The sequence below is a fragment of the Streptomyces sp. AC550_RSS872 genome (assembly GCF_019049285.1).
GTDB lineage: Bacteria > Actinomycetota > Actinomycetes > Streptomycetales > Streptomycetaceae > Streptomyces.
The window spans coordinates 56,264-169,439 of sequence record NZ_JAGMUL010000005.1 but is presented as its reverse complement, the minus strand read 5'-3'; the positions used below and the strand labels follow the sequence as shown (position 1 = coordinate 169,439).

Genomic DNA, 113,176 nt, shown 5'->3' with positions numbered 1-113,176 from the left:
ACGCGGCCCTGCTGGAGGCCCAGGCTCTCGACATCCGCGCGGTGACCGCCGCGGAGGCACCGGAGATCCTGGAGTACCGCTACCAGCAGCAGGTGCTGGACACCCTGGAGCAGGTCGCCGACCATCTGCCCCGCCTGGTCCGTATCGGCGGCTCGGCGGACGCGGGGATCGACTTCCTGGAGCTGGCCCGCGAGCTGATCGGCGAGCGCGGGACGGAACTGTTCACCGACGAGGACATGGCCGCCGTGCGGGCGCGTCTCGCCGAGGTGTCCGAGCGGATCGCCTCGCGCGAGGCGGAGATCGGCGCGCTGCTGGCCGCGGACCGGCCGACGGTGCCGCAGGTCCCCGACCAGCGCGACCAGGCCGCAGCGACCGACAGCTCCGACAGCTCAGACAGCTCCAACGTCTCCGAGGAGGCCGACCAGTGAGCACCGCCCGTTCCGGCCACCGTCGGTCGGTCATCTCCGAGAAGGTCGCCCCCTGGAGCGACATCGCGCGACTGCTGCGCGGCGGCGAGGCCGACACCCTGATCCCGGTCATCATCCCCCGCCACCGGCGCCGCCTGTGGTGGATGCTGCCGCTGTGGCTCGGCGTCTACGCCCTGCTCATGGGCGTGATGCTGACGCTGGGCGCGGCGGAGTCCGAGTCGGTCGCCGGGGATCTCGCCTACGGCACCCTCGCCACCCTCTCCTACGTCGGCGGCGTGGTGCTGCTGCTGATCGGCGCGCTGTGGTGGTGGCGTTCCTCGATCGTCGAGATCGAGCAGGGCACCAACGGCGTGCTGACCCGCTACGGCGCCGTCGTCCGCACCCTGGATGCCGGCCGCCACTACCTGTGGCACCCGTGGTCCCGGGTCGACTACGTGGTCGACACAGCCACCGAGATCCCGTACTCCGCACCGGTGATGGCCTGCCCGACGCAGGAGAACGTGCCGCTGCGCTCCATCGAGTTCTTCCTGAAGTTCCGCATCACCGACGCCGTGCTGTTCGTCCGCACGATCGGCGCGGGCAACTTCGACCTGGTGCTCTCCAGCGCCGTGCAGGACGCGATCCGCCAGCGCGCCCGCAAGATGCGCACCGAGCGCGCCTACGACCTGCGCGGCTCGGACGTGGCCGACATGCAGGAGCTGCTCAACCGCCAGCTGTCCGGCTACGGCGTACGCATCACCGGCTCCAACATCCCGGACGTGCAGCTGCCGGCGCAGTACCAGCAGCACCTGGCCACCCGGGAGCGGGTCGCCAAGGAGCGCACGGCGTACGACCAGGAGTGGGGCCTCATCCGCAAGCGCCGCATCGACCAGCTGGGCATGGACATCGAGCGGGCCAAGAAGGTGCGGGACGCCCGGATCGTCGAGGTCAGGGCCGCGCTGAACCGGGCCCGCGAGGAGGTCGCCCAGCTTCTGGAGCAGCAGGAGACCAACGCCCAGCGGGTGCGGTTCGAGATCGAGACGCGGGGCCGCAGCGGCCTGATCGCCGCCGAGAACGAGGCCCGCGCCCAGCGTGCCCTCGCCAAGGCCTACCGCGACAACCGCGCGGTCCTTCAGTACGAACTGGCCCGGCGCCGCCTGGAAGTGGGCGCGAACCTCGCCGGGAAGGCCCCGCAGCCGGTGGTCGTACGGACCGACGGTTCCGGCGCGGACACCTCGGCCCTGTCCACCCTGCTCACCGCGCAGCTGCTGCCCCGGCTGACGGCGCTGCCGTCGGGCGACGCGCGGCCGTTGATCGACCAGGTGGCGCGGTTCGCGGACGACGCGAGAGGCGACGAGTAGCCGTTCGTGTAGGCGGCGATGTGTGGCGGGCCGGGTGGGATCGCCCCTCCCGGCCCGTACGCTGATCGGCATGGGTGCCGTGAAGACCAAGCGGATGCCGCGCGCCGTCCGTGAGCAGCAGATGCTGGACGCCGCCGTGCGAACCTTCGGCCGACGGGGGTACATGGCCGCGTCGATGGACGAGATCGCCGAACTCGCGGGCGTCTCCAAGCCGTTGGTGTACCTGTATCTGAACTCGAAGGAAGACCTCTTCTCGGCCTGCATCCGGCGGGAGGCCGCCGCGCTCACCGAGGCCGTCCGTGCCGGAGTCCGGCGGGACGCGCCCGCCGACCGCCAACTCTGGGAAGGGCTCGGTGCGTTCTTCACGCACACCGCGCAGAACCCGGACGGCTGGGCCGTCCTGCATCTGCACGCCCGCACCCATGGGGAGCCGTTCGCCTCCGAGGTCGCCGCGATGCGCGCGGAGATCGTCGCGTTCGTGACGCAGCTGATCCTCGCGGCCGCGCGGGAGGCCCATCGCGACCCCGACCTGCCCGAGAGCGAGGTCGCAGGGCTCGCCGAAGCGCTGGTCGGAGCCGCCGAGTCTCTGGCGGACTGGGCCAATGCCACGCCCGGGGTGACGGCGCGAGAGGCGGCGGCGACCCTCATGAACTTCTCCTGGGCAGGCCTGGGCAACCTCATGGCCGGCCGGCCCTGGTCACCCCCGGCCGGGGCGCCGTCGGCCGCCGCTCACGAGGCGAGCGGGTAGACCTCCCCGGCCACGTGGACGCGCTCCTTGGTGCCCCGCAGCTCGAAGCGCCCACCCTCCGCCGCGTAGGTGACCGTCCCCGGCAGCAGCACGGGTGTCCTGAACTCGGCCTCCACCAGGGCCCGTTCCGGCAGGCCGTGCGCGGCGAGACAGCGGGCCACCGTCCACATGCCGTGCGCGATGGCGCGCGGGAAGCCGAACAGCCGGGCGGTGAGGGGGTGGAGATGGATGGGGTTGCGGTCACCGGAGGCGGCGCCGTAGCGGCGGCCGACGTCCCCGGCGAGGCGCCAGTCGGCGACCGCGGGGAGCGGCTTGGGAGCTTCCGGCGCCTCGGACGTTTCCGCCGCCCCCTGCGCCTGCGACGTCCCGGCGGCACCGGACGTCTCGCCGCGGTGTCCGTCCGTGCGGTGCCGGGCGAGGTACCTGCTCCGCGACTCCCATACGACGGCCTCTCCTTCCCGCACCTCGGTGACCACGACGGCCTCGGTTCCCCTGCGGTGCGGCACCAGCCCGTCGATGTGCACGGACAGTTCGTACGTGCCCGTCGCCGTCAGCCGCCGGTGCCGGGTGATGCCGATGTGGGTGTGGACGAGGCCGAGCAGCGGCAGCGGGAACTCCCGGGTGCTCATCAGCCGCATCGCCAGCGGGAAGCCGAGGACATGCGGATAGGTGATCGGCAGTGCGTCGTCGCCGGTCGCGAAGCCGCAGACCCGCTCGTAGCCGGCGAGCCGGGCCAGGTCGACGCGCAGGCCGGGCAGGACGAGCCGGGTCCGCGGGAACTCGGCGTCGGGGCGGGGTCGTTTGAAGGGGGAGAGCACAGCGCCCCGGGCGAGCAGCCCCGGCAGGGAGGGGGGACCGGTCAGGACGGTAGCGTTCGTCATCAGGCCCCCAGCAGGCTCTGGCCGCACACTCGGACGACCTGCCCGTTGACCGCGCCCGACCCCGGGTGTGCCAGCCACGCCGTCGTCTCGGCGACGTCGACGGGCAGTCCGCCCTGCGCGAGGGAGTTCATGCGGCGGCCCGCCTCACGGATGAACAGGGGGATCGCGGCGGTCATCCTGGTCTCGATGAAGCCGGGTGCGACCGCGTTGACCGTCACCCCGTGCTCGGCGAGTGCACGCGGCGCGAGGGCGCGGACCAGACCGACGATGCCCGCCTTGCTCGCGCCGTAGTTGGTCTGCCCGGCGTTCCCCGCCAGCCCCGCGATCGACGCCGTCGCCACGATCCGTCCGCCCCGCCGCAGCGTCCCGCTCTCCAACAGGGCGTCCGTCGTGCGCAGCACGCTCGCGAGATTGACGTCGAGCACCGAACTCCAGCGTTCGGCGGGCATGTTGACCAGGCGCCGGTCCCGGGTGATCCCGGCGTTGTGGACCAGGACGTCCAGCCCGTCCGGCAGCGCTGCGGCGATGCGCTCACCGGCGTCGGGGGCGGTGATGTCGAGCGCGAGGGCGGTGCCGCCGAGCCGGTCGGCCACGCGCAGGGCGTCCTGTTCGGCCTGGGGGACGTCGAGTACGACGACCCGGGCGCCGTCCCTGGCCAGCGTCTCGACGACCGCCTCACCGATGCCGCGCGCGGCGCCGGTGACGAGGGCGGTGCGGCCGGTGAGGGGGCGGTCGGGGTCGGCGGGAGCTCCGCTCTCGTCGTACGCGCCGACCTCGATCACCTGGCCGCTGACGTACGCCGACCTGGGGGAGAGGAGGAAGCGCAGGGTCGGCCCGGCTGCACGGGCGTCCGTCAGCCGTACGAGGTTAACGGTCCTGCCGCGCCCGATCTCCTTGCCGAGCGAGCGCGTGAAGCCCTCCAGGGCCTGCTGAACTGCCGCCTGGTGGTGGTCGGCGGCGTCGAGGGGCGCGCCGAGGACGACGATCCGGCCGCTCTCGGCGACGGACCGTACGACGGGCTGGAGGGCGGCGTGCACCTCGGCGAGCGTTTCCACGTCCCGCACCCCGGTGGCGTCCAGGAGCACGGCGCCCGGCTTCTCGGCGGACGCCGTCAGGTCAAGGCCCGTGTCCGCCGGCTCCAGCTCCGACTTGCCGGCCGTGAGCAGCAGCCGGTCGCCCTCCAGCGCGGGCCGCTGCGGTGACCAGCGTTTCAGCGCGGCCGGCTGCGGCAACCCCAGACGGCGGGTCAGGAGGCGGCCGGGCGCCGTGCCGGTGAAGGTCAGATAGCGGTCGGCCATGTACCACTCCCAGTGCTGCTCCGGTGCTGACTCCGGAGTAAGGTTACCCGAGGTAAGGCCATGGTGACGTGAGGAGTGGGTGGAGATGAGCCCCGTGAAACCACCGGCGGCACGGCGCGTCGCGGTCATCGCCGGCACCCGCGTCCCGTTCGCCCGCTCCGACGGCCCGTACGCCACCGCCTCCAGCCGGGACGGACGGGGCGGCGGTCGTCCTGCTGGCAGGCGAGGAGTGGGCCGAGCGGCGGGGGCTGGAACCGCTTGCGTATCTCACCGCGTACGAGACGGCCGCCGCGGACTTCGTGCGGGGTGATGTCGCGGGCGGCGAGGACGGGCTGCTGAAGGCTCCGGCGTACGCGGTGCCCCGGATGCTGGAGCGCACCGGACTCGGAGAAGCGGGGGCTCGGCCCCGTGGACCGTGCCCGTCTGAACGCGAACGGATCCTCCCTGGCCACCGGCCACCCTTTCGCCGCGACCGGGAGCGCGGATCGTGGCGTCGCTCGCGAAGTCGCTTGCGGAGAAGGGCGGTTCGGGACGCGGGCCGATCTCCGTCTGCGCGGCCGGCGGGCAGGGCGTGACGGCGGTTCTGGAGCGAGGGTAAGGAGAAGGTGAGACGAAGCTGAGGGGCTCTCACATAACCCCCGACGTTGCACATACCCGGCTCCGTACCGCCGCCGAACCCGCACAACCCCCACACGCGGGAGCCGTACGATCTCCTGCCTAACCAGCGGTAACCCGTTTCCGCAGGCCTCCGCATGCCTCCGCAGGTGAACGCCACGGTGCGCGAGGTACGTACGTCATGCAGCAAGCAGTTTCCACGCTGCACGCCCGCCGCAGGAGCCGCCCGTGTCCACCCCGCTTCCCTCCTTCGCCCCGTCGGCCGCCTTCGACGACGCTCCGGGACCGAACCTGGTGCAGCCCGAGACACGGCGACTGGACGGTGCCGTACGGGAGGCGTACGTACCGCCGTTCGCGCCGCCGGTCACCCACGGCTCGCTCGCGGACCTGCCCTTCGACAACGCGGCCGCGGCTCCCGACGCGGTGGTCCTCAGCCGCCGGGGCGGGGACGGGCAGTGGTCGGACGTGACGGCGGCGGAGTTCGCCGAGCAGGTGCAGGCGGTGGCCAAGGGGCTGGTCGCCGAGGGGCTGACCCCGGGCGACCGGATCGCCGTCATGGCGCGCACGACGTACGAGTGGACGCTCCTCGACTTCGGCGCGTGGGCGGCCGGTCTCGTCACGGTGCCCGTCTACCCCACCTCCTCCGTCTTCCAGACCCGCTGGATCCTCCAGGACTCCGGCGCGGTGGCCCTGGTCACGGAGACCGCGGCGCAGGCGGCCGCCCTCGGGCCCGAACTGGACCGCGTGCCCGACCTGCGCCACCTGTGGGTGATGGAGAAGGGCCATGTGGAGCGGCTGGCGGAGCACGGCAGGCAGCAGCCGGACGGGGAGGTGAGCGTACGGCGCGGCATGCTGGTGCCGGACACGCTCGCGACGCTCATCTACACCTCGGGCACCACGGGCCGCCCCAAGGGCTGCGCGCTGACGCACGGCAATTTCTTCGCCGAGGTCGACAACGCGATCGAGCTCCTCTACCCGATCTTCAAGGCGAGGACGAGCGAAGAGGCCTCGGTGCTGCTCTTCCTGCCCATGTCGCACGTCTTCGGACGCATGGTGGCGGTGGCCTGCATCCGGGCCAGGGTCAGGCTGGGCCACGCGCCCAGCCTGAAGGCGGAGGACCTGCTGCCGGACCTGGCGGCGTTCCGGCCCACCTGCCTGCTGACCATCCCCTACATGCTGGAGAAGGTCTTCAACGCAGCCCGTGCCAAGGCCGAGGCGGGCGGCCGGGTGTCGTCCTTCGACCGTGCGGCGTCCGTGGCCGAGCGCTACGGCGAGGCGATGGAGGCACGCGCGGCCGGCACGGGAGTCGGCCCGGGCACGGCACTCAAGACGGCCCGCGCCTTCTACGACCCGCTGGTCTACCGCCGTATCCGCAACGCCATGGGCGGCCGTGTGCGGTACGCGATCTGCGGCGGTTCACCGCTCGGCCGCCGCCTGGCCGCGTTCTACACCGGCGCGGGCATCGAGATCTACGAGGGCTACGGCCTGACCGAGACGACCGGCGCCGCGACCGTCACCCCGCCCCTGAAGCCCCGCCTGGGCACGGTGGGCTGGCCCCTGCCCGGCACCCGTGTCCGTATCGCCGCGGACGGCGAGATCCTCATCGCCGGCGACCAGGTGCTGCGCGGTTACTGGGACCCGGCGGCGGGCGGCGTGGTCCCGGCGGCGGCGGACGGCTGGTTGCCGACGGGCGACATCGGCGCCCTCGACGACGAGGGCTACCTCACGATCACCGGCCGCAAGAAGGAACTCCTGATCACCGCGGGCGGCAAGAGCGTGGCCCCCGCACCCCTGGAGAACTGGCTGCGCTCGCACCCCCTGATCTCCCAGTGCATGGTTCTCGGCGACCGCCGCCCCTATGTCTCCGCCCTGATCACCCTGGACATGGACGGCGTCAGCCACTGGCGCCGGATGAACGGCAAGCATCCCGTTCCCGCGGAACTCCTCGTGAACGACGACGAGTTGAGGGCGATCCTCCAGCGTGCCGTCGACGAGGCCAACAAACTCGTCTCCCGTCCCGAGTCGATCCGCCGCTTCGCGATCCTCCCGGCGGACTTCACGGAGAGGGACGGCCATCTGACGCCGTCGATGAAGCTGCGCAGGGAAGCGGTCATGCGGGACTTCGCGACGGACGTCGAGGGGCTGTACGAGAAGTAGCAGTCGGTACTGGGGAGTACAGAAAACGGTTGCCATCTCGTTATGACAACTGCTTGACGTGACATACCGATGCCGCGTTGGCTACCGCCACCTGGGTGTGCCGCCACCCAGGTCAGCACAGCCGCTCCCCCCGCTCGGAAGGCACCAGTAAGTGAACGCACGAACCCCCCACACCCCCGCCGTACGCCGTATCGCGATAGCCCTCGCCGCCTCGGCCTCGGCGCTGTCGCTCACCGCGTGCGGTGTCGTCGACGGTATCGGGGGCGGTGACAGCTCCGCGTCGCCGAAGAAGGGCGACGACATCACGGTGGGTCTTCTGCTGCCCGACAAGGACACGGCGCGCTTCGAGAAGTTCGACTACCCGCTCATCAAGAAGGAGGTCGGCACCCTCACCGACGGCAAGGGCAAGGTCGAGTACGCCAACGCCGAAGCGAGCCCGGACAGGCAGAGCGAGCAGTTCCAGAAGATGATCGACGAGCAGGTCGACGTGATCCTGGTGGACGCGCTGGACGCCAAGGGCATCGCGTCGGACGTGCAGAAGGCGAAGGACGCCGGCATCCCGGTCATCGCCTACGACCGTCTCGCGGAGGGGCCGATCGACGCCTACGTCTCCCACGACAACGAGCTCGTCGGCGAGGTGCAGGGCCGCTCCCTGGTCGAGGAACTCGGATCGAAGGCCGCGTCCAGCAAGGTCGTCATGATGAACGGCGACCCCGCCGACCCGAACACGGGCCTGGTCAAGAAGGGCGCGCTCGACGAGCTCGAGGGCGCGGTGAACATCGTCAAGCGGTACGACACCGACAAGTGGTCGCCCGAGGTGGCCAAGGCCAACATGAAGAAGGCGATCGCCTCCGTCGGGCTGAACAACATCGCCGCCGTCTACTCGGCGAGCGACGGCTTGGCGGACGGCGTCATCGACGCCTTCAAGGAGGCGGGCGTCAGCAAGATCCCGCCGGTGACCGGGCAGGACGCGAACCTGGACGCGGTGCAGCGGGTCGTCTCGGGCGAGCAGTTCATGACGGTGTACAAGTCCTTCCTGCTGGAGGCGGGCAACGCCGCGAAGATGGCCGTGTACAAGGTCCAGGGCCGCGACATCGAGTTCGACGCCCTCACCCAGGACTCGGTCGACAGCCCGACCAACGAGGGCATCCCGGCCCAGCTGGTGCCGGTGGTCGCCCTCACGAAGAGCAACATCGAGGAGACGGTGATCCAGGACGGCGTCTACACCGTCCAGCAGATCTGCACCCCCGAGTACGCGGCGGACTGCGCGGCGATCGGCCTGAACTAGCCGCCCGAGCCGCCCCTGCCTCGTGTCGGCGCGACGCGGACAGCTCAACTCGCCTACCCTGTACTTGACTTCACAAGGTCACCGCGTCACATTCGCATTTCTGACACATCATCAGAAGCGTGGCGTCGTCCAGGCGGGAGCGGCCTCCGTGAGTACCTCCATGACCTCCAGCGTGACCCCTTCTCGAAGACACGTTCTCGCCGCGGGCGCCGCGGGCACAGTGTCGGCCCTCGGACTCACCGTCGCGGCCCCGTCCGCGGCCCGAGCGGCCGACCTGCCCGTCCTCGGCACCTACGACGTCGTGGTCGTCGGCTCCGGAGCCGCCGGCATGACCGCCGCCCTGACCGCCGCCAGGCAGGGGCTGAGCTGTGTGGTGGTGGAGAAGGCGCCCACCTTCGGAGGGTCCGCCGCGCGGTCCGGGGCCGGGATCTGGATCCCGAACAACTCGGTGATCCTCGCGGCCGGGGTGCCGGACACCCCCGCGAAGGCCGCCGAGTACCTCGCCGCGGTCGTCGGCCCGGACGTCCCGGTCGAGCGGCAGCGGGCCTTCCTCGCCCACGGCCCGGCGATGCTCTCCTTCGTCATGGCCAACAGCCCCCTCCGCTTCCGCTGGATGGAGGGCTACAGCGACTACTACCCGGAACTGCCCGGCGGCCTCCCGAACGGCCGCTCCGTCGAACCCGACCAGCTCGACGGCAAGCTCCTCGGCGCCGAACTGGCGCGTCTGAACCCGCCGTACATGGACGTGCCCGCCGGCATGGTCGTCTTCAGCGCCGACTACAAGTGGCTGGCCCTGGCCGCGGTGAACGCCAAGGGGGCTGCGGTGGCGGCGGAGTGCCTGGCGCGGGGTGCGGCGGCGGCGCTACGCGGGGAGAAGCCGCTGACCATGGGGCAGTCGCTGGCGGCCGGTCTGCGGCTGGGGCTGCGGTCGGCCGGGGTCCCGGTGTGGCTCGGCACGCCGCTCACCGACCTGTACGTCGAGGGCGGCGCCGTGAGCGGGGCGGTCGTCACCCGGGACGGCGCGCCGGGCCTGGTCCGCGCCCGCCGGGGCGTGATCGTCGGCTCGGGCGGCTTCGAGCACAACGCGGCGATGCGCGAGCACTACCAGCGCCGGCCCATCGGCACGGACTGGACGGTCGGCGCGAAGGAGAACACCGGTGACGGCATCCGGGCCGGCCACCGGCTCGGCGCCGCCCTCGGCCTCATGGACGACGCCTGGTGGGGCCCGGCGATCCCGCTCCCCGGCCAGCCGTACTTCTGCCTGTCCGAACGCACCCTCCCCGGCGGCCTGTTGGTGAACGCGGCCGGGGCACGGTTCGTCAACGAGGCCGCTCCCTACAGCGATGTCGTCCACACCATGTACGACGTCCAGGACACCAGCTCCGCCATCCCGTCCTGGCTGATCGTCGACCAGAACTACCGGAACCGGTATCTCTTCAAGGACGTCCTGCCGGCCCTGCCCTTCCCGGCCGGCTGGTATGACTCCGGCGCCGCGCACAAGGCCTGGACCCTGGACGCGCTCGCCACGTCGATCGGCGTCCCGGCAACGGCCCTGCGCACCACCGTGGACCGTTTCAACTCCCAGGCAAGGCGCGGCAGGGACCCCGACTTCCACCGGGGCGACAGCGCCTACGACCATTACTACACGGACCCCTCCGTCCTGCCGAACTCCTGCCTGGCCCCCCTCTGGCTCCCCCCGTACTACGCGTTCCGTATCGTCCCGGGCGACCTGGGCACCAAGGGCGGCCTGCTCACCGATGCGCGGGCGCGGGTGCTGAGGGAGGACGGCTCGGTCATCCGTGGCCTGTACGCCGCGGGGAACGCGAGCGCCGCCGTGATGGGCCACAGTTACGCGGGGGCCGGTTCGACGATCGGCCCGGCGATGACGTTCGGGTACATCGCGGCGAGGGATATCGCCGGGAGCCTTTGAGCCTCTGAGCCTCTGAGCCCCGGGCTCATGGGCCCCTGCGCCTCCTAACCGGCCTGGACGGCGGGCTTGCGGGCGATCAGGAACGCCTGCGGGGACGTTTCGTCCAGTGCGGGGTCCGGCTCGCGGACCGTCCTGGAGACCAGGGCGAAGCCGGCCGCCGCCAGCAGGCCGGCCATGTCCTCGGGCCGGCGACGCTGGAAGGTGAGCGCGACCGGGTGGCCCCAGGGCTGGTCGTAGTGACGGTGTTCGGCGCCGGCCTGGAAGGCGACGAGCAGGGGCGCGCCGGGCGCCAGGACGCGGTGGAACTCGGCGAAGAGGGCCGGGAGCCGGTCCACGGGGGTGTGGATGGAGGAGTAGAAGGACAGGGCGCCGGCCAGCGTGCCGTCCGGGAGGTCCAGGTCCAGCATCGAGCCCTGCTCGAAACGGAGCCCCGGGTTCTCGCGGCGGGCGATCGCGATCATCCGCTCCGACAGGTCGAGCCCGAACACGTTCAGCCCCAGCGAGGCGAGGCGCCCGGTCGTCCGCCCCGGACCGCACCCCAGGTCGGCCACCAGCCCGTCCTCGCCGACCCCGCTTCTCTCGACGAGTTCGGCGAACACGCGGAGCAGCGCCCGCTCCAGCGGCCGGTTCGCGAGTTCGTCCTGGAAGAGGGTCGCGTAGTCCTCGGCGACGGCGTCGTAGAAGGTGCGGGTGTCGGTCAGGAAGTCGGAATCGGTCATGGCCGGGGACCCTATCGAAGGCCGCCGTCTACGGGGCCCCGTCCTGCCGGTCACCCGACTGCATCCCGCCAACACCGATCGCGGCGCCGACGGCGATGCCCAAGCCCATTCCCAGGGCAAGCCCGAGCCCCAGGTTGTCGAAGACGGTCATGCCGAGCACGAGGCCGATACTCGTACCGAGGGCGAGACCGACCGAAAGGCCCCTCGCCCGCTTGTTGTCGGCGGGAGCGGCGCCGTCTTCCCCGTGGTTGTCCTGTTCATCACTGCTGGCCATCGGGCGATCCTGCCATGAGGCCGCCTCATGCGACCCCCATCGCCCGCAGCACCGCCGTGACCCCCGCCGCGCCCAGCACGACCACCGGGAACGGCGCCCGCCGCCAGGCCAGTACGCCGGCCACCAGCACCCCGGCCGGCCGCGCCCACCCCGCGAAACCCCCGCCCTCGGTCAGCGCGCCCGTGACCAACAGGGCCACCAGCAGGACGATCGCGCCCGCCGACAGCAGCTCCTGCACCCGTGGCGGAAGGGCCACCCGGTCGTGCAGCAGCGGCCCCGCCAGCCGGAAGGCATACGTCCCGACGGCCAGCGTCAGGATCATGGCCACCGTCGCGCTCATGCCGTACGCCCCCTGCCGCGCCCGTGTCCGACGAGCCCCGCCAGCGCCACCAGGACCGGCACCCCGGCCGGGACGGCGGGTGTCACCGCCAGGGCCAGCGCGGCCCCGAGCAGCGCGCACCGCCGTACGGCCGGATTCTCGCGCAGGGCGGGCAGCACCAGGGCGACGAGGACGGCGGGGAAGGCCGCGTCCAGGCCGTAGGCGCCGGTGTCGCCCAGGGCGTCGCCGGCCAGCGCGCCGGCCAGGACGCCGAGGTTCCAGACGGCGAACAGACCGAGCCCGGAGATCAAGAACGCTGCCCGCCGCCGCGCCGGATCCGACTGGGCGAGGGCGAAGGCCACCGTCTCGTCGGCCACCAGATGCGCGCCGAGGAGCCGGGCGAGGCGGCCCCGGCCGAGGATGTCCGCCACGGCGAGGCCGAAGGCCAGCGTGCGGGTGTTGAGCAACAGTCCCGTCGCCGCGGCGGCCACCGGCCCGCCTCCGGCGAGCAGCACCCCGACCGCGCTGAACTGGGCCGAGCCCGCGTACACGACCAGCGACATCACCACCGGCACCCACACGGGCAGCCCGCCGGCCACCGAGACGGCGCCGAAGGAGACGCCGACGACGCCGCTGGCCAGCCAGACGAGTGCGCTGTCGCGCACCAGAGGTGCCATCATCGGTGTTCGGAGTAGCGAACGCATGTTTTCCAGAATGAACAACGCCACGTTCGTTCGTCAAGGCGAACGAACGTACTCGTAGAGCGAACGAGGACGGGAAGTGAACCCATGAGCGAGCCCCTCACCTGGATCGCCGTCTCGCTGCGGCGCGAGCGCACGCGGGCCGGACTGTCCCTGTCCGAACTGGCCAAGCGGGCCGGGATCGCCAAGTCCACGCTCTCCCAGCTGGAGGCGGGCAGCGGCAATCCCGGCGTGGAGACGCTGTGGGCGCTGGGGGTCGCGCTCGGTGTGCCGTTCAGCGTGCTGGTGGAGCCGCCGGCACCGGCGGTTCAGGTGATCAGGGCGGGCGAGGGGCCCACTGTCGCCTCCGAGCGGGCGGACTTCGTGGCGACCCTGCTGTCGGCCAGCCCGCCCGGCGCGCGCCGTGACCTCTACCACGTGCGCGCGGAACCGGGCCCCGCCCGTGAGTCGGAGCCGCACATTCCGGGGAGCGTGGAGCATCTGATCGTCGGCACGGGGCGGGTGAAGGCGGGGCCTCGGGGCGAGGAGGTGGACCTGGGGCCCGGAGACTGCATGTCGTATCGCGGGGATGTGCCGCACTCGTACGAGGCGCTGGCGCCCGGGACGACGTTCGTGCTGGTCATGCAGCACGTGTGAGAAAAGGCAGGAGCCCCATTGCCTTGCGGCACGGGGCTCCTTGGGTACTGCTATCTGTTCCGGATCAAAGCACCAGGCTCCGAGACCGAAGACTCAGACCGGGGTGACGTTCTCCGCCTGAGGACCCTTCGGGCCCTGCGTCACGTCGAAGGAGACCTGCTGGTTCTCCTCCAGCGAACGGAAACCGCTCGCGTTGATCGCCGAGTAGTGAACGAAGACGTCGGGGCCGCCGCCTTCCTGGGCGATGAAGCCAAAGCCCTTTTCGGCGTTGAACCACTTCACGGTTCCGGTAGCCATAAGCCCTCCTTGGGCCCAAAGGGTTGCCCTGCTCCAGAACCCTGCAAGTGTGAAAACAAGATGCCGCACAACTGCATACGTCTGAAAACGACGAGAGCCCGCGGTCACATGCTCCGCAGGCTCTGTACTGCAAGGGAAACCAAACTGCAACTTGCGGCGAGCCTAGCACGCGGGCAGCCGAAAGCAATAGAGGTCAAGATCACGTCACTCGGATGTTTGAAGATCGAGTGTCGGCTTGACGGAAAGATCCCGTGTCGGCTTGACGAGGTGGGGGTTAAGGGCAGTTGTGACGGAGGTGTCACGACCCTGGAGGCTGCACGCTACCCCATGGGGTCTACTGTCGCGATGTGGACAATTCTCGCACCCGGCCGCGCGTAGGCCACATCCAGTTCCTGAACTGCCTGCCCCTGTACTGGGGGCTCGCGAGAACTGGCACGCTCCTCGACTTCGAGCTGACCAAGGACACCCCGGAGAAGCTCAGCGAGCAGCTGGTGCGCGGCGACCTCGACATCGGGCCGATCACTCTCGTCGAGTTCCTGCGCAACGCCGACGACCTGGTCGCCTTCCCCGACATCGCGGTCGGCTGCGACGGCCCGGTGATGTCCTGCGTGATCGTCTCGCAGGTGCCGCTGGACGAGCTGGACGGGGCCCGGGTCGCCCTCGGCTCCACCTCGCGCACCTCGGTCCGCCTGGCCCAGCTGCTGCTCGCCGAGCGCTACGGCGTCCAGCCCGACTACTACACCTGCCCGCCCGACCTCAGCCTGATGATGCAGGAGGCGGAGGCGGCCGTACTCATCGGAGACGCCGCGCTGCGGGCCAACCTCCTCGACGGCCCGCGCTACGGCCTCGAAGTGCACGACCTCGGCGCGCTCTGGAAGGAGTGGACCGGGCTGCCCTTCGTCTTCGCGGTCTGGGCGGCTCGCCGGGACTACCTGGAGCGCGAGCCGGTCATCACCCGCGCCGTGCATGAGGCCTTCCTCGACTCCCGCAACCTCTCCCTGGAGGAGGTCGGCAAGGTCGCCGAACAGGCGGCCCGCTGGGAGGCCTTCGACGAGCGGATCCTGGAGCGGTACTTCACGACCCTCGACTTCCGCTTCGGCCGCCCGCAGCTGGAGGCGGTCGCGGAGTTCGCGCGCAGGGTGGGGCCGACCACGGGTTTTCCGGCGGATGTGAAGGTGGATCTGCTCCAGCCGTAAAGGCGGCGGTGCTCGCGCACTAACCTGCTGGAGAGTTTTACCGGCGTATGGAGCCGTACGGGGGAAGGGTGGACGCCGATGCAGCCGCTCGGAGTTGACGAGCCCACCGCCGTCGGACCGTACCGGCTGCTCGGCCGGCTCGGCTCCGGCGGCATGGGCCGGGTGTACCTGGGCCGCAGCGCGGGCGGCCGTACGGTCGCCGTCAAGATCGTGCATCCGCACTTCGCGCTGGACGAGGAGTTCCGCGCCCGCTTCCGCCGGGAGGTGGAGGCCGCGCGGCGGGTGGGCGGCGCCTGGACGGCGCCCGTGCTGGACGCGGATCCGCAGGCGGCGGTGCCGTGGGTGGCCACGGGGTACGCGGCGGGTCCCTCGCTGGCCGCCGCGGTCGCGGACTCGGGCGCGCTGCCCGCCCATTCCGTACGAGCGCTGGGCGCCGGACTGGCCGAGGCGCTGGCGGCCGTGCACGAACTGGGTCTTGTGCACCGGGACGTGAAGCCGTCGAACGTCCTGCTGACCCTGGACGGCCCCCTGCTGATCGACTTCGGCATCGCACGGGCCACGGACGGCACGGCGTCCCTGACGTCGACCGGCGTCTCCATCGGCTCCCCCGGCTACATGTCGCCCGAGCAGATCCTCGGCAAGGGCATCACGGGAGCCGCGGACGTCTTCTCGCTGGGCGCGGTGCTGGCGTACGCGGCGACCGGCGAGCCGCCGTTCCCCGGGGACTCGTCGGCGGCGCTGCTGTACAAGGTCGTGCACGAGGAGCCCGAACTCGGTCCTCTGGCCGGCGAGGTGCGCGAGCTGGTGGAGGCCTGCCTGGCCAAGGAGCCCGGGGCGCGGCCCGCCCCGGCCGAGCTGGCGCGACGGCTGGCTCCGGACGGGGCGGCCCGGCTGGTGGCGGGCGGGTGGCTGCCGGGTGGGCTGGTGGAGCAGGTCAGTCGGAGTGCGGTGCAGTTGCTGAACCTGGATGCGGCCGACACCGGGGCGGAGGTCGCCTCGGGGCCGGTGTCGTTCAGCCGGGCGGCGACGGTGGGGGAGTTCGGGCCGCCGCCGGTGATGCCCGGGGTGCCCGTGGGTGGGGTGCCGGTGGATGGGGTGCCGGTGGGCGGTGCGTCCGCGCCGGTGCCGCCCGCCGCCGTGCCCGAACCGCGCGATGCCGTACCGCAGGACACGTCCCCCGTGTCCGGCGACCGGCCCGGGAAGCTGTCCCTCTCGGTCGCGGCGGCCTCGACGCCGGGGGAGGGCGGCCGTGGACGTCGGCTGAGCTGCACCGTGGCGCTCGCGGTGGCGGGCGCGCTGGCCGCGGTGACGGTGGGGTCCGTGTTCGTGTTCGAGCTGCTGCCGGGCGGGGGACAGGACACCAGCGCCGGTTCCGATGTCCCCACGCCCGCGGCGCCGGACGCCGGCGTCTCCGGCGCACCGGTCGAAAGCGACGTACCCGACCGCTATGTCGGAACCTGGGAAGGCAAGGCCAGCGCACTGAACGGTGCCCTGCCGGCCGGTACCTTCCGGCTCACCGTGCACAAGGCCGCCGTCGGCGAGGAGTTGGGCACCCTCCGTGCGACGGACCTGCTCGGCCTCGCCTGCAACGACGTACTGACCCTGAAGAAGGTGACGGCGAAGGAACTCGTCGTGACGTCTGTGGGGAGGAAGGCCAACCACGCCGGCTGCAACCCGAAACCGCACACCGTCCGGATCACACCGTCCGGCGACGACCTGCTGTACCAGTCGGAGAGCGACGCGGAGGGGAACCCCGAGGCGCGGTTGTCGAAGGTCGACGGGTAGCGGGGCCGGATGCCGAGTAGCGGCGGCAACTCCCGTAGCCGCTCTTACTACTGTGTCTCCGCACGCGAGCATGCCGACGGGGGAGACCCATCATGGAGACACTGCAACCGGACGATCCGCGGGAGTTGGGCAGGTACCGACTGCTGCGCAGGCTCGGTGCGGGAGGCATGGGACGCGTCTATCTGGCCCGTTCGCCCGGTGGCCGCACCGTCGCCGTGAAGGTGATCCGGCCTGATCTGGCGGCCGACGCCGGCTTCCGGGAACGCTTCCGGCACGAGGTCGACATAGCCAAGGCGGTCTCCGGCCGCCATACGGCCCCCGTCGTGGACGCCGACCCGGTGGCCCCGCTGCCGTGGCTGGCGACGTCGTACGTCCTCGGTCCCGACCTCACCGACGTGGTCGCCGCGCATGGCGCGCTGCCCGAGCACACGGTCCGTGCGCTGGGCGCGGGGCTCGCGGCCGCCCTTCAGGAGGTCCACGGGGCGGGCCTGATCCACCGCGACCTCAAGCCCTCGAACGTCCTGCTGGCCGCCGACGGCCCACGGGTCATCGACTTCGGCATCGCGCGTGCGGTGGACGGAAGTCGTATGACACAGACGGGAGTCGTGGTCGGTTCGCCCGGTTACATGCCGCCGGAGCAGGCCCTCGGACAGGACGTCGGGCCGGCCGGTGACGTCTTCTCGCTGGGCGCGGTGCTGGCCTTCGCCGCGACCGGACGCAGCGCCTTCGGGGACGGTGCCGCCTCGCACGCGGCCCTGCTCTACCAGGTCGTGCACGGGGAGCCGGACCTGGCGGACGTACCGCCCTCGCTCCTCGGGCTGATCCGCGCGTGTCTGCTGAAGGACCCGGCCCGGCGGCCGGCTCCCGCCGAGGTCGTGGCGGCGCTGGCACCGCGGGGCGTCGGGGACGTCCTGCACGACTGGCTGCCGTCGGCGGTGGCGTCGACGATCGCCACGCACGCGGCGGGGATCCTGGACCTGGAGGCGCCGGAGCAGCAGGCCCAGGCAGCGGCACAGTTCGGACCGGCGCCGGGGTACGGGTACCCGCAGGCGGCCGGGTACGGACCGCCGTCCGCCGGCACGGCGCCCGCGCCCGGCTACGGCACGCCACCGGGCGGCACCCCTGCACCGGGCACACCGGCACCGGGATACGGCCACCCGACGGTGCCCGCCCCCGGACACGACACCCCGCAGCCCGGCACCGTCCGGCTCGGCTCGTCCCCCGCGCCCTCCCGCCGCCGCGCCCTCTCCCTCGCCCTCGGCGGTGCGGCCGCCGTGGCCGCGGTCGGCGGTGGCACGGCGTGGTGGATCGGCAAGGACGACGGCACCTCCCGGACCCCGACGGGCAAGGACGGCAAGGGCGCCTCCGCCGAGCCCGCCGACGAGACGTTCACGACCCCGCCGGCCGGGGTGGCGCCGCAGCCGTTGTGGCGCAGGACGGTCGCCGAGGACAGCACCAGCACGTCCGTACCGTTGCTCGTCCACAACGGCCTGCTCCTGGTCAGCGGCGACCCGCTGGTGGCGTACGACGTGAAGACGGGCAAGGTCCGCTGGTCCAAGCCGGACATCTGTCCCGCCGGCGCCCAACTCCTCTTCCACGGCGGCAAGGTGTTCCTGTCCGACAGCGGCGTCGACGGCATCCTCGTCGCGTACGACGCCGGCACCGGTGAGGAGGCATGGCGGAGCCGGCTCGGCAAGTCGCTGCACGTCCAGGACACCATCGCCATCGACGACAAGAACGTCTACGTCACGGCGACCGACTTCAGCGACGCCAAGTCCGCCACCGACTACCGCACGGCCGTCGCCGCCATCAGCCACACCACCGGCAAGAGGGTGTGGCTGCAAAGGCGCGACTGGGGCACCGACGACTACGACGTCAAGGGCAGGGTCTCCGGCAGGTACCTGGTCTACACCGACTCCAAGTTCAACGTCACCGTCCGCGACACCGCCACCGGCGGCCAGCTGTGGTCCAAGAAGATCGGCGACGACTGGGGCTGGCGTCCCACGGTCGGGAAGGGGCTGGTCTTCCTGCCGGGCGAGAAGCTGACGGCCGTGGACGTGGAGACGGGGAAGACCCGCTGGACGCTGTCCCCGAACGGCCGGCGCGGCTTCAACGGCCCGAGGGTCATCGACGGTGTCCTGTACGTCAAGGACCACGACCGTGGCGTCTGGGCCGTCGACGTCCGCACCGGTAAGCGGATCTGGCTCTGCGACGGGAACAACAGGGGAGCGCAGACGTTCCTCAAGGCCGGGACGACGCTGTACGGGGCGGGTTCCTCCCTGGGCGGCGGCGTCGCGGCCATCGACGCGAGGACCGGCAAGGTCCGCTGGACCTTCACCGACGACAGCGACTACGACGACTGGCAGATCGCCCTCGCCGGGAACCGGCTGATGGTGGCGAACGGGGCGGTGATCTATGCCATGCCCGCCGTCTGACCCGTGACCTGTTCCTCAGTCGCCGCCCCCGCCACCGCCTCCGCCGTCACCCCCGCCGTCGCCGCCCCCACCGGAGTCCCCGCCGCTCCCGCCGTCCCCGCCGTCCGAGCCCCAGCCGTCGCTGCCGCCGGGCTCGTTGTCGTCGCTGCCGCTGCCGAGGTTGGTGAACCAGGGGCGGTCCCACCACTCGTCGAAGGCGATCGGCTCGTCCCCGGTGACCGCCGGGCGCCGCTGAGACCGGAAGCGCGCCAGGCCCGTCGTGTCCCCGAGCCCGAAGGCGACGGCGAAGACGTGCGCCATGACGGCATCCAGCGGGTCGGGGCTCTCCCACCGCACCGGGGCGAGCGGCAGCAGTACCGAGCCCGGCTCGGGCACCGGGCGGCGCGCGGGGCGGGTCAGCAGGGCGACGGGCCGTTCGTCGCGCAGCAGCCACGAACTCGTCGCGTTCTCCCGCCGCAGCACCCAGCGCTGCCCGGGCAGCCGCACCTCGACGGAACTCCTCGACTTGCGCCGCTTCTTGTCGAGGCTGAGCTGCGCGGTCATGTCGCCGACGGTCAGCCGCAGGCCCTTGGCCGGCTGGGGGGAGTCCCGGCGGAATCCGTGGGGTGCCCGGATGCGGACGACGGGAGCCCCGGGTCCCCAGACGTCCACGCGCACCAGGCGCCGGTCCACGGCGACGGCGATCGGTCCGGCGGGGCCCGGCGCGAACCGCCGCGCGATCCACAGCGGTACGCCCTCGGTCCGGGCCCGGTCCGCCAGGGCCGCCACCTGCTCAGGTCCGCCACACCGCCATACCGCCAACTCCCCGAGCGCGCGGGCGAACTCGGCGGCCTGCCGTACCTTCACCGGCGTGGCGGTCCCGGTGACGCGGGTCACCGGGACGATCCCGGGCCCCGCTGCCAGCCGCTGTAGCGGGCGTTCCGCCCCGCCGCCCCCGAGCCAGGACCCGCGCCGGAACGCCTCGGCCATGGCACCGAGGTTCAGCTCACCGAGCGGTGTCACCCGGCCGCCGCGCCGCAGCTGGTCCTCGGTCAGCTCGACCGTCCGCGCCAGCGGATTCCACGACCGCTCGCCATACAGCACCTGGCTCACGACAACCCCCTACGTATGTGGCTCAGCAGAGCACACCCTCACACGGCCGGTTCCGGATTCCGGCGCCGCAGCACCCTGCCCACGATCCCCAGCAGGGCCGCCACCACCCCGAAGACCGCTCCGGCCACCAGAACGCCCGGAAAAAGGGCCGCCCAGAAGTCGGGGCCGAAGAGCGGGGGCAGCTCGTCCTCGCGCACGGCGTCCGTCACCGGGTACGGGGTGTCGGCCGTGGTCGGCTCGTCCGTGCGCTCGGTCTTGCCGAGGACGGTCATCAAAGCGGCGAGGCGGCTGCCCATGAGGTGGTCGTCGGCGTCGTCGGCATGGTCGTCGCCGACCGTGATGGACTCCGGCAGATCGAAGGCGATGCTGTAACTGTCCAGCCGCAGGCCGTAGTTGAAGACGTCGATGGAGCCGTGCAGCGGATCGGCGACGACGTACACCCCGTCCTCGCCCAGCTTGTCGTAGACCGCCGCGGCGAACGCCGCCTCGTCGCCGCCGGACTCGTCCTCCGTCAGCTGCGGGACGAGCGAGACGAAGACCGGGCCGCCGCCCTCGGAGCGTGCGAACGCACGGATGCGGTCGTGGAGCCGGTCCAGTTGAGCGGCGTCCAGGACCCGCGGGCTCTCCGGGTCCGCGTACACCGGGTCCTCGGCCAGGCCCTCCGCCACCCGGTCGAGGCGGGCGTTGAGCTCGATCGCCCGGGGCGGCGGCGACCAGCTCGACCTGGTCTGGTCGTGGACGAGCGGGGCGGTCACGACGATGGCGACGGCGGAGCCGAGGGCCAGGACCGCGACGGTCCAGCGCAGCGCGCGGCTCGCCTTGGGCACCGCGGGCCCCTTGGCCTGCTTGCTCCGCTTGGCCTGCTTGGACTGCTTGGACTGCTTGGCCTGCTTGGATTGCCTGCTCTGCTTGGGGCCCTTGGCCTCGGGGGTTCGCGAGAGGCGGTGCCACCAGCGCCGTACGTACGGAACCAGCACCAGGATCAGCAGCGGCACGACGACGAGCAGGACACCCGTGAGGGACGACTGGTCGCTGCGTTCGGTCGAGTCGATGTACACGTCCGCGGGTTCGGCGCCGTCGTCGTACTTCGCGCGTGCCGCTTCCGCCCGCGCGGCCGCCGCCTTCGCGTCGCCCTGCGCGATGACCTCGGCGAAGCGCTCGAAGCGGCGCAGCGGGCCCGCGTCGTAGGGGAGTTCGTAGAGGGCGACCGTCCAGGCGTCGTCCGCCGGGGCGTCGACTCCGTACGCCACGGCGTCCGTCACCGTCGACTCGTCGACGAGCACGTACAGTCCGTCCCGGCCGAGCCGCTTGTGGACCGCGTCGAGCAGACCCGGGTCCGCGCCGCTCAGACTCGGGAGGACGAGGACGTACGTCGGTACGCCGGTGCGCTTGGCCACCTTGGCGAAGGCGGCGGCCGTGGACTGCGGTACCTCGCGGGGGAGTTGGTCGGTGACGTGGACCGGGTTCTCGCGGAGGCGGTCGGCGAGGTAGGCGGCCTGGGGAGCGGTGTCGGTGGCCGCCCGGGCGGGGGCTGTGGCGGTGGTGAACAGGGCTGCCAGGGCGCAGAGGGCGAGGAGCATGCGCGCTGCGTGCGTGTGCCATGGGTGCCGGGTCCTGCGTATGCCGTTTGCCATGGTTGTGCGCACTGCCGTCTTCCCCCGTGTCACGCCGACCGCTGTTGTTCGCGGCACTCTACTGAGTGCGTCTTCGGCGCCGCCTTCGACGGGGTCGGCGGGAGTCCATATGATCTCGGTACCTTCAACAGATCCTCATATTCCCTCCCTTCTCCCTTCGTACCCGACGCCAGGACATCCGTCATGAACACCGCCCTGCTGGTGCTCGTCGCCGCGATCTGGGGTGCGGCGGCGGGGGCGCTGCTGCCCCGGGCCGCGTATCGCTTCTCCGTGCCGGAGGGGGAGGAGTGGCGGGAGCGGTGTCCGGGCGGACATCGGCTCCGGGGGAGGACCGGGGAGACCGGGAGGACCGGGAGGGCTGGAGTGGCCGGGTGGACCGCGTGGATCGGTCGGGCCCGGTGCCGGGAGTGCGAGGGCGCGCGGACGTACGGGCCCGGCACCGCCCTCATGGCCACCGTCACCGCCCTCGTCTGCGCCGCCCTCGCCGCCGCCACCGACACCCGGCCCGAGCTGGGCGTCTGGCTGCTGCTGGCGCCCGTCGGCGTCCTGCTCACGGCCGTCGACTTCCGGGTACGGCGGCTGCCCAACCCGCTCACCCTCACGCTGGCGGTCGCCACACCGGCCCTGCTCGGCCTGGTCGCCCTGGTCCCCGAGCACGCCGGTGACTGGTCCACCGCCCTGTGGGCCACGCTCGCGCTCGGCGCCGGCTACTACGTGCTGTACCTCGTCAACCCCGGTGGCATGGGCTTCGGCGACGTGAAGCTGGCGCTCGGGGTGGGGGCGGCGCTGGGCTGGTACGGCTGGCCGACGGTCATGCTCGGCACCTTCGCCGGGTTCCTGTTCGGGGCGCTCTACGGCTGGGCCCTCGTGCTGCTGCGCAGGGCCGGGCGCAAGACGGCGATACCGTTCGGGCCGTTCCTGCTCGGCGGGGCGTTCGTGGGGCTGCTGATCGGCGCGTACGCGGCCTGACCTACGGACCCCGAAAACGCTGGCGTAGGCTGGTCAGGTCCGTCCAACCCCCTTGACGAAAGGGACGCCACCGGTGACCGAGAAGGCCGACCTCACGTCGTTTGATGTCACAGCCGTCCTCGACCGTGCCGCGGCGGGTGGGCGGATCACCCCCGAGGAAGCGCTCGTCCTCTACCGCGACGCCCCGCTGCACGCGCTGGGCGCCGCCGCCGACGCCGTACGCCGCCGCAGGTACGCGGGCACCGAGCACATCGCGACGTACATCATCGAGCGCAACATCAACTACACGAACGTGTGCGTCACGGCGTGCAAGTTCTGTGCCTTCTACGCCCCGCCGAAGGACACGGCCAAGGGATGGACCCGCGACCTGGACGACATCCTGCGGCGCTGCGCGGAGACCGTCGAGCTCGGCGGTACGCAGATCATGTTCCAGGGCGGCCACCACCCGGACTACGGCGTCGAGTACTACGAGAAGCACTTCGCCGCCATCAAGAAGGAGTTTCCGCAACTCGTCATCCACAGCCTGGGGGCGAGCGAGGTCGAGCACATGGCCCGGATCTCCGGTGTGTCGGTCGAGGAGGCCATCACGCGGATCCACGAGGCCGGCCTCGACTCCTTCGCGGGCGCCGGCGCCGAGCTGCTGCCCGAGCGGCCGCGCAAGGCCATCGCCCCGCTGAAGGAGAGCGGTGAGCGCTGGCTGGAGATCATGGAGACCGCGCACAACCTCGGCGTCGAGTCCACGTCGACGATGCTCATGGGCACCGGCGAGACCAACGCCGAGCGTATCGAGCACCTGCGGATGATCCGTGACGTCCAGGACCGGACCGGGGGCTTCAGGGCCTTCATCCCGTACCTCTACCAGCCGCAGAACAACCACCTCAAGGGCCGCACGCAGGCCACGATCTTCGAGTACCTGCGGATGATCGCGATCGCCCGGATCTTCATGGACAACATCGCCCACATCCAGGGCTCGTGGCTGACCACCGGCCAGGACGCCGGCCAGCTGACGTTGCACTACGGCGCCGACGACCTCGGCTCGGTCATGCTGGAGGAGAACGTCGTCTCGGCGGCCGGCGCCAAGCACCGCTCCAACCTCCAGGAAATGATCGACATGATCCGTACGGCGGGGCGGGTGCCGGCCCAGCGCTCCACGACGTACGAGCACCTGGTCGTGCACGACGACCCGGCGAACGACCCCGTCGACGCGCGCGTCATGTCCCACATCTCGTCCACCGCGATCGAGGGCGGCACCGCCCACCCCGAGCTGAAGCTCCTCGCCTCCAACTGACCCGCCCGTGCTGACGATCCACGCCGACTCCAGGGGCCACGCGCTCGTCGTGAAGGGCGCGTGGATCGCGGACGCGGGGCAGCTGGCGGATCTGGTCGCGGCGCATCCACGGGCGCGGGTGCGCCAGTGGCCGGGCATTCTGACGCCCGGATTCGTCAACCTCTACGGCAACGAGCTGCTGGAGGAGACGTACCATCCCGATCCGCGCGAGGCCGACGAGCTGGGCACCGAGCCGCTGACCGGTGGTGCCCTCGCCGCTCTCGCGATGGACGAGGCCCGTTGGGGCGCCAGCGCCCGGCGCGGGGTGCAGAGGATGCTGGCCCACGGCACGGTCGCGGCGGCCTGCGAGTCGATGCGCAACCGCGCGGTGCGCGACGCCGTACACCGCTCGGGGCTCGGTGTCGTGGGCCGTCTCGGGCGGCCCCGCGGACCTGCGTCGCTCGATCCGTACGCCTGCGGGTCGCCGGTGGAGTTCGCGCCGCCGAGGGAGCAGGGCTCGGCCGCCCGGTTCGCGTTCTTCGACGTACAGGACGAGACGGAACTGGCCGAGAACGGCGCGGGGACGTGCGTGGCGACGGTGGCGGAAGGCCGGATCGTCTACCGCCGACGGTGACGGGACCGCCCCTGTGCCAAGGGCCGCGGGGCGGTATCGATGTGCGGCTCCGCCGCGTGGGCGCCGGCTATTCACTCCCGCATCACCGCGCTGACGGGCGGCCACCTGCGCCGGCAGAAGCTGAAGCGGACCGGTGAGGTCGGGACGCCGGCGGGGGTGGGATGACGGTGGGGGCGCACAGCAGGACCGCCTGCCGCTGGAGAGCCGGCGGTTGATGTTCGGCATCGGCTGGTGGCCGGGAAGGAGAAGGCAAGGCTGCTGCCGTGAGACGCATCGGCCGGGTACTGCGGGGGCGTCGGGGCCGTACTGCCACAATGGGCCCGTGACCCGCGCATCCCTGAACAAGCAGCCGCACGAAGTCGCCTCGATGTTCGACGACGTGGCGGAACGGTACGACCTGACGAACGACGTGCTGTCGCTCGGCCAGGACCGTGTCTGGCGCAAGGAGGTGGCGAAGGCGGTCGACGCCCGCCCCGCGCAGAAGGTCCTCGACCTGGCGGCCGGCACGGGCACCTCGTCCCTGCCCTTCGCGCAGACCGGTGCGTACGTCGTCCCCTGCGACTTCTCCCTCGGGATGCTCCAGGTCGGCAAGCGCAAGCACACCTGGCTGCCGTTCACGGCGGGGGACGCGACGAGGCTGCCGTTCAAGGACGACACCTTCGACGCCGTGACGATCTCCTTCGGGCTGCGCAACGTCCAGGACTTCGATGCCGCCCTGCGGGAGATGTACCGGGTGACGCGGCCCGGCGGCCGGGTCGTGATCTGCGAGTTCTCGCACCCGACCTGGGCGCCGTTCCGCACGGTCTACACCGAGTACCTGATGCGCGCCCTGCCGCCGGTCGCCCGCGCGGTGTCCTCGAACCCGGACGCCTACGTCTACCTCGCCGAGTCCATCCGCGCCTGGCCCGACCAGCCGGCCCTCGCCGAGCACCTGCGCAAGGCCGGCTGGTCCAAGGTGGCCTGGCGGAACCTGACGGGCGGGGTCGTGGCCCTGCACCGGGGCTTCAAGCAGAGCTGACGACGGGGTACGGGTCGCCGGGCTCGTCGAGCTCGCGCTGCACTCCGCCACCTGGCGGCCGGGGGATGCGTGGCTCGCGTACGCCTCCGCCGCCCTCACCCTCGCCGAAGTCGAACCAGACGTAGACCGACGACTCCCGCGGCACCTCGGCACCGGGCTGGGGGTACTGGCGTACGACGTAGTCGATGACGGTGAGATGGAAGTCCGGCCGGTCGGGTGCGTTGAGGAGCAGGCCGTGCGACTTCGCTGCCTCGCGCGCGTCCATGGCCATCAGTCCGACGAGTTTCGGTACTCGCACCTCGGGCTTTTTGGGTGTTATGCGCACAGATGTCACCCCCAGCGGTACTGGCAGGGTAACCGTCCGGGGGTGCCGACCGGAAGCGTCAAGTACCTTTCTGTAGCAGTCGATTACACAGAGTGGCGCAACTGGAAGTGGCGCCTTCCCCGCGTCACAGGTCGAGCCGGTAGCAGTGCCCCTTCTGCCGCTCGTCCGGCGTGGTGAACACTTCCGCCAGCCGCATCCCCAGCCGCCGCGTCACCGCGATCGACCGCTCGTTGCGCGCGTCCACCATCGCCACCACGCTCGGCACCCCGGCCGCCCGCAGCCGCTCCAGCGTCAACTGCGCGGCCGCCGTGACATACCCCTTGCCCCAGTACTCCCGCCCGAGCCGCCAGCCGATCTCGATCTCGCCGGTGGGACCCCAGTTCCGTGCCCAGGGCTGGGCTCCGGTGAAGCCGATGACCTGTTCGTCGTCGTCGAGCATGGTCCACAGGCAGTACCCGCGCTCGGCGTCGTGCCGGCGCTGGCGGGCCGTGAGCTCCTCGTAGACGGACAGCTCCGCGGGCCTGCCGCCGTGGAACTCCATGACGTCCGGGTGGGCGAAGACCCGGTGCCAGGCGACGGCGTCCTCGTCGGTGGGGACACGGAGCCGTACGACAGGGAGAACTCGGTTCACGGAGGCAGCCCTTCAACCGGGTGATCAGTGCTGCTGAATAGACTGCCCATGTCCAGTGCCGGTCGGCACACAGATTTCGAACTTGGGGAGATCCCGCCGTGACCGACGTGACCGAGCCACTCTCCTCACCTGTCTCCTCGCCGCTCTCCGAGAACACCGCCGATGTGATCGTCGTGGGCGCCGGGCCGGCCGGCTCCACGACGGCGTATCACCTGGCCAAGTCCGGTCTCGACGTACTCCTGCTGGAGAAGACCGAGTTCCCGAGGGAGAAGGTCTGTGGAGACGGCCTGACCCCGCGCGCGGTCAAACAGCTGGTGGCGATGGGCATCGACATCTCCGAGGAAGCAGGCTGGCTGCGCAACAAGGGCCTCAGGATCATCGGCGGCGGCGTCCGCCTCCAGCTGGACTGGCCGGATCTCGCCTCCTTCCCGGACTACGGCCTCGTCCGCAAGCGCGACGACTTCGACGAGCAACTCGCCCGCCAGGCCCAGAAGGCCGGCGCCCGCCTCTACGAGCGCTGCAACGTCGGCGCCCCGATCGTCGACGACCGCACCGGCCGGATCACCGGCGTCCACGCCAAGCTCGGCGAGGACAAGCGCGAGGTCACCTTCCATGCGCCCTTGGTGGTCGCCGCCGACGGCAACTCCACCCGCCTCTCCCTCGCGATGGGCCTGCACCGCCGCGAGGACCGCCCGATGGGCGTGGCCGTACGGACGTACTTCGAAAGCCCCCGTCACGAGGACGACTACCTGGAGTCCTGGCTGGAACTGTGGGACCGCCGCGGCCCAGGCGAGGACCGCCTGCTCCCCGGCTACGGCTGGATCTTCGGCATGGGCGACGGCACCTCGAACGTCGGCCTGGGCGTCCTGAACACCTCCGACTCCTTCAAGGAACTGGACTGGCGCGAGGTCCTGAAGGCCTGGTGCGCCTCCATGCCGGAGGACTGGGGCTACACCCCGGACAACATGACCGGCCCGATCCGCGGCGCCGCCCTCCCCATGGCCTTCAACCGCCAACCGCACTACACCAAGGGCCTGCTGCTGGTCGGCGACGCCGGCGGCCTGGTGAACCCCTTCAACGGCGAGGGCATCGCCTACGCCATGGAGTCCGGCCAGATCGCCGCCGACGTCATCGTCCAGGCCCACGCCCGCTCGACCCCCGCCGGCCGCGAACTCGCCCTCCAGCGCTACCCGCGCGTCCTGAAGGACACCTACGGCGGCTACTACACGCTGGGCCGCGCCTTCGTGAAGCTCATCGGCAACCCGAAGGTCATGAAGATCGCGGCCCAGCGCGGCCTGACCCACCCGCTCCTGATGAAGTTCACCCTGAAGCTCCTGGCCAACCTCACCGACCCGACGGGCGGCGACGCGATGGACCGGATCATCAACGGGCTGAGCAAGGTGGCACCGAAGGCCTGAATCAGCTCTTCAACGCCTCGACGTTGGCGGCCCGGCGCGCGAACACCTCGTCCCGCCGGTCCGCCACCTGTCGCAGCGCGTCCCTCCGCTCCCGCTGGGAGAGCCGGTCCAGATAGACCTGCCCGTCGCAGTGATCAGTCTCGTGCGCGAGGCAGCGGGCGAAGTACCCCGTGCCCTCGATCACGAGCGGCTGCCCGTCCTTGTCGAGGCCACGCACCACGGCCCGGTCCGGACGCGGTACGTCCATCACCGCCCCCGGCACGGAGAGGCAGCCCTCTGAGTCGTCGAGGAGCCTCCTGTCCGCGGCGTCGAGCGGCTCCAGCACCGGGTTGACGATGTGCCCGACGTGCCGGACCCCGTCGTCGTCCGGACAGTCGTACACGAACAACCGCAGACCGACCCCGACTTGGTTCGCCGCCAGTCCCGCCCCGTCGGCGATGTACATGGTCAGGAACATGTCGTCGATCAGCGCGGCGAGATCGGGCCCGAACTCGGTCACGTCCCGGCACGGCTTGTGCAGGACCTCCTCACCCGTCTCGGTGATCCTGCGCACCGATCCACGCCGGGCCTCGGGCGCGAGCGGCGGATACGAGTCGACGGGCCTGCCCTGGACGAACACACTGGGCATCTGTGCCTCCTTGTGGTTGTGAGGATGCTGTGGGTGACCGGGAATCGGGCTTCCGACCTGCGAAGCCCCTCCCTACCCTCCGGGAATCATGACAACAGAACACGCGCAGGAGCCCCAGGAGCAGTCAGGGCACACGCGATCCGGCCAAACCCGTAGACGCTTCCTGGCCGGTGCCGGGGGAGCGGCCGGCGCCCTCGCCTTATGGCCCGCCGGCAGCGCGAGAGCGGCCTCGGGCAAACGCGTCGCCGTACTCGGCGGCGGAGTCTCCGGCCTGAGCGCCGCCCACGAACTCGCCGAACGCGGCTACGCCGTCACCGTCTACGAGTACTACGACGCCCTCGGCGGCAAGGCCCGCTCGATGCCCGTGCCGGGCACGGCGACCGGCGGCCGCGCCGACCTCCCCGCCGAACACGGCTTCCGCTTCTTCCCCGGCTTCTACCGGAACCTGCCGGACACCATGCGCCGCATCCCCGTCCCCGGCAACGCGCACGGCGTCCACGACAACCTCGTCAGCGGCACCGAGGCTCTGTTCGCCCGTGCCGGCGGCCGCCCCGACCTGCACTTCCCGCTCCGCCGCGCCACCACTGCGCCCCGCCCCGGTGACCTCACCCTCGGCTGGATCCGCGACCAGCTCCTGTCGGTCCTGGACCTCGGCACCCGCCTCCCCGCCCACGAGGCCGCCTACTTCGCCGACCGCCTCCTCGTCCACCTCACCAGCTGCGACGCCCGCCGAGAGGGGCAGTGGGAGAAGGTCGCCTGGTGGGACTTCATCCGCGCCGAGGAGATGAGCGCGGAGTACCAGACGCTCCTCGGCATCGGCCAGACCCGCAACCTCGTCGCCACCCGCGCGGAGGTGGCGTCCACCCGGACCGTCGGCCGCGTCATCATCGAGGCCCTGCTCCTGTGGGGGCTGCTCGGCCGGGGCATGGACGGCGACGCGGACATCGACCGCGTCCTCAACGCCCCCACCAGCGAGGCCTGGATCGATCCCTGGGAGGCCCACCTGCGCTCCCTCGGCGTCGAGTTCGTCCTGGGCACCCAGGTCCGCGAGGTCCGCTACGACGGCGGCCGGGTGACCGGCGTCCGCGTCTCGGCCCGCGACGGCGGCGACGAACGTACCGTCACCGCCGACCACTACATCTCCGCGCTCCCGGTCGAGCACGCACGCGTGACGTGGGGTCCGGCTCTGCGCGCCGCCGACCCGCAGCTCGCCCGCTGCGACGCGCTCCAGGCGGACTGGATGACCGGCGTGATGTTCTATCTACGCACGCCCACCCCGGTCGTGCACGGCCACGTCAACTGCCTCGACTCGCCCTGGTCGGTGACCGCCGTCGGCCAGGCCCAGTTCTGGAACGGACGGGACTTCCCCCGCGACTACGGCGACGGACGGGCGCGGGACTGCCTCTCCGCGATCATCTCGGAGTGGGACAAGCCGGGCATCCTGTATGGCAAGACGGCCAAGCAGTGCACCAAGGAGGAGGTCGTCGCCGAACTCTGGGCCCAGCTGAAGGACGGCCTGAACGACGCCGGCAAGACCACGCTCCGGGACGAGGACCGCCTCGGCTGGTTCATGGACCCGGCGGTGACGGGCCTGGGCGGCCCCGATCCGCGCAACCGCGAGCAGCTCCTCGTCCACCCCACGGGCACCCTCTACAACCGCCCCACGGCCCGCACAAAGGTCCCGAACTTCTTCCTCGCGGGGGACTACGTCCGCACCGACGTGGACCTGGCGACGATGGAGGGCGCCAACGAGTCGGCACGCCTGGCGGTCAACGCGCTCCTGGACGCGGACAATTCGGACGCCGGGCGCTGTGAGATCTGGGAGCTGTACCGGCCCCCGGAGCTGGAGCCGCTGAAGCGGGTCGACGAGGTGCGCTACAAGCTGGGCCTGCCCAACACCTTCGACCTGGGCTGAGCCGCGAAGGCTCTCGAACGGGACGTAAGGGCCGCTGCCCCCGAGCGGCTGCGGCCCTTACGGTGAACCCTGCGACTCAGAGGACGCGCACCGCGCCCGACGCCGGGTAGCCGGACAGGTCCTGGATGACGACGCCCTTGGAGGGGTTGGCCGCGTCCAGGTACTGGCCGTTACCGATGTAGACGCCCACGTGGTACGCCGAGCCCTTGCCACCCCAGTAGAGGATGTCGCCGACCTGGATCTGCGAGAGCGGGATGTCGGTGCCGACCATCGACTGGTCCTGCGAGACCCGCGGCAGGTCGACACCGACCTGCTTGAACGCGGCCTGGACCAGGCTGGAGCAGTCCCACGCGTTGGGGCCGGTGGCGCCCATGACGTACGCGTCGCCCACCTGCGCCTGGAGGAAGGCGATGACCGTCCCGACGCTTCCGCTGGCGGGGGCGGCCACGCTGGTGCTCGCGGAAGCGGACAGGGTGGTGCGCTCGGCGCTGCGGGAAGCGGCGGCCTCGGCGGCGGCCCTGCGGGCCTCCTCGGCCTTCTTCTTTGCCTCGGCCTTCTTCTTGGCCTCCGCGAGGTCCTTCTTGGCTTCCTCGGCGGCCGCGGCGGCGGCCGCGTCACGCTGGGCGTCGAGCTCGTAGTTCGCGGCCGCCAACTGGGTGGCGTCCGCGGACTGGGCGAGCTGGTCGGCCACGTCAGCCGTGAGGGTGGGCAGTTCGATGGTCTGCGTCACCGGCTCGGCGGCGTTCGCCGTGGCCGACGCACCCGCCGCTGCCATGCTGAGGACGCCACCGGCAACTCCGGCACGCATCGCGATGGATGTCGACGCGCTGCGGCGGGGCTTCCGGTGGCTACGTATGTGAGCGGTGTGGGACATGAGAACAACCGGTATCAGGGGCTCCTCCATACCTACAAGAAACGTGTGCTGCGCCACAGTTACTCAATCGCCGCCCCAAATTCCTGGCGGGCCGCCCTTTATTGACGCCGTAACGGACATTGCGGACGCGCCGTATCCCGCCCGTGATCACGGGCTTTCATCATTAAGTCCGAATTGCCCACCGCTTACCACCCGTTGGGATCGGTGGCCAAGCCCGGTTCTCACGGCCCTCTCGTCATGTGGCAGAGGTCACGCAACGGTTACGGCTCCGTGCGCGTCCTGTGTCCGAATCCCGCCCGCCGGCGCTCGTGAATGCGTGCACGCGTCCACACCCCCGTCCGCGGCTCCCCCTGAAGTGTGAACGCGCTCCTCTATCAAGACGCCCCGTCCAGCACCAATTTGCATGCAAGGGAAGTCTCTTGATATTGAGACGCCCCCTCCGATCTGCGGCGATGAGCGAAAATGTCACCTCTGGTGATCACTCGGACGCTTCTCGTGCGAAGATCACCGCTCATCCGGCTTCATGATCCTTCGTCAGGTGGTGGAGATCACAAAGCTTGTGCAATACCCCGTGTCGCAGATCACAGAGCGGCGGGCATAAGATGCGAGGCAGTTGGGCTTGTGACCTGCTTCACATGTTCTCGATCTTCGCCGGGACGAGCGGGGCTCGTGGGATCGGTGAGGCGGCTGTGAGCCCAGTGCAACCGCCAGCAGTCAGTGCCGACTGAGAGGAGCGAGGAGCGGTGAACGCGTATGCGCCCATCCTCGTACTGGGAGCCCTCGGGGCAGGCTTTGCGATCTTCTCCGTGGTCATGGCCACGCTGATCGGTCCGAAGCGGTACAACCGGGCCAAGCTCGAGGCCTATGAGTGCGGTATCGAGCCCACCCCCACGCCGGCCGGAGGCGGGCGCTTCCCGATCAAGTACTACCTGACGGCGATGCTCTTCATCATCTTCGATATCGAGATCGTCTTCCTCTACCCCTGGGCCGTCACCTTCGACTCCCTGGGGATTTTCGGGCTCGTGGAGATGTTGCTCTTCGTGCTCACCGTCTTCGTCGCGTACGCGTACGTATGGCGGCGCGGCGGCCTGGAATGGGACTGAGGGGCCTTTAACTCATGGGACTCGAAGAAAAGCTGCCGAGCGGATTCCTGCTGACCACCGTCGAGCAGGCCGCGGGCTGGGTACGCAAGGCGTCCGTCTTCCCGGCCACCTTCGGCCTCGCGTGCTGCGCCATCGAGATGATGACGACCGGCGCCGGCCGTTACGACCTGGCGCGCTTCGGCATGGAGGTCTTCCGCGGCTCGCCGCGCCAGGCCGACCTGATGATCGTCGCCGGCCGGGTCAGCCAGAAGATGGCGCCGGTGCTCCGGCAGGTCTACGACCAGATGCCGAACCCCAAGTGGGTGATCTCCATGGGGGTCTGCGCCTCCTCGGGCGGCATGTTCAACAACTACGCGATCGTGCAGGGCGTCGACCACATCGTCCCGGTCGACATCTATCTCCCCGGCTGCCCGCCGCGGCCCGAGATGCTGATGGACGCCATTCTCAAGCTCCACCAGAAGATCCAGTCCTCCAAGCTCGGCGTGAACGCCGAAGAAGCGGCCCGCGAGGCGGAGGAAGCGGCGCTCAAGGCCCTGCCCACGATCGAGATGAAGGGGCTGCTGCGGTGAGCGACGCGAACGGAACCAACGGGGCGAACGGGTCGAACGGGGTCAACCCCGAGAAGGACCTCTCCGCCTCCAACCTCCCCGGCCAGCGCGGTCAGGGCGGCGAGGAGATCCGCGTCCAGCGCGGCATGTTCGGCGCCAACAACGGCGGCGACACCTCCGGCTACGGCGGCCTCGTCCGCTCGGTCCGGCTCCCGGGCCCGGCGAGCCGCCCCTACGGAGGCTGGTTCGACGAGGTGGCCGACGAACTCGAGGGCGCCCTGGAGGAACAGGGCCTCCTGCCCGGCAACGCCATCGAGAAGACGGTCGTCGACCGCGGCGAACTCACCTTCCACATCGAACGCGAGCACCTGCTCCGCGTCGCTCGCACCCTGCGCGACGACCCGGCCCTGCGCTTCGAGCTGTGCACCGGCGTCAGCGGCGTCCACTACCTCAGCGACAAGGGCCGCGAGCTGCACGCCGTCTACCACCTGCGCTCGATCACCCACAACCGGCTGATCCGCCTCGAAGTCAGCGCCCCCGACAGCGACCCGCACATCCCGTCGCTCGTCTCGGTGTACCCGACGAACGACTGGCACGAGCGCGAGACGTACGACTTCTTCGGCATCGTCTTCGACGGTCACCCCGCCCTGACGCGGATCATGATGCCGGACGACTGGCAGGGCCACCCGCAGCGCAAGGACTACCCCCTCGGCGGCATCCCCGTCGAGTACAAGGGCGCCCAGATCCCGGCTCCGGACCAGCGGAGGTCGTACTCATGAGCACGCAGTCAGCATCCGCCCGTGAGACCACCGAGGGCACCGTATACACGGTCACCGGTGGCGACTGGGACGAGGTCGTCCAGGCCGCGGCCCGCGCCGACGACGAGCGCATCGTCCTCAACATGGGCCCGCAGCACCCCTCCACCCACGGAGTGCTCCGCCTGATCCTGGAGATCGACGGCGAGACGGTCACCGAGGCCCGCTGCGGCATCGGCTATCTCCACACCGGCATCGAGAAGAACCTCGAGTACCGGACCTGGACACAGGGCACCACGTTCGTGACGCGCATGGACTACCTGACGTCCTTCTTCAACGAGACCGCCTACTGTCTCGCCGTCGAGAAGCTCCTCGGCATCGAGGACCAGATCACCGAGCGCGCCAAGATCATCCGAGTGCTCCTGATGGAGCTGAACCGGCTCTCCTCCCACCTGGTGTGCATCGCCACCGGCGGTATGGAACTCGGCGCCACCACGATCATGATCTACGGATTCCGTGATCGTGAAATGATTCTCGACATCTACGAGCTCATCACGGGCCTCAGGATGAACCACGCGTACATCCGCCCCGGCGGACTCGCTCAGGACCTGCCGCCCGGCGCGGTGGACCAGATCCGCGAGTTCGTGAAGAAGATGAAGAAGAACCTCCCGGAGTACGACAAGCTCGCCACCGGGAACCCCATCTTCAAGGCCCGTATGCAGGACGTCGGGTATCTCGACCTGGCCGGCTGCATGGCCCTCGGCGCCACCGGCCCGATCCTGCGCTCCACCGGCCTGCCGCACGACCTGCGCAAGGCGCAGCCGTACTGCGACTACGAGACCTACGACTTCGAGGTCCCGACCGCCGACACCTGCGACTCCTACGGGCGCTTCCTGATCCGCCTGGAGGAGATGCGCCAGTCGCTCGGGATCGTCGAGCAGTGCCTGGACCGGCTCCAGCCCGGCCCGGTCATGGTCGCCGACAAGAAGATCGCCTGGCCCGCCCAGCTCGCCCTGGGCCCCGACGGGCTCGGCAACTCCCTCGACCACATCAAGAAGATCATGGGCACCTCCATGGAGGCCCTGATCCACCACTTCAAGCTGGTCACCGAGGGCTTCCGCGTCCCGCCGGGACAGGCGTACGCGGCCGTCGAGTCGCCCAAGGGCGAGCTCGGGGTGCATGCCGTGTCCGACGGCGGCACCCGCCCCTTCCGGGTCCACTTCCGCGACCCGTCCTTCACCAACCTGCAGGCCATGGCGGCGATGTGCGAGGGCGGCCAGGTCGCCGACGTCATCGTCGCCGTCGCGTCCATCGACCCCGTGATGGGAGGCGTCGACCGGTGACCACCTCTTCTTCCGAGCGGGGCGTCAGCCTGGGCATGCCCGAACTGCCCGCGCCCGCTTACCCGGACGACGTTCGGGAACGGCTGGAGCGCGACGCGCGCGAGGTCATCGCCCGCTACCCGGACTCCCGGTCGGCCCTCCTGCCTTTGCTGCACCTCGTGCAGTCGGAGGAGGGGCATGTCACGCGCACCGGGATGCAGTTCTGCGCGGACGTGCTCGGCCTGACCACGGCCGAGGTCACCGCGGTCGCCACCTTCTACACGATGTACCGGCGCAGGCCGAGCGGTGACTACCAGGTGGGCGTCTGCACCAACACCCTGTGCGCGGTGATGGGCGGCGACGCGATCTTCGAGGAGCTCCAGGAGCACCTGGGCGTCGGCAACGGCGAGACCACCGACGACGGCAAGGTCACCCTGGAGCACATCGAGTGCAACGCGGCCTGCGACTTCGCGCCTGTCGTGATGGTCAACTGGGAGTTCTTCGACAACCAGAACCCGGCCAGCGCCAAGCAACTCGTCGACGACCTCCGGGCGGGACGGCCCGTCGAGCCGACGCGCGGGGCGAGGTTGTGCACCTTCAAGGAGACCGCGCGGATCCTGGCCGGCTTCCCCGACGAGCGGCCCGGGGCCGTCGAGGAGAGCGGCAGTGCGGGACCGGCGTCGCTGGTGGGCCTCCGCCTGGCCAGGGGAGAAGCCGCACCCGCGCGCGTGGTCCATCCGCGGGACGGCGGCCCGCACGACGAGCCGCAGGGCAAGGCAGTGCACGAACCGTCGCCGGCTGAACACCTCAGCTCGCACGACGCGCCGCAGGAATCGTCCGCGTCCGACCCAGCCCACCCGGCAGGGCCTGTCGCCGAGGAGGGGGAGTGATGACGTTGGCACCAGAGCTGAAGGAAAACAGCCCCGAGAAGCTGCTCGCACCCGTGCTGTCGGCCTTCTGGGACGAGGACAGGTCCTGGACGCTGGACGTCTACCGAAGGCACGAAGGGTATGAGGGCCTGCGCAAGGCACTCGCCATGTCGCCGGACGACCTGATCGCGTACGTCAAGGACTCCGGTCTGCGCGGGCGCGGTGGCGCGGGATTCCCGACGGGAATGAAGTGGCAGTTCATTCCACAGGGTGATGGAAAACCGCACTATCTAGTTGTCAACGCCGACGAGTCGGAGCCCGGAACCTGCAAGGACATTCCGCTCCTCTTCGCGAACCCGCATAGCCTCATCGAGGGCATTGTCATCGCGTGTTATGCCATCAGGTCTTCGCATGCCTTCATCTATCTGCGTGGTGAAGTCGTCCCCGTATTGCGGCGGTTGCACGAGGCCGTGCGCGAGGCCTACGCGGCGGGCTACCTCGGCGAGAACATCCTGGGCAGCGGACTCGATCTCGACCTCACCGTGCACGCCGGCGCCGGCGCGTACATCTGCGGTGAGGAGACCGCACTGCTCGACTCGCTCGAAGGCCGCCGTGGTCAACCGCGGCTCCGTCCCCCCTTCCCTGCGGTGGCAGGTCTCTATGCCTGCCCGACTGTTGTGAACAACGTCGAGTCGATCGCGTCGGTTCCCGCGATTCTGCATCGGGGCAAAGAATGGTTCCGGTCGATGGGCAGCGAGAAGTCCCCGGGCTTCACGCTCTACTCGCTCAGCGGCCATGTCGCCAATCCCGGCCAGTACGAGGCCCCGCTCGGCATCACACTCCGCCAGCTCCTCGAGATGAGCGGCGGGATGCGCCCGGGCCACCGCCTCAAGTTCTGGACGCCGGGCGGCTCCTCGACCCCGATGTTCACCGACGAGCACCTCGACGTCCCTCTTGACTACGAAGGAGTGGGCGCCGCGGGTTCCATGCTGGGCACCAAGGCGCTCCAGTGCTTCGACGAGACGACCTGCGTCGTCCGCGCCGTCACCCGCTGGACCGAGTTCTACGCCCACGAGTCCTGCGGCAAGTGCACGCCCTGCCGCGAAGGCACGTACTGGCTCGTGCAGTTGCTGCGCGACATCGAGGCCGGCAAGGGCGTCATGTCCGACCTCGACAAGCTCAACGACATCGCCGACAACATCAACGGCAAGTCCTTCTGCGCCCTCGGCGACGGTGCCGCCTCGCCGATCTTCTCCTCGCTGAAGTACTTCCGCGAGGAGTACGAGCAGCACATCACGGGCCGCGGCTGCCCCTTCGACCCGGCCAAGTCGACGGCCTGGGCCGACCACCGCACGGAGGTGAACGCATGACTGTGACCACCAGCGCTCCCTCCGGAGGAGGCGAGGCGGCGGTCCCGCCGGAAGATCTCGTGACGCTGACCATCGACGGCGTCGAGATCAGCGTGCCCAAGGGCACCCTGGTCATCCGGGCCGCCGAGCAGCTCGGCATCGAGATTCCCCGCTTCTGCGACCACCCCCTCCTCGACCCGGCCGGCGCCTGCCGCCAGTGCATCGTCGAGGTCGAGGGACAGCGCAAGCCGATGGCGTCCTGCACGATCACGTGCACGGACGGCATGGTCGTGAAGACGCATCTCACCTCACCGGTCGCCGAGAAGGCCCAGAAGGGTGTGATGGAGCTCCTGCTCATCAACCACCCGCTGGACTGCCCGGTCTGCGACAAGGGCGGCGAGTGCCCGCTCCAGAACCAGGCCATGTCGCACGGACACGCCGAGTCCCGCTTCGAGGGCCGCAAGCGGACGTACGAGAAGCCCGTACCGATCTCCACGCAGGTACTCCTCGACCGCGAGCGGTGCGTGCTGTGCGCCCGCTGCACCCGGTTCTCCAACCAGGTCGCGGGCGACCCGATGATCGAGCTGGTCGAGCGCGGCGCGCTCCAGCAGGTCGGCACCGGTGAGGGCGACCCGTTCGAGTCGTACTTCTCCGGGAACACCATCCAGATCTGCCCGGTCGGCGCGCTGACGTCGGCGGCATACCGGTTCCGCTCCCGCCCCTTCGACCTCGTCTCCTCGCCGTCGGTGTGCGAGCACTGCTCCGGCGGTTGCGCCACACGCACCGATCACCGGCGCGGCAAGGTCATGCGGCGTCTGGCGGCCAACGATCCCGAGGTCAACGAGGAGTGGATCTGCGACAAGGGGCGGTTCGGCTTCCGGTACGCGCAGCAGCGTGACCGGCTTCAGACGCCTCTGGTGCGCAACGCCGAGGGTGACCTCGAACCGGCCTCCTGGCCGGAGGCGCTCCAGATCGCGGCTCAGGGGCTGCTCGCCTCGCGCGGCCGCACCGGAGTGCTGACCGGCGGCCGGCTCACCATCGAGGACGCCTACGCGTACAGCAAGTTCGCGCGCGTGGCGCTCGACACCAACGACATCGACTTCCGCGCGCGCGTGCACAGCGGCGAGGAGGCCGACTTCCTCGCCGCGCGGGTCGCCGGTCACGGCCGTGACCTCGACGGTACGGGTGTCACGTACGCCTCCGTCGAGAAGGCACCGGCCGTCCTGCTGGCCGGGTTCGAGGCCGAGGAGGAGGCGCCCGGCATCTTCCTGCGGCTGCGCAAGGCCTGGCGCAAGCACGGCCAGAAGGTCTTCTCGCTCGCCACCCACTCCACGCGCGGACTGGAGAAGGCCGGCGGCACGCTGCTGCCGGCCGCTCCCGGCACCGAGACCGAGTGGCTGGACGCGCTCGCGAGCGGCGTCGGTCTGGACGGGGACGGGGCGAGGGCGTCCGAGGCACTGCGCACCGAGGGCTCGGTGATCGTCGTCGGCGAGCGGCTGGCCGCTGTGGCGGGCGGGCTCACCGCCGCCGTACGGGCCGCGACCGCGACCGGCGCCGAGCTGGTGTGGATCCCGCGCCGGGCCGGGGAGCGCGGTGCCGTGGAGGCCGGTGCGCTGCCGTCGCTGCTGCCCGGCGGACGCCCCGCGACCGACCCACGCGCGCGTGAGGAGGTCGCCGCCGTCTGGGGCCTGGCCGATCTCCCGCACCGTTACGGCCGCGACACCGGCCAGATCGTCGAGGCCGCCGCGACCGGTGAACTCCAGGCGCTGCTGGTCGCGGGCGTCGAGGTCGCCGACCTGCCCGACCCGGCACGCGCGCGTGAGGCGCTCGCCGAGGTCGGCTTCGTGGTCTCGCTGGAACTGCGGCCCGGCGAGGTGACCGAGCTCGCCGACGTGGTGCTGCCCGTCGCAGCGGTCGCGGAGAAGGCCGGCACCTTCCTCAACTGGGAGGGCAGGGTGCGCTTCTTCGAGGCCGCGCTCAAGCCCGATCAGATGACCCGCCGTCTGGCTCCGACGGACGCGCGCGTGCTGCAAATGCTGGCCGACGCCATGGACGTACACCTGGGCCTGCCGGATCTGCGCACCACGCGCGCGGAGATCGACCGGCTCGGATCCTGGGACGGATCGCGGGCCACCGACCCCCTGGAGATCGCGGCCCAGTTGCCGCGACCGGCGGCCGGTGAGGCCGTGCTGGCCGGACATCGGCTGCTGCTCGACCAGGGCCTCCTCCAGCAGGGCGACGAAGCGCTGGCCGGCACCCGGCACGCGGCCCACGCGCGCGTGTCGGCTGCTACGGCCGCCGAGGCCGGGGTGAAGAACGGCGACGCCCTCGCCGTGAGCGGCCCGGCCGGAGTCGTCGAACTCCCGCTCCAGATCACGGAGATGCCCGACCGGGTGGTGTGGCTCCCGCTGAACTCCGTGGGCCGTGGCGTCGCCTCCGACACCGGGGCGCTGCCCGGCTCACTCGTCCGCATCGGCCCGGCGACCCTCGCGTCCGAGGCCCCCGAGGAGGTGGAGGCATGAGCCCTTTCCTCGCCGCTGAAGACCTCTCGATGTTCGGCCGCGACCCCTGGTGGCTGGTCGTCATCAAGGCGGTGTTCTGCTTCGCCTTCCTGATGGTGACCGTGCTGTTCTCCATCGTCTGGGAGCGCAAGGTCGTCGCCTGGATGCAGCTGCGCATCGGCCCCAACCGGCACGGCCCCTGGGGCATGCTCCAGTCGCTCGCCGACGGCATCAAGCTGATGCTGAAGGAAGACGTCATCGTCAAACGCGCGGACAAGGTGGTCTACGTCCTCGCGCCGATCGTCGCGGCCATCCCGGCCTTCATGGCGATCGCGGTGATCCCCTTCGGCCCGGCCGGCAACGAGATCTCGATCTTCGGCCAGCGCACCACGATGCAGCTCACCGACCTGCCGATCGCGATGCTCTACATCCTCGCGGTCGCCTCCGTCGGCATCTACGGCATCGTGCTGGCGGGTTGGAGTTCCGGGTCCACCTATCCGCTGCTCGGCGGTCTGCGTTCCTGCGCGCAGATGATCTCCTACGAGATCGCCATGGGCGCGGCCTTCGCCTCGGTGTTCCTCTACTCCGGGTCGATGTCGACGTCGGCGATCGTCGAGGCGCAGCAGGACCGCTGGTACATCGTGCTGCTGCCGGTCTCCTTCCTGATCTACATCGTGACGATGGTCGGCGAGACCAACCGTGCCCCGTTCGACATGCCGGAGTCCGAGGGAGACCTGGTCGGCGGCTTCAACACCGAGTACTCGTCGATCAAGTTCGCGATGTTCATGCTCGCCGAGTACGTGAACATGGTGACGGTCTCGGCCGTGTCCGTGACGCTCTTCCTGGGTGGCTGGCGGGCGCCGTATCCGATCAGCGCCTTCTGGGAGGGAGCGAACCACGGCTGGTGGCCGCTGCTCTGGTTCGTGGTCAAGGTCCAGCTGCTGCTCTTCTTCTTCATCTGGCTGCGCGGCACGCTGCCTCGCGTCCGCTACGACCAGCTGATGAAGCTGGGCTGGAAGGTCCTCATCCCGGTCTCCGTCGTCTGGCTGATGCTCGTCGCGACCGTGCGGACCCTCCGGAACGAGAACTACGACTTCGCCGACATCGTGCTCTACGTCGCCGGCGGCGTCATCGCGTTGCTGCTCCTCTCCTTCATCGCGGACATGTTCCGCGAGCGGGCGAAGGCGGCCTCGCGTCCCGCCGAGGAGCCCGCGTTCGACGCGATGGCGGGCGGATTCCCCGTGCCGCCCCTGCCCGGTCAGGAACTTCCGCCCGTGCCTCGGCGCCGCCCCAGCCGCGAGCGAGAGCTGATTGTCAGTGGCGGGCCCGATACTCAGAGTGACGGATCTCTGGATGGAAAGGAGGCGTCCGATGGCTGAGGAGCCCAAGGAGACCAAGCCCGGTTTCCAGAACCCCGTGGCCGGCTTCGGCGTGACCTTCAAGGCCATGTTCAAGAAGCGGCTGACCGAGCAGTACCCGGAGCAGCAGAAGACCACCGCTCCGCGTTTCCACGGACGGCACCAGCTCAACCGCCATCCGGACGGCCTGGAGAAGTGCGTCGGCTGTGAGCTGTGCGCCTGGGCCTGCCCCGCCGACGCCATCTATGTGGAGGGCGCCGACAACACCGACGAGGAGCGCTACTCGCCGGGCGAGCGGTACGGCCGCGTGTACCAGATCAACTACGCCCGCTGCATCCTGTGCGGCCTGTGCATCGAGGCGTGCCCCACGCGCGCGCTCACGATGACCAACGAGTTCGAGCTCGCGGACTCCAGCCGCGCCAACCTCATCTACACCAAGGAGCAGCTGCTCGCCGGACTCGAGGACGGCATGGTCGACAGCCCCCACGCCATCTACCCGGGGACCGACGAGCAGGACTACTACCGGGGTCTGGTGACCGAGGCCGCGCCGGGCACGATCCAGCAGGTGGCGCTCTCCAAGGGCGAGGTGCCGCAGGAGGCCGCCACCACCTTCGGCGAGGACGAACCGGCGTCCGAGAAGGTGATCGGCCGATGACCGAGCAGCTCGCCGCCTACTCCACCTCCACCGGAGAGGCCGTCCAATTCTGGATCCTCGGCACCGTCGCCGTCATCGGCGCCCTGTGCACCGTCTTCATGAAGAAGGCCGTGCACAGCGCGCTCTGTCTCGCCGGGACCATGATCGTCCTGGCGGTCTTCTACCTCGCCAACGGCGCCTACTTCCTGGGCATCGTGCAGATCGTCGTCTACACCGGCGCGATCATGATGCTGTTCCTGTTCGTGGTGATGCTGGTCGGCGTCACGGCCGCGGACTCCCTGAAGGAGACCATCAAGGGCCAGCGCTGGCTGGCCCTTGTCTGTGGCCTCGGCTTCGGCATCCTTCTGATCGGCGGTATCGGCAACGCCTCGATCACGGAGTTCAACGGTCTCGCCCAGGCGAACGCGAACGGCAATGTGGAGGGGCTCGCGGCCCTCATCTTCACCAAGTACGTCTTCGCCTTCGAGATCACCGGCGCCCTGCTGATCACGGCGGCCGTCGGCGCCATGGTGCTCACGCACCGCGAGCGCACCGAGCGCGCCAAGACCCAGCGCGAGCTGTCCGAGCAGCGCGTCCGCGAAGGCAAGCACGTCCCGCCGCTGCCCGCGCCCGGCGTGTACGCCCGGCACAACGCGGTCGACATCGCGGGCCTGTTGCCCGACGGCACGCCGTCCGACCTCACGGTCAGCAAGACGCTGCGGGAGCGCGGTCAGATCCGTGATGTGTCCACCGAGGCGCTGAACGACCTGCGGGCCCTGGAGCAGCGCGCGGAGGAACGGCTGGAGCGGACCGCGATCGAGCCGTCGACCTTCAAGCGGCCCGAGGAGGCGTCCAAGTGAACCCGGTCAACTACCTCTACCTCGCCGCCCTGTTGTTCACGATCGGCGCCACCGGCGTGCTGATCAGGCGCAACGCGATCGTCGTCTTCATGTGCATCGAGCTCATGCTCAACGCCTGCAACCTCACGCTCGTCGCCTTCTCCCGGATGCACGGCAATCTCGACGGCCAGATCATCGCCTTCTTCACGATGGTCGTCGCCGCCGCGGAGGTCGTCGTCGGGCTCGCGATCATCGTGTCGCTGTTCCGTTCCCGCCACTCGGCCTCGGTCGACGACGCCAGCCTGATGAAGCTCTAAGGGGTCGGAAGAATCGTGGAGAACCTGATTGCGCTGCTGATCGCGGCGCCATTGCTCGGAGCGGCCGTACTGCTGTGCGGTGGCCGGCGCCTCGACCGCGTCGGCCACTGGATCGGCACCGCCCTCGCCGCCGTCTCCTTCGTGTTCGGCGTTGTCCTCTTCGCCGACCTGCTCGGCAAGAGCGCCGAGGACCGGACCCTGACGAGCCACCTGTTCAGCTGGGTTCCGGTCGAGGGCTTCCAGGCGGACATCGCCTTCCGCCTGGACCAGCTGTCGATGACGTTCGTGCTGCTGATCACCGGCGTCGGCTCGCTGATCCACCTGTACTCGGTCGGGTACATGGAGCACGACGAGCGGCGCCGCCGCTTCTTCGGCTATCTGAACCTGTTCCTCGCGGCGATGCTGCTGCTCGTCCTCGCCGACAACTACCTGCTTCTGTACGTCGGCTGGGAAGGCGTCGGTCTCGCCTCCTACCTGCTGATCGGCTTCTGGCAGCACAAGCCCAGCGCCGCCACGGCCGCGAAGAAGGCCTTCCTGGTCAACCGCGTCGGCGACATGGGCCTGTCGATCGCGATCATGATGATGTTCCTCTGGTTCGGCACCTTCGCCTTCGGGCCGGTGCTCGGCGGGGAGGGGGAGCCCGGCCTGGTCGGTGACGCGAGCGAGGGCAAGCTCACCGCCATCGGCCTGATGCTGCTGCTCGCCGCCTGCGGCAAGTCCGCCCAGGTGCCGCTTCAGTCCTGGCTCGGGGACGCGATGGAGGGCCCGACCCCGGTCTCGGCCCTCATCCACGCCGCGACGATGGTGACCGCGGGCGTCTACCTGATCGTCCGCTCCGGCGCCATCTTCAACGCCGCGCCCGACGCGCAGTTGGTGGTCACCATCGTCGGCGCCGTCACGCTTCTCTTCGGTGCGATCGTCGGTTGCGCGAAGGACGACATCAAGAAGGCGCTGGCCGGCTCGACCATGTCGCAGATCGGCTACATGGTCCTCGCCGCGGGCCTCGGCCCCATCGGCTACGTCTTCGCGATCATGCACCTGGTGACGCACGGCTTCTTCAAGGCCGGGCTGTTCCTCGGCGCCGGCTCGGTCATGCACGGCATGAACGACGAGGTCGACATGCGCAAGTACGGCGGCCTGCGCAAGTACATGCCGGTCACGTTCGTCACCTTCGGCCTCGGCTACCTCGCCATCATCGGCTTCCCGGGCCTGTCCGGCTTCTTCTCCAAGGACAAGATCATCGAGGCGGCGTTCGCCAAGGGCGGCACCGAGGGCTGGATCCTCGGCGCCTGTGCTCTGCTGGGCGCGGCCATCACGGCGTACTACATGACGCGCGTGATGCTGATGACGTTCTTCGGTGAGGAGCGCTGGCGTCACACGAAGACGGCCTCACCGGCCGAGCCCAGCGTGGAGCCCGCCGCCGAGACGCACGGCGAGCACGCGGAGCCGCACCCGCACGAGTCGCCCAAGGTCATGACGATCCCCATGATCGTGCTGGCCGTGGGATCGGTGGCCGGCGGTGCGTTCTTCAGCATCGGCGACCGTTTCGTGCACTGGCTGGAGCCCATCACCGGGCACTCCCACGGCCACCCGCCGATCGGCGCGGCAGCGGTCACCAGCGCGACCGTGGCGTGCATGATCATCGGCGTCGCCATCGCCTACGCCCAGTACGGCCGACGCCCGGTCCCCGCCGTCGCCCCGCGCGGGTCGCTGCTCACCCGGGCCGCCCGGCGCGACCTGCTCCAGGACGACTTCAACCACGTCGTCCTCGTACGCGGCGGCGAACACCTCACGCGCTCCCTCGTGTACGTCGACCACACCCTGGTCGACGGCGTCGTCAACGGCACGGCGGCCTCGGTCGGCGGTCTGTCCGGACGGATGCGCAGGCTCCAGAACGGCTTCGCGCGGTCGTACGCGGTCTCGATGTTCGGCGGTGCGGCGATCCTCATCGCCGCGACCCTGCTGATGAGGGCGGTCTGATACCGATGTCCTTTCCTCTTCTGACAGCTACGGCGGCGCTCCCGGCGATCGGGGCGGTCGCCACGGCCGCCGTACCGGCCGCCCGGCGCACCGCCGCCAAGTGGCTGGCGCTGCTCGTCTCGCTCGCCACGCTCGCCCTCGCGATCACCGTCCTGGTCCGCTTCGACCCGGACGGCGACCGCTATCAGCTCACCGAGTCCCACGCCTGGATCGCGGACTTCGGCGTCCGCTACGAACTCGGCGTGGACGGCATCGCGGTGGCGCTGATCGCGCTGACGGCGCTGCTGATCCCGTTCATCATCCTCGCGGGCTGGCACGATGCCGACCCGCTGGAGACCGGCAGTTCGCGCTGGCGGCCCACGCAGGGCTTCTTCGCCCTGATCCTGGGCGTCGAGGCGATGGTGATCCTCTCCTTCGAGGCCACCGACGTCTTCCTCTTCTACATCTTCTTCGAAGCCATGCTGATCCCGATGTACTTCCTCATCGGCGGCTTCGGGGACCGTGCCCACGAGCACGGCGAGAAGGTGGCGTCGACACAACGGTCGTACGCCGCTGTGAAGTTCCTGCTGTACAACCTGGTCGGCGGTCTGATCATGCTGGCCGCGGTGATCGGCCTCTACGTGGTCGCCGGGAACTTCAGCCTTCAGGAGATCGCCGAGGCCCGCGCCAACGGCACGCTCGACATGGCGACGAACACCGAACGCTGGCTGTTCCTCGGCTTCTTCTTCGCCTTCGCCGTGAAGGCCCCGCTGTGGCCGCTGCACACCTGGCTGCCCAACGCGATGGGGGAGGCCACCGCACCGGTCGCCGTCCTCATCACGGCGGTCGTCGACAAGGTGGGCACCTTCGCGATGCTCCGCTTCTGCCTCCAGTTGTTCCCGGAGGCCAGCAAGTGGGCGACACCCGCGATCCTCGTGCTGGCGCTGGTCAGCATCATCTACGGGGCGCTGCTGGCGGTCGGCCAGCGGGACATGAAGCGTCTGATCGCGTACGCGTCGATCTCGCACTTCGGCTTCATCATCATGGGCATCTTCGCGATGACCAGCCAGGGCCAGTCCGGTGCGACGCTGTACATGGTCAACCACGGGATCTCGACGGCGGCGTTGATGCTGGTGGCCGGGTTCCTGATCTCCCGGCGCGGCTCGCGGCTCATCGCCGACTACGGCGGAGTGCAGAAGGTCGCCCCGGTGCTCGCCGGCACCTTCCTGATCGGCGGTCTGGCGACCCTGTCGCTACCCGGCCTTGCACCGTTCGTGAGTGAGTTCCTGGTCCTGGTCGGCACGTTCACGCGCTACCCGGTGATCGGCATCATCGCCACGTTCGGCATCGTGCTCGCCGCGCTCTACACCCTCGTCCTCTACCAGCGGACGATGACGGGCCCGGTGAAGCCGGAGGTCTCGGCGATGCCCGACCTCAGGGTGCGCGAGCTCCTGGTCGTCGCCCCGCTGGTCGCACTGCTGATCTTCCTGGGCGTCTACCCGAAGCCCGTCACGGACATCGTCAACCCGGCGGTCAAGCAGACCATGTCCGACGTACAGAAGAAGGACCCCCAGCCCGAGGTGGAGGCGGCCAAGTGAGCGCATCAGCCGTCCACAGCCTGTGGACAATCGCGGCCGACCCGATCCCGAAGATCGGCGCGCCGAAGATCGAGTACGGACAGCTCTCGCCCACCCTGATCATCGTCGGCGCGGCGGTCGTCGGGGTGCTGATCGAGGCGGTCGTCCCGCGCAAGGCCCGTTACTACGCGCAGGTGTTCGTCTCCGCAGTGGCGCTCGTCGCGGCCTTTGCCGCGGTCGTGGCGCTCGCGGCCGGCGGATACGCCACGACCAAGGCGGGCATCGCCGCGATGGGCGCCATCGCCGTCGACGGGCCCGCCCTCTTCCTCCAGGGCACGATCCTGCTGGCCGCCCTGGTCGGCCTGTTCACCTTCGCCGAGCGGCGGCTCGACCCGGCGGCGCACGGCAACCGGGTCGACTCCTTCGCCGCGCAGGCCGCGTCCGTGCCCGGCAGCGACAGCGAGAAGGCCGCCGTGAAGGCCGGGTTCACCACCACCGAGGTGTTCCCGCTGCTGATGTTCGCGGTCGCGGGCATGCTCGTGTTCCCGGCGGCCAACGATCTGCTGACGCTGTTCATCGCCCTGGAAGTCCTCTCGCTCCCGCTGTACCTGATGTGCGCGCTGGCCCGCCGCAAGCGGCTGATGTCGCAGGAGGCCGCGGTCAAGTACTTCCTGCTCGGTGCCTTCGCCTCCGCGTTCACGCTGTTCGGCATCGCGCTGCTGTACGGCTACGCGGGCTCCGTGTCGTACGCGACGATCGCGCAGGTCGTCGACGGTACGGTCCCGGAGGTCAGCCCGGCGCTCGCGGACACCATGGGCAACGACGCGCTGCTGCTGGTCGGCGCCGCGATGATCGTGATGGGGCTGCTGTTCAAGGTGGGCGCGGTCCCGTTCCACATGTGGACGCCCGACGTCTACCAGGGCGCTCCGACGCCGGTGACCGGATTCATGGCGGCGGCGACGAAGGTGGCGGCGTTCGGCGCGCTGCTGCGGATTCTGTACGTGGTGCTGCCGGGGCTGCGCTGGGACTGGCGGCCGGTCATGTGGGGCGTGGTGATCGTCACCATGCTGGGCGGTGCGATCGTCGCGATCACGCAGACCGACATCAAGCGGCTGCTGGCGTACTCGTCGATCGCGCACGCCGGGTTCATCCTCGCGGGTGTCATCGCCACCACGCCGGACGGGGTGTCGTCGGTCCTCTTCTATCTGGCCGCGTACTCGTTCGTGACGATCGGGGCGTTCGCGGTGGTGACGCTGGTGCGGGACGCCGGCGGCGAGGCCACGCACCTGTCCAACTGGGCGGGTCTGGGCCGCCGTTCGCCGCTGGTCGCCGCCGTGTTCGCGGTGTTCCTGCTGGCCTTCGCCGGTATCCCGCTGACCTCCGGCTTCGCCGGGAAGTTCGCCGTGTTCAAGGCGGCGGCGGAGGGCGGGGCGGCCCCGCTGGTCGTGGTCGGTGTGATCTCGTCGGCGATCGCGGCGTTCTTCTACATCCGCGTCATCGTGCTCATGTTCTTCAGTGAGCCGCGGCCCGAGGGGCCCACGGTCGCCGTTCCGTCGCCGCTGACGATGACGGCCATCGGGGTCGGTGTGGCGGTGACGCTGGTGCTGGGTGTCGCGCCGCAGTACTTCCTGGATCTGGCGAGTACGGCAGGAGTGTTCGTGCGCTGACGCGGCGCCCGTACGGCTCGCTTGTACGGCTCGCTCGTACGGTCTGCTCGTACGGCCCGCCCTCACAGCAGCGGCCCGGCTTCCCTCGGAGGGACGCCGGGCCACTGTGTTGTGGAGGGGCCTGCCGCTCGCCGATCACTCACGGTGTCCGACCGATCGCGAACGGGTGAGGGGTGGGCCTGTGGATAACTCCGGTGCTGTCGGTGGCGGCCCCTATCGTGGAGGCAAGTGGTCGAGGGACGACGTACGGGGGACACGACGATGGGTGCGACGGGCGGGATCAGCGAGATGCCAAGGGTGACCGAGGTGGCACAGGCGGGCGACAGCGAGGCGCTGGCCGCACTGCACCGGGTCTTCGGGTACGAGGCCTTCCGCGGCGAACAGGGAGCCGTCATCGAGCATGTGGTGGCCGGCGGCGACGCCGTCGTGCTCATGCCGACCGGCGGCGGGAAGTCGCTCTGCTACCAGATTCCCTCCCTGGTCAGACCGGGTACGGGCATCGTCGTCTCGCCGCTCATCGCGCTGATGCAGGACCAGGTGGACGCGCTGAGGGCGCTCGGCGTGCGGGCCGGGTTCGTCAACTCCACACAGGACTTCGACGAGCGGCGGGTGGTGGAGGCGGAGTTCCTGGCGGGCGAGCTGGACCTGCTGTACCTCGCCCCGGAGCGGCTGCGGCTCGACTCGACGCTGGACCTGCTGTCGCGCGGCAAGATCGCGGTGTTCGCGATCGACGAGGCGCACTGTGTGTCCCAGTGGGGTCACGACTTCCGCCCCGACTATCTGGCCCTGTCGCTGCTCGGTGAGCGCTGGCCGGACGTTCCCCGGATCGCGCTCACGGCGACGGCCACGCATGCGACGCACCAGGAGATCACGCAGCGGCTGAACATGCCGACGGCCCGGCACTTCGTGGCGAGCTTCGACCGGCCCAACATCCAGTACCGGATCGTGCCGAAGGCGGACCCGAAGAAGCAGCTGCTGAGCTTCCTGCGCGAGGAGCACGCGGGCGACGCGGGCATCGTGTACTGCCTGTCCCGCAAGTCCGTGGAGGCGACGGCCGAGTTCCTGAGCCGCAACGGCATCGAGGCGGTGCCCTACCACGCGGGCCTGGACGCGGGCACGCGCGCCGCGCACCAGTCCCGTTTCCTGCGGGAGGAGGGCCTGGTCGTGGTGGCGACCATTGCCTTCGGAATGGGCATCGACAAGCCGGACGTGCGGTTCGTCGCCCATCTCGACCTGCCCAAGTCGGTCGAGGGCTACTACCAGGAGACGGGCCGCGCGGGACGTGACGGCCTGCCCTCCACGGCCTGGATGGCCTACGGCCTCAACGACGTCATACAGCAGCGCAAGCTGATCCAGTCGGGCGAGGGCGACGAGGCCTTCCGGCGCCGGGCCGCCTCGCACCTGGACGCGATGCTGGCGCTGTGCGAGACGGCCCAGTGCCGGCGCGGCCAGCTGCTCGCCTACTTCGGCCAGGACCCCGTCGCGGCGGGCTGTGGCAACTGCGACACCTGCCTGACACCGCCGGAGACCTGGGACGGCACCATCGCGGCGCAGAAGGTGCTGTCGACGGTGGTGCGGTTGCAGCGCGAGCGGGGGCAGAAGTTCGGGGCGTTGCAGATCGTCGACATCCTGCTGGGCAAGCGGACCGGCAAGGTGATCCAGTTCGACCACGACCAGCTGTCGGTGTTCGGCATCGGCGAGGAGCTGAACGAGGGCGAGTGGCGGGGCGTCATCCGGCAGTTGCTGGCGCAGGGACTGCTCGCGGTCGAGGGCGAGTACGGGACGCTTGTGCTGACCGAGGCCAGTGGCACGGTGCTGCGGCGGGAGCGGGCGGTGCCGCTGCGGAAGGAGCCGAAGAAGCCGGTGACCTCGCGGTCGGCGTCGGGGTCCGGTTCCGGCGGGTCCGGGCGCGGCGAGCGCAAGGCGAAGGCCGCCGTGGCCGAGTTGCCGGAGGAGCTGGTGCCGGCCTTCGAGGCGCTGCGGGCCTGGCGTGCGGAGCAGGCTCGGGAGCAGGGGGTTCCGGCGTATGTGATCTTCCATGACGCGACGCTGCGGGAGATCGTGACGGTGTGGCCCGCGTCCGTGCGGGAACTCGGGGGCGTCGGCGGGGTCGGCGAGAAGAAGCTGGCCACGTATGGGGAGGGCGTGCTTGAGGTGCTCTCCTCCATGCGTGAGGGCTCCGAGGCCGGTGCAGCAGGTGACGCGGCACCCGCGGCCGATCACGGAGCGGACGACTGGCCCGAGATGGAGCCTGAGCCTGAGCCGGAGGACTGGGCCTAGCCAGGGAGGAAGGGCGGCCGGCCTCTCAGCTTGTCCAGCCTGCCCAGCCTGACTGGGGTTTGGGAGGGGTCATGCCAGCGCCGTCAGCCCGGGCGCGAACGTGATCAGCAGCGGGAGCAAGGGCACCAGCGAGGCCAGCGTCGTGGTCAACGCCCGGTGGTGGCGCTCCAGGCGCGGAGGTGGCTGGAGGAGGCGGTCGACGCGTTCGCCCAGGAGGCGGTGGGTGGAGGCGCAGGAGAGGACGCCTCGGTGCTGGTTCAGCTCGATCAGGGCCAGCGCCGTCGTCAGATGACCGCAGCGGCGGGACGCGGTGTCGTCGGCGGCCAGTTCGACCAGACGGTGGGTCTGGTCGCAGAAGTGGGCGAACAACGGGATGCGGGGGAATCCGGTGGCGAGCGCGGTCGAGAGGTGCAGGAGCCAGTCGTGGCGGGCGCGGGCGTGGCCGCGCTCGTGGGTGAGGACGGCGTCGAGCTGGTGGTCGGTGAGGCGGTGCAGGGCGCCGGTGGTGACGATCAGCTGGGCGGGGTTGCCGGGCATCCACCAGGCGTCCGGGTACTCGTCCTCCAGGACCAGGAGCGGGCCGCGCGCCGCGGGCAGGCCGGCCGGCAGGTCGGGGGCGCGTTCGCGCAGGTGGGCCCGGGCCTGGCCGCGGCGTCGGCGGGCCTCGGCGAGTTCGCGGCCCAGCATCGCCGTCGTCCAGGCGGCGCCGCAGGCCAGGAGCAGGGTCAGGACGGCGGCCCAGGCCGACGCGGACGACAGGTCGTACGCCGCGGTCACCGCAGGCGGTGCGGGGGCGAAGAGCTGTGCGCGTACGGTGCCGAAGACGGCCGCGGCGCCCAACGCCAGGGCCGTCAGACAGCACAGCAGGACGGTGGCGACCAGGCACTGCCACACCCAGAGCGCGACCACGGGTTCCCGTTCGGGCCATGAGGCACGGGTCAACGCTCGCGGAACGGGCACGGCTGCTGTCAGAGCGACGGTGCTCAACAGGAGCAGGCAGAAGGTCATGCCGGAGGCTCCGGATCCTGGTCAGGGGAGGTGCGCGGGCGGACATGCGGGGCGGTGGGCGAGGAACACGCCACCGCCAGCCAGTATGACGGTGACGGTCGCCGGAGTCAGCGGTGAAGAGTCGCCGAACTCGCCTCGGGGCACCGGGCGTACTCCGGCACGGCCGACGCCATCGCCCCCTGCCGGCGTGGGGCCTCGCGGACCGCCGACGCCTCTGCACCGTCCGCTCCGGCTCGCGTGCCCGCGCTCCCCGGCCTCACGTCAACTGCCTGCCACCACCTGCCCGGTGACCTCTCCCAGTCCCACCCTGACCCCACCGGGGCCCGGGGCCCAGGCGGACAGGGTGACCACGTCGCCGTCCTCCAGGAACGTGCGCTTGCCGTCGGGGAGTTCGAGAGGGTCGCGGCCGTTCCAGGTCAGCTCCAGCAGGGAGCCGCGCTCGCCTTCCGTGGGGCCGCTCACCGTGCCGGAGCCGTACAGGTCGCCGGTGCGCAGGGAGGCGCCGTTCACGGTCATGTGGGCGAGTTGCTGGGCGGCCGTCCAGTACATGGTGGAGAAGGGGGGTTCGGAGACCACGTGGCCGTTGATGGCCACCGAGATGCGCAGGTCGTAGCCGCCGGGTTCGGCTTCGGAGCCGGAGTCGTCGAGGTACGGCAGCAGGGGGTGCGTCCGCTCCGGTGCAGCCACCCGGGCCTCCTCCAGCGCGTCCAGCGGGGTGATCCACGCCGACACCGACGTGGCGAAGGACTTGCCGAGGAACGGGCCGAGGGGGACGTACTCCCAGGCCTGGACGTCGCGCGCCGACCAGTCGTTGAGGAGGCACAGGCCGAAGACGTGCTCGCGGAAGTCGCCCAGCGCCACCGGCCTGCCCATCTCCGAGGGCGTCCCGACCACGAAGCCGACCTCGGCCTCGATGTCGAGGCGGACCGACGGGCCGAAGACCGGCGCCGGGTCGGTGGGGGCCTTGCGCTGGCCGGACGGGCGTACGACATCCGTGCCGGACACGACCACCGTGCCGGAGCGGCCGTGGTAACCGATCGGGAGGTGCTTCCAGTTGGGGGTGAGGGAGTCGGCGGCGTCGGGGCGGAAGATCTGGCCGACGTTCCGGGCGTGGTTCTCGGAGGCGTAGAAGTCGACGTAGTCCGCGACCTCGAAGGGAAGGTGCAGGGTCACCGAGGACAGGGGGTGCAGCAGGTCCGCGACGGCCTCCTGGTGCGCCGGCACCGTCACCCACGCCGTCAGCGCGCGGCGCACGTCGGACCAGGTGGTGCGGCCCGCGGCGAGGAGCGGGTTCAGGGAGTCCTGGGCGAGCAGCGGGGCGTACGGGGAGCCGAGCGCGTAGGCCGCCTTGCCGGCGTCGAGGACGTGGTCGCCGAGCCGGACGCCGACCCGGCGTGCGGAGTCCGAGCCGGGGAGGGAGAAGACGCCGTACGGAAGGTTGTGCGTGCCGAAGGGGTCGCCCTCGGGGAGATCGAAGGGGGGCATGGGGTGCTGCCTCACTCTCTTACGCTCCGTGCCATGTGGTCGGGCCACACGTTACGGGTGAGGTGCCGGTCTTGGGCAGTACGGAACTCGCGTCGCCGAGGCCGGCGAATCACCAGGTCGCGGCGCACGGTCGAGGCTCACGCGCCCCTTTTGCGGGGCGATGGCGCGGGCCGAGGGACCACGGGGGAGTGAAATCGCAACAAGCGGAAGGAAGTTGTGCACACGGGAACAGAATCCGAACCGGAACAGGTGTCAACACATGTGAACACAGCAGCCGTCCGGTTCACGTCGAGTCGATGGGGCTTCCTGTCCGTATTCTCTGATCATGGCCCCACCCATCGCATATTCACTCATCGCCACTGACCTGGACGGGACGCTGCTCCGAGGCGACGACACGCTCTCCGACCGTTCCCTCGACGCGCTCGCGCAGGTCACGGCGGCCGGTGCCCAGCACCTCGTCGTGACAGGGCGGCCGGCGCCCAGAGTGCGGCCGCTCCTCGACGTCCTGGGCAGCAGGGGGCTCGCGGTGTGCGGACAGGGCGCGCAGCTGTACGACGCCGGCGCGGACCGTCTGTTGTGGTCCATCACCCTGGACCGGGAGCTCGCGGAGACGGCGCTCGGCAAGATCGAGGCCGAGGTCGGGGAGGTGTACGCGGCCGTCGACCAGGACGGCGTCGACGGGCTCACGCTCATCGAACCCGGGTACCTGATGCCGCACCCCACCCTGCCCGCCGTACGCGTCCAGCACCGGGACGACCTGTGGTGCGAGCCGATCAGCAAGGTCTTGCTGCGCCATCCCACCCTGTCCGACGACGAGTTGGCGGCGACGGCGCGGTCGGTCGTCGGTTCTCTCGCGACGGTCACCATGTCCGGGCCGGGAACCGTCGAACTCCAGCCATGCGGCATCACCAAGGCGACCGGTCTCGCGCTCGCCGCCGAGCATCTCGGCCTGGGCGCGCACGAGACCATCGCCTTCGGGGACATGCCCAACGACATCCCCATGTTCGACTGGGCGGCCCGCGGGGTGGCGATGGCCAACGCCCACCCCGAACTCAAGGCGGTCGCCGACGAGATCACCCTCTCGAACGAGGACGACGGCATCGCCGTCGTCCTCGAGAGACTGCTCGCGGGCGCCTTGGCTGATTTCGTCCAGTAAGAGTGAATTGACCTACTGGACCCTGCTTCGGGCCTAGTAAGGCCCGTTCACATTGTCGATCGAGCCGTACCGCGCGGCCGCGTAGTTGCACGCGGCCGCGATGTTCGCGACCGGGTTGAAGGGGTCGTAGACGGTGCCCGGCACGTGGTACGCCGCGAAGGTGGGGTCGATGACCTGGAGGAGGCCCTTGGACGGGGTGCCCGCGGCGGCGTTGGAGTCCCAATTGTTGATGGCCTGGGGGTTGCCGGACGACTCGCGCATGATGTTGCGATGAATGCCCTCGTACGACCCGGGAATACCGTTCTGTCCCATGATGTCCAGGGCGTTGCGGATCCAGCCGTCGAGGTTGTCCGCGTACGTCTTCACCGAGGACTGGGTGGCCTGGGCGACGGCGGACTTCTTGGCGGGCGCGGCGGCCTTGTCGGCCGTGGTGCTCGGCGTGCCGGCCTTCTTCGTCGCCCGGACCTTCAGGTCGACGCCCGGGTGGATGAGCCGGGGGTCGTCGCCGACGGCCTTGCGATTGTCCTTGTAGAGCTGCTTCCAGCCGCCCTGGGCGTCATACCGGTCCGCGATGCCGTAGAGCGAATCGCCCTTTTTCGTGGTGTACGTAATGGTCTTGGCCTGCGCCGCGGAGGGTGCGGACTGGGGGGCGGCCTGGGCGGCTGTGGGGGCCTGGGCCGGCTGGGCGGCGCTCGCGGTGGTCGCGCTCAGGAGCGGGAGCGCGAGGGCGGCGGTGCCGGTGCCTGCGATGGCGACGCGACGGGTGAGCGGGTTGGTGCGGGGGCGGCGGTGCTTGCCTCGGGGCATGGCGCTGTTCCTCTCCGGCGCCTGCGAGGTGAGCTGTCGGGTTCGGGCGGGAGATGCCCGGCCGCGCCGCTGGGCGGTGGCGCGACTTCACCCCGAGCCGTGCCGGTGCGCCATCAAGGCGTCCGGTCCGGCGACTTACCTGGGTCCCCCGCTCCTGCCGTGCGTGTGTGGGTTCCGTGGGTGGATGACTCGGGCGGCGGCAGGATTCGGCGTCCGCCCGACGAGCGGGAACGTATGCGAGAGCACATGCCCGAAACAAGTGCCGTGGTCATCTGTCGTGCCGGTTGACCATGGTCTGACGCGTATGGGGCGCTTGATCCTTTGCGGTTGCCAAGCCTCAACTTGCGCGTGGAGCAAGGGGAGACGAGGGTGCGCCGGGCGGGGTGCGCGGCCGGGTGCGCGTGACCCAACTCACGGGCATCCACAAGAGCGGCAAATCGGGCAATGAATCCAACTCGCCTTTAACCGGCCGTCCGTGGAGTCCGTTTTTCCCATGTCCAGTGGATAAGTACTTCTTCGCCCTCTGATGGCAGCCGGATCGACCAGCCCGAGCGGGTGCGGGCAGACAGGGGGCCCGACTCGTTGATCGCGTACGTCTCCAGCGCGTCCTCGGTGAGCTCCAGACCGTCGGGATACGCGCGAGAGGGAAGTTCACGCCGAGCGGCTCCGCCTGCACGCGGAAGAGACGGTGAGGCGGATGCGGTGGCCGGACGGGAAGGCGTGCCCGATGCCGTTCGGCTCGAAGGTCACGCCCTCGGTGGTGCCCGGCTCACACGGCACCACGTGGTCCCGTCCATGACGCGCCGTCAGGTTCGGCGCGCCCCGTGTGACCAGGGTCGAGGAGCCGTCCGGTGCCACGTCGCAGAGCCGGGCGACGACCTGCCCCGCGGCACCTCCGAGTCGGTCGCAGCCGCATTCTCGGCCGCCGCAACACCCAGGTCCCCTCGCCCACTTCGAACTCGAAGCACGCCGACCGCGCGTCCTCCTCCCGCTGGTCCGACGGCAGGTCGGCGTCGTTGCCGAACGGAAGAAGGCGGCCGGTGTCGATGCCGTGTGCATGGGGGAGCGCACCAGGACGGGGGCGCCCTGGAAGCCGTACGGCACCGGGCGCACGTGGGGGGTGGGCCAGGCCGGCTCGCCGACCCAGCGGCCGGGCAGCGTGGGGTACACCGTGGCCGGAGGGTGGGAGTCGCTGACGTAGGAGCGCAGCAGGGGCTCGGACATGACGCCGGTGTCCTCGTCCTTCAGCCAGTGGTCCCACCAGCGCGGCGTCTCCTGGAGGAAGCCGATCGCCGGGCCGGGCGGCAGGCCGCGATCGGGCTACTGGTGCGACCAGGGGCCGATCAGGCCGCGGACGCGGTCGGCGGGCAGATGCTCGGCCAGGCGCAGGACCGTGTCGCGGTACGGGTCATGCCCGCCGCCCACCGCCAGGACCGCGGCGTCGATCGCGCCGTAGCCCTCACAGACGCTGCCGTGAGGCCAGTGGGCATCGCGGGTCTGGTGGCCCGGCCAGGTGTGCAGGAACGGTTCGACGGCCTTCAGTCGCCCCAGCCACATGTCCCGCCAGGTGTCGCCGACGCACAGCGGGCCCGGCGGACTGGCGACGAAGGCGAGCATGGTCGACGCCCAGGCGTGCATGGTCGACGCCCAGGCGTGCATATCGACGGCGAGCACGGAACCTCCCATGTAGTGCACGTCGTTGTCATAGCGATCGTCCGTGGAACAGGCCGCACGGAGGCCTGGCCGTGGCCGGGGTACCAGGGGGGCGCGGATGGTCGCGGGAGTGGTCCAGTCGGTCAGGCGGTACGGCAGGTATTCGAGGAGCGCCGGTACGGGCCCGTCCGTCAGCGGGCGTCGCCACGCGCGCGCGTACAGCGGGGTCCGGTCCTGGAGCGGACGCGGGGGTCGTGGTGGGGCGTCTCGTAGGGGAAGGACGTACGGATGTGCATGGGCAAGATCCCCGTCGGGTCAGCGCACCAGGTGAATGTGGGCGGGCCTGGAGACGTCGTCGTGGAGCTTGACCGTCTGGGCCTGGCTGCCGTTGGCCAGGGCGAGGGAGGGCAGCCAGAGGGGCATGGTCTGGCCGGCGGCGGGCACCGCCATGGCGTAATGGCCGCAGGCGATCAGGAGGCCGCCCCACAGCACCGCGCGGTACGAACCGAGGGTGCGGTCGGCGAGCCGGCCGCCCGCGACGGGGGCCAGGCAGACGAGGGTGCCGTCGGCGGCGGAGACGGAGGCGGTCGGGTCCGGCCGACATGCCCATCCCCGCCGTGGGTGACCGTGTCGGCGAAGTGCAGGACGAGGATGGCCCGCATGCCGAGGCGCGAGAAGCGTTCCCAGACCTCCAGGCCTGAGAGTGTGAGAAGGCCTCTGGGCCGGCCGAAGAAGGCGTGGTCGGGGTGCGGTGGCGGCTCGTTCCCGGGCTGGAGGTCGACTTCGGTCCGGGACACGGGCCGCTACTTCCCTATAAGTCGATGGATATCCGGCCTTATCACGTGATCAAAAATATACCTGCCGTGATCCGATACCGCCCGTGGTGGACGGGTGGGCGGCATCGGTGATCGAAACCTGACCGGATACGCTGACTTGAGTGATGGCAGCGACCTATCGACAAACCGTGTAACCGCCAGTAGACACCAGCAGACAGGAGATCCCTCGTGACCGTCGTCGGGCCGTTCGGGCTGAGCGTGCGGGACCAGGCTCTGGAAGCCGATGTCCAGGCCGGATTGACGGCTGTCGAGGAGGGATTGCTCGAAGCCACCAAGAGTGAGGTCCCCTTCATCACCGAGGCCGCCCAGCATCTGGTGCGGGCGGGTGGAAAGCGGTTCCGGCCGCTGCTCGTGATGCTCACCGCCCAGTTCGGGGACCGGTATGCGCCGGGGATCGTGCCGTCGGCGGTGGTGGTGGAGCTGACCCATCTGGCGACGCTGTACCACGACGACGTGATGGACGAGGCGGCCGTACGGCGCGGTGTCGACAGCGCGAACACTCGCTGGGGCAACTCGGTCGCCGTCCTGACCGGGGACTTCCTCTTCGCGCGCGCCTCGCACATCCTGGCCGACCTCGGGCCGGAGGCGGTGCGGGTGCAGGCCGAGGCGTTCGAGCGGCTGGTCACCGGGCAGATCCTGGAGACGGCGGGGCCGCAGGACGGGCGGGATCCCGTCGAGCACTACCTCGATGTGCTGAGCGGGAAGACCGGGTCGCTGGTGGCGGTGTCGTGCCGGTTCGGGGCGATGATGTCGGGCGCCGACGAGACGGTGGTCGATGTGCTGACCCAGTACGGGGAGCGGCTCGGGGTCGCCTTCCAGCTGGCGGACGACGTCCTGGACATCGCGAGCGACTCCCATGAGTCCGGGAAGACGCCGGGGACGGATCTCCGGGAGGGGATTCCCACGATGCCGGTGCTGCGGTTGCGGGAGCGGGCCGCGCGGTTGGGGCTGGCGGAGGACCTCGCGTTGTGCGAGTTGCTGGACTCCGATCTCAGTGATGACGCGCGGCTTGCGGAGGCGTTGGCTCAGCTTCGGGTGCATCCGGCGTTGGAGCAGGCTCGGCGGGACACCGTGCGGTATGCGGAGGATGCGCGGGCTGCGTTGGCGCCGTTGCCGGAGATGGGGGCGAAGGCCGCGTTGATGGAGTTGTGCGATGCGGTGGTGCATCGGGCCGGGTGATTTCGCCCCCGCCGCCCCTACCCGTCCCATCCCTTGAAGGGGCTCGGCCCCTTCGACCCCGCCAGGGGGCTTCGCCCCCTGGACCCCCATCGGCCTGCGGCCTCGTCCTCAAACGCCGGACCGCCTGGGTGGGTCGGCCTGACTGGGAGAGTGGCTATGACGTACGCCACACCCTGGACTGAGTCCAAACTGAGATCGCCTCCGTATGCATGCTCAGAAGGCAATCATGGGCATGAACGCGACGTTCTCGAAGCGCCGTAAGAGTCCGGTCGTCACCGCTGTCGCGGTGGCCGCCGTCGGTGGTGTCGCCGGCGCGGTGAACCGCGGTGCCGGGGGGGGGCGCTGCTTGCCGCGAGTCTGCGCGGGGCGAACGAGGTGCCCGTCGACGGTGGGCCCGCTGTGGGGACAAGGACGGTGCCGCTCTGGAGTTCGTGAAGGTCAAGGGGGACAAGGTGTCCGTCGCCGTCACCTGGCGCGGCACCGGCAAGCCGACCGCCCTTCACATCCACCAGGGCCCCAAGGGCACCAACGGCGGCATCAAGGTCGACTTCAGCGGCCTCCTCGGCAGGAGCAGGGGCACCGCCTCGTAGGAGCCGTCACCGTGAAGGACGCCGTCCTGCTCAACGCCCTGAAGGCAGACCCGAGTTCCTCGAGTTCCTTCTACGCCAACCTTCACACCGCCGAGTTCCCGGGCGGCGCCGTCCGGGGACAGCTGCACAAGGTGAGCGTCGCCGCGTTCGACTTCCGGGACGCGCTCGACAACGTCCAGGCGTCCGTCGTCAAGGGCGAACAGATCTACGAGTGCAAGCCGGCCGAGGGCGGCGGGTACGCCTTCGCCCCACGGGACGTCAGTGCCGTGCTCGGCGGCCGTATCGCGCACTCCTTCGTCGCGCCCAACTCCGGTACGCCGCAGTGGATCGCGCGTGACGGCAGCGCGGTGACCGGGGCCGTCCTCTCCAGGACGCCGAACGGCGAAGGGAACATCCCCGAGCTCGATCTGAGGGCCACCCGGTCCGGCAAACACCACGGCCTCCTCGCCGACACCGCGGAGATCCTGCGGCTCAACACCGTCGGCGGCGTCGCCCCGGCCGGCTCCTGCGCGCCCGGCGCCATCGTCGGGGTGCCGTACCGGGCCGACTACGTGTTCCTCAACGGCTGATCGGCGCGAGGGCGGCGGCTACCCCTACGGGTCGGGGGAGGCGCCGCCCTCGTGTGTCATACCCCAGGTGTACGCGGAGTTGGCTCCGGAGGCTGACGAATCTCCCTGGCCGATTTGGTCAGATGGAAACCACGGACAACACCACTCCTCACCGATTCGGGTGAGAATGGCGGCACAGGGGTGGACGAGTGCGGGGTCGTAAGACTCGCGGGCGACGAACGAGAAGGACAGCCGCCGCCGACGACGGAGGTAAGGCACACATGGCACCGTACGAATCCGACGACAGTACGACCGCGGTCAAGGAGGTCGACGACCTGCCCTCGGGGCGGCGCAAGGCCGCGCGGTACGTCGTCCCGGTGACGGTCGTGGGAGTCGCGGCGGCGACGATCGGGCTCGTCCCGGCGATCGCCGACTCGGGCGACCCGGACCTGCCGAAGATCACCGCAGAGCAACTCATCGAGAAGATCGCGCAGTCGGACGTGGAGCGGCTGTCCGGCACCGTGAAGATCAGCACCGACTTGGGGCTGCCGGACCTCGGCGGGCTGGGGGCCGGCTTCGCCTCCGGTGCCATGGCGTCCGGGTCGGGTGACGGATCGTCCGCCGATCCGTCGGCCAAGCTCACCGAGCTGGCGTCCGGCACGCACACGCTGCGCGTCGCCGCGGACGGCGAGAACAAGCAGAAGCTCTCCCTGCTGGAGAACGCCTCCGAGTACAGCCTCATCCACAACGGCAAGGACGTCTGGGGCTACGACAGCAAGTCGAACGAGGTCTTCCACGGCACCGCCGAGGAGGCGAAGGGCGGGCAGGAGAAGGAAGACGTTCCCGCCACGCCCAAGGGCTTCGCCGAGGAGGCGCTCAAGGCGGTCGACGACACCACGTCCGTCACCGTCGACGGCACCGCGCAGGTCGCGGGCCGGGACGCGTACCGACTGCTCATCAAGCCGAAGCAGTCCGGGACCACGGTCGGCGCGATCACTGTGGCCGTGGACGCCGAGACCGGCATGCCGCTGAAGTTCACGCTGACCCCGTCGAGCGGCGGCGCGGCAGTGATCGACGCCGGCTTCACCCAGGTCAGCTTCGCCAAGCCGGCCGCCTCCACCTTCGACTTCACCCCGCCCAAGGGTGCGAAGGTCACCGAGGAGGACGCGCTGGAGGGGAAGGGCGGCGAGCACGGCACCCCCAAGTCCGAGGACGAGCTGCGCAAGGAGCTCGACAAGGAGTTCGGAAAGGACTTCGGCAAGGAGTTCGGCAAGGAACTCGACGGCCCGAAGTCCGGGGACAAGGTCGGTAAGACGCCCGAGGGCGGCCCCGAGGTCATCGGCGAGGGCTGGAACTCCGTGGCCGTGTTCGACACCGGCGGCGAGGGTGTTCCCTCCGGTGCCGAGGTCGGCGGGGACATGGGTGGCTTCCTCGACTCCCTGGGCGACAAGGTCACGGGTAAGTTCGGCTCGGGCACGGTCTTCAAGACCCGCCTGATCAACGCCCTGATCACGGACGACGGCAAGGTCTATGTGGGAGCGGTCGACAAGGACGCGCTCGTGAAGGCGGCCGACTCCGGGAAGTGAACCGGAACCGACAGCCGGCCGGACGGCACGGACGCGCCACGATCGAGGTGCCCCTAGGGGCCCGAGGAGCCTGAGGAACCGATGGAGGAACTGCCCGCCGCGGAGGCCGGCGAGGTCGATCAGGCCGGTCGATCCGACCGGGCCGACGACGTCGCCGACACGGTGATCGCCACCCGGGCGCTCACCAAGCGCTACCGCGGCGGGCAACTCGCCGTCGACGGTCTCGACCTGACCGTCCCGGCGGGCAGTGTCTTCGGTTTCCTCGGTCCGAACGGCTCAGGCAAGACCACCACCATCCGCATGCTCATGGGCCTGATCGAGCCCACCGCCGGCAGCGCGCGTGTGCTGGGGCAGCCCATGCCCCGGTCAGCGCGCGCCGTACTGCCGCACGTCGGCGCGCTCATCGAGGGACCCGCCCTGTACGGCTTCCTCTCCGGACGCGACAACCTCGTCCGGTACGACGCCGCCGACCCGACCGCCGATCCACGCACCCGGCGCACCCGCGTCGCGGCCGCGCTGGACCGGGTGGGCCTGACGGCCGCCGCGGGCAAGAAGGCCAAGGCCTACTCGCTCGGCATGAAGCAGCGGCTGGGGCTCGCGGCCGCGCTGCTCCAGCCACGCCGGCTACTCGTCCTCGACGAGCCGACCAACGGGCTCGACCCGCAGGGCATGCGCGAGATCCGCGCCCTCATCCGGGAGTTGGCGTCCGACGGCACGACCGTGTTCCTCTCCTCCCACCTCCTCGACGAGATCGAGCAGGTCTGCACGCATGCGGCCGTGATGGCGCAGGGCCGGCTGATCACCCAGGGCGCGGTGGCAGAGCTGGCGGCCGGGAACCGCGGTCGGCTCGTCGTGACCACACCCGACGCCGCGGACGCGGCCCGGGTGCTGAAGGAGCAGGGTGCCGGTGACGTCGTCGTCACCGACGACCGGGTGACCGCCGAACCCCCGGACCGCGATCTCGCCGACGTCAACGCGGCGTTGGTGACCGCCGGGGTCCGGGTGCGGGGCTTCAGCGTCGAACGGGCTTCCCTGGAGGACGCGTTCGTGGCGCTCACGGGGGAGGGGTTCGATGTCGCAGGCTGAGGTCCTCCGGCAGGGCGGCGCGAGCGAGGGGGCGGCCCGGAAGGTCAGCCCTTTGTGGACCTTCGGCCTCCTGCGCAGCGAGCTGCTCACCACCTTCCGGCGCTGGCGCACCCTCGCGCTGCTCGCCGTCCTCGCCGCCGTGCCGATCCTGGTCGGGATCGCCGTGAAGATCGAGACCAGCGACGGCGCGTCGATGGGAGGCGGTGGCCCGCAGGGCGGCGGCCCGGCGTTCATCTCGCAGATCACCAACAACGGCCTGTTCCTGGTCTTCACCGCACTGGCCGCGACGCTCCCGTTCTTCCTGCCGATGGCGATCGGCGTCATCGCGGGCGACGCGATAGCCGGCGAGGCGAACGCGGGCACCCTGCGCTATCTCCTCGTCGCCCCCGCCGGCCGCACCCGACTGCTCCTCACCAAGTACGCGACCACGATGGCCTTCTGCCTGGTGGCCACCCTCGTGGTCGCGCTCTCGGCGCTCACGGTCGGCGCGCTGCTCTTCCCGCTGGGTGAACTGACGACCATCTCCGGCACCCGCATCAGCTTTGCGGAGGGCCTCGGCAGAGCCCTGCTGATCGCCCTCGTCGTCGCCGTGTCACTCATCGGTGTGGCGGCCCTCGGCCTGTTCGTCTCGACGCTGACCAACAGCGGGATCGCGGCGATGGCGACGACCGTCGGCCTGCTGATCACCGTCCAGATCCTCGACCAGATACCCCAGCTCCACGCGCTCCAGCCGTACTTCTTCTCCCACTACTGGCTGTCCTTCGCCGACCTCATGCGCGAACCCGTCTACTGGGACGACCTCGTCAAGAACCTGGAGATCCAGGCCCTCTACGCCGCGGTGTTCGGTTCGGCGGCCTGGGCGAGGTTCACGACGAAGGACATCACCGCGTAGCGCTCCGCCTGGGCAGCCGGTGTCCGCTCGGTCAGCCGGATCCGGTCAGGCGGCCGGGGGCAGGTCAGGCAGCCGGTATGCGGTCAGGCGGCCGGGCATTCGGTCAAGCTGCCTGGTACGGGAAGCGGGCGGTCGGCGGGTCCTGGGCGAAGAAGGTCTTGGCGCGGGTGAGCGCCGCGGTGTCGTCCAGTACGTCGTCGATCCGGCCGCCCTTGCCCAGCAGGACGCCGCCGAAGCGCATGCCGAAGTAGGCGGCCGAATTGTTGAGGGTGCCGATCAGCGGCTCGGCGACCTCGTGTTCGCTGTGGTAGAGCGCGGTGACGCCCCACAGGGTGCGCTCGGCCATCCCCGCCTTGAAACCGAGGCCGGGAGTGCGCAGCCAGTTCTCCCACTCATCCAGGTAGCGCTTGGTGTGGGCGGACACCGAGTACCAGTACAGCGGCGACGCGATCACCAGGTCCGTGGCCGCCAGTGTGGCGTCGAGCAGCAGCGCGGCGTTCCCGGTGGGGGCCGGGGGAAGCGCGTCGTCCTGGCGTACGTCCGCGAAGTCCGGCAGCGGGTGGTCGGCGAGGCTGATCCACTCCTGTTCGACATCCTCGGCCAGCTGCTCGGCGGCTTTGCGGGCCAGTACTTCGGTGTTGCCCCCGCTGCGGCTGCTGCCCAGCAGGAACAGGAAGCGGCGGGTCATGGGTCCCCCATATGGTCGGCGTCCGACAATAAGTCGCCTGTGCATTATATGCGCACGCAAGGAACTGTCCAGGGCCCGACGGCCGACTCGGCCGCCCGCGCCACGTCGAGCAACAGGCCCTCCCGTCCATGCGCCGCCACCAACTGGAGCCCGACCGGACAGCCATCGCCGTCCAGCCCCGCCGGAATGCTGATCGCCGGATGCCCGCTCAGGTTGAACGCCCAGGTCAGCGCGGTGGAGTACCGATCGCCGGGACCGTCGTGGCCGTGCGGCGGGGTAGGGGTGGTCGGCGTCAGCAGCAGCTCGGTCTCGGTGAACAGGTCGGCCAGGCGGCTGTCGTTCGCGGCCCGGATCCGGTGGGCGTGGAGCGCCTCGGGGCCGGGGTTGCTGCCCTGGGCACCCTGGGCACCCTGGGCGCGCGGGACTCGCAGGGCGAGCCATGCCGGGGCCGGGTCGTCGAGACAGAGCGGCGTCCGCGGCCGTACGAGCCGTATCGCGCCGGCCTCGGCAAGCCGTACGGCCGTGGCGTGGGCGACGGCGACGACGTCCGGGTCGGGGGAGTCGAAACCGAGGTCGCGGGACCACACGGCGGTCGGGGCGGTGTACCCGCCGACCGGCCTGTCATCCGCGCCGACCGGCCTGGGGAGCTCGCCGAAGGGCCTGTCATCCGCGCCGATCGACCTGGGGAGTTCGCCGACGGGCCTGTCATGTCCGCCGACCGGCCTGTCATCCGCGCCGGCCGACCTGGGGAGCTCACCGACCGACCTGTCATGTCCGCCACCCGGCCCGTCATGCGCGCCCGCACCAGGCAGCCCGCCGTCCCGCGCCCAGTCGTCCCGCGCCCCGCCGCCGCCCGACATCACATCCCAGTACGACGCCACATCCGCCACGCACCGCGCGAACACCCCCGGCGCCATGAGCCCCGTAGGATCGGCCGACGGCAAGCGTCCGTTGCCGGCCTTCAGTCCGACGACCCCGCACCACGCCGCAGGGATCCGCACCGATCCGGCCCCGTCGCTGCCGGTCGCGAGCGGCACCAGCCCCGCCGCCACCGCCGCCGCGGACCCGGCCGAGGAGCCGCCCGGCGTCCGGTCGGGCCGCCAGGGGTTGGCCGTACGGCCGTACCGGCCGAGTCCCCAGGTCTGCCAGGGAGTTCCCGGCCCAGGAACGGACGTCGCCCCGACCGCCACGCAGCCCGCCGCGAGCAGCGGGCCCGCCGTCCGCAGTCCACGCCGTCCCTTGACCCCGATCGGCACTCCGGCCAACGGCAGCCGCTCGCCCGCGCCGACCCGTGCGTCCACGTCCCGGGCCCGCCGCAACGCCTCCTCGCCCCACACCTCGATGAACGCGGACAGGACGGGGTCGGCCCGCTCGATGCGCTCGAGGGCCGCCGTGACGACATCGACGGCGTGGAGAGTCTGCGAGCGTACGGCCGAGGCGATCTCGGTGGCCGAGGTGACCGCCGAACTCACCGGGAGCGCCCCGTCAGCCGGGCCAGCGCAACGGCTGCCCGCGGCGGCCGTCCACCCAGCTCGCCGAGCCGCCAAGCGGGCACCCACGGCACCCGGTACACGTCGATGGCCGACTCGATCACCTTGACGCGCTCGGCGAGTGGCCGCGGCAGCCGACCCGGCGCGTCCGCGACCAGGACGACGGCGTCGAGATCGAGCCCGTGCGGAGCCTCACCGCGCCGGAAGATCTCGAGGGCGCCCAGGGCGGCGGCCAGCCCGGCCGCATGTGTGCGGGCCACGAGCAGGACCGACCGCGGATCGGACGGACCGGGCCAGAGGCGACCGCAGTCCTGGCCGCCGTAGACCGTGGCGAGCGTGGTGACACCCGCCCCGCCGTGCACGCCGACCCAGGAGAAGCGCCGGGGCGTGGCGACGGCAGGGGAGAGCGGGGGCTCCTCGGGCAGGGGCACCGGCCCGCGGATCCAGATCTCCGGCCCCGGCTCGGACCGCCCCTGCTGCACGTGCATGTCACTCCGCATGCCCGCACTCCTCCCTCGTCACGCCATCGATCATCGCGCCAGGCATGAGAACGCTGTGACGTGGCACAAGCTCCTGGAACGAGTCTGTGACGTCCCGGTGACGCCCGCGCCGCGCGCGGCCGGAGAGACTCGACCGTACGTGTACGACGTGTCCGATCTGTACTACCGGATGTTGACGCCGGGGAAGCGGAACACGACCGCGGGAGGGGGCACCATGGGACCCGAACGCGTCGGCCGTGAATCTCCCCGGCGCATGCGAGTGAGGGAAGCGATGTCTCGACTGAGCCGCGCGATGAAGCGGGAACAGAAACGCGCCGCGGCCTCCGCGGCCCCCGTGGCCGCGCCGATCGACGTGCGCGTGCCTGCCGTCGGTCCGGGCGGGGCCGGTGCGTCGATCGGCGGTGTACCCGTCACCGGTGTCCCCGGCGAGGAGATCCAGCGCACCGTGCTGACCCACCTCCAGCGCATCGCGGTCGCCAGCGGCCACCCCGTGCACGCCACGATCCACGACGAGCGCATCGGTTACGTCGTTCCGCTGCGCGTGGCGGAGGACGGCTCCAGTCAGTTCACCGCCGAGCCGGTGCGGACGGCTCCGCCGAGGGAGCCCTCGGTGCCGGGGGCGCCTGCGGTACCGGAGGCGCCGGCCGCGCCGCTCCCGCAGGACCCGCCGCCCCATCGGGACAGGCCCACGCAGGTCCTACGACCGCTGCCGGGCCCGGAGCAGGACGCCTCGCCCACCTTCCGGCTGCGGGCGTTGCCCGGGTCGGCACCCGAGCCGGTGCAGGACGCCGTGCCCGGCACGGTCGCGCCGCCGCTCGGGGAGTTCGGCCCGCCCCCGCCCATGGACGCGCGACCGGAGCCGACGGACGTACCGCAGGGTGACGTACCGACAGAAGCCGTACCGAAGAATGCCGCACCGAAGGATGCCGGACCGGAAGGCCCCGTACCGGAAGGCGTCGTACCGGAAGGCGCCGTACCGGAAGCCGGGGCGCCGCAAGCCGTCCCGCGCCGGGCTCCCCTCCTCGTCTCCACCTCCATCCCCGACCTCGACCCCGGGCCCACCCCGCCGCGCGGCTTCGACGCCGTGGCCGAAGCCGTCCTCGGGGACGCGGAGCCGGCCACGACCGCCGATGTCTCGCCCTTCGCCGAGGAGATGGCGCGGATCAACGAGGCCGTGAAGGAGGGCCGGACGGCGGAGGCGACCGAGCTCGCGGAGCGGACCCTGGCTCAGGCGTCGGCGGTGCTGGGGCTGGAGCACCCCGAGGTCCTGCGGACACGTGAACTCGCCGCGTACATCGCCTACCTGGCCGGCGACCCGGAGCGCGCCTTCGGTCTCTGCCTCGACGTGGCCCGTACGCACCACCGCACCCGGGACGCGGAGGCGGCGTACGGCAGCCTGTACGGCGCGGCCACGGCGTGGCGGGCGGTCCGGGACCCGGCGCTGGGCCTGGCCCTGGGCCGCGACCTGCTCGGTCTGTGGAGCGATCTCGTGGCGGAGGGCGGCCCGGCCGCCGAGGAGGCCGAGGAGCTGGAGTCGGCCCGCGCCCGCATGGACCGTCTCGCCGCCCGAGCCGCCAAGCCGGCCCAACCGCCCACCGCTTGAAATGCCCGGTGCCTCGCCTCCCTGCTACTCCGACAGCTCCCACACCGCGTACGCGACCGCGTCGCTGTTCCGGTTCAGGGCGGTGTCGTTGATGTTGGACGTCGTGTCGCAGGACGAGTGGTAGCAGCGGTCGAAGGACTGTCCGGCCGTGCCGCCCCACTTGGTCACCTGCGCCGCCGTCTTCGTGCGGCTCGCTCCGGTGAACAGGCCGCCGACCGGCACGCCCGCGCTCTTGAACGGCGCGTGGTCGGAGCGGCCGTCGCCCTCCGTCTCTATCTCGGTCGCGACGCCGAGGCCGGCGTAGTAGTCCTTGAAGGTCTTCTCGATCGCGGGGTCGTCGTCGTAGACGAAGTAACCGGGATTGGGCGAGCCGATCATGTCGAAGTTCAGATAGCCGCTGATCTTCGCGCGGTTGGTGGAGGAGAGGTTGTTGACGTAGTGGCGGGAGCCGACGATCCCCAACTCCTCCGCGCCCCACCAGGCGAACCGCAGATGCCTGGTGGGCTGGTAGCCGGCTCGCGACACGGCGAGCGCGGTCTCCAGGACGGCCGCGGAGCCGGAGCCGTTGTCGTTGATGCCGGGGCCGGAGGAGACGCTGTCGAGATGCGAGCCGGCCATGACGACCTGGTTGGTGTCGCCGCCGGGCCAGTCGGCGATCAGGTTGTAGCCGGTGCGGCCGGAGGACGTGAACTGCTGGATCGTCGTCGTGTACCCGGCGGCGTCCAGCTTGGCCTTCACATAGTCGAGGGAGGCCTTGTAGCCGGGGCGGCCGTGGGCGCGGTTGCCGCCGTTGGCCGTGGCTATGGACTGGAACTGGGTGAGGTGGGCCTTCACGTTCGCCACGGGTATGTCGGGCGCGGCGGCCGCCTCGACATCGGCCTCGGGTGCCGCGCCGGCTATGGATCCGCTGGTCAGAAGCGTGGCGGCCGCTACTGCGGCGGCCGCCGACGCACGCCAGGAGACGGAGAGCTTCATGTGGGGGCTCCGAATTCCTTGGGAATCACAGGGATTCCTCAGTGAATGGGGTGCCTGGATGGTCGGGGTAGCCTGACTCTCCGTCAAGAGCGCTCTTCGGACTCGGAGTTCGGAATAGGGAAAACCCTCACTGCACGCAGAACTCGTTCCCCTCCGGGTCCGCCATCACCGCCCACTCCCCGCCCGGCTCCTTCACATGCCGCAGCACACTCGCTCCCAGCCCCCGCAGCCGCTCGACCTCGGCCTCGCGCTCCCCGGCCACCGCATGCAGATCGAGATGGAGCCGGTTCTTGACGCTCTTCGCCTCCGGCACCCGCTGGAACAGCAGGCGCCGCCCCAGCCCGGTGCCGCTGTCCTTGTCGTACGGGTCGTCCGGATGCCGTACGGCCACCAGGTCCCGGAAGGCGAGACGGGCCTGGAACTCGACGACGTCCTCGCGCGGCAGCACGCCGAGTTCCAGGAGCCGCTCGATGAGGGCGTTGTTGTCCTCGATCTCGTAGCGCAGCGCGGCGGCCCAGAAGACGGCCTGGGACTGCGGGTCGGCGGAGTCGATGACGAGCTTCCAGTGCAGGGGTGCGGGGGTGGGCGTGGATTCGGGTGCCTGTGTCATGCGACCACTCATAGAGGCGGGGAGAGTGGGCCGCAACGAGGAATCGCCGGGTTCGGCTGCATTCAGCCCGTCCGGCGTTTGAGGACGAGGCCCGTTCAGGGCCGAAGCGGGGGTCTGGGGTGGCAGCCCTCAGGTCAGACGTCCACCGCGGCGGAGACCGGCTTCTCGACCCTCGGCACGCTGAACTCCGCCAGCCTGCTCCGCCGCGCGGAGCGCCACGCGTCGGCCGTGAGCAGCGTCAGCGCCAGCCACACCAGCGCGAACCCGGCCCACCGCTCGGCCGGCATCGCCTCGTGGAAGTACAGGACGCCGAGCAGGAACTGGAAGACCGGCGCCAGGTACTGGAGCAGCCCCAGCGTCGACAGCGGCACCCGTATCGCGGCCGCGCCGAAGCAGACGAGCGGCAGCGCGGTGACGACACCGGTGGCCGCGAGCAGCGCCGCGTGGCCGGCTCCCTGCGAGGTGAACGTCGACTCCCCGTGGGCCGTCAGCCACACGAGGTACCCCGCGGCGGGCAGGAACTGGATCGCGGTCTCCGCGGCCAGCGACTCGATGCCGCCGAGGTTGACCTTCTTCTTGACCAGCCCGTACGTGGCGAAGGAGAAGGCGAGAGTGAGCGAGATCCACGGTGGCCGGCCGTACCCGACGGTCAGCACGATCACCGCGGCGAACCCGACGCCGACCGCCGCCCACTGCACCGGCCGCAACCGCTCCTTCAGCAGCAGCACGCCCATCGCGATGGTGACGAGCGGATTGATGAAGTACCCGAGCGACGCCTCCACCACATGGCCCGAGTTCACGGACCAGATGTAGACGCCCCAGTTGACGGTGATCACGGCCGCGGCCACGGCGACCAGCGCCAGCCGCCGCGGCTGCCGTATCAGCTCGCCCGCCCAGGCCCAGCGCCGTACGAAGGCCAGCGCCACCGCCACGAAGACGAGGGACCAGGTCATCCGGTGCGCGAGGATCTCGACCGCACCGGCGGGCTTCAGCAGAGGCCAGAAGAGGGGAACGAGCCCCCACATCCCATACGCCGCGAAGCCGTTCAGCAGTCCTGTACGCCGCTCACCCTGCGACTTCCCGCTCACGGGCCCCTCCTTCGCGCACCCCGGCCGCGCCCGCATGGCGGCCTGCACGAAGGTAACGCCGAACACCCTCGCGTGTCATGTCCGTATCGCCATACGGTCATGACACGCGGGGGCCCGGGCCGGTGTGCGGGGCGGGGGGGGGCGGGTGTCAGCCCTTGAGCGCGGCTGCGATGGCGTCGGCGAGCGGCGTGGTCGGGCGGCCGCTCAGGCGGGACAGGTCCCCGCTGTCGACGACCAGCTCGCCCTTCTCGACGGAGGCGTCCACGCCGGCGAGGATCGCGGCGAGCGGCTCGGGGAGCCCGGCGCCGGTCAGGATCCCGGCGAAGGCCTCGACGGAGACGGCGTTGTTGGCGATCTCCTTGCCGGTCTGCCGGCTCAGCTCGGCGGCGTACTCGGCGAAGCTCCATGCGACGTCGCCGCCCAGCTCGTACGTCTGGTTCTCGTGCCCCTCGCCGGTCAGCACGGCGACGGCGGCGGCCGCGTAGTCGGCGCGGGAGGCGGAGGAGACGCGGCCCTCGCCGGCGGCGTGGGTGACCGCGTTGTACTCGAGGACCGGGGCGAGGTTCTCGGTGTAGTTCTCGTGGTACCAGCCGTTGCGCAGCAGCGCGTAGGGCAGACCGGACTCCAGGAGCGCCTTCTCGGTGCCCCGGTGGTCGTCGGCGAGGGCGGCCGTGAGGGTGCCGGGGGCGCTGGTGTAGGCGAGCAGCGCCACGTCGGCGGCCTTGGCGGCGTTGATGACGACCTGGTGCTGGCCGACGCGGCCCTTGTCGAACTCGTTGCCGGATATGAGCAGCACCTTGTCGCCGGCCGCGAACAGTCCGTCGAAGGTCTCGGGGGCGTTGTAGTCGGCGGTGGCGATCTTCACGCCGCGCTCGGCGAGGTGGGCGACCTTCTCGGGGGTGCGGACGACGGCGGTGACCTGGTCGGCCGGAACCTTCTCCAGCAGCTGCTCCACGACATGGCGGCCCAGGTGTCCGGTGGCTCCGGTGACGACGATGCTCATGATCAGAACTCCTTGTGGGATGCGTTGGTGCTGCCGCTAACCCTAGGGGATGCGCTAACTCTTCGAAAGTACCCACTTTGAGGTAAGGTACTGGCATGGCAGTAAGTCCCGTGGCAGATGCAGCGACGAGCAAGTACGACATCGGCGAGGCGATGTGCCCCTACCGCCTGGTCCTGGAGCACGTCACCAGCCGTTGGGGTGTCCTCGTCCTGATCGAGCTGCTGGAGCGCCCCTACCGCTTCAGCGAACTGCGCCGCACGATCGGCCGCGTCAGCGAGAAGATGCTCACGCAGACCCTCCAGACCCTGGAACGTGACGGTCTGGTCCACCGCGACGCGAAACCGGTGATCCCCCCGAGGGTCGACTACTCCCTGACCGACCTGGGCCGCGAGGCGGCCGAACAGGTGCGCGGGTTGGCGCTGTGGACCAGCGAGCGGATGGGAGACGTCGAGAAGGCGCGGCAGGCGTACGACGCACGCAAGGTCGACTCGCGCGGCTGAAAGGCTGGGCCGGACATGGTTGAGGGCCCGGTGCCGTACGGCACCGGGCCCTCAACCATGTCCGAACGGGCCGGTCAGCCCACCACCGTCCAGGTGTCCCCACCCGCCAGCAGCGCGCCCAGATCCCCCTTGCCGTTCTGCTCGATCGCCGTGTCCAGCTGGTCGGCCATCTGGGTGTCGTACACCGGACGCTCCACCGAGCGGAACACGCCGACCGGCGTGTGGTGCAGGGTGTCCGGGTCGGCCAGGCGGGAGAGGGCGAACGCGGTGGTCGGGGACGCGGAGTGGGCGTCGTGAACCAGGACCTGCGACTCGTTCTCCGGGGTCACGGTGACGACCTTCAGGTCACCGGTCTGCGCATCCCGTACGACGCCGCGCGCCCTGTCCGCGCCGAAGCGGATCGGCTGCCCGTGCTCCAGCCGGATCACCGCCTCCTCGGCCTGCTGCTTGTCTTTGAGGGCCTCGAAGGCGCCGTCGTTGAAGATGTTGCAGTTCTGGTAGATCTCGATCAGCGCCGTGCCCTTGTGGGCCGCCGCCTCGCGCAGCACCTGGGTGAGGTGCTTGCGGTCCGAGTCGATCGTGCGCGCCACGAAGGACGCCTCCGCGCCGATCGCCAGCGACACCGGGTTGAAGGGGGCGTCCAGCGACCCCATCGGCGTCGACTTCGTGATCTTGCCGACCTCGGAGGTGGGAGAGTACTGGCCCTTCGTCAGACCGTAGATCCGGTTGTTGAACAGCAGGATCTTGAGGTTGACGTTGCGGCGCAGGGAGTGGATCAGGTGGTTGCCGCCGATCGACAGCGCGTCACCGTCGCCGGTCACCACCCACACGCTCAGGTCCCGCCGCGAGGTGGCGAGGCCCGTCGCGATGGCGGGCGCGCGGCCGTGGATGGAGTGCATCCCGTAGGTGTTCATGTAGTACGGGAAGCGGGACGAACAGCCGATGCCGGAGACGAAGACGATGTTCTCCTTGGCCAGGCCCAGCTCCGGCATGAAGCCCTGGACCGCGGCCAGGATCGCGTAGTCACCGCAGCCGGGGCACCAGCGCACTTCCTGATCGGACTTGAAGTCCTTCATGGACTGGCGGGCCTCGGCCTTGGGGACGAGCGAGAGTGCCTCGATCGTGCCCGTGCCTTCCGTGGACGTCTCAGCCATCGATGGCCTCCTTGAGCGCCTTGGCGAGCTGTTCCGCCTTGAACGGCATGCCGTTGACCTGGTTGTACGAGTGGGCGTCCACCAGGTACTTCGCCCGGATCAGGGTGGCGAGCTGGCCGAGGTTCATCTCGGGGATCACCACCTTCTCGTAACGTCCGAGTACCACGCCCAGGTTGCGCGGGAACGGGTTCAGATGGCGCAGATGCGCCTGCGCGATCGACTCGCCGGCGTTGCGCAGCCGCCGGACCGCGGCCGTGATCGGGCCGTACGTCGATCCCCAGCCCAGCACCAGCGTCGTCGCCTCGTGCGGGTCGTCGACCTCCAGGTCCGGTACCTCGATGCCGTCGATCTTGGCCTGGCGGGTGCGGACCATGAAGTCGTGGTTGGCCGGGGCGTACGAGATGTTGCCCGTGCCGTCCTCCTTCTCGATGCCGCCGATCCGGTGCTCCAGGCCCGGGGTGCCAGGGATCGCCCACGGCCGGGCGAGGGTCTGCGGGTCGCGCTTGTACGGCCAGAAGACCTCGCTGCCGTCCTGAAGGGTGTGGTTCGGACCCTGCGCGAACTGCACGGTCAGGTCCGGCAGCTCGTCCAGCTCCGGGATCCGCCAGGGCTCCGAGCCGTTGGCCAGATAGCCGTCCGACAGCAGCATCACCGGAGTGCGGTACGTGAGCGCGATCCGCGCCGCCTCCAGAGCCGCGTCGAAGCAGTCGGCCGGGGTGCACGGCGCGACGATCGGCACCGGCGCCTCGCCGTTGCGGCCGAACATGGCCTGCAACAGGTCCGCCTGCTCCGTCTTGGTCGGCAGCCCTGTCGAGGGTCCGCCGCGCTGGATGTCGATCACCAGCAGCGGCAGCTCCAGCGACACCGCCAGGCCGATCGTCTCCGACTTCAGCGCCACACCGGGGCCGGAGGTCGTGGTCACCGCCAGCGAACCGCCGAAGGCCGCACCCAGCGCCGCGCCGATACCGGCGATCTCGTCCTCGGCCTGGAAGGTCCGTACGCCGAAGTTCTTGTGCTTGCTCAGCTCGTGCAGGATGTCGGAGGCCGGGGTGATCGGATACGAGCCCAGATACAGCGGCAGGTCCGCCTGGCGGGACGCGGCGACCAGTCCGTAGGACAGGGCGAGGTTCCCGGAGATGTTGCGATAGGTGCCGACGGGGAAGGCCTTCGTCGCCGGGGCGATCTCGTAGGAGACGGCGAAGTCCTCGGTCGTCTCGCCGAAGTTCCAGCCCGCGCGGAAGGCGGCGATGTTGGCGGCCGCGATATCCGGCTTCTTGGCGAACTTCGAGGTCAGGAACTTCTCCGTGCCCTCGGTCGGCCGGTGGTACATCCAGCTCAGCAGGCCCAGCGCGAACATGTTCTTGCTGCGCTCGGCCTCCTTGCGGGTGAGGTCGAAGTCCTTCAGTGCCTCGACCGTCAGGGTCGTCAGCGGCACCGGATGGAGGCTGTACCCGTCGAGCGAGCCGTCCTCCAGCGGCGAGGAGTCGTAGCCCACCTTCTGCATCGCCCGTTTGGTGAACTCGTCCGTGTTGACGATGATCTCCGCGCCCCGCGGCAGATCGGCGATGTTGGCCTTCAGAGCCGCCGGGTTCATCGCGACCAGCACGTTCGGAGCGTCGCCCGGAGTGAGGATGTCGTGGTCGGCGAAGTGCAGCTGGAAGGAGGACACGCCCGGCAGGGTGCCTGCGGGGGCCCGGATCTCGGCCGGGAAGTTCGGCAACGTCGACAGATCGTTGCCGAAGGTCGCCGTTTCCGAGGTGAAACGGTCGCCGGTGAGCTGCATTCCGTCGCCGGAGTCCCCCGCGAAACGAATGATCACCCGGTCCAGCCGGCGGACGTCCTTCGTCCCTGCCGGTTTGCGCTGCTCTCCCACGACGGCTTCGTCAGCCTGCTCCGCTGGGCTACTGACCTGGCTGGTCACTGAACTGGACCTCCCTTGAGGCGGCGTCTGGGCACGGCCTTCCCGCAAGCCTTCCCAGGATCAACCCTACGTCTGCAAAGGTCGCTCTCCCTGGGCCATTCGCATGACGGACGTGGATTTCAGGTGGTGCGCCACCAGGAATTGTCTTGATTTACACGCCCCCCCGGCGCTTTTTTGAAGACGCTCCCCGCGCGTTCTTTGGTTCTGGTCCGCAAGCTCGGCAGATCCGGGCTTTCTGACACGGTGTCAGATCGTTAGGAGTTGAGATAGGTGAGGACCGCCAGAACCCGCCGGTGGTCCCCGTCGCTCTGCGACAGCCCGAGCTTCAGAAAGATGTTGCTGACGTGCTTCTCGACCGCTCCGTCGCTCACCACCAGCTGCCGGGCGATGGCAGAGTTGGTCCGCCCCTCGGCCATGAGTCCCAGGACCTCCCGCTCACGCGGCGTGAGCCCCGCGAGGACGTCCTGCTTACGGCTGCGGCCCAGCAGCTGGGCGACGACCTCCGGGTCGAGCGCCGTACCCCCTCGGGCCACCCGCACGACCGCGTCCACGAACTCCCGAACCTCCGCCACGCGGTCCTTGAGCAGATAGCCGACTCCGCGGCTGGACCCGGCCAGCAGTTCCGTGGCGTACCGCTCCTCCACGTACTGCGACAGTACGAGTACCCCCAGCCCGGGGTGCGACTTGCGCAGCTGGACGGCAGCCCTTACTCCTTCGTCGGTGTGCGTCGGCGGCATTCTCACGTCCGCCACCACCACGTCCGGCAGCTCGCCCTGTCCGTCCAGCTCGGTGATGGTCTTGATCAGCGCGTCGCCGTCTCCGACGCCCGCCACGACCTCGTGCCCACGGTCGGTCAAAAGCCGGGTCAGTCCCTCCCTGAGCAGCACCGAATCCTCGGCGATGACCACCCGCACCCTGTCCTCCACGTCCCCGGCCCCCCGTGTGCCTTGGCATTCGGCCGAGCGTGTCCCGGCCCTGTCGTCCTTCGCGCCCTCAGTATCCCGCGATCGGCTCTTCCGCACCGGGCCTGTGGATAACTGCATGCGAACGACGTGACGGGACTCGGGGTGTGTCTGCGGCCAAGGCGTGCTTGCTGTCAACGCGTGTTTGCTGCCACACGGAAATCCGGCCCCGAACCAACCGGAGCCGGATCCCTGTGTCGGTGGGATGCCGAAGGGCACCCCCGAACAGCACCCCGAACGGCACCCTCCGAACTACACGGTCCGCCAGGGAAGCTCAGCCGTCACCCTGGTGGGCCCGCCGACCGGCGAGTCGACCACCAGGATCCCGTCGACCGCGTCCAGCCGCTCGGCCAGCCCCGACAGCCCCGAGCCGCCGGAGGTGCCCGCGCCACCGACCCCGTTGTCCACGACCTGCAACATCAGCCGGTTCTCCACCCGCCACACGTCCACGGCCGCCCACGTCGCCCGCGAGTGCTTGCTGATGTTCTGGAGCAGCTCCGACACCGTGAAGTAGGCGATCCCCTCGATCGCCGGCACGGGCCGATCCTCCAGATCCACCTGGACCTCCACCGGCACCGCGCACCGCGAGGCCACCGCCGACAGAGCCGCGTCAAGACCCCGGTCGGTCAGGACCGCCGGATGGATGCCGCGTGCCAGATCCCGCAGCTCTTGCAACGCCGTCTTCACCTCGCCGTGTGCCTCGTCGACCATGCGCGCCGCCGCCCCGGGGTCCTCAGCGAGCTTCTCCTTCGCGAGTCCGAGATCCATGGCCAGGGCCACCAGGCGGGCCTGGGCGCCGTCGTGCAGGTCGCGCTCGATGCGCCGCAGGTCGGCGGCGGCCGTGTCGACGACGACACCGCGGTCCGACTCCAGCTCCACCACGCGTGTGGCAAGCCGCGACGGCCCGAGCAGGCCGTGCACCAGCACCCGGTCCACCATCGTCAAGGCCCGCACGATCCAGGGCGTGGCCAGCGTGAACAGCAGGCCCACCAGCGCGGTGACCGTGATCTCGAAGGGGTTGTCGAGGTAGATCTGGCGCGTCTCGTCGCCGTACACCTGAATGCCGTCCTGACCGGCCGACACCGGCAAGGCCCAGAACCACAGCGGATAGGTCAGCAGCGCCCAGCCGTACACCCACACGTTCAGCGCGACGACGAAGGAGAACACCGCCCACGGGAAGTGCAGCACCGCGTACAGCAGGGCCCGCCACGACGTCCCGCTCTTCAGCACGGCCCCCATCCAGGCCATGAAGCCGCTCCGGCGCATCCGCAGCGGCTCCGGATCCGCCACCTCCAGCTTCAGCAGCGCACGCGCGCGTGCCCGCTCCAGCACCCCGAAGCCACGGCAGCCGGCCAGCCCCGCCGCCAGCACCGGGATGCCGAGGAACGTCACCAGCAGGCCCGCGCCCAGCGACACCATCGTGATGGCGTACACGAACAGCAGGATGCTGATCGGAAGACCCAGCAGCACATACGAGAACTCCCGCCAGCTGCGTGCCTCGAACGGCGCCCGCAGCCCGGCCGGCAGCCGATGCCGTCGCTCGCCGCCGTGCTCGGGAAGGCCGCGCTCGGCGTAACCGAGCCCGTGCCCGTAGCCCTGTCCGTACTCCGTGGCCATCGGCGTCGTCCGTTCTCCTCGTCCCGTCAGCCCCGCCGCCGGGGCTGTGCCGTCGTATCTCCACCCTGGTCGACCGCAGGTCCGTGGACCATGGAGGCCGTCGGCGTCTCGAACGGGGGGTTTTCCCTACCCCTGACCGGGCCCTGCCCTCGTCCCGGCTACCCCTGCCCGGGGATGCGGTCCCGCCAGGGCAGTTCCGCCGTCACGGTCGTCGGACCGCCCTGCGGTGACTCGATGACGAACAGGCCGTCCACGGCGTCCAGCCGGTCGGCGAGCCCGCGCATGCCCGTGCCGCCGTCGAGGCGCGCGCCGCCACGGCCGTCGTCCCACACCTGGATGAGCAGCCGTTCGTCCGACCGCCAGACATCCACCGACGCCGACTTCGCCCCACTGTGCTTGCTGATGTTCTGCAAGAGCTCGGAGACGGTGAAGTAGGCGATGCCCTCGATGGCCGCCGCCGGTCTGGACAGCAGGTCGACGGTCACCTTCACCGGCACCGTGCAGCGCGAGGCCACCGCCGACAGGGCGGCATCCAGGCCGCGGTCGGTCAGCACGGCCGGATGGATGCCCCGGGCCAGATCCCGTAGCTCCTGAAGCGCCAGCTTCACCTCGCCGTGGGCCTCCGCGACCATCGTCGCCGCCGCGTCCGGATCCTCCAGCAGCTTCTCCTTGGCCAGGCCCAGCCCCATGGCCAGGTTGACCAGGCGGGCCTGCGCGCCGTCGTGCAGATCGCGCTCGATGCGCCGCAGATCCGCGGCCGCCGTATCCACGACGACCCCCCGGTCCGACTCCAGCTCGGCGATCCGGCGCTCCAGCTCGTCGGAGGGCGACAGCAGGCCGCGCACCATCGCCCGGTCCGCGTTCGTCAGGCCCCGCGCGATGAACGGCAGCACCGGCCACAGCACGAACAGCGAGGTCAGCGTGATGGCGAAGGTGAGGACGCCCCAGGGCAGCCGGATGAATTCGTACAGGATCGTGCGCCAGCCCACCGGGTCCTTCAGCGCCAGCCACAGCTGCGGGAAGAACCCGTCCTTGCCGCCGCGCAACGGCAACGGACTCGGCTCGTCCATCCGCACCCCGAGCAACGCACGCGCGCGTGCCCGCTCCAGCTTGCCCAGCTGCCGCGCGCCCACCAGCCCGGCCGCGAGCAGCGGGAACCCGATCACCGTCAAGGTCAGGAAGGCACCGGTGAACAGCACCGTCACGACGTAGGTGAAACCGAGCAGCGACAACGGAAGGTTCGCCAGGAGGTGCGCGATCTCCTTCCAGGTGTGGCGGTCGTAGGCGAAACGGGCGGGGGGCAGCGGCGGCTGGTCGCCGTCGGACCGCCCGGAGGCGTCCCGCGAAGGGCTGGGGCGTTCGGTCATATGGGCTAGCGTGCCGCGCGGTGCGCCGCGGCGCCATGAGGCGGACTGCCGTCGTCTACGGGGGAAATCCCCACCCCCCGACCCGCCCAGGCACCGGACCGTCGTATCCCGATGGGTCTCGACGGGATCTCAACGCGTGACGGGCTGCTTACGGTCTCTTTAGCAGGGCCTAGACTCCCGTGCGTACAGATCGTCGAACAGCGGTGTTCACCGGAAACAGCAGTACTCACCGGAAACGGCAGTGTTCACTGGATCGCCAGTCGCAGGACACTGGTCCTGAGGCATCGGTGACGAGGTCAGGGAGCGAGGGGCGGACGTGTCGGAACTGACCGTCGTCGTGGCGGCGGACTACTTCCAGTCCTACTCGGTCGTCGGACTGCTGGCCGTCGTCGGCGTGCTGTTCGTCGCCGTCGCCTTCGGGGCGGGCCGCCTGCTGCGTCCCGTGGTCCCCACACCCGAGAAGCTCCTGACGTACGAGTGCGGCGTCGACCCCGTCGGCGAGGGCTGGGCCCACACCCAGGTCCGCTACTACGTCTACGCCTTCCTGTACGTGATCTTCGCCATCGACTCGATCTTCCTGTTCCCCTGGGCCACGGTCTTCGCCGACCCGGGCTACGGCGCGACCACGCTCGTCGAGATGTTCATCTTCCTCGGCTTCCTGGCCGTGGGCCTGCTCTACGCATACAAGAAGGGCGTCCTGGCATGGACGTGACGCCAGACACCAACGAGCAGCCCGTTCTGCTCCCGGAGCCGAAGCGGCTGGGCGCACTGGCCCGCCTCGCTCCCGAGCCGATGAAGGTGATCCTCAACTGGGGCCGCCGCTACTCGCTCTGGGTCTTCAACTTCGGCCTCGCCTGCTGCGCGATCGAGTTCATCGCCGCGTCGATGGCCCGCCACGACTTCATCCGCCTCGGCGTGATCCCGTTCGCACCGGGCCCGCGCCAGGCCGACCTGATGGTCGTCTCCGGCACGGTCACGGACAAGATGGCCCCGGCCGTGAAACGCCTGTACGAACAGATGCCCGAGCCGAAGTACGTCATCTCCTTCGGCGCCTGCTCCAACTGCGGCGGCCCGTACTGGGACTCCTACTCCGTCACCAAGGGTGTCGACCAGATCATCCCGGTGGACGTGTACGTCCCCGGCTGCCCGCCCCGCCCCGAAGCACTGCTCCAGGGAATCCTGAAACTCCAGGAGAAGATCGCCCGGGAGTCGCTGGGGGAGCGGTACGGCAGCGGGACGGCGCGCCCCTCCACGGCGGCGCTCCAGAGCGGTCTGGTCAGCGCTCCTGAGGCGCCGGGTTCAGGTGGCGTGAGTGGTCCGGACGCGGGGGAGGCCGACCGATGACGACGACCGGCTGGCTGCCCGCCCCCGTCGAGGACCTCTTCGGCCCGGAGGCCACCGCCGAGGAGTCGTACGACGTCCTTACGGTCGACGTACCCCCGGCGTCCTGGATCACGGCCCTGAAGACAGCCCGCGACGAACTGGGCTGCACCTACTTCGACTGGCTGAGCGCGGTCGACGAACCCGGCACCGGCTTCCGCGTCGCCGCCCATGTCGCGGCCCTGTCTCCGGTACGACGCCTGCTGGTCCGCACGACGGTCCCGCACGAGGCACCGACGCTGCCCACGGCGGTCGGCGTGTACGCGGGCGCCGCCTGGCACGAACGCGAGACACACGAAATGTTCGGCGTCCTGTTCGCCGACCACCCTGCCCTGGACCACCTCCTCCTCCCGGACAACTTCGAGGGCCACCCCCTCCGTAAGGACTTCGTTCTGGCAGCCCGAGTCGCCAAGGCCTGGCCCGGCGCCAAGGAACCCGGCGAGTCCGAACACGGCGGCCCGAAGCGCCGCCAGATGCTGCCCCCCGGCGTCCCCGACCCCAACGAATGGGGCCCCCTCAAAGGCCAGCTCCCCGCTGCCCCGGCCCGCCCGGCCAGGGGCGCGGGACGCGCGGCGGGCGAGCGCCCGGCACGCGCGGCGGGAGACCGTCCGGTCCGACGAACGCGCACGGCCGCAGAGGGCTCGGCGAGCCGGCCGGACCCCTCGACCACGGGCGGGGCTGCGGCCACAGGCGCGGCGGGGACACCTCGACGGGCGCGCACGGCGGCGGAAGGCTCGGCCAGCCAGCAGGGCCCGGCCGGTCAGCAGGCAGCCGTTCCGGCCGCAGACGGTTCGCCCGGCCAGACGTCCGCTGCGGGAGCAGCCGAACCCTCACCGGAGACGACCGCGCCCCCGACGGGCACCGGTACGCCGACCACACCTCGGCGTTCGCGGACCGTCGGCGAGGGCTCGGCGAGCCAGCGGACCGAGACATCGGCGGACGCGACGACCGAGGGAACGGGGGAGGGGCAGGAGCCGGCCGCGACCACCGCCCCGCCGGTCCGGCGCGCGCGCAGCGCCGGCGAAGGCTCGGCATCGCAGCGCCCGGGAACGGGCACGGCCCCGTCCGGTCCCCGCCGATCCCGCAGCGCCTCGGACGGCTCCGCAAGCCAGCGGCCCGCTTCCGACGCGGCGTCACCCGAGACGGCCCCCTCGGCTCCTCCGACTCCCAAGGCCCCCCGAAGCCCGGACGCCCCCTGGCACCACGCCCGCCCCGCCTTCGACGAGCCCGAGCCACAGCAGCCCGGGTCGGCCCCTGAGCAGCCCACGTCGCGCCCCGACCAGCCCGCCCAACCCGAGCCCGACGAGCCTCAGGCCGCCCCCGCCGAGAACGAGGACCCCACAGACTCCGCCGACGACCCCGCCGACGACCGCACCGACCCCGCAGGAGGCCCGCAGTGAACGACGCGCTGGACGTCACCCTGCGACTCCTGATCGTCTTCGTCGTCTTCCTCACGTTCCCCCTGCTCATCGGCCAGACCGAACACAAGGTCATGGCCCATATGCAGGGCCGTCTCGGCCCGATGTACGCGGGTGGCTTCCACGGGTGGGCCCAGCTCGTCGCCGACGGCGTGAAGTTCGCGCAGAAGGAGGACGTCGTCCCGGCAGGCGCGGACCGCCGTATCTTCCAGCTCGCCCCCGCAGTGGCCCTCCTTCCCTATCTGCTGGTCCTCCTCGCCATCCCGATCGGCCCGGGCGAGGGCGCGGTCGGTGAGGTCATCGACGCGGGCATCTTCTTCGTCCTGGCAGTCATGGGCGTCGGCGTCCTTGGCTCGCTCATGGCCGGCTGGGCCTCCGCCAACAAGTTCTCCCTCCTCGGCGGCCTCCGCACCGCCGCTCAGCTCCTGGCCTACGAACTCCCGATGCTGCTGACCGCCGCCTCCGTGGCGATGGCGGCCGGCACCGTCTCTCTCCCCGGCATCCTCGACGCCTTCGAGTGGTGGTGGCTGCCCTGGCAGATCGTCGGCGCGATCGTCTTCTTCGTCGCCGGACTGGCCGAGCTCCAACGCCCGCCCTTCGACATGCCCGTCGCCGACTCGGAGATCATCTTCGGCGCCTACACGGAGTACACCGGCCTCCGTTTCGCTCTCTTCCTCCTCGCCGAATACGCCGGGATCGTCGTCCTGTGCGGCCTGACCACCGTCCTCTTCCTGGGCGGCTGGCACGGCCCCTGGGGCGCCGACGGCCTCGGCTGGGTCTGGACCCTGCTGAAGACGGCCGTCCTCGCCTTCATCGTGATCTGGCTCCGCGTCACCTATCCCCGACTGCGCGAGGACCAGCTCCAGAAGCTCTCCTGGACCCTCCTCGTCCCCCTCTCCCTCGCCCAGATCGCCCTCACCGGCGTCGTCAAGGTGGTGATCCAGTAACCATGGCCCCCCTTCCCGGAAGTGGCCTGGCCAAGGGCCTGGCCGTCACTCTCCGCACGATGACGAGGAAGTCCGTCACCGCGCAGTACCCGGACACCCAGCCCGACCTCCCGCCCCGCACCCGCGGTGTGATCGGCCTGTTCGAGGAGAACTGCACGGTCTGCATGCTGTGCGCCCGTGAGTGCCCCGACTGGTGCATCTACATCGACTCCCACAAGGAGACGGTCCCGGCGGCGGCCCCCGGCGGCCGCGAACGCAGCCGCAACGTCCTCGACCGCTTCGCCATCGACTTCTCCCTGTGCATGTACTGCGGTATCTGCATCGAGGTCTGTCCTTTCGACGCCCTGTTCTGGTCCCCGGAGTTCGAGTACGCCGAGACCGACATCCGCGACCTCACCCACGAGCGCGACAAGCTCCGCGAGTGGATGTGGACCGTCCCGGCCCCGCCCGCCCTGGACCCCGGCGCGGAGGAGCCCAAGGAGATCGCCGCCGCCCGCAAGACCGCCGAGAAGCTGGCGGCCGCCCAGGCGCCGCCGGCAGAGCCGACCGAGCCGCAGGAGGGCGAGTCGTGAGCCCCACCTACGCCACGCTGACCACGGCCGCCGACACTCACGGCTTTCTCTCCCCGACCGGCGTCGAGATCGTCTTCCTCCTCGTCGGCCTGGTCACCTTCGGCGCCGCCCTGGTCACCGTCACCACCCGGCAGCTGGTGCATGCCGCCCTGTGGCTGGTGGTCACCCTCGGCGGTCTCGCCGTCGAGTACCTCCTGCTCACCGCCGAGTTCATCGCCTGGGTGCAGGTCCTCATCTACGTCGGATCCGTCGTCGTCCTCCTGCTCTTCGGTCTGATGCTCACCAGGGCCCCCATCGGCCGCTCCCCGGACGCCGACTCCGGCAACCGCTGGGCCGCGCTCACCGTGGCCGTCGCCTCGGCGGCCACCCTTGTCTGGGTGGTCGTCGACGCCTTCCGCACGACCTGGATCGACCTCGACGGCCCAGCCGCCGGCTCCACCAGGGCCACCGGCGAGAGCCTCTTCCAGAACTGGGTGCTTCCCTTCGAGGCCCTCTCCGTCCTCCTCCTCGCGGCCCTGGTCGGCGCGATCGTCCTGTCCCGCAAGGCAAAGGCGGAGTCGAGCTCTCCCCCTGTGAACTCCCGGGCCGAGACCGGGAGTTCCCCATCTGCCCCGGATTCCCGCAATCACCCGATCGGGCGAAATGGGTCGTCCGAGGGAACTGAGTCGGCCGAGCAGGAGGGCGCCCGCTGATGCATCTCGCCTACCCCGCCGTACTCTCCGCCCTTCTCTTCTGCACCGGCCTGTACGGCGTCCTCGCCCGCCGCAACGCGATCCTGGTCCTGATGTCGGTCGAGCTGATGCTCAACGCCGTCAACCTCAACCTGGTCGCCTTCGACGTCTGGCTCAGCAGGGCCGCCGAGGAGACCCTGCACTCCGGTCAGGCGCTGACCCTGTTCACCATCACCATCGCCGCCGCCGAGATCGGCATCGGCCTGGCGATCGTCCTCGCCGTCCACCGCAACCGCGGCACCTCGGACATCGACAAGCTCCGCGACACCGCCGAAGGCCACGAGACCGACGGCCCCGACCACGACGCCCTCACCGCCGGGCAGGCCGAGAAGGCTGAGGCCACCGCGTGACCACGACCACCCTCGCCGCTCTCGTCCCCCTCCTTCCCTTCCTGGGCGCCGCAGCCGGCCTGCTCATGGGCCGCACGGCCCCCGGCTTCGTCCGCCCGCTCGCCGTCCTGCCGTCGCTCGCGTCCCTCGTGCTCGCCGCGGTGGTCGCCGTGCGCCAGGGCGGCGACCAGGCGATCGACGCCGCCACCGAGCTCACGCCCACCGGCTCGGTCCCGATCGAACTCGCCCTGCACATCGACGGCTTCGCCGCTCTCGTCGCCGTACTCGTCGGTGTCGTCGCCACCTGCGTGCAGATCTACTCGACTGGCTACCTGCGCGAGGATCCGCGCTACCCCTCGTACGCCGCGCTCGTCTCCCTCTTCACCTCCGCGATGCTGCTCGTCGTCTACTCCGGCGACCTGATGGTGCTGCTGGTCGGCTGGGAGATCATGGGCATCTGCTCGTACTTCCTGGTCGGCCACTACTGGGAGACCCCGGAGGCCCGCGCCGCCTCCATCAAGGCCTTCCTCGTGACCAAACTCGGTGACGTCCCCTTCCTCATCGGCCTGTTCGCGCTGGCCACCGACGCCGGGTCCTTCCGCATCACCAAGATCCTCGGCACCGTCGCGAGCGGCGGCCTCGACCACCCGACCCTCATCGCCCTGCTGCTCCTCGCAGGCGTGGCGGGCAAGTCGGCGCAGTTCCCGCTGCACACCTGGCTCCCCGACGCGATGGCGGGCCCGACGCCCGTCTCAGCGCTGATCCACGCCGCGACGATGGTCGCCGCCGGTGTCTACTTCATCGCCCGTCTCCTCCCGGTATTCGAAGCCTCCCAGGCCGCGATGATCGTCCTCGCCGTGATGGCCGCCGTCACGATGATCGGTTCCGGCCTCGCCGCGCTTGCCCAGGACGACATCAAGCGCGTCCTCGCCTACTCGACGATCGGCCAGCTCGGCTACATGACCGGCGCCCTCGCCGTCGCCGACCGCGGGGCCGCCGTCTTCCACCTCCTCTCGCACGGCGCCTTCAAGGCACTGCTGTTCCTCGCGGCAGGCGTGATCATCCACGCCGCTGGTACCAACTCGCTGGCCGCCATGTCCCGCATGAGCCACCTGCGCGACCGCGTGCCGGACGCCTTCTGGACGATGACCGTGGCGCTCCTCGCGCTCGCCGCGATCCCGCCGTTCAGCGGCTTCTTCTCCAAGGAGTCCGTCCTCGGCGCCGCCGAGCACGCCGCCACCGGCCATGCCGAGAACGTCCCGGGCGCCGCAGGCTGGACCGTCCTGATCGCCGGCCTGATCACGGCCGTGCTCACCGCCGCCTACGCGACGCGGCTGTGGCTGCTGGCCTTCCGCGGCCGCGGCGCCGAGGCCCCGGACCACGGCGGGCAGCCGCTGACGATGACCGTGGTGCTGTGGGTCCTCGCCGTGCCGTCCCTCGCCGTCGGCGCCTTCGCCTACCGCGTGCTCCCCGACTGGTTCGACGGCCGCGACCTCGCCCCGACCCTCACCACCTCCTTCCTCGGCACGGGCGTGGCCCTGGTCGGCGGCATCGTCACCTACGCGGCCTGGCGTCACACCACGGCCGTGGCGGCGCGCGTCCCGCTGGGTGCGGTCGCGGCTCACCCGGAGGGCGACGCCGCCCAGGTCGAGGCCGAGGCCATCGCCAGCCACGCGTCCGTGTACGGGGGAGTGGCCTACGCGCCCGACCCGGCGGACCCGGGGCGGCTGCTGCTCGGTCCGCTGCACCGCCATGCCGCCGTCGGCTTCCACCTCGACGCCGTGTACCGGGCACTTTTCGTCCGACCGGTCCAGGCCGGCGCGAGTCTCGTCCGGTTCCTCGACCGCGAGGTCGTCGACACCTATGTGCGCGGCGTGGGTGCCCTACCCCGCTGGCTCGGCATCGCCGTACGGCGCGCCCAGACCGGCAATGTGCAGACCTATGTGAGCGCGCTGCTCGCCGGCACCGTCGTCCTCGCGGTCGCCGTCGTCCTCGTCGCCACGGGAGCGTGAGCAGGCGTGATCGATATCAACGAGTCCGTGATGCAGTTCCTTCTGGCGTTCGTCGTCGTCGGCCCGCTTCTCGGCGCGGCCGCCGCTCTCCTGCCGGCCCCGCCCGGGCTGAAGGGGAAGTCGCCCGAGCAGGCGGTGCTCCGGCACGGCGTCACCGTCACCGGTGCGATCCTCATCGCGGCCATCGTCCTCGCGCTGGGCTTCGACCACGACCAACCGTCGAAGATGCAGGCCAGCACGGACATCAGCTGGATCCCCGCACTCGACGTGCGCATCCACCTCGGCATCGACGGCATCTCCCTCCCCCTTCTGGTCCTGACCGCGCTGCTGACCTTCCTCTGCGCGCTCTACTCGTACTTCAAGATGCCTGCGGGCCCGACCCCGAAGGCCTTCGTCGCACTGCTGCTCGTCCTGGAGTCCGGCACCCTCGCCACCTTCGCCGTCCTCGACCTGCTCCTGTTCTTCCTCGCCTTCGAGATGGTCCTCATCCCGATGTACTTCCTCATCGCCCGCTGGGGCGGCGAGGACCGAGCCGCGGCCGCCTGGAAGTTCATCCTCTACACGCTGCTCGGCTCCGTGGTCATGCTGCTCGGCCTGCTCCTGATCGGACTCAAGGCGGGCACATTCGACATGGTGGCACTCGCCACTGACAACGGCCGGTCCCTGAGTGCATCCGTGCAGGTCATCGCCGTTTTGGCGATCGGCATCGGGCTCGCGGTCAAGACGCCGATGTGGCCGCTGCACAGCTGGCTGCCCGACGCCCACACCGCCGCGCCGACCGTCGGCTCGGTCCTGCTGGCGGGTGTCCTGCTGAAGATGGGCACGTACGGTTTCGTCCGTATCCTCCTGCCGATCGCCCCTGACGGGTTCGCCGACTTCGCGCCGTACCTCGCCGCCTTCGCCGTCGTCGGAATCATCTACGGATCTCTGGCCTGCCTCGCCCTTGCCAAGCAGGGTGCCAAGGGCGACCTCAAGCGCCTCATCGCCTACTCCTCCGTCGGCCACATGGGCTTCGTCCTGCTCGGCATCGCCACGATGACCCCGACCGGCGTGAACGGCGCCCTGTTCGCCAACATCGCCCACGGCCTCATCACCGGCCTGCTGTTCTTCCTGGTCGGCGCGCTGAAGGACCGTACGGGCACCACCGACCTCGACGCCCTCGCCGAGCAGACCGGCGCCGCCCTCTACGGCAAGGCACCGCGCCTGGGCGGCCTGCTGGCGTTCGCCGCGGTCGCCTCCCTCGGACTGCCTGGCCTCGCCGGGTTCTGGGGCGAGATGCTCGCGCTGTTCGGCGCGTTCGAGCCCGCCCCCGAACTCAGCCGCCCGGCCTTCCTCACCTTCATGGCGATCGGTGCCTTCGGTACCCTGCTCACCGCCGCGTACCTGCTCGTCGTGGTCCGCCGCGTCTGCATGGGCGCCCCACCGCAGGACGCCCCGAAGCTCGCCGACGTCCAGACGTACGAGTTCGCGGCATGGACGCCGCTCGTCGCCCTCACCGTCGTCGCCGGACTGTGGCCGAAGACCCTCCTCGGCCTCACCGACCCGGCCGTGCAGCAGCTCCTCGCAGGAGGCACCCGATGAGCTCCCTGGCCCAGAGCCTGGCCCAGCCATTGGCCGAGTCGGTGGTCCAGTCCGTCGACTGGCTCGCCATCGCGCCGCCCACTATCGCCGCGGTCGTCGCACTAGCGGTGCTCGTCGCCGACCTGTTCGTCGCGGAGCACAAGAAGGCCCTGCTCGGCTGGACGTCCGTGGCCGGCCTGGCCGCTTCCCTGCTCCTGCTTCTGCCGCTCCTTGACGGCGACCGTTCCACCTTCTGCCTGACCGGCGACTCCGACGTGTGCAGTTATACGGCCGACCGGTTCACCCTGGTCATCCAGTTCCTCGTCCTCGGCGGCGCCCTCCTCGCCGCACTCCTGTCGGTCACCGCACTCAAGGACGCCAACAAGGAACTCCCCGAAGGGGAGTTCTGGTTCCTGCTGCTCTCCTCCGCCGCCGGAGCCGCCCTGCTGCCGGCCTCCCGAGACCTGGCCACCCTCATCGTCGCGCTCGAAGTCGCCTCCCTGCCGGCCTTCGCGCTGGTCGGCCTCCGCCATGGCGACCGCAAGTCCTCCGAGGCGGCCCTGAAGTTCTTCCTGTCCTCGGTCACCGCGACCGCGGTCAGTCTCATGGGCATCAGCTTCGTGTACGCCTCCACGGGCACCCTCTACCTCACCCAGATCGCCGACCGGATCCAGCACGTCGACGGACAGCTCCAGACCCTCACCCAGACCGGAGTCGTCCTCACTCTGATCGGCTTCGCCTTCAAGACGGCCGCCGTACCCTTCCACTTCTGGGTGCCGGACACCTACGTAGGGGCGCCGTTGCCCGTCGCCGCCTACTTGTCGGTCGTCGGCAAGGCTGTCGGCTTCACGGGCCTGATCCTCATCACGGTCGTCGCCCTCCCGTCGTACGCCGACGTCTGGGGCCCCGCGCTCGCGGCGCTGGCCGCCCTCACCATGACCGTGGGCAACGTCGGCGCCCTGCGCCAGCAGGCCACGCGCGCGCACAGCGCGGTTCGCCTGCTCGCCTGGTCCTCCGTTGGCCAGGCCGGCTACCTCCTGGTGCCGGTCGCCGCCGCCGCGTACTCCGACGACGCCGAGCGGTCCATCGGCTCCACCGTCGCCTACGCCCTCATGTACGCCGCCGTGAACCTCGGCGCCTTCGCGGTGGCCGCACTCGTCGGCCGTACGAAGCCCCTCAACCGAGTCAGCGACTACCGCGGCCTGTATGCGCGCAACCCCTTGTCCGCCCTGATCCTGGCCTTCTTCCTGCTCTGCCTCGCCGGACTCCCGCCGGGCATCATCGGCCTCTTCGCCAAGGTCACCGTCTTCTCCGCCGCCGTCGACGCGGGCCTGGGCTGGCTGGCCGTGGTCATGGCCGTCAACGTCGTGATCGCACTGTTCTACTACCTCCAGTGGACGGCCCTGCTGTTCCGCGCCCCAGAAGGCGATGCTGTCAGACACCTCGTCCCCGCGCCGCTGACGGCCACGATGGCTCTCACCGGAGTAGTCGGCATCGCCCTGTCCGGAGCCCCCCAGCTGATCCTGCGCTTCGCCGACACCGGCCTCTTCTGAGCCCTGGCGTAACCCCGCGCGCGTAGCCCACTCGGTACCCACGTGCACATGGTTCGCTCGGTCCCACGCGCGCGCAGATCACTGGGTCCGGCCCGGCCCGCGCGCGCGTAGTTCACAGCGCCCGCACGCGCGCGTCACTCGCTCTCCACGCGCCCGCAGCCGCACGCCGGTGCCTTCACCCGGACGGCCCACGCCCGCCGACGTGCGCACCAGGGAACCCGTGGCCCTCGCCTGGCGTTGACCAGTACAGAAGGGTCCACTGGACGTGAGACCACGGCACCAGTGGCATCGGAGATCGACCAGCAAAGGGTTCCCCTGCCGCACCACTTGGAGGGCGTACCGTGCACCGCCGGCACAACGGGCTCAGGACCGCAGTCCTCCTCGGGGGCCTGTCCGCACTCATCATCGTCATCGGCAGCCTCTTCGGCCGGATGGGGCTCGTCGTCGCGGTCCTGATCGCGCTGGGCACGAACGCGTACGCGTACTGGAACAGCGACAAGCTGGCGCTCCGTGCGATGCGCGCCCGCCCGGTCAGCGAGTTCGAGGCCCCGGCCCTGTACCGCATGGTCCGCGAGCTCTCCACCCAGGCCCGGCAGCCCATGCCCCGCCTGTACATCTCCCCGACCGAGGCGCCGAACGCCTTCGCGACGGGTCGCAACCCGCGCAATGCCGCAGTGTGCTGCACCGAAGGCATCCTGCGCATCCTGGACGAACGCGAACTGCGCGGCGTCATCGGCCACGAGCTCAGCCATGTCTACAACCGCGACATCCTGATCTCGTCGGTCGCCGGCGCACTCGCCTCGGTGATCATGTTCCTGGTCAACTTCGCCTGGCTGATCCCGATCGGCCGTTCCGATGACGACGACGGCCCCGGCATCCTCGGCATGCTGCTGATCATGATCCTCGGCCCGCTCGCCGCCGCGCTCATCCAGCTGGCCATCAGCCGCTCCCGGGAGTACGAGGCCGACGCGTCCGGTGCCCAGCTCACCGGCGACCCGCTCGCCCTCGCCAGCGCCCTGCGCAAGCTCGAACTCGGCACCAAGCAGCTCCCGCTGCCCCCCGAGCCCCGCATCGAGACCGCCAGCCACATGATGATCGCGAACCCCTTCCGCCCGGGTCAGGGGTTCTCCAAAATGTTCTCCACCCACCCGCCGATGGCGGACCGTATCGCCCGGCTCGAAAAGATGGCAGGCCCCCCACAGTGAAGACCATCCTCAACGTCATCTGGCTCGTCCTGAGCGGCTTCTGGCTGTTCCTCGGCTACATGCTCGCGGGCCTCCTGCTCTGCATCACCATCATCGGCATCCCCTTTGGCGTCGCGGCCTTCCGCATCGGCATCTACGCCCTGTGGCCCTTCGGCTACACCACGGTCGAGCGCCGCGACGCCGGAGCGCCGTCCTGCATAGGCAACGTTCTGTGGCTGGTCCTCGCCGGCTGGTGGCTGGCCATCGGCCACATCGTCACCGGTCTCGCCCTGTGCGTCACGATCATCGGTATCCCGTTCGGCATCGCCAACTTCAAACTGATCCCGGTCTCGTTGTTCCCGCTGGGCCGCGAGATCGTCTCGACGAACCAGCCGTTCGCATCGAGCTGGTAGGCATCTTCGCGAGCGGGTAGGCATCTTCGCTTCGCACCGGCTGCCGTCCGGGGGCCGGACGGCAGCCGAAGTTTTCCACAACCCCGCAGTTGTCCACAGGCCGGATCGCTTGTCAGTGGCGGCTTGCATCATGAACGCATGACCGAGAACGAGCAGTTGCTGACGAGTGTGGCGGACAAGGCCCGCAACCTCCGCCCGTGGGGCTGGACTTCCCTCCCCGAGTCCGTGGACGCGGCCACTCCGGCCCGCGCCGAGGCTGCGCTCGGCTTCCCCCTGCCCCCGCTGCTCGCCGACCTCTACCTGCGTATAGGTGACGGCGGATTCGGTCCGGAGTACGGCTTGTTGGCCCTGCTCGACAGCCCTCCGGCCGGCGAGCCCGCCGCCGTCACGCAGTACCTCGCCAACCGCGAGAGCGGCCGCGAGGACCCCGACTGGCCCTGGCCCGAAGGCGTCCTGCCGATATCCCACTGGGGCTGCGCGATGTATGCCTGCGTGGATTGCCACAGCTCCCAGGCCACCGTCCTCCTCTCCGACGGCACGGGTTGGTACGAGGAGATGAACGACGATGTGGAGCCGACCCCTCGGACCGACTTCCGTATACGCACGGCCAAGGCCCCAGGGAAGGGGGCGTGATTCGACGGCGGGCGGCGATGGACCGACGGCTGGCTGAGTGGATCAACGGCCACTGAGCGGACCGCGACGACCACCCGAGTCAGCCCCGCCCTGCGCCCGCGCCTCTGAGGGGACCGGTCATGCCACCGGGCTGGGGCACCAACCCCCGGCCCCGCTCTCTCCCCCTCGCCCCCGCAACCCGCCCACCAGCGACGCACCCGCGTACGTCGGCGACCTACCGCTGGCCGCGCTCCCGCACTACCCGGTCACCTGACCGCCCCGCCACTCACCATCCACCGCCGCACTCCATACGCGATCACACCCACCGCCAGCACACTCGCACCCACGACAACGGAGATCTCCGGAAGCGAGAGTGCCAGGGCCACGCACCCGAGGAGCCCAACCGCCGGCACAAACCGCCTGGTGGGCGCCGCGTCGAGAGTCCAGGCCGAGGCATTGGCCACCGCGTAGTACGCCAACACCCCGAAGGAGGAGAACCCGATCGCACCTCGCAGGTCCACCGTGGCGGCCAGGACCGCGACCACCACCCCCACTGCCAGTTCTGCCCGGTGGGGCACCTGGAAGCGCGGATGCACGGTGGCCAGGACGCCGGGCAGATGCCGGTCGCGCGCCATGGCCAGAGTCGTCCGGGAGACGCCCAGGATCAGGGCGAGCAGCGAGCCCAGCGCAGCGACGGCCGCGCCCACCCGCACCACCGGCGACAGCCCCGGCACCCCGGCCGCCCGCACCGCGTCGGCCAGCGGCGCCCCAGCGTGCCCGAGCCCCTCCGAGCCCAGCACGGAAAGGACAGCCACCGCCACACACGCATACACCGCCAGCGCGATGCCCAGGGCCAGCGGAATCGCCCGGGGGATGGTGTGCGCCGGGTCCCGCACCTCCTCACCGAGCGTCGCGATCCGCGCGTACCCGGCGAACGCGAAGAACAGCAGCCCCGCCGCCTGCAGCACGCCGCCCACACCGCCCGAGACCCCGATGTCCAGGCGCCCGGCGTCGGACTGCCCGGACCCCAGACAGACGACCACCACACAAGAGAGGACAGCCAGGACCACCGCCACGATCGCTCGTGTCAGCCAGGCGGACTTCTGGACCCCGCCGTAGTTCACCGCCGTCAGCGCCACCACGGCCGCGACCGCCACCGCGTGCGCCTGCCCCGGCCAGACGTAGGTGCCCACGGTGAGCGCCATCGCCGCACAGGAGGCCGTCTTACCGACCACGAACGACCAGCCCGCGAGATACCCCCAGAACTCGCCGAGCCGCTCGCGCCCGTACACATACGTGCCGCCCGAAGCCGGATACAGGGCGGCCAGCCGTGCCGACGACGTGGCGTTGCAGTAGGCGACCACGGCCGCGACCGCGAGTCCGAGCAGCATTCCGGATCCGGCCGCGCGGGCGGCGGGTCCCAGGGCGGCGAAGATTCCGGCCCCGACCATCGAGCCGAGTCCGATGACCACGGCGTCCCCGAGACCGAGGGTGCGCCGCAGCTCGGAGGAGGCAGAGCTGGACCGTTTCATGGCCGGAACCCTACTGATCGCCGCAACCGGGGGATGCCACGGTGACGTCCTGTTCATCAACAGAGCACGAACAAGCGCGCCCAAGATCACAGTGCCTGGAGAGTGCAGGCACGGCGCGGAGGGGCAGGGTTCACGGCATGACGATCATCAGCTGGATCATTCTGGGGCTGCTGGCCGGAGCCATCGCCAAGTTCCTGCTTCCGGGTCGCGACCCGGGCGGCTTCATCGGCACCACTGTCATCGGCGTCGCCGGCGCGTTCATCGGTGGCTGGATCTCGGCCCGCTGGCTGGACCACCCCATCACCAAGGACTTCTACGACGGCGCCACCTGGGCAGCCGCGATCGGCGGCTCCCTCGTGCTCCTGATCGCCTACCGCCTCCTGTTCGGCCACTCGCGCAACTGAGTGAGGCGAGCCCACCCCGGACCGCAGCCAGCAGGCGAGAAGGGTGGGCACCCGCGAGTGCCCACCCTTCCTCGTAGAGCATTACGCCGAAACCGCCGGGTGCTGAAGCCGCCGGGCGCGCCCGGGCCGGCATCGGATCAGCAGTTCACCTGTAGTTCACGAACTGCAACGCGAAGTCGAAGTCCTTGCCCTTCAGCAGGGCGATCACGGCCTGGAGGTCGTCCCGGCTCTTGGAGCTGACCCGCAGCTCATCGCCCTGCACCTGGGCCTTGACGCCCTTGGGGCCCTCGTCGCGGATGATCTTCGCCACCTTCTTCGCGTTCTCCTGGGAGATGCCCTCCTCGATCGACGCGAAGATCTTGTATTCCTTGCCCGAGAGCTGGGGCTCGCCCGCGTCCAGGGCCTTCAGCGAGATCCCGCGCTTGATCAGCTTGGACTGGAAGACGTCGAGGACAGCCTTCACCCGGTCCTCGGAGTTCGCCTCCATGAGGATCTTGTCACCGGACCACGAGATCGAGGCACCCACGCCCTTGAAGTCGTAGCGCTGTGAGATCTCCTTGGCGGCCTGGTTGAGGGCGTTGTCGACCTCCTGCCGCTCGACCTTCGAGACGATGTCGAAACTGGAGTCGGCCATGTCCTGTGGCTCCTTGTATCGGGGTGCGTATGGGGTGCGTCTCGGCGGGCGTGGGGGTGACCGCCGAGCCCGGGGCGGAACCCGGGCCGCATTCGGACAAGCCTAGCCACCCGTGGTCCCCCGGGAGGCGATCAATCGGGTGGCGAAGCACCCCTCCACATCGGGTATTGTTTACGTCGTTGCCACGGAGCACCGCCGAAAAGCGGTTCGAATGGCAGCAACCCCGGCGGTGTGCCCGAGCGGCCAAAGGGAGCAGACTGTAAATCTGCCGGCTCAGCCTTCCCAGGTTCGAATCCTGGCGCCGCCACACTGGGGAAACCCCTCCGATCTGCCGAAACGTAGAGCGGAGGGGTTTTCGCGTTCCGGCGCCGGGCGCGGGGCACACTGATGTCATGTCCGCGCGTCGTAGAAGCTGCCCCGAGTGCCGTCGTGAGATCGCCGTCGTCGCCGGTCGTTTCGCACGGCACGATCCGCCCGGCGCGCGCGAGCACGGGAAACTCGTGTCATGTCCCGGGTCGAGGCGACAGGCGCAACTCGGAGCCGCGCAGCCCGCGTTGGACGGGTACGTCGTGCCCGACTTCCCCGGACAGCTTCCTCTGTTCTGAGAACCCCTCAACCCGAGCCGGACGCAGAGCCTCCACGCCGAGTGGCCGAGTCCCGTCCTCACGCGCCGAGCCCGGCTGTCTCACCCCGAAGCGGCCGAGCCGCCCGAGGAACGGGGACGTCCATCCGCGTCACGAGCCCGTCCCCGTCGAACCGGTACACGTGCTCGACGGTCTCCTCCGCCCACCGATCGTCGCCCGACGCGTCGCGCATACCGAGCCGTACGGTCGCCACCACGGGCTCGCCGTCCTCGTCCGGCCGAAGTCCCTCCAGTCGGACCAGGGGATGTCCGGCGGCGAACTGCCGTGCCCAGTACGCGCGTACCGCCTCGCGGCCGTGCAGACGGACTCCGTCCAGAACGTTCGGCCAGTCCACATCAGGGGCGAGGCACCGCTCCAAGAAGGGCTCTCGCTCGTCCGTCGAGAAGACCTCGTACATGCGGCGCAACAGCGCCTCCTGCGCGGCCGGAACCCCCTCCGGGCCCATCCTCAGTTCCCCGCCACTGACTTCACCGCCACCGACACCGGGGCCGAGCCGCTGATGAGTTCGAGCGTCAGGCCGGCCGTGGCCGGGGTGTCGAGCAACTCCGCGAGGACGGCGGCCACATCGTCGCGCGGGATCGGGCCGCGGCCGGTGTGGGCCTCCAGGCGCACCAGGCCGGTTCCGGCGTCGTTCGTCAGCATGCCGGGGCGCAGGATCGTCCAGTCCAGCCCGGCCAGGCCACGGACGTACTCGTCGGCTCCGCCCTTGGCGCGCAGGTAGACGTCGAAGACCTCGCCGCCTTCGTGCTTCGGGTCCGCGCCCATGGAGGACACGATCAGGAAGCGCCGTACGCCCGCCTGGACCGCCGCGTCCGCGAACAGGACCGCCGCCCCCTTGTCCACCGAGTCCTTGCGGTCCGTTCCGCTGCCAGGGCCCGCGCCGGCGGCGAAGACGGCTGCGTCCGCGCCCTGGAGTTGTGTCGCGACGTCCTCGACCGAGGCCGACTCCAGGTCCAGCAGGATCGGTTCGGCACCGGCCTCCCGCAGATCGTCGGCTTGTTCGGCCTTGCGGATGATCCCCGCGACCTCATCCCCGCGCGCGGCGAGCAGCGTCTCCAGCCGCAGCGCGATCTGACCATGACCACCAGCGATGACAATGCGCATGTCTTCGACCGTACGCCCGGACGGCCGCATCCGCCGCACGACTTCAGCCACGCCTCACGTCCCCCGAGGCGCCTGCATCACAGCACCTGACAGGGGCGCATCTCATGCTCAGACGCCAGGCGCACGAGCTGTCCGCGCACCCCCCCGTGCGCCCCCACCCGCCCCCTTGCCACATCTTCGGAGTGTCCGCCCCGCACCTCCTCAGGACAGCTCTCCCCGCCCCTGCCGTGGCAGCCCCAACTCCGCTGCCACCGCCGAGTTGCAGTACTCCCGCACCGCGCTCGTCCGCGCCACCACGCGCCCCCGGTGCACCACGATGCGGCTGTACGCCAGCGACAGCGCCCCCGCCAGCCGGTCCCCGCGCACCGCCAGCAACTCGGCCGGGAAGCCCGCCTCCACCCGCACCTCGGGAAGGCCCAGCACGGCACGCGCCGACGCGCTCACGGCGTCGTACGCGTCCTCGGGGCGCAGCCCGTGCCGGGAGGCCAGCAGGTAGGCGGCCTCCAGCGGGTCTCCGCGTCCGACCGGGTTCGACACGTCTCTGAGGGCACCGCTTCCGGCGGCGACGCGTACGCCGGCGGCGCGCAGCAGCCGTACAGGCGCCGTACTCCGCCGTTCCGCGCCCCCGCAGCCGCCCTGGGGCAGGCAGGTCACCGTCACCCCGGCCGCGGCGAGCTGGTCCGCGGTGCGGGACGCCGTCTGGGCGGGCATGCGTCCCAGGCCGCCGCACGGGCCGAGGGTCACGCCGGGGCGCAGCCCGCCGGCCATGGCGGCGAGCCGGGCCAGGCGAGCCGGGTCGGTGGCGTCGGTGTGCAGATCGACGGGGCACCCGTGCTCGGAGGCGACCTCCAGGACCGCCTCCACGTAACCCGTCGGATCCGGGTCCAGATCCGGGCAGCCGCCGACCACCGACGCGCCCATCTTCAGCGCGTCCCGCAGCATCGACAGCCCGTCGGCGCCGGCCACGCCGGTCAGCAGCCGGGGCATCGCCACCGTCGTCAACTCCGTGAGCCCGCGCAGGGAACGCCGTGCCTGCAGTACGGCGGTCAGCGCGCCCAGACCCTGAACGTCGCCCACGCGCACGTGTGCCCGCAGCGCGGTCGCCCCGTGCCCGAGCTGGAGCAAGGCGGCCTCGGTGGCCCGGCGCTGGACGTCCTGGGGTTCGTAGGAGACAGGGCCGCCCTCGTCGGCGGAGAGGGCCGTGTCGCCGTGGGCGTGCGGTTCGACCGGGGCAGGCAGGAGCAGATAGCCGCCGAGGTCCACGCGCGCGCACGCACGCGTGCCGTCCCCCGCCAGGCTCCCGGCCGTGCCGACCGCCTCGATGCGCCCGCCGCCCAGCCGTACGTCCACGGTCCGGCCGTCGGTGAGCCGCGCCCCGCACAGCAGCAGTGCACCCGGGTCGGCCGGTCCGGACGAACCCGACGAGGACGACGAGTGGGGCGGCTGGGGATGACTGTCGGGCATCGCGCTCCAGAGGTTCGGGGCTGCGCATCGGGCTGCGGGGACGGTGCCGGGGGATGCGCCGGGCACGCAAGATCACGCAGAGTGAGTCGAGCCTAGGGTGGCGATACCGCCCTGGCGCGCAGGAGCGCAATAGTCGTACCGGTGTGGTCCGCCGAACGGAGCCGAGCCCCGCGGTGCCGCAGTGGCCTGCGAGGCGTCTGTGCGCTCCGTCGATGGGGCCCTCGGGAGGGGCCGCGAAACGGATTTGGGTGAACGGCGGCCGAGCGTGTAATGTCTTCATCGCTCGCCCCAATAGCTCAGTCGGTAGAGCGTCTCCATGGTAAGGAGAAGGTCTACGGTTCGATTCCGTATTGGGGCTCTGGTGTGGGAGGTTCCCGTCGCAAGGCGGGGACCGATCGCATCACAGCGGTGTAGCTCAGTCGGTAGAGCAAGCGGCTCATAATCGCTGTGTCACCGGTTCAAGTCCGGTCACCGCTACTGACAGTAGCCGATTGTGGGGTCGGTCCTTCGATCGGCTACTCTTTTATGCGTTAATTCAGTCCTATCCGTTCGTCAAGGAGCACTCACGTGGCTGCCACCGACGTCCGCCCGAAGATCACGCTGGCCTGCGTGGAGTGCAAGGAGCGGAACTACATCACCAAGAAGAACCGGCGTAACAACCCGGACCGTCTTGAGATGAAGAAGCACTGCCCGCGTTGCAACGCGCACACCGCGCACCGCGAAACGCGATAAATCAGGCTCGTACGCGAGGCCGCCCCCTCAGTCGGGGGGCGGCCTCGCGTCGTTTTCGCCCCGGTTACCGGTCGGTTGCGGCCGACCCAGGTGAACCAGCAGGTCAACGGCAGCAGACACCAGGAGGTGCCGAGCCATGGCGCTCGACCAGTCCTTCGTGGGGCGGATTTACCCGCCCACCGACCCCTATGAGGTGGGCCGGGAGAAGATCCGTGAGTTCGCCGAGGCGGTGGGGGACGCCAACCCGGCGTACACGGACCCGGAGGCCGCCAAGGCACTCGGTCACTCCGATGTGATCGCCCCGCCGACCTTTGTCTTCTCGATCACCTTCAAGGCCGCCGGACAGGTCATCCAGGACCCGCAGCTCGGCCTGGACTACAGCCGTGTCGTGCACGGCGACCAGAGGTTCGCCTACACCCGCCCGGTGCGCGCCGGTGACCGGCTGACCGTCACCTCGACCATCGAGGCGGTCAAGACCATGGCGGGCAACGACATCCTGGACGTGCGCGGCGAGGTCCACGACGAGGCGGGAGAGCACGTGGTGACCGCCTGGACGAAGCTCGTGGCCCGTGCCTTGGACGCCGAAGAAGGGCAGGCCTGAGACCGATGACGGCGAAGATTGCCTACGGTGACGTCGAGGTCGGCACCGAGCTGCCCGCCCAGAACTTTCCTGTGACTCGCGCCACCCTCGTCCAGTACGCGGGCGCCTCCGGTGACTTCAACCCGATCCACTGGAACGAGAAGTTCGCCAAGGAGGTCGGGCTGCCGGACGTGATCGCGCACGGCATGTTCACCATGGCGGAGGCGATCCGGGTGGTCACCGACTGGACGGGCGACCCGGCTGCGGTCGTCGAGTACGGCGTCCGCTTCACCAAGCCCGTCGTCGTACCGAACGACGACCAGGGCGCCACGATCGAGGTGAGCGGCAAGGTCGCGGCCAAGCTCGACGACAACAAGGTCCGCGTGGACCTGCTCGTGAAGAGTGCCGGGCAGAAGGTGCTCGGGATGTCGCGGGCGGTCGTGCAGCTGGCGTAGCGGCACGCGCGTGCCGTGCGGTAAGGGGCGTTCTCCATGGCGGGGCGCCCCTTACATGTTTCGGTCGCGAGGCACCCGGCGCCTACCGCTTGACTAGTTAGTGATTGAGTACTAACTTTCTAGCATGGTCAGGATGAGCGCAGAAGAGAGGCGCGAGAGCGTCATCCGCGCGGCGACGACCGAGTTCGCTCGTGGTGGCTACTACGGCACGTCGACCGAGGCGATCGCCAAGCGCGTCGGCGTTTCGCAGCCGTATCTCTTCCGGCTCTTCCCGGGCAAGAAGGCGATCTTCCTGGCGGCGGCCGAGCGCTGCGTGGAGGAGACCATCCGGATGTTCGCGGAGGCTTCCGAGGGGCTGGAGGGCGAAGAGGCCCTGCATGCCATGGGGGCCGCCTACCGGAAGGTCGTCTCTGAGCAGCCCGAGCGGCTGATGATGCAGATGCAGATGTACCTCGCCGTGGCGGCCGCCGAGCAGGAGGGTGACCACGAGTTCGGCGAGGCCGTGCGCGCCGGCTGGATGCGGCTGTGGGACACCGTCCATCTGCCGCTGGGGGCGGACGCCAACGAGACGACGACCTTCATGGCGTACGGAATGCTCATCAACTGCCTGGTGGCCATGGGTTTTCCGCCCGATCACCGGGTCTGGGCGGGGATGGAGCCGCCGGAGGGGAACGAGGGGCGGCCGTAGGGGTGGGGTGGCGAGGGTCACTCTGCGTTTTTATGACCGCGAAAGTTAGTGATCAATAACTATCCATGTAGGCGGAGCACATCACCCCAGGGGGAGCGATGTCACACCACACCGATCAGAACGAGCGGGCAGCCCGCCCGGGCGGGGCCGTATGGGCTCTCGTCATCACCAGCGTCGCCGGGTTCATGGCCGCACTCGACAACCTCGTCGTCACCACCGCACTGCCCTCCATCCGGGAGGACCTGGGCGGAGGGCTGCACGACCTGGAGTGGACGGTGAGTGCGTACACACTCACCTTCGCCGTCCTGCTGATGTCCGGCGCGGCCCTGGGTGACCGCTTCGGCCGCCGTCGGCTCTTCCTCGTCGGCATCTCGATCTTCACCGTCGCGTCCGCCGCCGCGGCCCTCGCGCCCGGCATCGACTCCCTGATCGCCGCCCGCGCGGTGCAGGGCGCCGGTGCGGCGATCATGATGCCGCTGACGCTGACCCTGCTGACGGCGGCCGTGCCCGCGGCCAAGCGCGGGATGGCGTACGGCATCTGGGGTGCCGTCAACGGGCTCGCGATCGCGTCCGGGCCGCTCATCGGCGGCAGCCTCACCGAGCACATCTCCTGGCAGTGGATCTTCTGGCTGAACGTTCCGCTCGGCATTGCCCTGCTGCCGCTCGCCCGCCTGCGCCTCGCCGAGTCGTACGGCACCGGCGCCCGGCTCGACATCCCCGGCACCCTGCTCGCCAGCGGCGGGCTCTTCGGGATCGTGTACGGCCTGGTGCGCGGCCCGGCCGACGGCTGGACCGGACGCCTGGTCCTGACCGGCCTGTTCGCCGGCGGCGCGCTGCTTGTCGGGTTCGTCCTCTACAGCACCCGCGCCAAGAATCCGATGCTGCCGATGCGGCTGTTCCGCTCCCGGGCGTTCTCCGGGATCAACGCGGCGAGCATGCTGATGTTCCTCGGCATGTTCGGGTCGATCTTCCTGCTCAGCCAGTACATGCAGGGTGTGCTCGGCTACTCGCCGACCGAGGCGGGGCTGCGGATGCTGCCGTGGACCGGCATGCCGATGCTGGTCGCGCCGATCGCCGGCATCCTCGCCGACCGCATCGGCGGCCGGCCCGTCGTCGCCACCGGCCTGTTCCTGCAGGCCGCCGGCCTCGCCTACATGGCGTCCGTCGTCACCGTCGACGTCTCCTACGCCTCCCAGCTGCCCGGCCTGATCATCAGCGGCGTCGGCATGGCCCTGTTCTTCGCCCCGGCTTCTCACCTGGTCATGTCCAGCGTCCGAGCCTCGGAACAGGGCATCGCGTCCGGCGCCAACAACGCACTGCGCGAGGTCGGCGGCGCCCTCGGCATCGCGGTCATGGGCTCGATCTTCTCCGCGCAGGGCGGTTACGAGACCGGTCAGACCTTCGTCGACGGTCTGCGGCCCGCGCTGGTCACCGGCGCGACGGTCGTGGCCCTCGCCGGTGTTGCGGCCCTGACCATTCCGGGCCGGCGCCATGGTGGCGCGGCCGTGAGCCCGGCTGATCAGGCCCCGGAGCGGGTGCTGGAGACGGCGTCGCGCTGAGCCCCACGACATCCGACCACCCCACCGACCGGCCTCCGCACCCTGAGGAGCAGTCATGCCCACCCTTCCCTGGACCGTCCCGAACCCCGCACCGCCCGGCGCCGAGGCGCACGTCTTCGCCTCCCGCTTCGAGACCCGCACCCTTTGGGGAGCGCTCCGCTTCCTCGCCCGCACGCCGGGCGTGTGGTGGCAGGTGAGCCGCGCGCCCGGCGCGTACGGCGCATCCCTGAAGGCCGAGCCCTTCAAGCGGACCTTCTGGACGCTGTCCGCCTGGGAGTCGCCCGCGGCGCTGAAGGACTTCGCCCGCTCGGGCGCCCACGCCCCGACCTCGCGAGGTCTGGCGGGGCTGATGCGGGACGCGAAGTTCGCCACCTGGCAGGTGCCGGGCGACGAGCTCCCGCTCGACTGGACGGAGGCGTTCCGACGGCTGACCTGAACGGCACGCGCGCGTGGAGCGCGTATCGGCCCCGGCGCTCCCCGTGGGTGCCGGGGCTGTCGGCGCCGTCTCGTAGTCTTGGGCGCGTGCAGGAACTCCACGACGCCCCCCTCGCCCCCTTCACGACCTTCCGGCTCGGCGGCCCCGCCACCCGCCTGGTCACCGCCACCTCCGACGCCGAGGTGATCGACGTCGTGCGCGAGGCCGACGCCGCGGGGACCCCGCTGCTGCTCATCGGTGGCGGATCCAACCTGGTCATCGGCGACAAGGGCTTCGCGGGCACCGCGCTCGTCATCGCCACCAAGGGCTTCGAGCTGGACGGCACCACGCTCGAACTGGCCGCCGGCGAGGTGTGGACCGAAGCTGTCGCCCGCACCGTCGAGGCCGGGCTCGCCGGGGTCGAGTGCCTCGCCGGAATCCCCGGCTCCGCGGGCGCCACGCCGATCCAGAACGTCGGCGCCTACGGCCAGGAGGTCTCCTCGACGATCACCGAGGTGATCGCGTACGACCGACAGGCAGGCGAGACCGTCGTCATTCCGAACGCCGACTGCGCCTTCTCCTACCGCCACAGCCGCTTCAAGGCCGACCCCGAGCGTTACGTCGTCCTGCGCGTCCGCTTCCGGTTGGAGGACGCCGACGGGCTCTCCGCCCCGGTCAAGTACGCCGAGACGGCCCGTGCCCTCGGCGTCGAGGTCGGCGACCGCGTGCCCCTGGCAGCCGCCCGGGAGACGGTGCTGAAGCTCCGTACCGGCAAGGGCATGGTCCTGGACCCCGAGGACCACGACACCTGGTCGGCGGGATCGTTCTTCACCAACCCGATCCTCACCGACGAGCAGTTCGCGGCGTTCCACGCGCGCGTGCGTGAGCACCTCGGTGACGGCGCCGAGCCACCCGCCTACCCGGCGGGGGACGGGCACACCAAGACCTCCGCGGCCTGGCTCATCGACAAGGCGGGCTTCACCAAGGGATACGGCACGGGCCCCGCCCGTATCTCCACCAAGCACACCCTCGCCCTCACCAACCGCGGTGAGGCGACCACTGAGGACCTCCTCGCGCTCGCCCGCGAGGTCGTCGCCGGTGTCCGCGAGACCTTCGGTATCACGCTGGTCAACGAGCCGGTGACGGTCGGCGTCAGCCTGTAGCGCGCGCTTGCCGGGCCCGGCCGCGGACGGTCTCAGTAGGCGACGCCCACGCCCTGCCTCAGGGTGGCGCGGTCGCCGACCGCCGCCAGCATGGCGTGCGCCACATCAGCGCGCGCCAGGAAGCGCCCCCGGGCCGGGAATCCGCCAACGACCTTCCGGTACGAGCCGGTGAGCGGCTTGTCCTGAACGCGGCGGCCGTACGACCGTCCACTCCGTGGCGCTGCGGGCCAGCTCGGCCTCCATTTCCCGCAGATCGGCGTGGATGTCCTTGAGGACCGCCGAGACGATGCCGCGCGCCGCCCGGTCGATGAAGCCGTCGTCCGCCGGCTCGGGTCCGACCGGCGCCGCACTCACCACGACCAGCCGCCGCACTCCCTCGGCCTCGAGGGCGCCGAGCACCGTGCGGGTCAGACGCGCAGCGATCCCCGCGTCCTTGCGGCTGCGGGCGCCGAGCCCGGACAGCACCGCGTCCCGTCCGGCGACGGCGGGGCGCAGCGCCTGCGGGTCGGTGAGATCCGCGCGGAGCACCTCCAGCCGATCGCCGGTGACGGGGAAGCGGGCGGGATCCCGTACGACGGCCGTGACCTCGTGACCGGTGGCCAGCGCCTGGCGGACGATCTCCTTGCCGATGCCTCCGGTGGCACCGAAGACGGTGAGTTTCATGAGGTCTCCCGTAGGGGTGAGATTGGGGTGGGTGAGTATTCACTCACCCCATCTCCTCTAGAGTGAGTAAGTGCTCACCCACCCGTCAAGGGGCGATTGGACATTTCATGGAGAACCGACCCACCCGCGTTCGACTTCTCGACGCCGCCCACGACCTGATGCTCACCGTCGGGCTGGCGCGGGCCACGACGAAGGAGATCGCGCGAGCGGCCGGGTGCTCCGAGGCGGCGCTGTACAAGCACTTCGCCAGCAAGGAGGAGCTGTTCATCCAGGTGCTCACCGAGCGGCTGCCCCCGCTGCGCCCGCTACTCAGCGGCCTTGCGGCCGAGCCCGGCCGGCACACCTTGGAGGAGAACCTGACCGAGATCGCCCGCCAGGCCGCGCTGTTCTACGAGCAGAGCTTCCCGATCGCCGCGTCGCTCTACGCCCAGACCGAGCTCAAGCGGCGGCACGACGACGCCGTGCGGCAGATGGGCGCCGGCCCGCACGTGCCGATCCAGGAGCTCGACACCTACCTGCGGGCCGAGCAGGAGAGGGGCCGGGTCCGCACGGACGCGGACACGTTCGCGGCGGCCTCGCTGCTGATGGGGGCCTGCGCGCAGCGGGCGTTCGCCTATGACGCCACCAGGGAGGCGGTACGGCCGCCGGTGGACGAGTTCGCCGTCCGGCTGGCCCGCACACTGCTCGCCGGCATCGCCGACTGACCGCCGGCTCCGTGAGCCGGGCGAGCCGGTCCGGCGTGAGCTAGGCGAGCCAGTCGTCCACCCCCGCCAGCAGCTTCGCCTTCATCTCCTCCGGGGCCGCCGACCCCCGCACCGACTGCCGGGCCAGTTCCGCCAGCTCCTCGTCCGTGAAGGCGTGGTGGCGCCGCGCGATGTCGTACTGAGCGGCCAGCCGCGAGCCGAAGAGCAGGGGGTCGTCGGCGCCGAGGGCCATCGGTACGCCGGCCTCGTACAGCGTCCGCAGCGGAACGTCCTCCGCCTTCTCGTAGACGCCGAGGGCGACGTTCGAAGCGGGGCACACCTCACACGTCACGCCCCTGTCCGCGAGACGCTTCAGCAGCCGCGGGTCCTCGGCCGCCCGCACCCCGTGCCCGATCCGGTCCGCGTGCAGGTCGTCCAGGCAGTCACGGACCGAGGACGGGCCGGTCAGCTCGCCACCGTGCGGGGCCGACAGCAGGCCGCCCTCACCGGCGATGTGGAAGGCGCGGTCGAAGTCCCTTGCCATGCCCCGGCGTTCGTCGTTCGACAACCCGAAGCCGACCACGCCCCGGTCGGCGTACCGCACCGCCAGACGCGCCAGCGTGCGGGCGTCCAGAGGGTGCTTCATACGGTTCGCGGCGACCAGGACACGCATCCCGAGACCCGTGTCCCGCGACGCGCTCTCCACCGCGTCCAGGATGATCTCCAGCGCCGGGATCAGACCGCCCAGCCGGGGCGCGTACGACGTGGGGTCCACCTGGATCTCCAGCCACCCGGAGCCGTCCTTCAGGTCCTCCTCTGCGGCCTCCCTGACCAGGCGCTGGATGTCCTCCGGCTGCTGTAGGCACGACCGCGCCGCGTCGTACAGGCGCTGGAAGCGGAACCAGCCCCGCTCGTCCGTCGCCCGTAGCCTCGGCGGCTCCCCGCTGGTCAGCGCGTCCGTCAGCGCCTCGGGCAGGCGTACGCCGTACTTGTCGGCCAGTTCCAGCAGGGTCGCCGGCCGCATCGAGCCGGTGAAGTGCAGGTGCAGATGGGCTTTCGGCAGTTCAGAGACATCACGTACACGCTCCATTCCAGGATCCTGCCGTACGTGTCCGCCGTCCCGGTAGCGGTTTCCCCTTTAGTGGTCTTGCTCGCACAAACAAACGGGGCACATACCAAACCGGTATGTGCCCCGGGCCGATCCGGAACGTCAGTCCCGCGCCTCGGCCAGCAGCTTCTGGATCCGGCTCACGCCCTCGACGAGGTCCTCGTCACCGAGCGCGTACGACAGCCTCAGATAGCCCGGCGTGCCGAAGGCCTCGCCCGGGACGACCGCGACCTCGGCCTCCTCCAGGATGAGCGCGGCCAGCTCGACCGAGTCCTGCGGACGCTTGCCGCGGATCTCCTTGCCGATGAGGGCCTTCACCGACGGGTACGCGTAGAAGGCGCCCTCGGGGTCGGGGCAGACCACGCCGTCGATCTCGTTGAGCATCCGCACGATCGTCTTGCGGCGGCGGTCGAAGGCCTCACGCATCTTCGCGACGGCGTCCAGGTCACCGGAGACGGCGGCGAGGGCGGCGGCCTGCGCCACGTTCGAGACGTTCGACGTCGCGTGGGACTGGAGGTTGGTCGCGGCCTTCACCACGTCCTTCGGGCCGATGATCCAGCCGACCCGCCAGCCGGTCATGGCGTACGTCTTGGCCACCCCGTTGACCACGATGCACTTGTCGCGCAGCTCGGGCAGGACGGCGGGCAGCGACACGGAGACCGCGTCGCCGTAGACGAGGTGCTCGTAGATCTCGTCGGTCATCACCCACAGGCCGTGCTCGACGGCCCAGCGGCCGATCGCCTCGGTCTCGGCCTCGCTGTAGACGGCGCCGGTCGGGTTGGACGGCGATACGAAGAGGACGACCTTCGTCTTCTCCGTACGGGCCGCCTCCAGCTGCTCCACGGAGACGCGGTAGCCGGTCGTCTCGTCGGCGACGACCTCGACCGGCACACCGCCCGCGAGACGGATCGACTCCGGGTAAGTCGTCCAGTACGGGGCGGGGACGACGACCTCGTCGCCCGGGTCGAGGATCGCGGCGAAGGCCTCGTAGATGGCCTGCTTGCCCCCGTTGGTGACGAGGATCTGGGAGACGTCGGGCTCGTAGCCGGAGTCGCGCAGCGTCTTCGCGGCGATGGCGGCCTTCAGCTCGGGCAGACCGCCGGCCGGGGTGTAGCGGTGGAACTTCGGGTTCTTGCAGGCCTCGATGGCGGCCTCGACGATGTAGTCCGGGGTCGGGAAGTCGGGCTCACCGGCGCCGAAGCCGATCACCGGCCGCCCGGCGGCCTTGAGGGCCTTGGCCTTGGCGTCCACGGCGAGGGTGGCGGACTCGGAGATCGCGCCGACTCGGGCGGAGACCCGGCGCTCGGTGGGAGGGGTTGCAGCGCTCATGGGGCCCATCGTTTCAGACAGGAAACGCGCCCGGCACGGGGGTTTCACAGACTGAACATCAGCTGAACAACCGTGCGGATCCGGGCCACGGCCAGCGGATCTTGCGTCCGAGGGCCGGTGATCTTCGGCCGATCTTTCGTCGGCCAACCCTCCCACGGGCGCTTTCTGTTCGACGGCGCGCCCAGGACCACGTACACTCTCACCTCGTTGGCCATCAGCGGTCCGCAGTCGCAGGGTGCACACCGTGCACCCGCCCGGATGCGGTACGTTGGGGGACACACAAAGGGTCGTAGCTCAATTGGTAGAGCACTGGTCTCCAAAACCAGCGGTTGGGGGTTCAAGTCCCTCCGGCCCTGCTACACACACCTTCGCCAGGATGTGTGCGCATGTACGTACAGAAATGCACCGCCGTGCGGCTCAGACCGGGCGCGGCACGGCCACGACCCGGAATCAGGTGAGGACGAGTGACGGACGCCGTGGGCTCCATCGACATGCCTGATGCCCAGGACGAGGCGCCGGAGTCGAAGAAGACCCGTAAGGGTGGCAAGCGCGCCAAGAAGGGCCCGCTGAAGCGACTCGCGCTCTTCTACCGCCAGATCATCGCGGAACTCCGCAAGGTCGTCTGGCCGACGCGCAACCAGCTGACGACGTACACCACTGTGGTGATCATCTTCGTCGTCCTCATGATCGGCCTGGTGACCGTGATTGACTATGGGCTCGACCACGCCGCCAAGTACGTCTTCGGCTGAGCCAAGAGCGAAGGGCGCCGCGGTTACCGGCGCCCCTTTCGCATGTTCCACCCCTATGTATCCAGGAAGAAGCAGCCACCGTGTCTGACCAGAACGTGAACGACGCCATCGAGCCACACGGGCAGGGTGTCGAGTCCGTGGAAGACGAGCTCGAGATCGTCGAAGGCGCGGACGAGGACCTGGACGAGGTCGAGGCTGCCGAGGCCGAGGCGGGCGAGCCCGCCGAGGAATCCGCCCTCCACGTCGAGGACGAGTCCGGCGGTGACGTCGAGGCTGTCGAGGACGAGGAAGAGGACGCCGAGGAGGAGCCGGCCGAGCCGGTCGACCCCGTCGCCGCCCTGCGCGACGAGCTCCGCACGCTGCCCGGCGAGTGGTACGTCATCCACACCTACGCCGGTTACGAGAACCGCGTGAAGACCAACCTGGAGCAGCGCGCCGTCTCGCTGAACGTCGAGGACTACATCTTCCAGGCCGAGGTGCCGCAGGAAGAGGTCGTCCAGATCAAGAACGGCGACCGCAAGACGATCAAGCAGAACAAGCTGCCGGGTTACGTCCTCGTCCGCATGGACCTGACGAACGAGTCCTGGGGCGTCGTCCGCAACACCCCCGGCGTCACCGGCTTCGTGGGCAACGCCTACGACCCGTACCCGCTGACCCTGGACGAGATCGTCAAGATGCTCGCCCCGGAGGCCGAGGAGAAGGCCGCCCGCGAGGCCGCCGAGGCCGAGGGCAAGCCGGCTCCGCAGCGCAAGGTCGAGGTTCAGGTGCTGGACTTCGAGGTCGGCGACTCGGTCACCGTCACCGACGGCCCGTTCGCCACGCTGCAGGCCACGATCAACGAGATCAACGCCGACTCGAAGAAGGTCAAGGGTCTGGTGGAGATCTTCGGGCGCGAGACGCCGGTCGAGCTGAGCTTCGACCAGATCCAGAAGAACTGACTCTTTCTGGACCTACCGCTTCCGCGCAGGTCAGGCGGGCTCTCGTAGCCGGTCTGACCTGCTCGGTTTTTGGCCGCGCATCTATACCCGTTATCGTTGTGCGGTATGCCTTCATCTGGGACGCGACCCGGGCGGAGGCACGCCTCAATCGAAAGGACCCGGAGAGTAATGCCTCCCAAGAAGAAGAAGGTCACGGGGCTCATCAAGCTCCAGATCCAGGCCGGTGCCGCCAACCCGGCTCCGCCGGTCGGCCCCGCGCTGGGTCAGCACGGCGTGAACATCATGGAGTTCTGCAAGGCCTACAACGCCGCGACCGAGTCGCAGCGCGGTTGGGTCATCCCGGTGGAGATCACGGTCTACGAGGACCGTTCCTTCACCTTCATCACCAAGACGCCGCCGGCCGCCAAGATGATCCTCAAGGCCGCGGGCGTGGAGAAGGGCTCCGGCGAGCCGCACAAGACCAAGGTCGCCAAGATCACCGAGGCGCAGGTCCGCGAGATCGCCACCACCAAGATGCCCGACCTCAACGCCAACGACCTGGACGCCGCCGCGAAGATCATCGCCGGTACCGCCCGTTCCATGGGCATCACGGTCGAGGGCTGACCCCAACCCCCCAAGCAGAAGTGAGTGGCAGGGCCTGCTCGGCCCGGACCACAACTCCTAAGAAATCACAGGAGCAGTTGTGAGCAAGCGCAGCAAGACTCTCCGCGCTGCGGACGCCAAGATCGACCGGGAGAAGCTGTACGCCCCGCTCGAGGCCGTCCGTCTCGCCAAGGAGACGTCCACGACCAAGTTCGACGGCACCGTCGAGGTCGCCTTCCGTCTGGGTGTCGACCCGCGTAAGGCCGACCAGATGGTCCGTGGCACCGTGAACCTTCCGCACGGCACCGGTAAGACCGCCCGGGTCCTGGTCTTCGCGACCGGCGACCGTGCCGAGGCCGCGCGTGCCGCGGGCGCCGACATCGTCGGTGCCGACGAGCTGATCGACGAGGTCTCGAAGGGCCGCCTGGACTTCGACTCCGTCGTCGCCACCCCGGACCTCATGGGCAAGGTCGGCCGCCTCGGCCGCGTGCTCGGTCCGCGTGGTCTGATGCCGAACCCGAAGACCGGCACCGTCACCCCCGACGTGGCCAAGGCCGTCACCGAGATCAAGGGCGGCAAGATCGAGTTCCGCGTCGACAAGCACTCGAACCTGCACTTCATCATCGGCAAGGTGTCCTTCGACGACACCAAGCTGGTGGAGAACTACGGCGCCGCGCTGGAGGAGATCCTCCGTCTGAAGCCGTCCGCCGCCAAGGGTCGCTACATCAAGAAGGCCGCGATCAGCACCACGATCGGCCCCGGCGTTCCGGTCGACCCGAACCGCACCCGCAACCTCCTCGTCGAGGAGGACCCGGCCGCGGTCTGAGCCACCGGCTCACCAGGCTCGAAAGCGGGCCCCACACCCTTCCCGGGTGTGGGGCCCGTCCCCTTCTCCCACCACGTTTGTCAGTGCCCTGGGTTAACGTGCATTCACGGGATTCGCACAGGGGGGACGAATGACGAGCACGAGGGCGCGCCGGTCGGCGTTCTGGATCGCGCTGCTGACCGCGCTGACGGCCCTGACCGCCTGTACCTCCGCCGACCGCCCCGACGAGGCGGAGCGCACCGGGCCCGCCCGCGCCGTGACGGCCGCCCTGCGCACCGTCGAGCGGTCCACCGGCCAGGCCGAGTCCGCTCGCGTCAGATCCACCACCACCATGGGTTCGACGCTGTCCATGAAGGCCGACGGCACCCTCGCCTGGGCCGACGACCTCACCGGCATCCTGACGATCACCTACACCGGCGGCACGACGGCCGAGGCGATGCGCCGCCTCGGGACCACGTCGATGGAGGCCCGCTACCTCCCCGACGCCTACTACGCGCGCATAGGTGAGGCGTTTTCCGCCAAGACCGACGGCAAGCACTGGATCAAGTACGCCTACGACGACCTGGACGACCTCGCCGGCAGCGCCGGAGCAGATCTCGCCGACCAGATGCGCGGCACCGCCCCGCACACCTCGGTGAAGCGGCTGCTGTCCTCCACGGACGTACGCAAGGTCGGCGAGGAGACGGTCGGAGGCGAGCGCACGACGCACTACTCCGGGACGGTGCGGGCGGACGCCGGCACCCCCGAGCAGACCGTCGACATATGGGTCAACGGCCGGGACCTGCTGGTCAAGAAGGTCGAGAAGGGCCGGACGGCCACCGGGCGGCTGACCCAGACCGCGTACTACAGCGACTACGGCGTGAAGACCAGGGTCGAGAAGCCTCCGGCGGGGGACACCGTGGACCTCAAGGAGCTTCTGAAGGACTCGGCGGGTCGCTGAATTCGCAAAACCGTTCAGGTCGCCTGGGATACGCTCCCGATCTTGCTGTGCGCCGACCACGCATCAGCCATGCTTCGCGTCAGCCATGTGTTCCTCGGGGGGAATCAGTGAGGCCTGCCGTACGTGCCGTCCTGCCTGCCGTCGTTCTGCCCGCGGCCGTGCTGTTGCTCGCCGGCTGTGGGACGGGAGCCGGTGCCGAGGAGTCCGGGGGCTCATCGGCCGCCGACGCCGTCGCGCGGGCCGCGGAGAGGACCGAAGGACTCATGTCCCTGCACTATCGGGTGACCGGCCGGTTTCCGCAGCGGGGGCCGATAGCGGACGAGGGGACCGTCCGGAGGAAGCCGCTGGAGGCGCGGCTCACGACGGCCAACCTGAGCGGCGATCAGAAGGGCGAGACCGAGCTGCGCCTGGTCGGCGGGGTGCTGTACGGCAGCGCGACCGACGACATGGTCGAGAAGCTGGGCGGGCGGCACTGGATCAGCTACGGCCCGCACGAGGAGTTCACCACGGATAGCGGCCTGCGCATGGATGTCGCCGGCCTGCGCGACCAGGTCGGCCGCAACCCGGCGCGGGAAGCCGCCTTCCTGGCCGATGCGGAGGACGTGAAGCGGGTCGGCCCCGAGAAGGTCGACGGCGCTGATACGACGCACTACGCGGGCACGGCCACGGTCGACGAGCTCCGGGACTCGCTCGAGGAGATCAAGGACAAGGCCGTCCGGGAAGGACGGGCGAACAGCCTCGATCAGTACGAGAAGGCGGGCGTGGACGAACTCACCCTGGACGTGTGGGTCGACCGCGACGACCACGTCAAGCGGCTCCGCACCCAGGGCTTCGGCCGCCACGGCGCGCTGGACCTCACCTTCACCTTCCTCGATCAGGACAAGCCGGTGACGGTCCCCGCGCCTCGCGCCGACGACACCGCGGACATGCGCAAGCCGCTGAAGAAGAGCCGGAGCTGAGAGCCGTAGGGGCCGATTTGCCTGACTGCGATTGAGTCCCGTACTCTCCTACAGAAGCCAAAGACCGCTGGTCGTTGCCGTGCGCTCGCAAGAGAGTGCGGTGGCCGAAGGATCCGCTGAAAATGCGGGCGACCCGCGCAGGTGACAGTGGAAGAACTCCCGGAGTGCGCGCGTCCAGTGTGTACGCCCGGTCGAGTCCGCCCCGTGCGCCTGCGCCGGGGCGTTTCGTTTTCCCCAGACCTCCTTCGGGTCCGCGCGGTCAGAATCACCCGGAAGGAGGCCGAGGCTCATGGCGAGGCCCGACAAGGCTGCCGCAGTGGCCGAGTTGACGGAGCAGTTCCGCAACTCCAACGCTGCCGTGCTGACCGAGTACCGCGGTCTCACCGTGGCGCAGCTCAAGACGCTGCGTCGTTCGCTCGGTGAGAACGCTCACTACGCCGTGGTGAAGAACACGCTGACCAAGATTGCGGCCAACGAGGCCGGGATCAACACGCTGGACGACCTGTTCAACGGTCCGACGGCTGTCGCCTTCGTCACCGGGGACCCGGTGGAGTCGGCGAAGGGTCTCCGTGACTTCGCCAAGGACAACCCGAATCTCGTCATCAAGGGCGGTGTCCTTGAGGGCAAGGCGCTCAGCGCCGACGAGATCAAGAAGCTTGCGGACCTCGAGTCCCGCGAGGTTCTGCTCAGCAAGCTGGCCGGTGCCTTCAAGGCGAAGCAGTCCCAGGCTGCCTCCGTCTTCCAGGCGCTGCCGTCGAAGCTCGTCCGCACGGTGGACGCGCTCCGCGCCAAGCAGGCCGAGCAGGGCGGTGCCGAGTAATTCGGCTCGCACACTGGCCCCCGCAGCCTGACCGCGGAGGCCACAGCGGGCCGACGTACGCCCGCCTCACCCAGTACATCCGGCACCTGCCGATTTAGTGGAAGGACCGCCATCATGGCGAAGCTCAGCCAGGAAGACCTGCTCGCGCAGTTCGAGGAGATGACCCTCATCGAGCTCTCCGAGTTCGTGAAGGCCTTCGAGGAGAAGTTCGACGTCACCGCCGCCGCTGCCGCGCCGGTCGTCGTCGCCGGTGGTGCCGCTGGTGGCGCCGCCGCCGAGGCCGTCGAGGAGAAGGACGAGTTCGACGTCATCCTCACCGGCGCCGGCGACAAGAAGATCCAGGTCATCAAGGTCGTGCGTGAGCTGACCTCCCTGGGTCTGAAGGAGGCCAAGGACCTCGTGGACGGCGCCCCGAAGCCCGTCCTCGAGAAGGTCGCCAAGGACGCCGCCGAGAAGGCCGCCGAGTCCCTCAAGGGCGCCGGCGCCTCCGTCGAGGTCAAGTAAGGCCTTCCGGGTCTTGCAGGTCGAGTACGACCTTCGCGCTTGCTGAAAGCAGCCTCCTGAGGCTGTAACGCAGTCGCACCGAAGAGCGATCATCCATTCGGGTGGTCGCTCTTCGGCGTTCCTGGGGGCGCGGCCACGGTTACCTTGCGCCCGCTT

The 113,176-nt window shown here is 70.3% G+C and carries 107 protein-coding genes, 4 tRNA genes, 4 pseudogenes and 1 riboswitch (1 of these 116 only partly in view); of the genes and pseudogenes, 76 read left to right on the top strand and 39 right to left on the bottom strand.

Translation table 11 applies throughout. The features are described 5' to 3' along the window. The 3 genes from KUM44_RS02135 to KUM44_RS02125 all read left to right on the top strand — a co-directional run. Positions 1-428, top strand: the final stretch of a protein-coding gene (locus tag KUM44_RS02135; protein WP_217205815.1) for an SPFH domain-containing protein. Its footprint begins 1,222 nt before the window's first position; the window shows 428 of its 1,650 coding nt (coding positions 1,223-1,650); its start codon lies off the left edge, out of view; it ends in the stop codon at positions 426-428. After that, the gene (locus KUM44_RS02130; RefSeq protein WP_217205814.1) at positions 425-1,768 is read left to right on the top strand and encodes an SPFH domain-containing protein; all 1,344 of its coding nucleotides are present in this window, start codon (positions 425-427) and stop codon (positions 1,766-1,768) included. Before KUM44_RS02135 ends, KUM44_RS02130 begins: the two co-directional genes overlap by 4 nt. A gap of 70 nt (positions 1,769-1,838) precedes the next feature. Then, a complete protein-coding gene (locus tag KUM44_RS02125; protein ID WP_217205813.1) occupies positions 1,839-2,516 on the top strand; it encodes a TetR/AcrR family transcriptional regulator in 678 nt (225 codons plus the stop codon). On the opposite strand, the gene KUM44_RS02120 is transcribed toward KUM44_RS02125, so the two are convergent. Both KUM44_RS02120 and KUM44_RS02115 read right to left on the bottom strand, forming a co-directional pair. Further along, positions 2,498-3,397: a MaoC/PaaZ C-terminal domain-containing protein gene (locus KUM44_RS02120; RefSeq protein WP_217205812.1), complete on the bottom strand. Its 900-nt coding sequence runs from the start codon at positions 3,395-3,397 to the stop codon at positions 2,498-2,500. The two genes, KUM44_RS02125 and KUM44_RS02120, sit on opposite strands and share 19 nt — an antisense overlap. Continuing rightward, the gene (locus tag KUM44_RS02115; protein WP_217205810.1) at positions 3,397-4,695 is read right to left on the bottom strand and encodes a 3-oxoacyl-ACP reductase; all 1,299 of its coding nucleotides are present in this window, start codon (positions 4,693-4,695) and stop codon (positions 3,397-3,399) included. The genes KUM44_RS02120 and KUM44_RS02115 overlap by 1 nt, the downstream gene beginning before the upstream one ends. 152 nt (positions 4,696-4,847) lie before the next feature. Here KUM44_RS02115 and KUM44_RS02110 point away from each other — a divergent pair. The 4 genes and pseudogenes from KUM44_RS02110 to kstD form a co-directional block, all read left to right on the top strand. Next, positions 4,848-5,293 (top strand): annotated as a pseudogene (locus tag KUM44_RS02110) (acetyl-CoA C-acyltransferase); the annotation flags it as partial. Positions 5,294-5,538: 245 nt separating this feature from the next. After that, entirely contained in the window at positions 5,539-7,467 is a 1,929-nt protein-coding gene (locus KUM44_RS02105; RefSeq protein WP_217205809.1) for a long-chain fatty acid--CoA ligase, read from the top strand. 151 nt (positions 7,468-7,618) lie between these two features. After that, positions 7,619-8,755: a sugar ABC transporter substrate-binding protein gene (locus KUM44_RS02100; protein WP_217205808.1), complete on the top strand. Its 1,137-nt coding sequence runs from the start codon at positions 7,619-7,621 to the stop codon at positions 8,753-8,755. 160 nt (positions 8,756-8,915) lie between these two features. Further along, a complete protein-coding gene (kstD, locus tag KUM44_RS02095; RefSeq protein WP_217205887.1) occupies positions 8,916-10,685 on the top strand; it encodes a 3-oxosteroid 1-dehydrogenase in 1,770 nt (589 codons plus the stop codon). A 44-nt stretch (positions 10,686-10,729) separates the two neighbouring features. Here the strand turns inward: kstD and KUM44_RS02090 are convergent, their stop codons facing one another. Genes KUM44_RS02090 through KUM44_RS02075 form a run of 4 tightly spaced genes read right to left on the bottom strand, consistent with a single transcriptional unit; the run spans position 10,730 to position 12,701 of the window. Beyond that, positions 10,730-11,404, bottom strand: a complete 675-nt coding sequence (locus KUM44_RS02090; protein WP_217205807.1) for a class I SAM-dependent methyltransferase — start codon at positions 11,402-11,404, stop codon at positions 10,730-10,732. A 28-nt stretch (positions 11,405-11,432) separates the two neighbouring features. Further along, positions 11,433-11,678 carry a hypothetical protein gene (locus KUM44_RS02085; protein WP_217205806.1) on the bottom strand — a complete coding sequence of 82 codons (246 nt, stop codon included), beginning with the start codon at positions 11,676-11,678 and terminating at the stop codon, positions 11,433-11,435. 25 nt (positions 11,679-11,703) lie between these two features. Further along, positions 11,704-12,018, bottom strand: coding sequence for an AzlD domain-containing protein (locus KUM44_RS02080; protein WP_217205805.1), 315 nt, complete (start codon positions 12,016-12,018; stop codon positions 11,704-11,706). Beyond that, complete coding sequence (locus tag KUM44_RS02075) at positions 12,015-12,701, bottom strand: AzlC family ABC transporter permease (protein ID WP_217205804.1); 687 nt, start codon at positions 12,699-12,701, stop codon at positions 12,015-12,017. The genes KUM44_RS02080 and KUM44_RS02075 overlap by 4 nt, the downstream gene beginning before the upstream one ends. Positions 12,702-12,785: 84 nt before the next feature. Here KUM44_RS02075 and KUM44_RS02070 point away from each other — a divergent pair, with 84 nt between their 5' ends. Next, positions 12,786-13,334 (top strand): helix-turn-helix domain-containing protein, encoded by a 549-nt coding sequence (locus KUM44_RS02070; protein ID WP_217205802.1) that lies wholly within the window; start codon positions 12,786-12,788, stop codon positions 13,332-13,334. Between the two features lie 93 nt (positions 13,335-13,427). Here KUM44_RS02070 and KUM44_RS02065 read toward each other — a convergent pair whose 3' ends face one another. Then, the gene (locus KUM44_RS02065) at positions 13,428-13,631 is read right to left on the bottom strand and encodes a cold-shock protein (protein WP_003992177.1); all 204 of its coding nucleotides are present in this window, start codon (positions 13,629-13,631) and stop codon (positions 13,428-13,430) included. 347 nt (positions 13,632-13,978) lie between these two features. Between KUM44_RS02065 and KUM44_RS02060 the strand changes: the two genes are divergently transcribed. The 3 genes from KUM44_RS02060 (at position 13,979) to KUM44_RS02050 (ending at position 19,047) form a co-directional block, all read left to right on the top strand. Then, entirely contained in the window at positions 13,979-14,827 is an 849-nt protein-coding gene (locus KUM44_RS02060) for a menaquinone biosynthetic enzyme MqnA/MqnD family protein (protein ID WP_217205801.1), read from the top strand. A gap of 78 nt (positions 14,828-14,905) precedes the next feature. Then, entirely contained in the window at positions 14,906-16,612 is a 1,707-nt protein-coding gene (locus tag KUM44_RS02055; RefSeq protein WP_217205800.1) for a serine/threonine-protein kinase, read from the top strand. A gap of 92 nt (positions 16,613-16,704) precedes the next feature. Then, positions 16,705-19,047, top strand: coding sequence for a serine/threonine-protein kinase (locus KUM44_RS02050; protein WP_217205799.1), 2,343 nt, complete (start codon positions 16,705-16,707; stop codon positions 19,045-19,047). Between the two features lie 15 nt (positions 19,048-19,062). Here KUM44_RS02050 and KUM44_RS02045 read toward each other — a convergent pair whose 3' ends face one another. Further along, on the bottom strand, positions 19,063-20,139 hold the full coding sequence (locus tag KUM44_RS02045; RefSeq protein WP_217205797.1) for a hypothetical protein: 1,077 nt from the start codon (positions 20,137-20,139) through the stop codon (positions 19,063-19,065). 38 nt (positions 20,140-20,177) lie between these two features. Then, entirely contained in the window at positions 20,178-21,719 is a 1,542-nt protein-coding gene (locus tag KUM44_RS02040) for a hypothetical protein (protein ID WP_254388898.1), read from the bottom strand. Positions 21,720-21,956: 237 nt separating this feature from the next. On the opposite strand from KUM44_RS02040, the gene KUM44_RS02035 reads away from it, so the two are divergent. The 4 genes from KUM44_RS02035 to KUM44_RS02020 all read left to right on the top strand — a co-directional run bounded on the left by KUM44_RS02035 (position 21,957) and on the right by KUM44_RS02020 (position 25,661). After that, on the top strand, positions 21,957-22,742 hold the full coding sequence (locus KUM44_RS02035) for an A24 family peptidase (protein WP_217205794.1): 786 nt from the start codon (positions 21,957-21,959) through the stop codon (positions 22,740-22,742). A gap of 73 nt (positions 22,743-22,815) precedes the next feature. Further along, entirely contained in the window at positions 22,816-24,030 is a 1,215-nt protein-coding gene (gene mqnC, locus KUM44_RS02030) for a cyclic dehypoxanthinyl futalosine synthase (protein WP_217205793.1), read from the top strand. A 7-nt stretch (positions 24,031-24,037) separates the two neighbouring features. Continuing rightward, positions 24,038-24,643, top strand: coding sequence for a hypothetical protein (locus KUM44_RS02025; RefSeq protein ID WP_217205792.1), 606 nt, complete (start codon positions 24,038-24,040; stop codon positions 24,641-24,643). Between the two features lie 322 nt (positions 24,644-24,965). Then, positions 24,966-25,661, top strand: coding sequence for a demethylmenaquinone methyltransferase (locus KUM44_RS02020; RefSeq protein WP_217205791.1), 696 nt, complete (start codon positions 24,966-24,968; stop codon positions 25,659-25,661). Here KUM44_RS02020 and KUM44_RS02015 read toward each other — a convergent pair. Together KUM44_RS02015 and KUM44_RS02010 are read right to left on the bottom strand one after the other, a co-directional pair. Beyond that, a complete protein-coding gene (locus KUM44_RS02015; protein WP_217205790.1) occupies positions 25,648-25,959 on the bottom strand; it encodes a PASTA domain-containing protein in 312 nt (103 codons plus the stop codon). The two genes, KUM44_RS02020 and KUM44_RS02015, sit on opposite strands and share 14 nt — an antisense overlap. Before the next feature lie 151 nt (positions 25,960-26,110). Next, positions 26,111-26,617, bottom strand: coding sequence for a GNAT family N-acetyltransferase (locus tag KUM44_RS02010; RefSeq protein WP_217205789.1), 507 nt, complete (start codon positions 26,615-26,617; stop codon positions 26,111-26,113). Between the two features lie 98 nt (positions 26,618-26,715). Between KUM44_RS02010 and KUM44_RS02005 the strand changes: the two genes are divergently transcribed. Further along, positions 26,716-28,035, top strand: coding sequence for a geranylgeranyl reductase family protein (locus KUM44_RS02005; RefSeq protein ID WP_217205787.1), 1,320 nt, complete (start codon positions 26,716-26,718; stop codon positions 28,033-28,035). A gap of 1 nt (position 28,036) precedes the next feature. Here the strand turns inward: KUM44_RS02005 and def are convergent, their stop codons facing one another. Further along, a complete protein-coding gene (def, locus tag KUM44_RS02000) occupies positions 28,037-28,663 on the bottom strand; it encodes a peptide deformylase (RefSeq protein ID WP_217205786.1) in 627 nt (208 codons plus the stop codon). An 88-nt stretch (positions 28,664-28,751) separates the two neighbouring features. Between def and KUM44_RS01995 the strand changes: the two genes are divergently transcribed. Then, complete coding sequence (locus KUM44_RS01995; protein ID WP_217205785.1) at positions 28,752-30,578, top strand: FAD-dependent oxidoreductase; 1,827 nt, start codon at positions 28,752-28,754, stop codon at positions 30,576-30,578. 76 nt (positions 30,579-30,654) lie between these two features. On the opposite strand, the gene KUM44_RS01990 is transcribed toward KUM44_RS01995, so the two are convergent. Beyond that, a complete protein-coding gene (locus KUM44_RS01990) occupies positions 30,655-31,482 on the bottom strand; it encodes a C40 family peptidase (RefSeq protein ID WP_217205784.1) in 828 nt (275 codons plus the stop codon). Between the two features lie 713 nt (positions 31,483-32,195). Between KUM44_RS01990 and KUM44_RS01985 the strand changes: the two genes are divergently transcribed. From KUM44_RS01985 to recQ, 15 genes are all read left to right on the top strand, one after another. Continuing rightward, complete coding sequence (locus KUM44_RS01985; RefSeq protein WP_030950624.1) at positions 32,196-32,555, top strand: NADH-quinone oxidoreductase subunit A; 360 nt, start codon at positions 32,196-32,198, stop codon at positions 32,553-32,555. 14 nt (positions 32,556-32,569) lie between these two features. Next, positions 32,570-33,124, top strand: a complete 555-nt coding sequence (locus KUM44_RS01980) for an NADH-quinone oxidoreductase subunit B family protein (protein ID WP_007383964.1) — start codon at positions 32,570-32,572, stop codon at positions 33,122-33,124. Beyond that, on the top strand, positions 33,121-33,882 hold the full coding sequence (locus KUM44_RS01975; RefSeq protein WP_217205783.1) for an NADH-quinone oxidoreductase subunit C: 762 nt from the start codon (positions 33,121-33,123) through the stop codon (positions 33,880-33,882). The genes KUM44_RS01980 and KUM44_RS01975 overlap by 4 nt, the downstream gene beginning before the upstream one ends. Beyond that, positions 33,879-35,201: an NADH-quinone oxidoreductase subunit D gene (locus KUM44_RS01970; protein ID WP_217205782.1), complete on the top strand. Its 1,323-nt coding sequence runs from the start codon at positions 33,879-33,881 to the stop codon at positions 35,199-35,201. Before KUM44_RS01975 ends, KUM44_RS01970 begins: the two co-directional genes overlap by 4 nt. Continuing rightward, positions 35,198-36,070, top strand: coding sequence for an NADH-quinone oxidoreductase subunit NuoE (gene nuoE, locus KUM44_RS01965; RefSeq protein WP_217205781.1), 873 nt, complete (start codon positions 35,198-35,200; stop codon positions 36,068-36,070). The genes KUM44_RS01970 and nuoE overlap by 4 nt, the downstream gene beginning before the upstream one ends. Next, on the top strand, positions 36,070-37,419 hold the full coding sequence (nuoF, locus tag KUM44_RS01960; RefSeq protein ID WP_254388896.1) for an NADH-quinone oxidoreductase subunit NuoF: 1,350 nt from the start codon (positions 36,070-36,072) through the stop codon (positions 37,417-37,419). The genes nuoE and nuoF overlap by 1 nt, the downstream gene beginning before the upstream one ends. Next, on the top strand, positions 37,416-39,920 hold the full coding sequence (locus KUM44_RS01955) for an NADH-quinone oxidoreductase subunit G (RefSeq protein WP_217205777.1): 2,505 nt from the start codon (positions 37,416-37,418) through the stop codon (positions 39,918-39,920). The genes nuoF and KUM44_RS01955 overlap by 4 nt, the downstream gene beginning before the upstream one ends. Beyond that, positions 39,917-41,278, top strand: a complete 1,362-nt coding sequence (gene nuoH / locus KUM44_RS01950; protein WP_217205776.1) for an NADH-quinone oxidoreductase subunit NuoH — start codon at positions 39,917-39,919, stop codon at positions 41,276-41,278. The genes KUM44_RS01955 and nuoH overlap by 4 nt, the downstream gene beginning before the upstream one ends. Continuing rightward, positions 41,271-41,912, top strand: coding sequence for an NADH-quinone oxidoreductase subunit NuoI (gene nuoI, locus KUM44_RS01945; RefSeq protein WP_217205775.1), 642 nt, complete (start codon positions 41,271-41,273; stop codon positions 41,910-41,912). The genes nuoH and nuoI overlap by 8 nt, the downstream gene beginning before the upstream one ends. Next, positions 41,909-42,751, top strand: coding sequence for an NADH-quinone oxidoreductase subunit J (locus KUM44_RS01940; protein ID WP_217205774.1), 843 nt, complete (start codon positions 41,909-41,911; stop codon positions 42,749-42,751). Before nuoI ends, KUM44_RS01940 begins: the two co-directional genes overlap by 4 nt. Then, entirely contained in the window at positions 42,748-43,047 is a 300-nt protein-coding gene (nuoK, locus tag KUM44_RS01935) for an NADH-quinone oxidoreductase subunit NuoK (RefSeq protein ID WP_003998919.1), read from the top strand. Before KUM44_RS01940 ends, nuoK (KUM44_RS01935) begins: the two co-directional genes overlap by 4 nt. Positions 43,048-43,062: 15 nt before the next feature. Continuing rightward, on the top strand, positions 43,063-45,027 hold the full coding sequence (gene nuoL / locus KUM44_RS01930) for an NADH-quinone oxidoreductase subunit L (RefSeq protein ID WP_217205773.1): 1,965 nt from the start codon (positions 43,063-43,065) through the stop codon (positions 45,025-45,027). Positions 45,028-45,032: 5 nt separating this feature from the next. Continuing rightward, complete coding sequence (locus KUM44_RS01925; RefSeq protein WP_217205772.1) at positions 45,033-46,604, top strand: NADH-quinone oxidoreductase subunit M; 1,572 nt, start codon at positions 45,033-45,035, stop codon at positions 46,602-46,604. Beyond that, positions 46,601-48,250: an NADH-quinone oxidoreductase subunit NuoN gene (gene nuoN, locus KUM44_RS01920; protein WP_217205771.1), complete on the top strand. Its 1,650-nt coding sequence runs from the start codon at positions 46,601-46,603 to the stop codon at positions 48,248-48,250. Before KUM44_RS01925 ends, nuoN begins: the two co-directional genes overlap by 4 nt. A 261-nt stretch (positions 48,251-48,511) precedes the next feature. Beyond that, a complete protein-coding gene (recQ, locus tag KUM44_RS01915) occupies positions 48,512-50,530 on the top strand; it encodes a DNA helicase RecQ (RefSeq protein ID WP_217205885.1) in 2,019 nt (672 codons plus the stop codon). A 69-nt stretch (positions 50,531-50,599) separates the two neighbouring features. Here recQ and KUM44_RS01910 read toward each other — a convergent pair whose 3' ends face one another. Together KUM44_RS01910 and fahA are read right to left on the bottom strand one after the other, a co-directional pair. Further along, a complete protein-coding gene (locus KUM44_RS01910; RefSeq protein WP_217205770.1) occupies positions 50,600-51,538 on the bottom strand; it encodes a M56 family metallopeptidase in 939 nt (312 codons plus the stop codon). A 261-nt stretch (positions 51,539-51,799) separates the two neighbouring features. Continuing rightward, the gene (gene fahA / locus KUM44_RS01905; RefSeq protein WP_217205768.1) at positions 51,800-53,023 is read right to left on the bottom strand and encodes a fumarylacetoacetase; all 1,224 of its coding nucleotides are present in this window, start codon (positions 53,021-53,023) and stop codon (positions 51,800-51,802) included. 325 nt (positions 53,024-53,348) lie between these two features. Between fahA and KUM44_RS01900 the strand changes: the two genes are divergently transcribed. Then, complete coding sequence (locus KUM44_RS01900) at positions 53,349-54,179, top strand: HAD family hydrolase (RefSeq protein ID WP_217205767.1); 831 nt, start codon at positions 53,349-53,351, stop codon at positions 54,177-54,179. Between the two features lie 33 nt (positions 54,180-54,212). Here the strand turns inward: KUM44_RS01900 and KUM44_RS01895 are convergent, their stop codons facing one another. The 4 genes and pseudogenes from KUM44_RS01895 to KUM44_RS01885 form a co-directional block, all read right to left on the bottom strand. Beyond that, positions 54,213-54,986, bottom strand: a complete 774-nt coding sequence (locus KUM44_RS01895; protein ID WP_217205766.1) for a LysM peptidoglycan-binding domain-containing protein — start codon at positions 54,984-54,986, stop codon at positions 54,213-54,215. A 5-nt stretch (positions 54,987-54,991) separates the two neighbouring features. Then, positions 54,992-55,176, bottom strand: a riboswitch (cyclic di-AMP (ydaO/yuaA leader). 271 nt (positions 55,177-55,447) lie between these two features. Next, positions 55,448-56,935, bottom strand: a pseudogene (locus KUM44_RS01890) (CocE/NonD family hydrolase). Between the two features lie 19 nt (positions 56,936-56,954). Continuing rightward, positions 56,955-57,089, bottom strand: coding sequence for a hypothetical protein (locus KUM44_RS46665; protein ID WP_302185947.1), 135 nt, complete (start codon positions 57,087-57,089; stop codon positions 56,955-56,957). Beyond that, positions 57,063-57,436 (bottom strand): annotated as a pseudogene (locus KUM44_RS01885) (MFS transporter); the annotation flags it as partial. The pseudogene KUM44_RS01885 and the gene KUM44_RS46665, both read right to left, overlap by 27 nt. A 207-nt stretch (positions 57,437-57,643) precedes the next feature. On the opposite strand from KUM44_RS01885, the gene KUM44_RS01880 reads away from it, so the two are divergent. The 6 genes from KUM44_RS01880 to KUM44_RS01860 all read left to right on the top strand — a co-directional run bounded on the left by KUM44_RS01880 (position 57,644) and on the right by KUM44_RS01860 (position 63,356). Further along, on the top strand, positions 57,644-58,654 hold the full coding sequence (locus tag KUM44_RS01880; protein WP_217205765.1) for a polyprenyl synthetase family protein: 1,011 nt from the start codon (positions 57,644-57,646) through the stop codon (positions 58,652-58,654). Positions 58,655-59,085: 431 nt separating this feature from the next. Further along, positions 59,086-59,244, top strand: a complete 159-nt coding sequence (locus KUM44_RS44945) for a CHRD domain-containing protein (protein WP_308402455.1) — start codon at positions 59,086-59,088, stop codon at positions 59,242-59,244. A gap of 11 nt (positions 59,245-59,255) precedes the next feature. Beyond that, complete coding sequence (locus tag KUM44_RS01875; protein WP_308402454.1) at positions 59,256-59,813, top strand: DUF3455 domain-containing protein; 558 nt, start codon at positions 59,256-59,258, stop codon at positions 59,811-59,813. Positions 59,814-60,073: 260 nt separating this feature from the next. Beyond that, the gene (locus tag KUM44_RS01870) at positions 60,074-61,378 is read left to right on the top strand and encodes a DUF2092 domain-containing protein (protein WP_217205764.1); all 1,305 of its coding nucleotides are present in this window, start codon (positions 60,074-60,076) and stop codon (positions 61,376-61,378) included. A gap of 81 nt (positions 61,379-61,459) precedes the next feature. Further along, entirely contained in the window at positions 61,460-62,464 is a 1,005-nt protein-coding gene (locus KUM44_RS01865; RefSeq protein WP_217205763.1) for an ABC transporter ATP-binding protein, read from the top strand. Beyond that, entirely contained in the window at positions 62,451-63,356 is a 906-nt protein-coding gene (locus KUM44_RS01860; protein ID WP_217205762.1) for an ABC transporter permease, read from the top strand. Before KUM44_RS01865 ends, KUM44_RS01860 begins: the two co-directional genes overlap by 14 nt. Before the next feature lie 103 nt (positions 63,357-63,459). Here the strand turns inward: KUM44_RS01860 and KUM44_RS01855 are convergent, their stop codons facing one another. From KUM44_RS01855 to KUM44_RS01845, 3 genes are read right to left on the bottom strand one after another with little or no spacing between them, the layout of a single operon-like run. Beyond that, entirely contained in the window at positions 63,460-64,044 is a 585-nt protein-coding gene (locus tag KUM44_RS01855; RefSeq protein WP_217205760.1) for a flavodoxin family protein, read from the bottom strand. Positions 64,045-64,088: 44 nt separating this feature from the next. Next, a complete protein-coding gene (locus KUM44_RS01850) occupies positions 64,089-65,516 on the bottom strand; it encodes an amidase (protein ID WP_217205758.1) in 1,428 nt (475 codons plus the stop codon). Continuing rightward, complete coding sequence (locus tag KUM44_RS01845; RefSeq protein WP_217205756.1) at positions 65,513-66,034, bottom strand: DUF6668 family protein; 522 nt, start codon at positions 66,032-66,034, stop codon at positions 65,513-65,515. Before KUM44_RS01845 ends, KUM44_RS01850 begins: the two co-directional genes overlap by 4 nt. Before the next feature lie 271 nt (positions 66,035-66,305). On the opposite strand from KUM44_RS01845, the gene KUM44_RS01840 reads away from it, so the two are divergent. Continuing rightward, positions 66,306-67,637, top strand: coding sequence for a tetratricopeptide repeat protein (locus KUM44_RS01840; RefSeq protein WP_217205754.1), 1,332 nt, complete (start codon positions 66,306-66,308; stop codon positions 67,635-67,637). A gap of 24 nt (positions 67,638-67,661) precedes the next feature. Here the strand turns inward: KUM44_RS01840 and KUM44_RS01835 are convergent, their stop codons facing one another. From KUM44_RS01835 to KUM44_RS01820, 4 genes are all read right to left on the bottom strand, one after another. Further along, the gene (locus tag KUM44_RS01835; RefSeq protein ID WP_217205752.1) at positions 67,662-68,612 is read right to left on the bottom strand and encodes a M28 family metallopeptidase; all 951 of its coding nucleotides are present in this window, start codon (positions 68,610-68,612) and stop codon (positions 67,662-67,664) included. Positions 68,613-68,739: 127 nt separating this feature from the next. After that, entirely contained in the window at positions 68,740-69,222 is a 483-nt protein-coding gene (locus KUM44_RS01830) for a VOC family protein (RefSeq protein WP_217205750.1), read from the bottom strand. 134 nt (positions 69,223-69,356) lie between these two features. After that, positions 69,357-70,346 carry an EamA family transporter RarD gene (rarD, locus tag KUM44_RS01825; RefSeq protein ID WP_254388919.1) on the bottom strand — a complete coding sequence of 330 codons (990 nt, stop codon included), beginning with the start codon at positions 70,344-70,346 and terminating at the stop codon, positions 69,357-69,359. A gap of 112 nt (positions 70,347-70,458) precedes the next feature. Then, positions 70,459-71,313 carry an SDR family oxidoreductase gene (locus tag KUM44_RS01820; protein WP_217205745.1) on the bottom strand — a complete coding sequence of 285 codons (855 nt, stop codon included), beginning with the start codon at positions 71,311-71,313 and terminating at the stop codon, positions 70,459-70,461. A gap of 95 nt (positions 71,314-71,408) precedes the next feature. Between KUM44_RS01820 and KUM44_RS01815 the strand changes: the two genes are divergently transcribed. Further along, entirely contained in the window at positions 71,409-71,813 is a 405-nt protein-coding gene (locus KUM44_RS01815; protein ID WP_217205743.1) for a helix-turn-helix domain-containing protein, read from the top strand. Between the two features lie 74 nt (positions 71,814-71,887). On the opposite strand, the gene KUM44_RS01810 is transcribed toward KUM44_RS01815, so the two are convergent. The 5 genes from KUM44_RS01810 to KUM44_RS01790 all read right to left on the bottom strand — a co-directional run bounded on the left by KUM44_RS01810 (position 71,888) and on the right by KUM44_RS01790 (position 78,834). Continuing rightward, positions 71,888-72,967, bottom strand: a complete 1,080-nt coding sequence (locus KUM44_RS01810; RefSeq protein WP_217205741.1) for a 2-oxoacid:ferredoxin oxidoreductase subunit beta — start codon at positions 72,965-72,967, stop codon at positions 71,888-71,890. Then, the gene (locus KUM44_RS01805) at positions 72,960-74,888 is read right to left on the bottom strand and encodes a 2-oxoacid:acceptor oxidoreductase subunit alpha (RefSeq protein WP_217205740.1); all 1,929 of its coding nucleotides are present in this window, start codon (positions 74,886-74,888) and stop codon (positions 72,960-72,962) included. The genes KUM44_RS01810 and KUM44_RS01805 overlap by 8 nt, the downstream gene beginning before the upstream one ends. Positions 74,889-75,142: 254 nt before the next feature. Next, positions 75,143-75,802, bottom strand: a complete 660-nt coding sequence (locus KUM44_RS01800; protein ID WP_279616921.1) for a response regulator transcription factor — start codon at positions 75,800-75,802, stop codon at positions 75,143-75,145. A gap of 300 nt (positions 75,803-76,102) precedes the next feature. Beyond that, a complete protein-coding gene (locus KUM44_RS01795; protein ID WP_217205738.1) occupies positions 76,103-77,467 on the bottom strand; it encodes a sensor histidine kinase in 1,365 nt (454 codons plus the stop codon). Between the two features lie 158 nt (positions 77,468-77,625). Next, complete coding sequence (locus tag KUM44_RS01790; protein WP_217205736.1) at positions 77,626-78,834, bottom strand: sensor histidine kinase; 1,209 nt, start codon at positions 78,832-78,834, stop codon at positions 77,626-77,628. A gap of 316 nt (positions 78,835-79,150) precedes the next feature. Between KUM44_RS01790 and KUM44_RS01785 the strand changes: the two genes are divergently transcribed. The 13 genes from KUM44_RS01785 (at position 79,151) to KUM44_RS01725 (ending at position 91,566) form a co-directional block, all read left to right on the top strand. Continuing rightward, positions 79,151-79,546: an NADH-quinone oxidoreductase subunit A gene (locus tag KUM44_RS01785; RefSeq protein ID WP_217205734.1), complete on the top strand. Its 396-nt coding sequence runs from the start codon at positions 79,151-79,153 to the stop codon at positions 79,544-79,546. Further along, positions 79,537-80,178, top strand: coding sequence for an NADH-quinone oxidoreductase subunit B (locus KUM44_RS01780; protein WP_217205732.1), 642 nt, complete (start codon positions 79,537-79,539; stop codon positions 80,176-80,178). Before KUM44_RS01785 ends, KUM44_RS01780 begins: the two co-directional genes overlap by 10 nt. Then, a complete protein-coding gene (locus tag KUM44_RS01775) occupies positions 80,175-81,614 on the top strand; it encodes an NADH-quinone oxidoreductase subunit C (RefSeq protein ID WP_217205731.1) in 1,440 nt (479 codons plus the stop codon). Before KUM44_RS01780 ends, KUM44_RS01775 begins: the two co-directional genes overlap by 4 nt. Next, positions 81,611-82,579 carry a complex I subunit 1 family protein gene (locus KUM44_RS01770; RefSeq protein ID WP_062724073.1) on the top strand — a complete coding sequence of 323 codons (969 nt, stop codon included), beginning with the start codon at positions 81,611-81,613 and terminating at the stop codon, positions 82,577-82,579. The genes KUM44_RS01775 and KUM44_RS01770 overlap by 4 nt, the downstream gene beginning before the upstream one ends. A gap of 2 nt (positions 82,580-82,581) precedes the next feature. Next, positions 82,582-83,151 (top strand): NADH-quinone oxidoreductase subunit I, encoded by a 570-nt coding sequence (locus tag KUM44_RS01765; protein WP_217205730.1) that lies wholly within the window; start codon positions 82,582-82,584, stop codon positions 83,149-83,151. Next, a complete protein-coding gene (locus tag KUM44_RS01760; RefSeq protein ID WP_374201998.1) occupies positions 83,148-83,843 on the top strand; it encodes an NADH-quinone oxidoreductase subunit J in 696 nt (231 codons plus the stop codon). Before KUM44_RS01765 ends, KUM44_RS01760 begins: the two co-directional genes overlap by 4 nt. Next, positions 83,843-84,232: an NADH-quinone oxidoreductase subunit NuoK gene (gene nuoK / locus KUM44_RS01755; protein WP_217205729.1), complete on the top strand. Its 390-nt coding sequence runs from the start codon at positions 83,843-83,845 to the stop codon at positions 84,230-84,232. The genes KUM44_RS01760 and nuoK (KUM44_RS01755) overlap by 1 nt, the downstream gene beginning before the upstream one ends. Beyond that, complete coding sequence (locus KUM44_RS01750) at positions 84,229-86,223, top strand: NADH-quinone oxidoreductase subunit L (protein WP_217205728.1); 1,995 nt, start codon at positions 84,229-84,231, stop codon at positions 86,221-86,223. The genes nuoK (KUM44_RS01755) and KUM44_RS01750 overlap by 4 nt, the downstream gene beginning before the upstream one ends. A 6-nt stretch (positions 86,224-86,229) precedes the next feature. Then, complete coding sequence (locus KUM44_RS01745) at positions 86,230-87,804, top strand: NuoM family protein (protein ID WP_217205727.1); 1,575 nt, start codon at positions 86,230-86,232, stop codon at positions 87,802-87,804. Beyond that, complete coding sequence (locus tag KUM44_RS01740) at positions 87,801-89,336, top strand: NADH-quinone oxidoreductase subunit N (protein ID WP_217205726.1); 1,536 nt, start codon at positions 87,801-87,803, stop codon at positions 89,334-89,336. The genes KUM44_RS01745 and KUM44_RS01740 overlap by 4 nt, the downstream gene beginning before the upstream one ends. 341 nt (positions 89,337-89,677) lie before the next feature. Continuing rightward, positions 89,678-90,541: a zinc metalloprotease HtpX gene (gene htpX, locus KUM44_RS01735; protein WP_217205724.1), complete on the top strand. Its 864-nt coding sequence runs from the start codon at positions 89,678-89,680 to the stop codon at positions 90,539-90,541. Then, positions 90,538-90,933 carry a YccF domain-containing protein gene (locus KUM44_RS01730; RefSeq protein ID WP_217205721.1) on the top strand — a complete coding sequence of 132 codons (396 nt, stop codon included), beginning with the start codon at positions 90,538-90,540 and terminating at the stop codon, positions 90,931-90,933. The genes htpX and KUM44_RS01730 overlap by 4 nt, the downstream gene beginning before the upstream one ends. A 138-nt stretch (positions 90,934-91,071) precedes the next feature. Next, positions 91,072-91,566 carry an SMI1/KNR4 family protein gene (locus tag KUM44_RS01725; RefSeq protein ID WP_217205719.1) on the top strand — a complete coding sequence of 165 codons (495 nt, stop codon included), beginning with the start codon at positions 91,072-91,074 and terminating at the stop codon, positions 91,564-91,566. A gap of 245 nt (positions 91,567-91,811) precedes the next feature. Here the strand turns inward: KUM44_RS01725 and KUM44_RS01720 are convergent, their stop codons facing one another. Then, on the bottom strand, positions 91,812-93,077 hold the full coding sequence (locus KUM44_RS01720; RefSeq protein ID WP_217205717.1) for an APC family permease: 1,266 nt from the start codon (positions 93,075-93,077) through the stop codon (positions 91,812-91,814). Positions 93,078-93,214: 137 nt separating this feature from the next. Here KUM44_RS01720 and KUM44_RS01715 point away from each other — a divergent pair, with 137 nt between their 5' ends. After that, positions 93,215-93,481, top strand: a complete 267-nt coding sequence (locus KUM44_RS01715; protein ID WP_062721657.1) for a GlsB/YeaQ/YmgE family stress response membrane protein — start codon at positions 93,215-93,217, stop codon at positions 93,479-93,481. Positions 93,482-93,626: 145 nt separating this feature from the next. Here KUM44_RS01715 and KUM44_RS01710 read toward each other — a convergent pair whose 3' ends face one another. Next, positions 93,627-94,115 (bottom strand): YajQ family cyclic di-GMP-binding protein, encoded by a 489-nt coding sequence (locus tag KUM44_RS01710; protein WP_019756392.1) that lies wholly within the window; start codon positions 94,113-94,115, stop codon positions 93,627-93,629. 225 nt (positions 94,116-94,340) lie between these two features. Between KUM44_RS01710 and KUM44_RS01705 the strand changes: the two genes are divergently transcribed. Next, positions 94,341-94,422, top strand: a tRNA-Tyr gene (locus tag KUM44_RS01705). Positions 94,423-94,507: 85 nt separating this feature from the next. Continuing rightward, positions 94,508-94,720, top strand: coding sequence for a hypothetical protein (locus KUM44_RS44940; RefSeq protein WP_254388894.1), 213 nt, complete (start codon positions 94,508-94,510; stop codon positions 94,718-94,720). A 58-nt stretch (positions 94,721-94,778) separates the two neighbouring features. Here KUM44_RS44940 and KUM44_RS01700 read toward each other — a convergent pair whose 3' ends face one another. The 3 genes from KUM44_RS01700 to KUM44_RS01690 form a co-directional block, all read right to left on the bottom strand. Next, the gene (locus KUM44_RS01700; RefSeq protein ID WP_217205715.1) at positions 94,779-95,204 is read right to left on the bottom strand and encodes a nuclear transport factor 2 family protein; all 426 of its coding nucleotides are present in this window, start codon (positions 95,202-95,204) and stop codon (positions 94,779-94,781) included. 2 nt (positions 95,205-95,206) lie between these two features. Continuing rightward, entirely contained in the window at positions 95,207-95,863 is a 657-nt protein-coding gene (locus tag KUM44_RS01695; RefSeq protein WP_217205713.1) for an SDR family oxidoreductase, read from the bottom strand. 201 nt (positions 95,864-96,064) lie between these two features. Further along, positions 96,065-97,327: an amidohydrolase family protein gene (locus KUM44_RS01690; protein WP_217205712.1), complete on the bottom strand. Its 1,263-nt coding sequence runs from the start codon at positions 97,325-97,327 to the stop codon at positions 96,065-96,067. A gap of 285 nt (positions 97,328-97,612) precedes the next feature. Between KUM44_RS01690 and KUM44_RS01685 the strand changes: the two genes are divergently transcribed. The 9 genes from KUM44_RS01685 (at position 97,613) to KUM44_RS01645 (ending at position 102,919) form a co-directional block, all read left to right on the top strand. After that, a tRNA-Thr gene (locus tag KUM44_RS01685) sits at positions 97,613-97,685 on the top strand. Positions 97,686-97,731: 46 nt separating this feature from the next. Continuing rightward, positions 97,732-97,804, top strand: a tRNA-Met gene (locus tag KUM44_RS01680). 90 nt (positions 97,805-97,894) lie between these two features. After that, positions 97,895-98,059: a 50S ribosomal protein L33 gene (gene rpmG / locus KUM44_RS01675; protein ID WP_003948671.1), complete on the top strand. Its 165-nt coding sequence runs from the start codon at positions 97,895-97,897 to the stop codon at positions 98,057-98,059. Positions 98,060-98,195: 136 nt separating this feature from the next. Further along, positions 98,196-98,660, top strand: coding sequence for a MaoC family dehydratase N-terminal domain-containing protein (locus KUM44_RS01670; RefSeq protein ID WP_217205710.1), 465 nt, complete (start codon positions 98,196-98,198; stop codon positions 98,658-98,660). Positions 98,661-98,665: 5 nt separating this feature from the next. Next, positions 98,666-99,094: a MaoC family dehydratase gene (locus tag KUM44_RS01665; protein ID WP_217205708.1), complete on the top strand. Its 429-nt coding sequence runs from the start codon at positions 98,666-98,668 to the stop codon at positions 99,092-99,094. A gap of 124 nt (positions 99,095-99,218) precedes the next feature. Then, on the top strand, positions 99,219-99,782 hold the full coding sequence (locus KUM44_RS01660; protein ID WP_217205706.1) for a TetR/AcrR family transcriptional regulator: 564 nt from the start codon (positions 99,219-99,221) through the stop codon (positions 99,780-99,782). 98 nt (positions 99,783-99,880) lie between these two features. Further along, positions 99,881-101,341: an MFS transporter gene (locus KUM44_RS01655; protein ID WP_217205705.1), complete on the top strand. Its 1,461-nt coding sequence runs from the start codon at positions 99,881-99,883 to the stop codon at positions 101,339-101,341. Positions 101,342-101,396: 55 nt separating this feature from the next. Further along, positions 101,397-101,777, top strand: coding sequence for a DUF3291 domain-containing protein (locus tag KUM44_RS01650; RefSeq protein ID WP_217205703.1), 381 nt, complete (start codon positions 101,397-101,399; stop codon positions 101,775-101,777). An 86-nt stretch (positions 101,778-101,863) separates the two neighbouring features. Then, on the top strand, positions 101,864-102,919 hold the full coding sequence (locus tag KUM44_RS01645) for a UDP-N-acetylmuramate dehydrogenase (protein WP_217205702.1): 1,056 nt from the start codon (positions 101,864-101,866) through the stop codon (positions 102,917-102,919). 32 nt (positions 102,920-102,951) lie between these two features. Here KUM44_RS01645 and KUM44_RS01640 read toward each other — a convergent pair. Further along, positions 102,952-103,582: pseudogene (locus KUM44_RS01640) on the bottom strand (NAD(P)-dependent oxidoreductase). A gap of 107 nt (positions 103,583-103,689) precedes the next feature. On the opposite strand from KUM44_RS01640, the gene KUM44_RS01635 reads away from it, so the two are divergent. Then, a complete protein-coding gene (locus KUM44_RS01635; RefSeq protein WP_217205701.1) occupies positions 103,690-104,286 on the top strand; it encodes a TetR/AcrR family transcriptional regulator in 597 nt (198 codons plus the stop codon). A gap of 40 nt (positions 104,287-104,326) precedes the next feature. Here the strand turns inward: KUM44_RS01635 and KUM44_RS01630 are convergent, their stop codons facing one another. Then, positions 104,327-105,355, bottom strand: coding sequence for an adenosine deaminase (locus tag KUM44_RS01630; RefSeq protein WP_217205700.1), 1,029 nt, complete (start codon positions 105,353-105,355; stop codon positions 104,327-104,329). Between the two features lie 120 nt (positions 105,356-105,475). Continuing rightward, complete coding sequence (locus tag KUM44_RS01625) at positions 105,476-106,702, bottom strand: pyridoxal phosphate-dependent aminotransferase (protein WP_217205699.1); 1,227 nt, start codon at positions 106,700-106,702, stop codon at positions 105,476-105,478. 283 nt (positions 106,703-106,985) lie between these two features. Between KUM44_RS01625 and KUM44_RS01620 the strand changes: the two genes are divergently transcribed. The 9 genes from KUM44_RS01620 to rplL all read left to right on the top strand — a co-directional run bounded on the left by KUM44_RS01620 (position 106,986) and on the right by rplL (position 113,020). After that, a tRNA-Trp gene (locus tag KUM44_RS01620) sits at positions 106,986-107,058 on the top strand. Between the two features lie 108 nt (positions 107,059-107,166). Then, positions 107,167-107,451, top strand: a complete 285-nt coding sequence (secE, locus tag KUM44_RS01615) for a preprotein translocase subunit SecE (protein ID WP_217205698.1) — start codon at positions 107,167-107,169, stop codon at positions 107,449-107,451. Positions 107,452-107,531: 80 nt separating this feature from the next. Continuing rightward, entirely contained in the window at positions 107,532-108,389 is an 858-nt protein-coding gene (gene nusG / locus KUM44_RS01610) for a transcription termination/antitermination protein NusG (protein ID WP_217205697.1), read from the top strand. 168 nt (positions 108,390-108,557) lie between these two features. Next, a complete protein-coding gene (rplK, locus tag KUM44_RS01605; RefSeq protein ID WP_028805116.1) occupies positions 108,558-108,992 on the top strand; it encodes a 50S ribosomal protein L11 in 435 nt (144 codons plus the stop codon). 79 nt (positions 108,993-109,071) lie between these two features. Continuing rightward, positions 109,072-109,797, top strand: a complete 726-nt coding sequence (gene rplA, locus KUM44_RS01600; protein WP_217205695.1) for a 50S ribosomal protein L1 — start codon at positions 109,072-109,074, stop codon at positions 109,795-109,797. A gap of 130 nt (positions 109,798-109,927) precedes the next feature. Continuing rightward, positions 109,928-110,737, top strand: a complete 810-nt coding sequence (locus tag KUM44_RS01595) for a hypothetical protein (protein WP_217205693.1) — start codon at positions 109,928-109,930, stop codon at positions 110,735-110,737. Positions 110,738-110,844: 107 nt separating this feature from the next. Continuing rightward, positions 110,845-111,696, top strand: coding sequence for a hypothetical protein (locus tag KUM44_RS01590; RefSeq protein WP_308402452.1), 852 nt, complete (start codon positions 110,845-110,847; stop codon positions 111,694-111,696). 289 nt (positions 111,697-111,985) lie between these two features. Then, positions 111,986-112,516 (top strand): 50S ribosomal protein L10, encoded by a 531-nt coding sequence (rplJ, locus tag KUM44_RS01585; protein ID WP_217205691.1) that lies wholly within the window; start codon positions 111,986-111,988, stop codon positions 112,514-112,516. A gap of 114 nt (positions 112,517-112,630) precedes the next feature. After that, on the top strand, positions 112,631-113,020 hold the full coding sequence (rplL, locus tag KUM44_RS01580) for a 50S ribosomal protein L7/L12 (protein ID WP_062706819.1): 390 nt from the start codon (positions 112,631-112,633) through the stop codon (positions 113,018-113,020). Positions 113,021-113,176 lie beyond the last annotated feature (156 nt).

Excerpts from the sequence above, each read along its gene's own strand:
- KUM44_RS02125 (WP_217205813.1), top strand. The coding sequence starts at position 1,839 with ATGGGTGCCGTGAAGACCAAGCGGATGCCGCGCGCCGTCCGTGAGCAG.
- KUM44_RS02120 (WP_217205812.1), bottom strand. The coding sequence starts at position 3,397 with ATGACGAACGCTACCGTCCTGACCGGTCCCCCCTCCCTGCCGGGGCTG.
- KUM44_RS02115 (WP_217205810.1), bottom strand. The coding sequence starts at position 4,695 with ATGGCCGACCGCTATCTGACCTTCACCGGCACGGCGCCCGGCCGCCTC.
- kstD (WP_217205887.1), top strand. The coding sequence starts at position 8,916 with ATGACCTCCAGCGTGACCCCTTCTCGAAGACACGTTCTCGCCGCGGGC.
- KUM44_RS02090 (WP_217205807.1), bottom strand. The coding sequence starts at position 11,404 with ATGACCGATTCCGACTTCCTGACCGACACCCGCACCTTCTACGACGCC.
- KUM44_RS02085 (WP_217205806.1), bottom strand. The coding sequence starts at position 11,678 with ATGGCCAGCAGTGATGAACAGGACAACCACGGGGAAGACGGCGCCGCT.
- KUM44_RS02080 (WP_217205805.1), bottom strand. The coding sequence starts at position 12,018 with ATGAGCGCGACGGTGGCCATGATCCTGACGCTGGCCGTCGGGACGTAT.
- KUM44_RS02075 (WP_217205804.1), bottom strand. The coding sequence starts at position 12,701 with ATGCGTTCGCTACTCCGAACACCGATGATGGCACCTCTGGTGCGCGAC.
- KUM44_RS02070 (WP_217205802.1), top strand. The coding sequence starts at position 12,786 with ATGAGCGAGCCCCTCACCTGGATCGCCGTCTCGCTGCGGCGCGAGCGC.
- KUM44_RS02065 (WP_003992177.1), bottom strand. The coding sequence starts at position 13,631 with ATGGCTACCGGAACCGTGAAGTGGTTCAACGCCGAAAAGGGCTTTGGC.
- KUM44_RS02055 (WP_217205800.1), top strand. The coding sequence starts at position 14,906 with ATGCAGCCGCTCGGAGTTGACGAGCCCACCGCCGTCGGACCGTACCGG.
- KUM44_RS02050 (WP_217205799.1), top strand. The coding sequence starts at position 16,705 with ATGGAGACACTGCAACCGGACGATCCGCGGGAGTTGGGCAGGTACCGA.
- KUM44_RS02040 (WP_254388898.1), bottom strand. The coding sequence starts at position 21,719 with ATGCTCCTCGCCCTCTGCGCCCTGGCAGCCCTGTTCACCACCGCCACA.
- KUM44_RS02035 (WP_217205794.1), top strand. The coding sequence starts at position 21,957 with ATGAACACCGCCCTGCTGGTGCTCGTCGCCGCGATCTGGGGTGCGGCG.
- def (WP_217205786.1), bottom strand. The coding sequence starts at position 28,663 with ATGCCCAGTGTGTTCGTCCAGGGCAGGCCCGTCGACTCGTATCCGCCG.
- KUM44_RS01995 (WP_217205785.1), top strand. The coding sequence starts at position 28,752 with ATGACAACAGAACACGCGCAGGAGCCCCAGGAGCAGTCAGGGCACACG.
- KUM44_RS01990 (WP_217205784.1), bottom strand. The coding sequence starts at position 31,482 with ATGGAGGAGCCCCTGATACCGGTTGTTCTCATGTCCCACACCGCTCAC.
- KUM44_RS01980 (WP_007383964.1), top strand. The coding sequence starts at position 32,570 with ATGGGACTCGAAGAAAAGCTGCCGAGCGGATTCCTGCTGACCACCGTC.
- KUM44_RS01970 (WP_217205782.1), top strand. The coding sequence starts at position 33,879 with ATGAGCACGCAGTCAGCATCCGCCCGTGAGACCACCGAGGGCACCGTA.
- nuoF (WP_254388896.1), top strand. The coding sequence starts at position 36,070 with ATGACGTTGGCACCAGAGCTGAAGGAAAACAGCCCCGAGAAGCTGCTC.
- KUM44_RS01955 (WP_217205777.1), top strand. The coding sequence starts at position 37,416 with ATGACTGTGACCACCAGCGCTCCCTCCGGAGGAGGCGAGGCGGCGGTC.
- nuoH (WP_217205776.1), top strand. The coding sequence starts at position 39,917 with ATGAGCCCTTTCCTCGCCGCTGAAGACCTCTCGATGTTCGGCCGCGAC.
- nuoI (WP_217205775.1), top strand. The coding sequence starts at position 41,271 with ATGGCTGAGGAGCCCAAGGAGACCAAGCCCGGTTTCCAGAACCCCGTG.
- KUM44_RS01940 (WP_217205774.1), top strand. The coding sequence starts at position 41,909 with ATGACCGAGCAGCTCGCCGCCTACTCCACCTCCACCGGAGAGGCCGTC.
- KUM44_RS01925 (WP_217205772.1), top strand. The coding sequence starts at position 45,033 with ATGTCCTTTCCTCTTCTGACAGCTACGGCGGCGCTCCCGGCGATCGGG.
- recQ (WP_217205885.1), top strand. The coding sequence starts at position 48,512 with ATGGGTGCGACGGGCGGGATCAGCGAGATGCCAAGGGTGACCGAGGTG.
- KUM44_RS01910 (WP_217205770.1), bottom strand. The coding sequence starts at position 51,538 with ATGACCTTCTGCCTGCTCCTGTTGAGCACCGTCGCTCTGACAGCAGCC.
- fahA (WP_217205768.1), bottom strand. The coding sequence starts at position 53,023 with ATGCCCCCCTTCGATCTCCCCGAGGGCGACCCCTTCGGCACGCACAAC.
- KUM44_RS01900 (WP_217205767.1), top strand. The coding sequence starts at position 53,349 with ATGGCCCCACCCATCGCATATTCACTCATCGCCACTGACCTGGACGGG.
- KUM44_RS01895 (WP_217205766.1), bottom strand. The coding sequence starts at position 54,986 with ATGCCCCGAGGCAAGCACCGCCGCCCCCGCACCAACCCGCTCACCCGT.
- KUM44_RS46665 (WP_302185947.1), bottom strand. The coding sequence starts at position 57,089 with ATGGCGGTGCCCGCCGCCGGCCAGACCATGCCCCTCTGGCTGCCCTCC.
- KUM44_RS01870 (WP_217205764.1), top strand. The coding sequence starts at position 60,074 with ATGGCACCGTACGAATCCGACGACAGTACGACCGCGGTCAAGGAGGTC.
- KUM44_RS01865 (WP_217205763.1), top strand. The coding sequence starts at position 61,460 with ATGGAGGAACTGCCCGCCGCGGAGGCCGGCGAGGTCGATCAGGCCGGT.
- KUM44_RS01860 (WP_217205762.1), top strand. The coding sequence starts at position 62,451 with ATGTCGCAGGCTGAGGTCCTCCGGCAGGGCGGCGCGAGCGAGGGGGCG.
- KUM44_RS01855 (WP_217205760.1), bottom strand. The coding sequence starts at position 64,044 with ATGACCCGCCGCTTCCTGTTCCTGCTGGGCAGCAGCCGCAGCGGGGGC.
- KUM44_RS01845 (WP_217205756.1), bottom strand. The coding sequence starts at position 66,034 with ATGCGGAGTGACATGCACGTGCAGCAGGGGCGGTCCGAGCCGGGGCCG.
- KUM44_RS01840 (WP_217205754.1), top strand. The coding sequence starts at position 66,306 with ATGTCTCGACTGAGCCGCGCGATGAAGCGGGAACAGAAACGCGCCGCG.
- KUM44_RS01835 (WP_217205752.1), bottom strand. The coding sequence starts at position 68,612 with ATGAAGCTCTCCGTCTCCTGGCGTGCGTCGGCGGCCGCCGCAGTAGCG.
- KUM44_RS01830 (WP_217205750.1), bottom strand. The coding sequence starts at position 69,222 with ATGACACAGGCACCCGAATCCACGCCCACCCCCGCACCCCTGCACTGG.
- rarD (WP_254388919.1), bottom strand. The coding sequence starts at position 70,346 with ATGCGGGCGCGGCCGGGGTGCGCGAAGGAGGGGCCCGTGAGCGGGAAG.
- KUM44_RS01820 (WP_217205745.1), bottom strand. The coding sequence starts at position 71,313 with ATGAGCATCGTCGTCACCGGAGCCACCGGACACCTGGGCCGCCATGTC.
- KUM44_RS01815 (WP_217205743.1), top strand. The coding sequence starts at position 71,409 with ATGGCAGTAAGTCCCGTGGCAGATGCAGCGACGAGCAAGTACGACATC.
- KUM44_RS01810 (WP_217205741.1), bottom strand. The coding sequence starts at position 72,967 with ATGGCTGAGACGTCCACGGAAGGCACGGGCACGATCGAGGCACTCTCG.
- KUM44_RS01795 (WP_217205738.1), bottom strand. The coding sequence starts at position 77,467 with ATGGCCACGGAGTACGGACAGGGCTACGGGCACGGGCTCGGTTACGCC.
- KUM44_RS01790 (WP_217205736.1), bottom strand. The coding sequence starts at position 78,834 with ATGACCGAACGCCCCAGCCCTTCGCGGGACGCCTCCGGGCGGTCCGAC.
- KUM44_RS01780 (WP_217205732.1), top strand. The coding sequence starts at position 79,537 with ATGGACGTGACGCCAGACACCAACGAGCAGCCCGTTCTGCTCCCGGAG.
- KUM44_RS01775 (WP_217205731.1), top strand. The coding sequence starts at position 80,175 with ATGACGACGACCGGCTGGCTGCCCGCCCCCGTCGAGGACCTCTTCGGC.
- KUM44_RS01765 (WP_217205730.1), top strand. The coding sequence starts at position 82,582 with ATGGCCCCCCTTCCCGGAAGTGGCCTGGCCAAGGGCCTGGCCGTCACT.
- nuoK (WP_217205729.1), top strand. The coding sequence starts at position 83,843 with ATGCATCTCGCCTACCCCGCCGTACTCTCCGCCCTTCTCTTCTGCACC.
- KUM44_RS01740 (WP_217205726.1), top strand. The coding sequence starts at position 87,801 with ATGAGCTCCCTGGCCCAGAGCCTGGCCCAGCCATTGGCCGAGTCGGTG.
- KUM44_RS01725 (WP_217205719.1), top strand. The coding sequence starts at position 91,072 with ATGACCGAGAACGAGCAGTTGCTGACGAGTGTGGCGGACAAGGCCCGC.
- KUM44_RS01720 (WP_217205717.1), bottom strand. The coding sequence starts at position 93,077 with ATGAAACGGTCCAGCTCTGCCTCCTCCGAGCTGCGGCGCACCCTCGGT.
- KUM44_RS01715 (WP_062721657.1), top strand. The coding sequence starts at position 93,215 with ATGACGATCATCAGCTGGATCATTCTGGGGCTGCTGGCCGGAGCCATC.
- KUM44_RS01710 (WP_019756392.1), bottom strand. The coding sequence starts at position 94,115 with ATGGCCGACTCCAGTTTCGACATCGTCTCGAAGGTCGAGCGGCAGGAG.
- KUM44_RS44940 (WP_254388894.1), top strand. The coding sequence starts at position 94,508 with ATGTCCGCGCGTCGTAGAAGCTGCCCCGAGTGCCGTCGTGAGATCGCC.
- KUM44_RS01700 (WP_217205715.1), bottom strand. The coding sequence starts at position 95,204 with ATGGGCCCGGAGGGGGTTCCGGCCGCGCAGGAGGCGCTGTTGCGCCGC.
- KUM44_RS01695 (WP_217205713.1), bottom strand. The coding sequence starts at position 95,863 with ATGCGCATTGTCATCGCTGGTGGTCATGGTCAGATCGCGCTGCGGCTG.
- KUM44_RS01690 (WP_217205712.1), bottom strand. The coding sequence starts at position 97,327 with ATGCCCGACAGTCATCCCCAGCCGCCCCACTCGTCGTCCTCGTCGGGT.
- KUM44_RS01670 (WP_217205710.1), top strand. The coding sequence starts at position 98,196 with ATGGCGCTCGACCAGTCCTTCGTGGGGCGGATTTACCCGCCCACCGAC.
- KUM44_RS01665 (WP_217205708.1), top strand. The coding sequence starts at position 98,666 with ATGACGGCGAAGATTGCCTACGGTGACGTCGAGGTCGGCACCGAGCTG.
- KUM44_RS01660 (WP_217205706.1), top strand. The coding sequence starts at position 99,219 with ATGGTCAGGATGAGCGCAGAAGAGAGGCGCGAGAGCGTCATCCGCGCG.
- KUM44_RS01655 (WP_217205705.1), top strand. The coding sequence starts at position 99,881 with ATGTCACACCACACCGATCAGAACGAGCGGGCAGCCCGCCCGGGCGGG.
- KUM44_RS01650 (WP_217205703.1), top strand. The coding sequence starts at position 101,397 with ATGCCCACCCTTCCCTGGACCGTCCCGAACCCCGCACCGCCCGGCGCC.
- KUM44_RS01635 (WP_217205701.1), top strand. The coding sequence starts at position 103,690 with ATGGAGAACCGACCCACCCGCGTTCGACTTCTCGACGCCGCCCACGAC.
- KUM44_RS01630 (WP_217205700.1), bottom strand. The coding sequence starts at position 105,355 with ATGGAGCGTGTACGTGATGTCTCTGAACTGCCGAAAGCCCATCTGCAC.
- KUM44_RS01625 (WP_217205699.1), bottom strand. The coding sequence starts at position 106,702 with ATGAGCGCTGCAACCCCTCCCACCGAGCGCCGGGTCTCCGCCCGAGTC.
- rplK (WP_028805116.1), top strand. The coding sequence starts at position 108,558 with ATGCCTCCCAAGAAGAAGAAGGTCACGGGGCTCATCAAGCTCCAGATC.
- KUM44_RS01595 (WP_217205693.1), top strand. The coding sequence starts at position 109,928 with ATGACGAGCACGAGGGCGCGCCGGTCGGCGTTCTGGATCGCGCTGCTG.
- rplJ (WP_217205691.1), top strand. The coding sequence starts at position 111,986 with ATGGCGAGGCCCGACAAGGCTGCCGCAGTGGCCGAGTTGACGGAGCAG.
- rplL (WP_062706819.1), top strand. The coding sequence starts at position 112,631 with ATGGCGAAGCTCAGCCAGGAAGACCTGCTCGCGCAGTTCGAGGAGATG.